The following is a 115343-nucleotide window of genomic DNA, read 5'->3' as shown; positions in this document are numbered from 1 at the left end:
ATTCGACGGTGCGGTGCCCGAGGGCTACCTCGTACTGCCATCGGACACCAACCAGACCTACGCCCTGCTGCGGTCGGTGCTACCCGAAGCCACCCAGCAGGCACTCGACTCCGGCTTGGAGTACTGCCGCGGCATCCGTATCTACCCTCTCGCCGCCGCGGACAATCCACCCGAAACGCCGCGGCGAGACCTGTTCGGCGAACTCGTCGACACCCGCATTCCCTACACTCTCGAGTTCTGGAAGGCCCTCGACCGGGTCGTCCAGGCCGAACCGTGGCTCCCGCGCGACCGCGCTTTCGCCGAGATGCTGGCCACGATCGGCATCGAACGCGGGACACCGTTCGAACCCGACCCCCGACGCGTGGAATTGCTGGAAGAAGCTGTGCGCGAAGCGCATGCCTCGATCCGGGAGATCTACCGCAACGACCCGCCGTTCTACGACGGCAGGCACTGGTTCTTCCCCGCAGGCCGGGACTTCACCGAGGGCCAGAGCCACAACTTCGCCGACGGCGAGGTCTATCCGTACACCGATCGCGCGGTCGTGTATCACATGGCCTTCATCGGCCTCAAACGTCTTGGCGTGGGCCAGTTCTACCTGGTCAACCTGCGAGATGCGCACGGTGAGATCCTGCGATCCGACCGTACCTACCGCCTGCGCGTGCCCGCCGGGGTCCCGGTGTCCCAGTACTGGTCCGTCACGATGTACGACGGTGAGGACCACACCCTCATTCGCGGCAACGCCACCTACTCGGTGTCCTCCCAGCAGCCCGGACTGCGGGTGAACGAGGACGGCTCCGTCGACGTCTACCTGGGCCCCACCGCGATACCGGGCATGGAAGCCAACTGTGTCGGCACCGGTGAGAGCGAGACCTTCGAGTTGATGTTCCGCTTCTACGGTGTCGGGCCGGGAGTCTTGAACAAACAGTGGCAACTCGACGATCCCGTGGTCGTCGACGCCGCCGGACACACCTTCACCCGGTGAGGTGCACGACCGGCCGCTCGGCGGAATCGTGGACTCGCCCCGCCCGGAATCCGCTCGCGGACTCCGGCACTCCGCTTCAGCCGCGTGCGTCCCGCCAGGCCGCTATCGCCCACCCGATCTCGGTGGTGGGCGGCTCGTCGTAGAGCCATTCGCGGGCGATGCGGTGCCAATTCGCGGTGGTGCGGAGCTGGCCGAGGGCGGCGAAGGTGAACAGGTCGGTGCGGCGGGAGAAGACGTGTTCGGGCGGGAGGAGTTGGCGGCGCATCCCGCGAAACTCGGCCGAGCGGGGATTGACGGCGAGGACAAGCGCGCCGGTGGCCAGTTCGGGGGTGATGGCGACCTGTTCGTCGAGCAGGTGCCAGCCCGCCGCCGCCCACACGTAGTCCAGGCATTCCTGCGGCGAGACCCCCGCGCCGGGATCGATGATGCCGCGATCCACCCATTGCCCGTACAGGTCCGCGGCCCGGTGTTCGCCGGCCGCGCACAGGGCGGTGCGTTCGAACTCCACGTGCACCGGATCCATGGTGCTGTAGAGGCCGAAGTCGACGAACCCGACCCGGCCGTCCGCGGCGAGCAGGATGTTGCCCGGGTGCGGATCGCCGCAGAACTCGTGGTCGGTGAACAGCGCGTTGATGTAGAAGCGGTAGATCAGCTCACCGATGCGGTCGCGCTCGTCATCGGGGAGGGTTCGCATGTGCTCGAACGAGGTGCCCTCGACGAACTCGGTGACGAGAACATGTGGGCCGCAATACTCTTCGATCGCGTCGGGCACGGTGATGAACGGATGCCCCCGGTAGCGCGCGGCCACCCGATGCTGGGTCAGCGCCTCGCGGGCGTAGTCGAGTTCGCCGCCGATATTGCGGGCGACCGCGTCCAGCACCCCGGCATCGGCCGCGCTCGGCAGCGCGGAACGCCACATCCTGCTGAAGAATTCGAGATTGCGCAGGTCCGCGTGTACGGCTTCGTCCACGCCCGGGTACTTCACCTTCACCGCGACCGTGCGACCGTCGCGCAGGGTGGCCCGGTACACCTGCCCGATCGAGGCGGCGGCGACCGGCGTCTCCTCGAAATCGGCGAAAGTTCTTGCGAGCGGGCCGAGATCGTCCTCTATCACCGCGCGCATGGCGGCGAAGGACACGACCGGCGCGCGCGAGCGCAGCTCGGCGAGCTTGTCCCGGAACAACTCTCGATGCTCCTCGGGCACGAGATCGACATCGAGCACCGACAGCATCTGGCCCAGCTTCATCGCCGCGCCCTTCATCCCGCCCAGGATGGTCACCAGTTGCTGCGCGGCCTGCATGGCGGACCGCTCGGCCAGCACCCGGCGCGCCTGTTCCGGCTGCCCGATCATCGCCAGCCGGGTGCCCACGCCGCGTGCGGCCTGCCCCGCCGCGAGCCGTCCCAATTGGCCGCCGCGCACGAGTCTGCCCTTGGGAACTCGACTCGCCATTCTTCGTACCTCCCTGCGGCCCGTGGCGAAAAACCTACATCACCGCGTGCGTGTCACCCTAAGATGAGCAAAGCTCATTCTTGACCGCACGGCAGGAGGATATATGCCGCCGAAAGCTCCACCGCGGCGTCGTACTCCGACCCAGCAGCGTTCGCGGGAAACCCGCGATCACATTCTCGACACCGCCGCCCGATTGTTCGGTGAACGCGGTATCGCCGACACCTCGACCAATCGCATCGCCGCCGAAGCCGAGGTCAGCATCGGCACGGTGTACCGCTATTTCGCCGATCGCAGCGTCATGGTGGAGGAACTGCTGCAGCGCCTGCTGGAGCAGCTCGAGCGGCGTTTCACCCAGTGGTTGTCCAGCGTTCGGCCGGAACCGAAAATGCCGTCGCTGCAATATCGGTCGCGGGTGATCACCGATATTCTCGAGGTGTTCGCCGAGGAGCTCGTGGAGAACGCGAAATTGGTGCGGGCGCTGGTGGCCGGCGTGCAGTTCTACAGCAGCGGCCTGCCCGAATTGGAGCCGCGCTTCCGATTGCTGGTCAAGGTGCTGCTGATCCAGATCATGGGCCCGGGAAACGACCACAAATACGATGTGATGTCGTTCGTGTTCGTCAATACCGGCTTCGCCGCCGTGGTCCGCGCGTCGGCGGTGGAGATCGGGAGCGACGAGCGTCAGGAGGTCATCGCCACGACGGCCCGCATGATGGCCGCGTGGATCGAATCGGAGTTGTCCGAGAGTGTGCCGGCGGGCGGCTGATGAGCAGCGCCGCCGCACCGGCACGTCCGGTCAGAGCCCGCCGCCACCGCCGATCACCCACGGATTGAAGGTGCACTGCAGGGTGGGGAACTTCACCGGATCCAGCGCCCGCAGCGCGATGGACAGCGCACGCGGTGAGTACATCATCGTCAGATGATCGGAGACGTCCTGTTCACAGCCGTCCTGTAGGACGATGTTCTGCACCCGCGCACCGGGCCCTGCCTTCAGGAAGGTCAGCTCGTACGGGTTGGTGATCTCGTCGTACCGGCTGCCGACGATCGTGTAGTCGATGCCCGGCACGGTGTCCCCGTTTGCGTTGAGCTTGTTCACGAAGTCCGAGCCGACGGTCTGCTGGATGCCCGCGTGGCCCACGAAGATCTCGACCAGGCCCAGCACGTCGATGCCGAAGTTGTTGACGGCCCGGCCCAGCGCCCCGATCCCGACGAGGGAGGTCCCGTGGTGGGTCGCCCCGTAGGTGATCAGATTCTGCGTCTTGGCCGCACCGCCCTCGAACTTGGTGTACCAGTTGGCCATCGAGCCGCCCTGCGAGTGCGCCACGATGTCGGCCTTGCCCGCACCGGTCGCGGCCAGCACCCGATCCACGAACACGGCCAGCTGTTTGGCCGAATCCTGGATGTAGCCGGTGCCCATCACACCGGGTAGCAGCGACCCGAGACCGCCGCCCTGTACCAGGTCGGATCGGCCGTAGTTGAAGGTGAAGGTGCAGAATCCGGCGTCGGTGATGGGCTTGCTCATGTACGCGAAGCCGTTGTAGGCGTTCATCCAGGTGCCGTGCACCAGCACGACCGGACGCGGATGCTCCGCGGTGGGTTTGCAGTTCCAGTCGTTGGTGCCCGGTGGCGCGGCATCGGGATTGAGCAGCCCGTATCCGAAGGCCGCCGTCCACGAGGTCATCTCCGGGCCGTACTGCTGGGTGTCGGACGAGCGCCCGCCCGAGGAGCCCGAGCTGGACCCGGATCCGCCCAGGCAGTCCCCGGACCCGTTGCCCGAGCCCGCCCCGCTGCCGGAGGTGCAGGCGGATCCGGTCCCCGCGATCGGTCCCCCCTTGACCCCCGCCGCGATGTAATCGGCCAGTTGCTGTTCGGTGGCCGGTGCTTCGGGTTCGGCCCGGGTCGTCGATCCGGTGAATCCCAGGGCCAGCATCGCCACCCCGGTCAGCACCGCCACCCGTATCGCCCCGGGGCGTTTGCTTCGTGTCATTCCTTGCCTTTCTCCAGCGCATTTCTCGGTGCGAGTCGTATTGCCACGGAGGTGGTTTCGGATCTCGCGACCACGGCAACGCTAGGACCGGCGCACCGGCGTCCGGACCCGCTGAAACCCGGTTCTGGATAGGTCACCAATTCGGTGGGTGCAAACCATGAGGCTCGACAAGATATGCGCGTCGCGCGGGCATTCGCGCCGAAACCGCGAGGTTGCGCCGGGCCCTGCCCGCTCGTTCGGCGGATGCTGCACCGTCACAAGTCGAAGCGGCGGCCGGTGGTGAATTCACCCAGACATCGAAATCGATTCCACACTCGAGTTTCCGGAAGGCGAATCATGGTCCGAACCGGCGTGCCGATTCCGGACGCGGGAACCGCCGCACGGCGGCGTCTCACCCGAAAGGAACCGATGATGAGTGGTCCCCAGCGAGTAGCGCCGGCCCGGTCCCGGGAATTGGTCGGCAAGCGGTTCCGGTGTGCGAGCCCGTTTCCGGTGGAACGCGGCCGAATTCGGGAATTCGCTCGCGCCGTGCAGGCTTATCATCCCGCGCACTGGCACGAATCCGCGGCTCGCCAGCTGGGATTCGACGCGGTGGTCGCACCGCCCACCTTCGCCACGCTGGTCTGGCAGCGCGCGCGATCGGAGATCCTCGCGCGGTTGCTGTCGGGCCACCGGATCGATCGGGTGGTCCACGTGGATCAGACCCTCGAGATCGACCGCCCGCTCCTGGCCGGTGACGTGCTCGAGTGCGAGATCACCTTCGAATCGGTCAGGCACCTGCGCTCGTTCGACGTCGTCACGGTCACCGGGGTGCTCACCGACCAGCTCGGCGCGGTGGTGCAGCGCGGATCGGCGGCGCTGCTCACCAGCACCCTGTCCGCCGGTGACGGCGCGATCCGCACCGCGCGCCCGGCCCCGGTCACGGCGACGCCGGGCCGGCGGGTGATCCGCAACAGCCGCACGGCGTGGACAGGCATCGACTTCGACGCCCTGGTGGTCGGCACCGAACTGCCCACCGCGGACTTCACCCTCGCGGCCGGCGATATCGTGAATTACGGCCTCGCCGTGGGCGATCCGGAACCCGGGACGGTGTCGGACCGCTTCCTGTCCCGCGACCGGCCCGCGCTGGTGGTGCCGAGCATGCTGGTGTCGGCGCTGGCCACCGGCTACGTCAGCGATTGGACGCGAGATCCGGCCGCGGTCACCAAATACTGGGTCGAGTACTCCGACCGCATGCACCACCTGGCGGTGCCCGACATCGGCGGCGCGGGACTGGAATTCAATGGCCGGGTCGTGGCCTGCGATCGCCGCCGCCGGGTAGCCACCATCGCCATCGACGCGAAGTCGCAGGGCGCCAAGCTGTTCGGCTACGCGACCGCCGAGGTGAACTTCACCCCGGATCGGCGGCGTTGAACGAGCGCGCGATCAGCGCCGCGCGCAGCTGCCACAGTCCCGAGGCCGCCGCGGGGTCGAATCCGGTGAGCTGGCAGATCCGTTTGATCCGGTAGTCCACGGTGTTGGTGTGCACGTGCAGCAGGCGCGCGGTGCGCTGGCGATTGAGATTGGTGCTGATGTGGCAGCGCAGGGTCTGGAGCAGTTCCGGGTGGTTGTCCAGCGGATCCAGCAGCGCGCCGAGCATCTCCCGGCCCAATCCCGGCCGGGTCAGCTGATATTCCAGGGCCATGTCCGCGAAGCGGAACAGCCCGGCCTCGCAGTTCAGGCGCTGCACCATGTCCAGCAGCTCGTGCGCGCGATCGGCCGCGGACGGCACATCGCCGGGTGTCGTGACGACCACGGTCGCGGTGACCGGGACCCGGGCCGCCGCCGAGAGCCGGGCGAGCAGTTCGTCCAGCCCGGCGGGGTCGGTCGCCACGGTGGGCACGAGCAGGGTGCCGCCGTCCACGCTCAGCAGCGCCAGCGCGGTGTCACCGCAGCGGGTGGCGAGTTCGGCCTGCAGGCGGCGCAGTTTGCGGCGGGCGACCACCCGGCCGTCGAGCATGGGATGGCGTTCGTCCGGGTGCTCCGGAATCGACAGCGCCAGCACCGAATACTCGGGCGCGATGTCGATGCCGCATTCGCGGGCCATGGTCGAGGTGGCGTGCCCGCTCAGCAGCGCCGAGGTCAGCGTGTGCACCGAGGTGTGGTGCTCGCTCACGACCGCACGGTGCTCGCGCACGTACGCGGCGACCACCGGCACCGAGATGGTGTCCAGCATCTCCACCACGAGCTTCGCCCCGGTCACGAGACTGCGGTAGTCCTCGTGGGCCGCGGCGTCGGACAGGATCAGATCCATCCCGAGTTTGAAGCCCTCGTGAATCGAGTGCAGGACGGTGTCGATCGGCACGCCTTCGCGGGCCCAGCCGGCCGCCGCCTCGCTCAGCCGCCCGGTCTTGGCGGGGATGTCCTGGCCGTCCAGCATGCTCACCGCCAGCTCGAGGCAGACGCGGGTGATGGCGGTGACCTCCCCGGAGATGACGTCGCCGGGCAGCGTGCCGCACGGGATCACGTTGTCTATGAAGTGCCCCACCAGTTTTCGAGATACCTTGCCCACATCCCGCAGTGGGCCGGACATCGGCTCGCCCGAGACCATCAGTCCCGTTCCGTGTGCTCTGTCGGATGTCATCGTCGACTCCCTTCGAGATGGATACCGCACGTCAACGGCGCCAACCGAACTCTAAGGTGATCTTCGGCTCACCTTCTACTCCCTTCCGCCTCCGGTTTCCGTGCTCGGTGAAATCGGCTTCCACCTGCTGTTATCGCCGTGCGTTCGGCGTGCGGGGACCCAATCCGGGCGATAGATGTGCGCGGTCGCTCATCTTTTCGGCGCGATCGTGGTTGTGGTCGATACCAGCCCGGGCGCGGTCCGACTGGAGTGTTCTCCAGGATTCGGGTGACCTGCGATTTCCGTGGCCGCGCGGGCCTACTTTCGTCCGCATGATGCGCGTGGCCCTGCTGTTCGTCACCCTGCTGTTCCTGGCCTCGCTCGGCACGGTCCGCGCCGAGCCGGTCGTGGAGATCCAGGCCCCGCTGCCCGAGCGGGCGATGGTCGCCGCCCGGCCGGGAGCCGATGGCGCGCATCTGATCTCGGCCGGACAGGGGCCCGGGCGCATCGTGAACCTCAGCGTGTACTCGACGGCCATGGGCCGCCCGATTCCGGTGGAAATACTGCCGGCGCAAGATGATTCACGATCGGCCCCGGTGCTGTATCTGCTCAACGGTGTCGACGGCGGCTCGGACACCGGGCTGTGGAGCGACGGCGCGAACTGGCTCACCAGAACCGACGCCGAACGCTTCTTCGCGGACAAACAGGTGACCGTGGTGATGCCGGTCGGCGGCGGGGGCAGCTTCTTCGCGGACTGGCGGACCGACGACCCGGTCCTGGGCCGCCAGCGCTGGATCACCTTCCTGACCGCGGAACTGCCCCCGGTCATCGATTCGGCCTTCCACGGCACCGGGGCCAATGCCGTCGCGGGCCTGTCGATGGCGAGCTCGTCGGTGTTCCGCCTGGCCCTGGCCGCCCCCGGCAGGTACCGCGCGATCGGTTCCTACAGCGGCTGCGTGCGCACCAGCGATCCGTCGGGGCAGTTGATGGTCAATGCCATCGTGGCCTCGCGGCGCGGCAATCCGCTCAATATGTGGGGGCCGCCGGGGGATCCGGCCTGGGCGGTCAACGATCCGTACCTGCACGCGGACGGCCTGCGCGGGCTGGCGATCTACGTCGCCACCGGAACGGGCATCCCGGGTCCCTACGACACCCTCGGCGGGCCGGGGGTGAACGGGAATCCGGTCAAGCTGGTCGACCAACTGGTGATCGGCGGCATCCTGGACGCGGTGACGGCTCGATGCACCGGTCAGCTACGGGATCGACTGCGCGAGTTGGATATTCCGGCGACCTTCGACATGCGCCCGAGCGGCACCCACTCCTGGCCGTACTGGCAGCAGGATCTGCACAACTCCTGGCCGCTGTTCGAAGCGGCCCTGGCTCGGTGACCGCTCGGCTCAGCCATCCACGCCCGCGGCGCGCAGGAAGCCCGCCCGCATGACGGTGAGATAGCGATCCACCGATTCGTGCGCGACCGGGGTGTCGGGATAGATGACGCTCAGCGACGTGCCCGCGGGCAGCCGGTTGATCCACATCAGAACCTGTTCGCTCGCAGCGCGATTGGCGTACACCCCGCCGTTGGCCACGTCGAACAGTTCGTTGCCCACGAAGTCCCGGGCATCGACGTAGGAGATCATCGGGGTCACCCAGCCGGCGGGCACCGCGACGGTGGCGTCGTCGGCGGCCAGTTCCAGCACGCGATGGAACGAGACCCCCGTCAGGCGCACCCCGTTCTCGTACGCGCGCTGGGCGCGAGTCACGGTGCGGTCGAAGTCCGCGGTGGCGCTCACCGGGAACGCCACCGGGACGAGGGTGACGAACCAGCCCACGGTGGCGATCTCGGCGAAGGTCGCGCGGGTGCTGATGGGGGTCATGCCGAAGTAGTAGTCACCGCCGGTGAGTTCGCGCTGGGTCAGCGCTGCGATCGCGAAGATGCCACCGGTGAACTCCGCGCCGTTCGCCTCGCAGGCGCTCTCGAAGCGGCGGGCCTGGGCTTCGTCGAACAGCGGCAGCGTGCGATGGGCGCTGCGGCTGTAACCGTCCAGCCGGGTGCCCAGATCCAAAGGGAAAGAAGGTAATTCACCGTCGTTGCCGCGCACCAGCTCCAGCCATCTGCGCACCCCGGGGGACGCCGCGGTGAGCTGGGCCGAGCGTTCGCGTTCGCGCGCGCAGTAATCCACGAAGCTGGCCGGTTCCATGAGCGGCTCGGTGAGCTCGCCAATCTCGCGGGCGTACAACTGGGCCAGGTCGAAGCACGAGATGTACTGTGCGACACCGTCGGTGTGCAGATGATCGACCGCCAGGTACAGGGTGGTGGCGTCCCCGTGCTCGATGGCCCCGAAGGTGAAGCAGTCCCACTGGAACGGACCCGGTGTGGTCTTGTGCACGTGCTGGCGAATGGCTTCGGAGTTGTCTATCTCGCCGTGGTCGGTGGGTTCGAAGGCGACCGCCTCGGGCGGCAGCAGATGCCGCAGCAGTTCGCCGCCCTCGGCGCGCTCGAACCAGGTGCGGAAGGTGTCGTGCCGCAGCAGGAACGCGTTGATCGCCCGCGTCATGGCGTCGCGGTCCAGCAGTCCGGGCACCTCGGCGGTGACCAGGCACAGTCCGGAGAAGCGGAAGTCCGTGCCGGAGTTGCGGTCCGCGGCGCGCAGGTACTCCTCCTGCTGATGGGACGGCGGTGCGGGATGGACCGGTGCGATCGCCGCGGCGGCCAGTGCCGCGGGCGTGGCCGCCCAGGTCAGTACCCGGCCCGAGGCGGGCTCCCACTCGTCGATCAATCCGAAACTCACCATGGTTCATCCCTGTTCGTTGCTGCCGGAGTCCGGCACTGTCACTTGCTCGTGCCGTCGACCATGCGCAGGGTGCGCAGGCTCGGCCAGTCGGTGGACCAGTGCACCCGAGGTTCGCGGCACAACCACACCGTCACATCGCGATTCACGCTCGGGAAGCCGAGCGGCCGGTCGATACGGGTCAGAGCGATCACTTCGGCGCACTCGACGCCGAGCCCCGTGTCGGGGGCGTCGACGCCCACGTACAGCACGGTGGTCGCGGTGTCGGGCGGCGGCGGGAAGTACCCGTAGCCGCGATTGAGGCTGTAGATCGGCGGCAGGCGCACGGTGCGGCCGAAGTGTTCGAGTCCGGCGGCCTGCCAATAGTTCTGGGTGATGATGATCAGCCCGGGGCGTTCGGCGGCGGGCACCCGGCCGTGCGCGTCCTCCACGCCCGCGAGCAGGTCGTTCCAACCGGAGGGGCCGAAGAGTCGTGCGCGCCAGTCGATCTGGGCGTAGGTGTCGGTGGGCCGCAGGTGGGTCTCGGAGATCGGCAGGGCCAGCACGGCCACCACACTGATCGCCACACCCAGCGCCACCAGCGCGAGACCGCAGGCGCGCAGCCGGGATCCGACGCCGCGCCAGGCCAGATATGCCGCGCCGGCCGCGAACAATCCGGGGAACGCGCCCACCACGTAGTAGGTGCGCAGGCCACCGAGCAGCACGGCCAGCAGCCAGGCACACACGATGGGAATCAGGAATCGATAGGGGCGCAGCGCCTCCCAGCGTGCCCCGGCCCACATGCCGATCAGCAGCAGTGCTCCCATCGGCCCGGTCACCATGATGATCTGCCACGGCATGGCCCAGGTTCCACCGCTGGTGGCCAGCTGCTCACCGCGAATCACCGCGCCCATCCCCAACTGCGGCCAGCCGTTGACCTGCTGCCACCACAGCGTGGGCAGCGCGGCCGCGGTGAACAGCGCGGCCCCGAGCCAGAAAGCTCCGCGGCGCAGCATCTCCCGCGGACCGAACAGCAGCACGCCCGCGATCAGCCCCGCCCATACCAGGGGGACCAGCCATTTCACCTGTAGATCCAGGGCGGCCACCAGCCACGCCGCCACCAGCAGCGGGTCCCGCCGGGTGCGCACCCAGCGGATCAGCAGCCAGCTGATCGCGGCGGTGAACGTGGCGTCCAGGGCGAACGTGGTCAGGATCGCCGACTGCATGACCGCGGCGGGCGTGGCCGCGTAGGCCAGCGCCGCCAGGGTCTGCGCGGCGCGGCCGCCGCCGAATTCGCGGGTGATCGCGGCGCAGAGCACGATCGCGACCAGGGTCGCGACCAGCGCCGGCAGCCGCAGCGCCACGGTGGAACCGGGGTCGAGGGCGTCCGCGGCGGCGGCGAGCAGCGGTATCAGCGGGCCCTGATCGGCGTAGCCGAAGGCGGGATGCTTTCCGGCCGCGATGAAATACAGTTCGTCCCCGCCGAATTCGTACCGGCCGAGGCCGGCCGCGAACAACACGCCCGCGGCCGCGGTGACGATGGCGACCGCGCGCCGGGCGAACGGGGGCGGTTCGTCCGGCGCATGCCGCGCCGGCCGTGCCGTGTGCCCGGGATCGACTGCACGCGGGAACGTCATTGCCGCGCCGCCGGTTCGGGCAATGCCAGGGTCGCGATCGCCAGCAGCGCCGCCACCACCGCGATGGCCGCGAACATGGTGATGCTGCCCGTCATGCTGTGCGAACGGAAGAACACCGCGCTCAACAGGGCCAGCCCCAGCCCGTTGCCGATCTGCTCGACGGTCGGCAGCAGACCCGAGGCCGCGTCCATGCGTGCCTGGTCCAGGGCGGACAACATGATGGGCTGCAATTGCACGCCGAAGAGCCCGACGCCCAAGCCGGACAGGAAGATCGGCCCGGCGGCCAGCGGCAGCGCGGGCACGCTCTCCATTACGTACAGGTACGTGGTGCCGAACGCGATGCAGCCGGCGTACAGCGCCATACCCGCCGCCAGGGTACGAACGCCCCACCGTCCCACCACGATCGGCGACACCACCGCGCCCGCTCCCGCCCCGAGTGCGAACGGGGTCATGAGCAGGCCGGTATGCCAGGGCGAGAGGCCCATCTCGTCCTGCAGGGTGACCGACACGGTGAAGACGAACGCGGTGAACAGCCCGAAGAACACCGCGACCAGGCCCGCGCCGATCGCGAAACCGCGGTCGGCGAACAGGTCGAAGCGCAGCAGCGGGTCGGCGCCGTGCCGGGTGGCGCGGCGCTGCTGGGCGATGAACACCGCGCCCCAGAGCAGCGCGACGCCCAGTTGAACCGCGGTGACCGCGCGCCAGCCGTGCTGTTGCAGATCGGTCAGCGCGTACAGCAGGGCGAACAGGCTCACGGTGGACAGGACCGCACCGCCCGGATCGAAGCGGACCCGTTCGCGTGGCCTGCCCAGTTTCAGGTATCGCGCGCCCAGCGCGAACGCGAGCACGCCGAGCGGCAGGTTGATCATGAACACCGAATGCCAGCCCAGATCCCAGGGATTCGCGGTCACCAGCGCCCCGCCCAGGATCGGTCCGAGCATGCCCGCGAAGCCCGCGACGCCGCCGTAGAGGGCGAAGACCTGCCCGTGCAGGCGACGCGGGAAGGTGGCGGTCAGGATGGCGATGGTCTGCGCGCCCATGCCCGCGCCCGCCGCGCCCTGCACGGTGCGCGCGGCCACCAGTTCCACGGCGCTGTCCGCCATTCCACACCACACCGAGGCCGCGGTGAACGCCACCACCGCACCCAAGAACATGGCCCGCCGCCCCAGCAGCTGACCCAGGCGCGCCGCGGTGAGCAGCGTGCAGGCGAAGGCCAGCGAATACGCGGTGACGAACAGCAATTGCTGCTGCCGAGTCGCGGACAGGTCCGCGGTCATGGCCGGGAGCGCGGTGTTCACGATGGTCACATCGATCATCTGCATGAACACCGCGATCAGGCAGCCGGCGAAGCCGAGCCAGGCGGTCGCGCCGCCGGGCTCGGCGCGCTGATCGGCGGCGATCTCGGTCACGGATGGGCTCCGACGGGCTCACCGGTGGCCAGGATTAGTTCGGCCACCTTGGGCCCGGCCTGCAGCAGACTGAACGTGCGGCCCATCTGCAGCGACATGAGTTCGATCCCGAGCTGTTTGGCCACGCGCGCACCGAATTCGACGGCCATGAGCGAATCCAGGCCCAGTTCGGGGACCGGCACCGTGAGGTCGATCGATTCTGGGGCCACGCCCATGACGACCGCCAGCTGATCGGCCAGCATCCGGGCCACGGCCTGCCCGCGCTTGCTCTCCTCGAGGGCGCCCAACTCGGTCTTCAATTGCGCCAGTGCGGAATTGTCCCGGACCGAGGTCGCCACCAGGGTCGCGACCCGGCCGATCCGGGCCATCTGCGGGAAGGCGGCGGTGAGCTTGCCCCAGTCGGTGGGGATGATCGCGGCCCGGGTCACGCCCAGGCGCAGCGACTGCTCCAGATACGACGTGCCGTCCGACATGTCGATGGGCGCGAACCCGACCAGGTCGAGGTACTTGGAGACCTTCTCCTCCGCCGCCATGCCGCCGGTCGCGCCGGACATGTGGCCCCAGCCGATGCACAGCGCGGGCACACCCGTGCGCGCCCACTGCTCGGCCAGCGCCTCCACCGCGACATTCGCGGCGGTGTAGTTGTACTGGCCGAAGATGCCGAACATGGAGCCGCCCGAGGAATACAGCACGAAGGCGTCCAGATCGATGCCCGCGGAGATCACCGCGCGGTGCAGGGCGCGCGCACCGTGCACCTTCGGGCGGTACACCCGCGCGAGCTGATCCAGATCCATGGCCGCCACGCGATTGTCGGACACCGCGCCCGCGGCGTGGAAGATGCCGCGCAGCGGATGGGCGGCGCTGTGCGCCCGGGCGACGAAACCGGCCACCGCCGCGAAATCGGTGACGTCGGCGGCCTCCTCGACGACCTCGACTCCCAGCGCGCGCCAGGCCGCGATCTGCTGGCGGGCGGCGGCCGTGGCCGCCCCGCTGCGACCGACGAGCACCAGTCGGCGCGCGCCCTTGCTCACCAGCCAGCGACCGGTGGTCAGGCCGAAGCCGCCGAAGCCGCCGGTCACCAGATAGGTTGCCGCGCCGTCGATTCGGACCTCGGGCAGGTTCGGCCGCACCGGCGGGGCTTCCGCGTCGATGCGCAGGGCGACCCGCGAGGTTCGCGTGGAGCGGATGACCTCGTCGAAAGCCTGTGCCACCTCGTGGGTTTCGAAGCTCTCGTAGGGCAGTGCGCGATAGAACCCGGCCTCGATCTTGCTGTAGACCCGGCGCAGCAGCTCGGCCAACTGCCGCGGCCGCACCGCGCACATGCGGTCCAGATCGATGGAGAAATAGGTGAGGTTCTTGTCGAAGTTGGCGAGTTCGAGCAGGCCGCCGGTGTAGACGTCGGCTTTGCCGACCTCCACGATCCGGCCGAATTCGGCCACGGCCTTGAAGTTCTGGCGCAGGATCTCGCCCGGCGCGGTGGACAGCACCACGTCCGCGCCCTGCCCGTCGGTCAGGGCCAGCACGTCGTCGGCGAAATTGAGCGACCGCGAATTCAGCGCGTGATCGGCCCCCAGCTCCAGGATGTGTGCGCGGCGCTCATCGGTGCCCGCGGTGCCGATGACCCGCGCGCCCAGCGCCTTCGCGACCTGGATGGCCGCCGAGCCGACGCCGCCTGCCGCGCCGTGGATCAGCACCGTCTCGCCGTTCAACAGCCGGGCCAGATCGAGCAGCGCGTACTCGGCGGTTCCGAAAGCGGTGGTGCTGGTGCACAATTCTGGCTCGGCCCCGGCGGGCAGGCGGATCACCAGGTGCTCGTTCACGATGCGGAAGCGCCGCATCATGTCCTTGGCGGCCACGGCCACCACATCGCCGATCGCGACCCCGGCCACCCCGGGACCGACGCGTTCCACCGTGCCGACGCCCTCCATACCGGGCGCGGTGCCGAAGAAGGTGGCGGCGAGTTCGCGTTCCCCGAGGATGCCCATGACCTTGAGCGGGTCCTTGTAGTTGAGCCCGACCACCCGCATGCGCACTTCGACCTCGCCCGGACCGGGATCAGGCCGTGCACAGGCCCGCCATGTCAGTGCCGAGAGCAGTCGCGAACGCGGTTGTTCCAGTGCGAAATTGGCGTCCGGATCGGCCAGCGGGGTCGCGGTGTCCAGGACGTCGACCCGGTCCTGCAGCGCGCGCTGGATCACCGGCGCCCAGCGTTTGCCGCCGCGCAACAGGATCTCGTCGGAGTTGTCGAGGGTGAACGCCCCCGGCACCGCGAGTTCGGTGATCAGATCGATCAGGGCGATGCCCGGCTCGATGTCCACCAGCCGCCAGCGCAGGCGCAATTGCTCGTTGAGCAGCACGCGCCGGGCTCCGGCCAGGGCCGCCTGCGCCGAGTTCGGCAGCACCGTGCTGCCGGGCAGGGTGAAGGCGCGCTCGGTGATCAGGGTGGCGCGGTAGCGGCCTGCCTCGGTGGACATCGCGTCCGCGTCCTCGGTGGCGGCGGCGTACTCGTCCACGGCGACGGCGATGCGCTTGAACGCCCACAGCGCGGCCAGGTCGTCCTCGATCGCGCCCGCGACCACACAGACGTGCACCTGGCGCACACCGGGTTCGGCCGCGGCCGCCGCCAGGTGGGCGGTCAGCTCGGCTTCCAGTTCGGCGTCGGCGGCATCGGCGTGCAGGTACCGGGACGGCTGCAGGACGGTGGCGAGCCGATCGGCGCGGCCGCCGGGGCCCAGCGCGACCACCACGCTGGCGGTGCCGTTGGTCGGGGGCAGTGCGCTGGGATCGAGCGGGTCGCGCTGCTCCATGGTGTCGGTGTAGAAGAAGTCGACCATGCGGCGCAGCGGGTCCGCACCCGGATTGAGCGCCCCGACCCGCACGCCGATCAGGCGCAGGCACAGGTTGCGATCCTGGTCGAGCAGGTCCACGTCCGCGCACAGCGACGTCGACCGATCGCGGCGGGCCACCACGGTGATGTGTTCGGGCAGTGGACCGTACAGGCGCACGTCCTCGACGCCGACCGGCACCATCGCGCCCTCGCCCATGCTCGCGTCCGCGAACAGCAGCGCGACCGTCTGCATGGCGGCGTCGACCACGGCGGGATGTGCGAGATGCCCGGAATCGACGCCGATGGCGGCGTCCACCGCGGCGACCACCGTGTCGACCGTGGCGCGCACCGAGGTCACCCGCCGGAACGCGGGGCCGTACTGGAGCCCGCGCGCGGCCAGGGCGGCGTAGAACAGTTCCGGGTCGAACTCGGTGGCCGAATCATCCTCGGGAACCGTGACTTTCGAGGGCTCGTAGCCGTCGGTCAGCAGGCGGCCGGTGGCGTTCACCGTCCATACCGAGCCGGTCGCGGCGCGCGAGCGGATGAGGAAGCGCCCGCTGGAATCCTCGACGCTGGTTTCCAGCAGCGGAATATCGGAGGGCGCCATGATGAGCGGCGCGACGAATCGCACGCCCTCGAGCGCCACCCGCCCGTGCCGGGAGCGGCCCGCCGCGGCGCTGAGCGCGGCGTCCAGATACGCCGCGCCGGGCAGGATTCGCGAGCCCGCGACCACGTGATCGGCGATCCACGGCAGGGTCTGCGCCCCGACCTGCAACTGCCAGCCGGAGCGGCCCTCCAGATCGGGATCGCCGAGCATGGCGTAGCCGCCCGGGGTGCCCAGGCGCAGCTGCTCGAACAGCGGGTGCGGGGCGTGCAGGCGGACGTGCTGCCAGGGGTAGCGGGGGAGCGGCAGATGCGCGGTCACCGGATGATCGGCGGGGAACAGCGTGTCGGCGTTCAGGACGCCCGCGGCGTACAGGCCGATGAGTGTGCGGCGCAGGCTCACCGAATCCGGCTGCTTGCGATCGAGGGTCGCGACCGTGACGCCGGTGTCGTCGACCCCGAGCAGCACCTCGCGAATGTTGCCCGACAGCACCGGATGCGGGCCGACCTCGAGGAAGACCCGGTGTTCGGCGCTTGCCAGGGCCGCGATGGCGGCCGCGAAACGCACGGGCTGCCGCACGTTCGCGCACCAGTAGTCACCGTCCCAGTTCCCCTCGGTGACAACCGCTCCGGTCACCGTGGAATACAGCGGCAGCCGGGGCGCGCGCGGGGTGATGTTGGCCAGCGCGGTGCGCAGCTCGTCCAGGATCGGATCCATCAGCCGACTGTGGTACGGCACCTCCACATGCAGTCGGCGCGCGAATACGCCTTCATCGGTGAGGGTTTCGGCGATCTCGTCCAGTCGGTCGACATCGCCGGACAGCGTCAGCGAGCCCGAGCTGTTGATGGCGGCGATGTCCACCCGCTCATCGCCCTCGACCAGGGCCGCGGCCCGGTCGGCGGGCAGACCGACCGCGAGCATCCCGCCGGACCCGGCCGTGGTGGCCTGCAGGCGAGCGCGCTGATACGCGACGGTCACCGCGTCCTCGAGCGACAGCACGCCCGCGACGTAGGCGGCCGCCACCTCACCGACGCTGTGGCCCACGATGGCGGCCGGGACGACGCCGAACTCGGCCAGCGCGTCCACCAGCGCGACCTGCACCAGAAAGTTGGCGGGCTGGGCCACTTCGGTGGCGGTCACCCGGGATTGTTCCTCGGGCCGCAGCAGCTCCTCGACGATCGACCAGCCGGCCACCGCCGCGAACGCCTCGTCCACGCGGCGCGCGGTGCGCGCGAAAACGCCATCCGCGCCGAGCAATTCACGCGCCATACCCCACCACTGCGGGCCCATGCCCGAGAAGACGAAGACCGGCTCGGGAACGCGGTGCGCGAGGGTGCGCACCGCGTCCCTGCCGTCGCCCGCGCAATAGCGACGTAATTCCCGCCCGAGGTCGTCCCCGACGGGGACCCCGGTGCGGTACGGATGATGGGCCATGCGGGTCCACGCCGCCTCGGCCAGGTGATCCCGGTCCGCGCCTGCGGCGAGCAGATCGGCGAATCGCCCGGCCAGCTCGCGCACCGCCGCCGGACTGCGCCCCGACACCGGCAGCACCCCGAAATGCTTGGAGGCGTGCGGTTCCGGACCCGCCGCCGCGGCATGCTCGGTCAGGATGACGTGCGCGTTGGTGCCGCCGTAACCGAACCCGTTGACCGCGATCGTCATGCGCTCGACCGCGGGGTCCACGGGTTCGGGCTCGAGCTGGACGTGCAGGTTCAGCTCGGCGAAGGGAATGTCCGGGTGGGCGGTGTCGAACCAGCCCTGCGGCGGAATGGTGCGGTGTGAGATGGCGAGTGCGGACTTGATCACGCTCGCCACGCCGGACGCGGCCTCGGTGTGGCCGAGCGTGGCCTTGAGCGAGCCCACGCCCAGGGTGCCCGCGCGCCCGCCCGCAGCGCCGTAGACCCGGCCCAGGGCGCGCAGTTCGATCGGGTCGCCGACCGGGGTGCCGGTGCCGTGCGCCTCCACGTAGGTGATGTCCTCGGGATCCAATCCCGCACGGGCGCAGACCGTTCGAGCCAGCGACTCCTGCGCGGTGGCGTTGGGCACGGTGATGGCCGTGGTGCGCCCGTCCTGATTGGTCCCGCTGGCCTTGATCACCGCGTAGATCCGGTCGCGGTCGCGTACCGCGTCGTCGAGCCGCTTGAGCACGATCATGCCGCCGCCCTCGCCGCGGCCGTAGCCGTCACCCGCGGCGTCGAAGGATTTGCACCGGCCGTCGGCGGCCAGGAACCCGCCCTTGCACATCATGACGAACGTCTCGGGCTGGAGCATGATGTTCACCCCGCCCGCCAGCGCCACCGCGCAGTCGCCGCGATCGAGCGCCTGGCAGGCCAGATCCACCGCGACGAGCGAGGACGAGCAGGCGGTGTCGACGGTGAGCGCGGGGCCGGTCAGGTTGAGCGCGTACGCGATTCGATTGGAGAGCATGGTGTAGGAGGCGCTGGCGGCGGTGTGCATGTCCACCTGCGGCAGCGCCGGGCCCACGACCCCGACCACCGACTGGTCCACCACGAATCCGCCCACGTACACCCCGACGGGAGCACCGGCCGCGCGGGCCGCCACACCCGCGTCATCGAGTGCCTCCCAGGTGATTTCGAGCAGGAGCCGCTGCTGCGGATCGAGACCGGTGGCCTCCCGGCGGGAGATGCCGAAGAAGTCGGGGTCGAACTCCCACGGATCGGTGGTCAGGAACGCGCCGTGCTTGGTGTAGCTGCGGGCCGGAGCCCGCCGGTCCTCGTCGTACCAGCGCCGGTAATCCCAGCGGCCGGCCGGTATCTCCACGACCCCGTCCCGCTTCTCGACCACGAAATCCCAGAAACTCTGCGGTGAATCGATTCCGCCGGCATAACGGCACCCGATACCGACGACAGCGATATCCGACATAGGTTTCCTTTCGAAGGGGGCGCGCAAATACGGCGGTCTCTCGAAGGGGAACGACGCCGGATCATCCGGAGGTGCGGCACGACCGGATCTCGCGGCCGGGGAGATCGGCCGCCCACCGCGCTGTGGTGCGGCCGATATTAACGCTGCCACAAGGGGTTTCGTCTTGTGAGCGGCCAGGTTGATCCACGGCCACAAAGGTTCGTCCGGCGCACTGTGAGGCGCCACGAATGCGATCGTGTACCCCGTGCGGGCGTTCGGGATTCGGTAGCATCGGCGCGCGTTACCCACGAATCTCTGGAGTTGATCTTTGTTCATCGGGTTCGCGCTGTGGGCGGATTTCGTCGTGCGCCGGCGGTTGCTGGTGCTGGGCCTGGTGTCGGCGGGGTTGCTCGCGCTCGGCGGATACGGGCTGGGTCTGCACGAGCAGCTGAGTTCGGGCGGCTGGGACGATCCGCGCTCGGAGTCGGTGCGCGCGGCGTGGTTGCGCGAGAGCGCTTTCGGACGCGACCGCGCCGGTGACGTGATCCTGCTGTTCCGCGCCCCCGAGGGTGCGACGATCGATGATCCGGGGTTCGCGGCCACCGTGTCCGGCTTCCTGGACAGCCTGCCGCGCGAGCATCCCGGCGAGATCTCGAAGGTGAACGGGGCCTACTGGCCGACCGAAACCGGTGTGGCGCAGCGCAATGTCTTCGGCACCGCGGATCGGCAGTACGGTTTCGCCTCGATCGCCCTGACCGGCGACGACGAGACGGCGATCATGCGCGACTACCGCACGGTCGCCGGGGCGTTCCACCTCGACGGGGTGGATATGCAGGTCGCGGGCGGGCAGGCCGTGGGCGGCGCGCTCAACGACACCATGGTGCAGGATCAGCTGCGCATGGAACTGCTGGCCATTCCGGCGGTGGCGGTGCTGCTGTTCTTCGTCTTCGGCGGTGTCGTGGCCGCCGCGCTGCCGCTGGTGATCGGTGCGCTGACGGTGCTGGCCGCCTGGGGCGTCATGCGGGTCGTCGCGATCGGCATGGACGTGAATTCCTTCGTCTCACCGGTCGTTTCGATGATCGGGCTCGGGCTGGCGGTCGACTACGGGCTGTTCATCGTGAGTCGTTTCCGGGAGCAGCTCGAGGCGGGCGACGAGGTGAACGACGCGGTCCGGCGCGCGGTGACCACGGCCGGGCGCACGGTGGGGTTCTCCGCGATCATCGTGGTCGCGGCCAGCGGCGGCGTGCTGCTGTTCCCGCAGAACTTCCTGCGCTCCTTCGCGATCGGGGCGATGGTGACGGTGGCGCTGGCCGCAATCACCGCGCTGACGGTGCTGCCCGCCCTGCTGACACTGCTCGGGCGGCGGGTGAATCTGCTGGGGGTGAGCTGGTTCCAGGGTCGCGGATCCGGACAGCGGTGGTATCGGCTCATCTCCGGTGTGGTGAAACACCCTGTCGCGGTGCTGGTTTCGGTGTGCGCCGGGCTGTTGCTGCTCATCGCCCCGATCGCCGATATGAGCTTCGGCGGCATCAGCGAACGGTTCCTGCCGCCGGACCATCCCACACGGGTGGCACAGGAGCAGTTCGACGAGTTGTTCCCCCAGCGCCGCGTCGATCCGGTCCACCTGATCATCCGGACCTCCGATCCCACCGCGGCGGGCGCGGTCTGGACCGCGGCCAATTCCGTCCCGGGTCTGGCCGCTCCCTTCGGCGTACCCCGGCGCAGCACCGAGTTGCCCGACGTCTTCACCACCGAAGCGCCGCTGGTGGACCCGCACGCCGCGGGCCCCACCGTCGACGCCCTGCGCGCCATCGCGGTCCCGGACGACGCCACCGTGCTGGTCGGCGGTTCTCCCGCGATACTGCGAGACAGCCTGCGCGCGTTGGCGGATCGGCTGCCGCTCATGCTCGCGATCGTGCTGCTGACCACCTCGGTGCTGCTGTGGCTGGCCTTCGGCTCGGTGGTGCTGCCGCTGAAGGTGGCGCTGTTGAACGCCCTCGGGCTCGGGGCCACCCTGGGCATCCTGACCTGGGTCTTCATCGAAGGACATGGCGCGGGTCTGCTCGAATTCACCCCGCAGCCGATCATGGCCCTGATCCTGGTGGTGGTCATCGCGGTGATCTACGGTCTGTCCACCGACTACGAGGTGTTCCTGCTGTCCCGGATAGCCGAGGCCCGGGCCGCGGGGCTGTCCACCCACGAGGCCATTCGCACCGCCACCGCCGAGACCGCGCGCATCATCACCGCGGCCGCGCTCATCCTGCTCGTGGTGGTCGGCGCCTTCGCCTTCTCGGATCTGCTGATGATGAAGTACATCGCGTACGGAATGATGGCGGCGCTGTTCATCGACGCCACCATCCTGCGCATCCTGCTGGTTCCGGCGTCCATGGCCGTGCTGGGCGAGTGGTGCTGGTGGGCTCCGCGATGGCTGCGGCGCGCCCGACCGGCCACCCCCGAAAGCCCAGCGCAGCACCTGGTTTCACAGTGACGCGGCGCGGGACGCCCGCGCGGGCGCCGGGTCGATGACCCGCCAGGCGACCGTCGTCCACAGCACGGCCAGGATGATCGAGCCGAGGATGTCGGTGGGGTGATGCGCGCCCGCGTAGAGGCGCTGCACCGCCACCAGGACCGGGATCAGCAGCACCGTTCCGGCCAGGACCCGGTAGGGCCACCCGGTGGTCGTGAACCACAGCAGGACGGCGATGCTCAGGTAGAGCGTCAGGGCGGCGGCGACGTGCCCGGACGGAAAGCTGGAGGTCGGCGGCAGATCCGGGTTGAGATGATCGACCCGGGGGCGGTCGCGTTCGACGATGGCGGTGGTGGCCAGGAACAGGGTGATCTCGCCGACCATCGCCGTGGCCAGAAACAGCGCGGGCCGCCAGTCGCGTCGCGCGCCCAGGGCGATGACCGCGACGATCAGGGCGACGACGATCACCGCGGCGGTATTGCCCACCTCTCCGAACACGCCGAGCACGGAATTGAGTGCGCCGTTGCGGTTCTCGGACAGCGAGGCCACGATCGCGTGATCCCAATGCAGCACGGTGGTGTCGGATTGCAGGGCCCGGATGGACATTCCCAGGCCGATGAGCAGTGCGGCGATGAGCAGCCACGCCACCGCGAGCCGGGCCGTTCCGCGCCACGGGTGAGACAGGATGGGGGCGTGCGGATTCGGGACGGGGCGTAGTTCCTGCTCGTCGTCCTCGGGCAGGTCGCCCGGCAGCGGCCCGGCATCCGGGAGCCCCGAGTCCTCCCGCCAGCGCAGGTAGGCGAACGTCGCCGAGGCCAGCCACAGCGCACCGAGCAGCCAGCCGCCCACCACGTCGGTGGCATAGTGCACGCCCAAGGCGATTCGGCTGAAACCGATGGCAACGACGAGCAGCGTGACGAACGCGATGACCGCGCGCCCGGTCTTCGCGCCCAGCACGGGGGTGAACACCAGCAGCAGAATCCCGTAGCACACCAGGGAATTCATCGAGTGCCCGCTGGGGAAGCTCCATCCGCCCGCGGTGTAGACGGGGTTGTCCACTTCGGGGCGCAATCGTTCGACGACCGCTTTGACGGCCACATTGAGCAGGAAACCGCCTGCGCTGGTGAGAATCACGTAGACCGCCAGGCGTTGCTGTCCGCGCTGTGCCAGCCAGATCGCGGCCAGTGCGAGCAGCACCACCAGGGTGACGCTCGACCCGAACCGGGTCAGGACCTCCAGCCCGCTGCGCAGCCCGTCGTTCGCCGAGACCGCCGAGACCACCCGGTTGATGATCCGCTGGTCCATCCGCTGCATGGGCTCCCAGCGCGTGCGGGCCAGCACCGCCAGCACACCGAACCCGGCGCCGACCGCCACGGCCACCACCAGCGCAACACCGCTGCGCACGGCGAACCGCTCGGCGGCCAGCAGTTCCTCGTGCTGCGCGCCGGGATCGGCCTCCCGCGCCGGGACTTCGATGTCGTGCCGGTCGACAGACAATCCGAACCTCCTGCCATCGTGCGACGCCCGCCGGAATGGCGGATGCCGGTCGTTGTCCCCGGTTTCCCGGAACGGGCCGTTGCAATCAGGCCGGATCGATTCGGGGTGTGCACCGGCCGGCGCGGGGCGAACTCATCCGACGTCGCGACGGCAATACTTCCGGATGGGGGAGTTGGCGTGCGAGGTCCCCTCACTGACGTGTGTTGACCTCCCCGGGGCGTGCGCACCCGGCATAGGCTCGCGCGGTCCACACGATTCGAGGGATTCGATGAGCACAGAACTTTTCAGTTTCACCAGTGCCGGCGACCGGCTGGCGGGGGTCCTGCACCTGCCGGTGGGGGAGCCGCTCGGCGCGGTGGTCACCAGCGGGCCGCTGACCTCGGTCAAGGAGCAGGCGGCGGGCGCGTACGCGCGGGCGCTGGCCGAACGCGGATACGCCGCGCTCGCGTTCGATCACCGCACCTTCGGGGAGAGCGAGGGGCAGCCGCGGCAGTTCGAGAATCCGTACGGCAAGGCCGAGGACATTCGCGCGGCGGTGACCGCGTTGCTCGCCGACGAGCGGACCCGGGAACTGCCGGTGGTGGCCGTCGGGGTGTGCGCGGGGGCCGGGTACATGGCGCGCGCGGTCGCCGATGATCCGCGGATCAAGGCGTTCGCCGGGGTCGCGGGGTACTACTCCGACACCTCGGTCGCGACGCCCAGCCCGGAGGCCATCGCTCGCGGTCGGGCCGCCGAAGCGCGCTGGCGCGAAACCGGTGTCGCCGAGATGATTCCGGCGGTCGCCCCGGACGGCGGCGACGTGGGTATGCCGCTGCGCGAGGCGTACGAGTACTACGGCACGCCCCGGGGTGCGGTGCCGAACTACACCAACGGTTTCGCGGTCCAATCCTTCGCCTACACCAGCGAATTCGACACCATCGAGGCCGCCGCCCGCATCGCGGTGCCCTACGTCATGGTGCATTCGGAGCACGCGCTGGCTCCGGCGTTCGCGCGCAAGTTCTACGCCACGGTGTCGAGCCCGAAGTCCGAGCTCTGGCTGGAATCGGTGGGGCAGATCGACTTCTACGACGATCCCCGGCTGATCGACGCCGCCGCCGACGCGGCCGCGCAACTGTTCCGGTCGGTGCTCGAGCGCTGAATCGGCTGCGCCGGAATCGGTGTGCCGCCACGGGTCGAGGCACGAGGGGTACCCGCGGCTAGCGCGCCGATTCCAGGACGCGCGCGGGATCGGCACGAAATTCGTTGGGATTGCGGCCGGTCCACTGCACGAACGCGCGGCGCAGCGCCCGGGCGTCGGAATAGCCCACCCGGCCGGCGACCGCCTGCACGGTCAGGTCGGTCTCGCGCAGCAGCGTCATGGCGCGCTGGCGCCGCACCCGGTCCACTTCCGCGCGCCAGCTGGTCTCGAATTCGGTGAGTCGCCGTTGCAGGGTGCGCGGGCTGAGTGTCATGCGCGCGGCGACAGCGCCGAGGCCCAGGTCGCCGGCGGTGAGCGCTTCGGCGAGGGCGGTGCGAAAGCGGTCCAGCCAACTCGGCAGCGGACGGGCCGTCGTGAGCGAGAGTCGCGCGTAATCGCAGAGCAGTTCACCCAGGCGCGGATCGCCGCCGGTGGGCAGCCGCGCGCCGTCGCGAAAACTGATCTCCGAATGCGTCGCGCCGAATTCGATTCTGGTGGTGCCGAATTCGGCGGTCATAGCGGCGTACCGCGCGCTGGTCCGGTGCGTGAATGCCACCCGGGCGGGAATCACGCCGGTTCTCGTGGCTTCGCGAATCCGCCGCAACACCAGCGCGAGCACGAATTCCTCCACCGGCACGAAGACCGGGTCGGCCTCCTGCGCCACCCCCACGCGCACGGTGAGCAGCCTGCCTTCTTCGATCACCTGCCAGTCGACAGCGGGATCGGTGACCGCGGCCCGCAATTCCATGACCGTGCGCAGACTCTCGCCCAGCGTCTCTCCGCTGGAAAACAGGTAGTCCCACACCCCCAGCGCCCCCGGCGCGGCCGCCCCGCTCGCGCACAACCCGGCCCCCGGCCCGCCCGCGGCGCCGATCATCTCCCACATGCGCCACGCGGACTCGATCGGCACCCGGAACCGATCGCCCTGATCGGCCCCCAACTCCACTCCGGCCACCTGCACCGGCGAGACCCCGACCGCCGCGGCGGTCTGCCTGAGCACGAGCGCGGTACGGGTGGGGATGGTGCCTTCGATCACCGGCGCAGCATATCGGCACATCGGCAGCTACCCGAGGGCCCGGGTGTCTTCCGACCTGCGAAAACTTACCGAATGGAAGAGGTTGCAATTCGCATTCGAATAACGGACTCCGGCTCGGAATTCACGTCCCGGAGCAATCGGTCCCACTCGGCGGGATGGCAATCGCTCCGGGAGCTGTTCACCCGTCAGTTCGGAGTATCGCCCTCGTTGTCCATGTTGGCCGCCGGATCTTCGGTCGTGGCAATGGGGTCCGGCTCGGCCTCGGGCCGCTCGTCGTCCCGCTCGCGCTCGCGATCATCGTGACGTGCGGCATCGGGGGAGGTGGTCATGGTTACGTGTCCTTTCGTCGCTTCGGTCCGAGCTCTACCCGTCGGCTACCCGGAAAGATCGAATGCAATCGCGCCGCCGGTCGGGGACCGGTGCGAGCAGTCGAGCGGCCGGTAGTCAAGCCGGTAAAGTAATTGGCGTCCATTCGGATTCTCGGGGCGGAAAGCGGAGGAGTTCCCGTCGAATTCTCTCGACGCCGAGCCAGGCGTTGCCGGAGAAATGGGTCTGCAGTACTGTCTGGCCGAAAGTTCATACGGCCGCACCGCATGGAATCGCGCGCGATTCATCGGTCATCGAGGTCGGCGGCGGGCAATTCGGTATAAGGCGGGAAGTTCGAGTGTTCGGCAATGGCGTGCGGTGGCTGTGTACCGCTGCGGTGGCGGTCTCCGCGTCGGTGAGCGGGGCCGGGGTGGCGGGAGCGGACGCGCCCGAGGGCAAAGAGCTTGTCGTACTCGGGGATTCGTTCTCGGCGAACGTGTGGAACATCATCGAGCAGGAGACCGACTGCCGCCGGCACGGCCCGACCGCGTGGCCGACGCAGCTGGGCAAGCTGATGGGGGTGGACGGGACCGACCAGATGTCGAACCCGTCGTGCCCCGGGGCCTCGATCGACAGCGGGCCCGGCTGGACCCTGGCCATGCAGGCCAAGCGGGCGGACGAGGAGGGCGCGTTCGGGCCTCGGACCAAAGTGGTGACACTCCAGTTCGGGCTCAACGACAAGTGGGGCAAATCCGAGCAGACCCTGTGGAACTCGCTGGAGCAGTGCGTGTTCAACCTCGAGCTCGGCTGTGGCCCGGAGGCCGTGGACGAGGGTCGCATGACCGACTACACCGGCGTCTCCGGCAAGCTTTTCGCCGAGCGCATGCGCAACGCGGTGACCTACATCCGCTACTACGCGCCGAACGCCCGCATCGTCCTGGTCGGCTACCCGGAACTGTTCGTCTCGGGCTCGGATACGGTGTGCCTCAACTTCTTCGGTGTCGCCCCGTTCATCAACCCCCGCGGCCGCGCCGCGGTCGAGTATTTCGACCGCATCGACCGGGCCCAGCGCGAAGCCGCCCAGATCCTGAACCTCGAGTTCATCGACGCCCGCGCCCTGACCGCGGGCCACGGCCTGTGCTCCGCCACCCCGTGGGTGAACGGGGTCTTCGACCCCCGCGCCGACTTCGGTGGTCTGTTCTTCCACCCCTCGACCCAGGGTGATGCCGTGGTGGCCAACGCGATCCACGCCGGCCGCTGAATCGAAGCCCGGGCCGGGACCGCATCGTGCGAACCCGCGGTGCGGTCCCGGCCCGAGGCGCATACTCGGGGTTCCGCGTTCGTGTCGATGGGAGCTCCCATGGATGTCACCGCACCCGTATGTGTCGTAGGAGCCGGTCAGAGCGGCATTCTGGCGGCAGCGCAGTTGCGCGGGCTCGGATACGAGCGGATCGACATCCTGGAGGCCGGGCCGGAGCCGGGCGGATACTGCCGAACCGCCGAGGTCGATGGTGAAATCTATGATTTCCAAGCGCATCTCATCATTCAGCAGGACTTCGGGGCGGACATGTCCGGCACCGCCATCGACGAGCTGGTGCGGCGGCATCCGGTGGAACTCCAGCCCGAAGCGCTGTACTTCGTCTCCCGAACCGATTCCGGCAAACCGGGATTCGCGGTGCCCCCGCATTTCCTGCCGCTGCTGACCACGCTCACCGCCGAGCAGTCGGTGGATCAGCTGGTCGAGGCGTGGAACATCATCGAGCGGGCTGTCCGCGCCAAGCACGGACCGGGTCTGAGCGGGCTGAACTTCGACCGGGTGCCGGGGGAGACCTGGGAGACTTGGCGGGCGCGGCACGCCCCACTCGTGGGCGAGGTGCTGCAGGGGATCGCGCTGTACGCGAACATGCGCCGGCCCCGGCAGCCGGTCGAGACGATCATCAACATCAATGCCCATATCTCCGGCCATGTTTCGCAACTCGCCAAGATGCTGCTGTCCCTGCACTCGGGCCGGCGCGCGGAGCTCCTCGCCCGCATGCCCGCCTCGCTGGTCGCCCAGATCGGTTCACGCCGCCCGGTGACCCTGAGCTTCCGCCGGGGCTTCATCAGCTTCCTGCGCCGAATCGTGGACGACAACCGCTTGGAGATCCAGGTGAACAGTCGCGTCACCGCGATAGAACCCGTTGGTCCCCGGCAGGTTCGGGTGACCTGGCAGCGCTCGGGCGCGGAGCACAGCGCGATCTACTCCCACGTGGTCGTCACCGTACGCCCCACGCAGATCCGGGAAATCTTCCCGCGGGGCGACATCCACGACCTCTTCGCCGAGCAGAACTGCCCCCGCACCTGGACCCGCAGCTACCTGATCAAGGCGCCCGAGGACATCGTCACCTTCCCCACCACGGCCCCCGACCCCCTCGGCTTCTGGCTCATGGACCCCCACGGCAGCCTCACCGATACCGACCCCGGCCGGTCCCTGCACCGCATCACCGCCGCGAACAAGCAACACCCCGGCCCCTACTGGGTCTGCTTCAGCAACTCCGATCTCTCGGTGACCGCCGATGAAGCCTGGGCCCTGGCGAAGGAAAGCCTGTTCCTGTTCCACAATCCCGAACTGATCACCGAGGCCATAGCCGAGTGGCCGGTCTACCCGAGCGCATCCGCGATCCGCTCCGGCTGGTTCGACCGGGTGGCGAAGGTGCAGGGCCGCCACGACATCTACTTCACCGGCGAGGTTCTCTCCGGACCGACCGCCGAGTGCATCAGCACGTTCGCCCGCGAGGTGATCCCGGGCTGGTTCGGCCCCGGCGCGGCCCGGACGCCGTCGCCGGACCGCGGTGAATGAACGGTTCCCCGGTGTGAGTTACCAGCGGTGCGCGACGTCGATGACGATTCGACTGCCGCTGCCGGGACCGTCGAGGGTGAGGACCCGGAACGGCAGGCGGGCACGAACCCCCAGTCCGATGGTGGTCTGGCCTTCGAACGTTCCGGCCCAGGCCAATTGGCGGAAGGTGTCGTAGCCGCCGACGTTGGTCAACTCGTTGCGGTTGCCCGGGTTGTAGGTCAGGTTCCCCGAGTTGTCATAGGCGGGAGCGAATATCACGACCTGTAGAAAGGCGCTGCCGCGCAACGAGACCGGAGCGCCCGAGGCATCCATGTACACCTGGTCGACATACCCGGCCCGGTACCCCGCGACCGGCCCCGCGAGGTCGACGACCATCCGGTCGTAGCAGTCCTGCCGCCCGGTCCGCACGTTGGTCAACGTGGCAGTCGAATGGTCCGGATCGGACTTGTCGAGCGACCCCCAGGTCAGCCCGCAGTAGGACGGTGTGGCGCCGGCCGATCCGATCGGCACGAGGAGGGTCAGAAACAGCGCGGACAGCGCGACGAATATCGAGAGTATGCGACGCATGTCGCACCAGCCTTCGGCAGAGAGTCAGTTGATACCGGATAGATCGGCTGGTCCGAACACCGCGTTAGACACGGGACGGTCGCTACTGGATATCGATCCGGGTGCATCGGAGGTTCCTGTTGTGCGGAGCCCGGTCTTGTTGCGCGCGGGCGGCGTACCGCGATCTTGTTTCCGGAGGGGTTGTGCCCTTGGGGGAAAGGGACCGGGGATGAGTGCTGGATTTGTTGTGTCGGGCCGGGCTGCGGCAGAGGCGGATTCGGGGGAGGCTGTGGAGTGGCGGCCTCTTACCAGAGTTCTGTTTCGATTCGGGCTGGTGTACTTCGGGTTGTTCGCGATCCTGACCCAGGTCATTCTGGAATTGCCGGGAATGGCGCTGTGGTGGAAGCCGATCGGGCTGGGGTTGCCGGAGCCGGGCGTCGAATGGGTGGGACGAGCGGTTTTCGGGGTCGAGGTCGTGCGGCGGGATTCCGGCAGCGGTGACACCGCGTACGACTGGGTGTTGTTGTTCTGCATCCTCGTCACGGCGGTGGTGGCGACGGTTGTGTGGAGTGTTCTGGACCGCAAGCGCGTCGACTATCGTGCGGCGGCGGGCTGGTCGATGGTGTTTCTTCGCATCTGCCTCGCCGCGACGATGCTGAGCTACGGCATCGTCAAAGTCTTTCAGCTGCAAATGCCGTCGCCGTCCCTCGCGAGGCTGGTCCAGCCCTTCGGCGAGCTCACGCCCATGGAGGTGCTGTGGAGTCAGGTGGGCGTGTCACCGGTGTACGAAAGCGTGCTCGGAGCCACTGAAATCCTCTGCGGCGTATTACTTCTGATCCCGCGCACAGCGGCTGTGGGAGCGCTGGCGACCGCGGTCGGCGGGGCGCAGATCTGGATCCTGAACATGACCTACGACGTCCCGGTCAAGATCCTCTCGTTCAACATTCTGCTGATGGCCCTGGCCCTCGCGGCCCCCGAGGCTCGGCGAATCGCAACCGTTCTCCAGGGCAACGCAACCGGCCCTTCAACCGCACCCCGCGCCGGTGGAACGGTCCGCCAACGTCGAGTCGTCGCGACCCTGCAGATTGTCCTGCTGCTGTGGCTGCTCATAGCGGGCACGGCCAAAGGCGCGGTGTCCTGGCAGCAGCGCCAGGACATCCCGGAGCTGTATGGGATCTGGGAAGTCGCCACCTTTGTTCGTGACGGCGAGTCGATCGCGCCTCTGGTGGGAGACGAAAACCGCTGGCGACGAATTATATTCGACCGTCAGGACACCGTGACCATCCAAACGATGACCGATCGATTCAGCTCCGCCCGAGCGGAGTTCGCCGATGGCACGCTCGCGCTCCATGCCCGCACCGACGCCGATGCCACACCCTGGGCAACGTTCATCGTCGAACGCCCCACCTCTGACCACCTCCGCCTGATCGGCGAAGCGAACGGCCACCTACTCGTCCTCGAACTGACCCTCCGCGACCCGTCCGCCTTCTCCCTGCGCCGAGAAGGCTTCCACTGGGTCAACGAGTACCCCAACAACAACTGTGTCTCCGGTCGCCCGGCCTGTCCTGCGCGATAGGGCGAGTTCGATCCTGGATAAAACGTACATATTTAGTACGATCGGAGCTGATACGTTAGTTTTATGGAGAATGCAGGTGGCTCGGCAGCCGCCCCGGACCCAGCGGCAGCTCCGGAGGGTGTGGACCGCCCGCGGCGCTGGTTGCGGCGCGCAGTCGTCGCGGTCGGCTGCGTGATCGCCCTGATCGTCAGCGCGGGCGCGTGGGTGGTCTATGCGCACGACTTCGCCTTCCGACGGGAAGAACTGACCATTCCGGGACCCGTACAGCCGCTGCACGCGGTCCTGGCTCTGCCCGAGCAGGGCGACGGCCCGTTCGGCCTGGTCGTCTTCGTGCACGGCGACGGCCCCGCCGACGCCACTCGTGACTCGTTCTACGAACCGATCTGGGAGTCGTTCGCCGAGGCGGGGTACGCCTCGGTGTCCTGGGCCAAGCCGGGAGTCGATGGGGCGCCGGGGAACTGGCTCGACCAGACCATGCACGACCGTGCCGGCGAGACCGAAGCGGTGATCGAGTGGGCGCGGCAGCGGGCCGACATCGACCCGCGTCGCATCGGTCTGTGGGGAATCAGCCAGGCCGGATGGGTGGCGCCCGAGGTCGCCGCGAACCTGCCGGGCCTGCAATTCCTGATTCTCGTTGGCGGGGCGGTGAATTGGCTACGTCAGGGCGAGTACAACCTGCTCGCCGAACTTCGGCACCGAGGTGCGGGCGAGTCCGACATAGCCGCCGCCCTCGATCGCCGCGCGATCGGCCTGCGACTGCTCCGTGAGAACGCCACCTACGAGCAATACCTTGCCGCCGGGTACGACCCGGATCCGATGTCCGAGGCCCGCTGGAATTTCGTTCGCGCGAACTATCTCTCCGACGTGACCGCGGTCCTGCCCCGGCTCGAGCTGCCGGTCCTGCTGGTGCTCGGCGACGATGACCTGAACGTCGACGTGGACGAAACGGAACGCACCTATCGAGCTCTGCTCGCGCCGGAACTCTTGACGGTCCAGCGCTTTCCGGACGCTTCCCACAGCATCGCCAAGGCGTCCTACGAGAACGATCGAGACTGGCGCGCGACGGCGACGGCCCTGTTCGCTCCCCGAGCCCTCTACGCCCCCGGCTACCTCGATCTCCTCCGTGACTATGCGGGATCTCGGCCGGTTCGCTGAGCGGGTCGATTTGCGGGAGGAGTTCGAAGATCGGGAGAGCATTTCTGAACGGGTTGTGAGTCTGAATAGCGTTGTATCACAATGCAATTGGGCTATTGCAGGTTGCTATCGAGGAGTAGAATAGGGGTATGAATTCGGGAGGGGAATCCAGCATCGCGGACCATGTTGAAGGACATGGCGTCGCGGTGGAGGGTCTGCTCGAATCACCCCTGTTTTCCTCATCCGATGACCAGGTCATCGAGATGATGCACAAGCTCGAAGCGGACTACCGCAAACTCGAAGCAGTGAAACAACGCTTCGCTCTCGAATGCGCGGCGCGCGGGTTGCCTGCGCGGGCGGGGATCAAGAGTCCGATCGTGTTCCTGCAACAGACCTTGCGGCTCTCGCATTTCGACGCCGCTGCCCGGGTGCGGAACGCGGACAGGCTCTCGACCGTGTCCGAAGGGACGTTCCAGCGACCGCCCGTGTTCCCGCACATCGCTGCCGCTCAGCGTGCGGGGGAGATCTCCGCGGATCATGTGCAGGCGATCGTGAAAGTTCTCGATCGGATCCCCGCGAGTGTGGATCCGAAGCTGAAGGAACTCGCAGAGAAGACGTTGACCGATTTCGCGTGCGTCGGTGACCCGAAAGGGGTGACCCAAGCCGGTATCCGAGTCCTGGCCTACGCCGACCCGGACGGGGTGTTGACCGCGGACAAGGATCGGCAGCGGATGCGCGGGATCTGCATCGGTCGTCAGCGCGCGGATGGGATGTTCCCGATCTCGGGGTTGCTGACCCCGGAGTTGGGTGCGGTGTTCCTGCCCATGTTCGCCAAATTCGCGCGCCCCGGCATGTGCAACCCCGACGACCCGGACAGCCCGCACACCACCGCGCAACTCGGGATCGACACCGAGTCCGAAGCCGATGACAGTGACGCCGATGCTGCCACCGTCGCCGCGCGTGCGGTGTTGCGGGCTGCTGCTAAGCGTGATCACCGCTCCGAGGCCCAGCGCAATCACGATGCGCTGCTGCGGTTCCTGCACCCGGACATGGGACCCACCAAACTCGGCTACCACCGTGGGCTGCCGGTCTCGACCGTGGTCACCATGCGGTTGACCGACCTCGAGCAGCGCACCGGGCTCGCTACCACGAACACCGGTGGCACGCTCTCGATCACCGAAGCGATCAAGTTGGCCGCGCGTTCCACCCCGTACCTGGTGATCGTGGACGCCAACGGCCGCCCACTGCACCTCTCACGCGGTCAACGCCTCGCCTCGGCAGACCAGCGCCTCGCACTCACCGCCGTCGAACGCGGGTGCACCCGCCCCGGATGCGACGCCCCCGCCACCCGCTCAGCCGTGCACCACATCAAGGAATGGGCTGATGGTGGCGAAACGGACATCGAGAACCTGACTTTTGCGTGCGATGCCTGCCACGCACAAGTCAACTCTAGCCCGAATGGCTGGAAAACGATCGTCATGCCCGATGATTCGGAGCATCCGGGCAAGACCGGGTGGATACCACCACCGCACATCGACCCCGCTCGTAGACCTCGGGTGAATTTCCGTCATCACCCACGTGTGCCGAGTCCTTCGGGGATCCCGGGTATCCCGGCGCGGCGACTCTGCTAGAGCGCTGCCCCGCAGCCGAAAACGCAAAGCCAAGGCCAACGACAAAGGACCATCGGTGTTCACTCCAGTGGCCTACGTAGCCCGAACCCGCACGCACTCTGCGCCTTCCAGCGGGGTTCGGGAGAACAAGCAAGAACAACGCGGCAGTGCTGGTTACCTCGCCTGCCGTACCCGACCTCGGCTCCCCGGTTGGGGCCTGTTCGCCCTTCCAGCGTGGCTGGATGGCTGTGGGAACCTTCTCGAGACCTACAGACACAAGATCCGTCATCGCTCAATGCCGGTACTGCCTCAGAGAGTGATTGTGGTGAGCGGCAATCGATTCGAGGGTTGCTCGTACCCCCCGCCAGTGGTCGATTCCGTTTATCGGCCCGGTAGGGCTGGTACCTCCGTCGAGGCTCCCAACCGGCCCCCGCTGGTATTCCGTTATCCAGGCTGCTCTTCCTGCGGTAGGGCACCCCACCGCAGCCTCGATCCCGAACGCGACAACGCTGGTTCTCGTTATCCAGTCGTTCCCGAACTCGGCCAATCTCCCAACGCTCCGATAGACCCGAGACTCGGCCACGCATACCCATTCATTACAAAGCCATCCACCACAGCCGACTAGAGCGCCCGGCTCAGTCGGCTGTGGTGGATGCAAGTCACAGTGCGTCAGCGATGCCCGAAAGCGCCTCTACTGCTTAATAACCCGTGTACCCCCGGCGAAGTTGTCGTGCCACCCCTGCTTGGTCGAGCTGGCCGTCACCGTCACCGCGATCCCGATCGCGGCGAAGAACCAGAGGATCCCCCCGACCCAGGGGATCAGGTTCAGGAGCATGTAGGCGTTGCGCTTCGCGGAGTCCGCGACGGTGGGGCGGGCCGCGCCCGCCGCGCCCAGGACCTGGAGGTTGAAGAGCTTCTTGCCGGGGGTCGAACCGGTCGACACCTCGAAGAAGACGAAGTACAGGAAACCGAATCCGGCGCCGGGCAGGATCGCGAGCCAGCTCGGAAGATCCAGTGCCCGTTCGAGAATCCAGAACAGGATGCCGCCGACTATGCCGGCGATGATCCAGTCGACGAACCTGGCGGCCGCGCGGCCCCCGATGCCCGCGGAGGCTCCGCCGAGTATTTGCCCAGAGTGCTGCTCGTTGCCGGTCATGCGTGCTCCTCATCGTGATCACGCCGCACCGCCCGTATCCGGCGCAGCGACGGCTCGAGCATCTCATAGATCATCCGGACGGGCGCTTGTTCATCAGCCGGGGCAGGCGCGCGCAGGCTCGGAAACTGACGATTTGCGCCGGATCGCTGGAACCACGGTGGGGCAGAGCGGATCAGGTCGTAGCGTGGGCCGGGATCCCTATCGCTGGAACCGCTCACGGACAAGGCAATCGATCATGACAACGCAGCTGCTCAAGGGTCAGAACATCCCGCTGAACGCCACCGAGCTCCTCGTCTCCGTGCAGTCCAGCGCGCCGGTGGATGTGTCCGCACTATTGGTGACCCCGGCCGGCAAAGTCAGATCGGACGACGACTTCGTGTTCTACAACCAGCCGCACGCGCCGGGCGTCGAGCTGTCCGCGGGGGCCCTGCGGATCTCCCCGGCGCGGGTGCCCGCGGGCATCGACCAGATCCGCGCGATCATCACCCTCGAGGACTCCCGCGGCAGTTTCGGGCAGTTCGCCGCTCCGGTAGCCACGGTGACCGATCAGTCCGGAAATGTGCTGTGCCAGTATCGTATCGAGCAGCTCGGTCCGGAATCGGTGGTCATCGCCCTCGAGGTCTACCGGCGCAATGCCCAGTGGAAGATCCGCGCCGTGGGCCAGGGCTACGCGGGCGGATTCGCCGACCTCGTCACCGATCACGGCATCACGGTCGACGATGTTCCCGCCGCTCCCGCCGCCGCACCGGCGGCGGATCCGTCGGGGGTGCGCACCGTCGCCGGGGAAGCCACGCTCTCCCTGGAGAAGCGCCAGAAACTCGACCTGCGCAAGCGTGAGGTCGCCAAGGTCCTGCTCACCAAGGGCGCGAGTGGAGTTCGCGCGCGCGTGATCCTGGTCATCGACAAGACCGGCAGCATGCACAGCCTGTACCGCGACAAGGTCGTGCACCGCGTGGTGGAGCGCATGATCCCGGTGGCCATTCAGCTCGATGACGACGGCAATCTCGAAACATATTTGTACGGCGACAAGTTCGCGAAGCTGCCCGATGTCACCGTCGCAGACGCCGACAGGTGGAGCGCGACCTTCCTGCACATCTCCGGCCGGCACGGCGGCATCGATTACAACCGCCAGATCGGCGGCGTCAACGACGAGATCCCCGTCATGACCGACATCCTCCAGTCGCTGCGCCCGGGCGCGGACCCCGCCCTGGTCCTGTTCTTCACCGACGGCGGCTTCCACAAACGCGCCAAGATCACCGCCCTGATGCGCCAGGCCGCCGCCCTCCCCGCGTTCTGGCAGTTCATCGGCCTGGGCGACAACGATTTCGGGATCCTCCGCAAACTCGACACGATGGACGGCCGCGTGGTCGACAACGCGGGGTTCTTCGCCGTCCCCGACATAGATTCGATGAGCGATGCCGACCTGTACGGCCTACTGCTCGGCGAGTTCCCGGACTGGCTGTCCGCGGCCCGCCGCGCAGGCGTCCTGCGCTGACATCCGTCGAGGTCGAACCACGTTGAGATCGATGCCGTTTCGCGTTCAACCGCGCTGAGGTATTCGCGAGGCGGTGACCGTCGGCGAAGACTGTCCGCCTCTCGGTCAGTCGCCCCAGCTGTTGTTTTCGAGCACCGTGTTCCAGGTGAACGGGACCAGGTCCGGGCGGGTCAGGCGCAGGATCTCGCCGGAGAGTGTGCCCGGTGGAGCCTTGTGCGGGTCGGCGAGGACCTGGCGTTCGATGGCGGCGGTGAGGGCGCGGACGCCGCCGAGGCGGGGGTAGGTCGCGTGGACCGCATCGGCGAAACCGGGTGGTAGGTCGTCGGGCTCGCCGCCTATGTCGAGGCCGATGCCGGCGACCGAGATCCAGATCTCGGCTGGACGGCGGCGCTGGTAGACGGGGGAATCGCTGATGCCCGTGGTGTGGGCGGCAATGGCGTCCCAGATGATGTCGACGCGTTCGTCGGTGATGCCGTGGGATTCGAGATACTGCGCGGCGTAGTCGGCCCCCTGTACCTCGAAACGTTGTGGGCCGGTGGCGCTGTCGGACAGGCCGATGTCGTGCAGCGCGCAGATGAGGAACATGTTTTCCTCGTCGTAGTCCACGCCGGGCCGCAGGCCGCGCGCGGCGGCGAGGGCTCTGCCGAACAGGAAGCCGCGGATGCTGTGGTTGCGCAGGTGGAGTTCCAGTGCACCGGTGATCAGTTCGAGGGTGTCGGCGGCCAGTGTCGTCGACGGGAGGGACAATGCGCTCGCCGTCGCTGAAACCGCTGCGGGGGAGGATATTTCGGCCGTGGTTGATGCGGCGCGAGGGTGTGTCATGGCGTGGTCCTGTCTGCGTGTCCGATGGCACGCCGAGAAGAGGGATTGCGCCGCGGTCGACAACGGGCGTGCCCCGCTGTGCATCAAATCCCTTCCGGCGGTGCACATTCAGTCTCACTTCGACAGAACCCACTGCCCAGTGGCCGGATGGCCACGTATCGAACAATTCTGGCCAGCACGACGAACGTGTTCGCTAGCCGGACACACTCGCCGCCCGCGGCTCTGCCCGGTGCTGAAAGCTGTTGCGGTAGGCCTGCGGCGTGGTCCGCGTCTGTCGTGCGAAGTGATAGCGCAGCGAGGTCGCGGTACCGAATCCCGCTTCTGCCGCGACGCGGTCGATGGACAGCGGCGTGGTTTCCAGCAGCCGCTGCGCGTGGTGCACGCGGGCGCGCAGCAGCCACTGCATCGGCGTCGTCCCGACCTCGCGGCGAAAACGGCGATTCAGGCTCCGCACACTGATGGCCGCCTGTGCGGCGACCTCGTCGAGCGTCAACGGGCGGTGCAGGTTCGACTGCATCCAGTCGAGCACCGGCCGTAGCGAGGTGTCGATGCGCACGGGTTCGGCATGGGTGATGAACTGCGCCTGCCCGCCATCTCGCTGCGGCGGCATCACGATTCGGCGCGCGGTGTCCGCGGCGATCGCCGCTCCCAGGTCCCGGCGCACGATGTGCAGGCACAGGTCCAGCCCGGCCACAACCCCGGCCGAGGTCAAGATCTGCCCGTTGTCGATGTACAGGACCGAGGGGTCCACCTCCACGCGCGGGTGTCGCCGCGCCAGTTCGGCGGCGTACTCCCAGTGCGTGGTCACCCGGTGCCCGTCCAAGAGTCCGGTCGCGGCGAGCGTGAACGCGCCGACGCACACCGAGGCCAGCCGGGCGCCACGCTCGGCGGCGGTCCGCAGCGCGTCCACGATGACCTCGTCCGGGTCCTGCAGGAAGCCCGCGGCGCCGGGCACGACGATGAGGTCGGACTCGGCGAGAGACTCGATGCCCCAACGGGTGTGCAGTCCCACCGCACCGCGCCCCGACGCGATGTCCGCGGTGCCGCTCTTGGACGCGATTCGGATGTCGTAGTGCTCGCGGTCCACCGTCGCGTTCGCCGCGCCGAACACCACGTCCGCGAGCATCACCTCGAAACCGAGTGCGTCATCCGGCGCCACCACCGTCACAACCACCATGGCGACAACCTAGCGGGTTCGTGAGGGAAGCACGGCGAGTGCAATGGATACGTCGTATCCTTATGCGAAACATTTTGAAGGGCGGCGAATCGCTCCGCTCGCGCGGTCGCGGACGCGTGTGGTGATTTTCGTGATGCGCCTCCGAATCGTCTGTCCACCAACCGCATCGAGCGTTCGTCCGGATCAGCGGACCCGAACGGCCGTGGGGACCGCCGTCCCGATTGGAGCCATCCCATGACCGAAACCTCGCCTGCGGAGCCCGCGGACGCACCATCCACGTCGCCCGGCATGGTCGAAATCGTCGTTTCGGCGGGCCGTCCCGCCCGCGTCGTCGACCCGGCCGCATCCGCGCCCTTCGGCTGGTGGCCCGCCGTTGTCGTGGCGCTCGTCGCGTTCGTCGATCGGCTGGAGATCAACCTCATCGCCGGTGCGCTGCCGGCGATTCAAGACCATTTCGGATTCGGTGACACCGCCGCCGGGGCGATTCCGACCGCGGCGAGTATCGCGGGAGCGGTCCTGCTGTTGCCCGCGGGACGCCTCGCCGATCGTGCGCCACGTGTGATCACCATCGCCGTCGTCGTGCTGGTCTGGTCGCTGTGTTCGGTACTGAGCGGACTGGCAAGCACTTTCGTGCTGTTCTTCCTCGTCCGGGTGCTGATCGGAGCCGCCGGGCAGCTCTACAATCCGCCCGCGTCCAGTCTGCTCGCGGACTATTACCCACCCGGAAGCCGTGGCAAGGCATACGGTTTCGAGCGGGCCGGCTACTACCTCGGGCTGCCGGTCGGGGTCATACTCGGCGGCGTGCTGGCCGAAGCGCTCGGCTGGCGCGCGGTCTTCTTCGTCGCCGCCGCACCCGGCCTGCTGGTTGCCGCGCTGGTACTCACCGTCCGAGAGCCGCTGCGGGGCTTGGGTGATCGTCTCGGACGCCTCGGGCGAGACGAGTCGTCCGTGCCTGTGACCGCACCGCGCTCCGCATCGCTGCTCGGCGAAGCGCGGGCGCTGCTGCGAATCCGCACCCTGTCCGGTGTCATCGCCTGCCAGGCTCTGCTGTCGCTCGGAATCGGCGGTGTCTTCTACTGGCTCCCGACTCTGCTCGAACGAACCGAGCACCTCGGCTACGACGCGGCTTCGAGCCTCGCGGGCGCGGTCGGTGGCACGGGCATCGTCGTCGGCATCGTGGCGGGGAGCAGATACGGCGATCGTGCCCACGCCGCCGAGTCCGGCCGGCGGATCATCGCCGCGGCGGTGTTCCTGGCCATCGGCGCGCTCGCGCTGGCCGGTGCGTTGCTCGCGCCCGGCGTGCCCGCTCGGGTGACCCTGATCGCCGTGGCGTGCGGTGGATTCGCCGGCGCCATTCCGAATCTCACCGCCGCATCGGCCGACGTGGTCCCCGCCGATCGTCGTGGCATGGGTTTCGCCCTACTCACCTTCCTGGTCACCCTCGGTGGCGCGCTGGGCCCCTTTGTCGTCGGCCTCTCCTCGGATCTGGTCGACGCCTCGGGCTATGGCGGGGAACCGCTCGTGGTGGCCATGTTCGTGCTGGTTCCGGCGATCTTCGTGTCCGTGCTGATTCTGCTGCGTATCAGGAACCGGTACGCGGCCGACGCGCGCGCCGCCATCGGCTGACCGGGACCGGTCGGCGGATGCCACCGGGCCGCCCGGCCCGCGGCACGGGCGAGCCGGGCGGCCCGGTGGCGGGTGTGCACGGGAAAGCCGTGCGAACGGTCAGGGGGCGACAGTGCCGGACAGCAGACGCAGGAGGTGGGACGGCGCGACCAAGGTGCAGTAGTGCTGGCCCTTGAACGCTTCCGGTATGCCGGGCGTATCCAGCGGTACGAACAGCGAGCTGGACGGGAGATGCAGTCTGCCGGCGGAATCGATGGTGGCCGTGGGGAAGTCGGCCAGCCACTGCTGGCCGGTCGCGGCCTCGGTGTCCGCGTCGAGCACGACGTCGTTGGGACGGTACTTCAGGGCCTTGCGCTCCTGCTGGGTCAGGGAGCGGGCGACCTCGCGCAGCGTGCGGCGGTTGGCAGCCGCGCAGGTGCCTTCGGGGCCGGCGGTATTCTCGCCGTACACCGCGTTGATGTGGTCGGCGGATTTCCCTTTGCAGCGCACCTGTTTCGGCAGCGTCCCGCCCGCGTCCTCGTAGGTCGTGTAGTGGGTGAGGGTGAGCGGCTGGATCTGTGGCTTCGACGCCGCGAAGGACGCCAGGTCGGGGTAGGCGGTGTCCTGGAGTTCGCCGCCCCGGCGGTAGAAGCGATTCGAGTGCAGGTTCGCGGACTCGATCTGCGCGCGGCGGCACAGCTCGCCGCTGGTACCGGCGGCGGTGAGTTCGGCGTCCTCCGGGTCGGCGGCTGCCGGAGGCGCGGTGAGAAGCGCTGCGCCGAAGCAGGCGGCGAAAAGTATTGCGAGGGTGCGGATTACCGGGGCGAGCATACGAAATCTCCGGGGTCGTGGTGCGGGTGAAGTCGCGCGGCGCGCCTCAGGAACCGGTCAGGACGCGAGCCGTGGGCGCGGCGGCGATCGGCGCGCCCGCGGTGGCGGGGTAGTAGTCGGACGTGTTCGTCCCGGTCATGTAGTCGTGAGTCCAGGCCAGGGCCAGCGTCCGCACCGCGGTCGCGTTGACGGCGGACGGTGTGCCGCACATCAATTCGCCGAGCAGGTCCGAGCTTTCCCCCTCGGCGTCGGTGTGCGCACCCGCCTGCAATTCGACGCCGACGAACGGGCGATGCAGCCGGCTGCGCACCGCCAGGGTGCCGAGGCCGAGACTGTTGCATGCCGAGGGCGGTGCCGAGATGGACAGCACGGGCAGCTGCGTCGCGTCGAGCGAGATCAGCGCACGGTCGATGTTGTCGCCGATGAACGAGCGCACCGGGTCCAGCAGCACCAAACCGCGCAATGCCGTCCAGGTTTCGGGATGCAGGGCACGCAGGAGGTCGGCGACGAACAGGACGGCCTCCGCACCCGCGGAGTGCCCTACGAACACCAGATCGGTCGGCAGGGCGGGGGCGGGTCGCTGCGCCCTGCGCGCGGCGTCGGCGAGGCTGGCGGCCAGCGGACCGGTCGCGTCGCCCGCGCCCCCGAACAACGCGGTCACGTTGCGCAGGAAGGCGGTGTTGTCGCCCAGGTTCTGCAGGGTGCACCCGGAGAAATTCATGAACGGCAGGCTGGGTGCGAAGACGAGGTAGCCCGCTTCGGCGAAGGCGGTCGCCAGCGCGGCGACATTGGCGTTGGTGCGGGCGAATCCGTGCTGGAGCCAGATCAGCCCGGTCGGCTCGCCGTCCGGCAGGTACCAGGCGGTGTCCTGCTCCAGAACCCCCGCGGCGCAGGGGATGGCGATGGTTCCGCTGAGTTCGGTGGTGGCCGCCGCGGTGGCTCCGGTGCACAGGACGGCGGTGAGCAGGGCGGTGACGGCGGTGAAGGCCGGGCCTCGGTGGAACATGGTGACTCCCACGGCGATTGCCTGTTTCCCTTGAAGAAACGGCGTTTCTTTTGTTGGGTGACAATTAGGGAGCACGCGCGGGGTGCTGTCAAGCCGAACCGCCTCTCCGGCGATGACGCGGTCGCGCGTGCCCCGGGGTCTACTGGTAGGACGGGGTGGTCCACGGACCGATCGAGCGCGAGCGGACCGGCTCGATGTACCGCGGGGACATGCTGTGCGGGAAATCCGGACCCCAGTTGGTGGCATCGCCGGACATGACCACGGTCGCGTTGTCGGTGTACCAATCGACCAGATCCGCGTCCGAGCGCACGATCCAGGTGCAGCCCCGCTCGGCGTCGGCGGTGAAGTCCCCGTGCCGAATTCCCTTGGGTCGCCAGAAATACGTTCCCGGCCACATCTTTCCGTAGTTGTAGTCGAAACCCCCGTCCAGGCAGTACGCCTCCTCGCTGCACGGGTGGTGGGCCAGCGGCTCCTCCCGCCAGCCCGGCTTGGCCTTGATCAGCCGGGTGTAGAAGCCGGTCTTCTCGTCGCGGTGCAGCAGCTTGATGTACAGCCCGGGTACGGGGGTACCGCCCAGGTCGAACCGCATCGGACTGCCGTCCTTGACGTCGATCCACGGCATGGCGGCGGTGTCGAGCACGGTGAGCCGCTGGTCGGCGCGCACGGATTCGAGATCGGCGTCGGCCGGGTCGAATCGCCAGTCGCCGTGTTCGCGGCACAGCAGGATCTCGGTGCCCGCGGTGACCGAGATGGCCGGCGTGAGCACCCCGGCGGGCGCCATCCAGAACCCTTCGGCCCCGAGTTCGGTGTCGCCGATGGTGACCGATCCGGACAGCACGAACCACTCGGTGTCCGCGTGATGCACCCCGGTCGGGCGGGACCAGTCGCCGGTGAAGCGCACCTTGAGCGAGGCGGACCCGTCCTCCTCGTCATAGCTGAGGTTGCGCTGTTCGGCTGTGCCGGTGGCGTTCTGGAATTCGGCGAGGTGCCAGATCAGATCTTTCTCGTCGACGAGTTCTACGTGTGGACGCATGCGGCGCTCCTCGGAGAAGAAGTATTTCCGATACGGAATGTACTGCTTATCAATAACCAAAACAAGATGTATCGTTTATTACTGTGAGCCGACCTGGACGCCCCGCCGGACCCGCGACCGAAACCGAGGCCGCGGTGCTGACCGCCGCCCTGGAACTGCTGCTGCGCGAAGGGGCCGTAGCGCTGACTCCGCAACGCCTGCACGCGATTACGGGCGTCTCGCGCAGCACGATCTACCGGCACTGGCCCGGCCCCCGGGCCTTTCTGGCCGCGCTGATCGAGGTCGCGCCGCATCCACCCGCTCGCCCCTCCGGCGACCCGGTCGCGGATCTGCGCGCCGAAGTCGACCTGCTGTGTGATCGCTTGCGGGACAAGCCGGTCGCGGCGTTCCTGCGTGCGCTGGTCACCGCCTCGGCGAGCGATCCGGACTGCGCGCTGCTGCGCCAGCGTTACGTCATGGACCTGCTCGCCCCCTTCCGCGCCGCGGTGCGCGCGGTCGGCGTCCACGGCGCCGATGCCGTGGAAGAGGTTGTCATGGCGATCGTTTCGCCGCTGCTGGTGGACGCGCTGCTGCTCGATCGGCCGGCCGACCGCGATCGGGCGCAGCGCGCCGTCGACGATTTCCTGGCCCGGGTCGCCTCCTGAGGCGGCCATAGTGATCGAAACCCCGCGAAGGACGGTCGAATGACCAATGTCGTCGGTACGCGCGCCGTCTTCGGCGTGATCGTGCCCAGCACGAATACCGTTGTAGAGCACGACTATTGGCGTGCGGGTCTGCCGGGCATCGCCTACCGGGCCGGGTCGATGTACATCCCGAACCCGGTGATGGGCGACGACGCGGACTTCGAAGCCCTGCTCGGGCAGATTCGCGCCTCCATCGATACCGCGGTCCGCGACGTGCTCACCGCCGAGCCCGACCGGATGGTCATGGGCATGTCCGCCGAGACCTTCTGGGGCGGGGTCGAGGGCAATGCCGCGTTCGAGCGCCGCCTGCGCGAGCGCACCGGGCTACCGGTCACCACCGGGGCGAGTTCGTGCCGAGCGGCGGTGCGCGCGTTGGGATGTCGCCGGATCGCGGTGTTCTCGCCGTACCAGCCCATCGCCGATCGCGAGGTGGGCCGGTTCTTCACCGAAGCGGGCTTCGACGTCGCCGCCATCACCGGCCTGCGCTGCCCCACGGCGATGGATATCGCCAGGGTGGGCGACGAACGCCTTCGGCAGGTGGTCGCCGACCTCGATGCGCCCGGTGTGGAGGCGATCGTTCAGGTGGGCACGAATCTGTCGTTCGTGAACCTGGCCGTGCAGCTGGAGTCCGAACTCGGCAAGCCCGTGGTCGCCATCAACACCGCGACGCTGTGGCACGCACTGCGCGAGCACGGCATCGATGATCGCGTCGAGGGTCTCGGCGCGCTGCTGCGGGAGCACTGATGCGCGCCGGTTCTTCTTGCGGCAGCGCGGCGGCCCCGGTGCGTTCGGCGCTGTACGTCCCCGGCAACCGGCCCGAGCTGTTCGACAAGGCGGCCGCCGGTCCGGCCGATGTGATGCTGCTGGACCTCGAGGACGCGGTGCCGCTGGCGGACAAGGAGTTCGCGCGCGAGCAGGTGGCTTCGTGGCTGTCCGGGCGACCGGCCGGGCGGTCGATCTGGGTCCGGGTGAACCCTGGGGAGTTCGGGCACGACGATCTCCGGGCCGTGGCATTGCCCGCGGTGAGCGCGGTGTGCCTGGCGAAGACCGAATCCGCCCGGCAGGTTCGGGACGCGGTGCGCGTGCTGCACGACCACGAGCGCGTGCCGGACCGCATCGGGGTGTGCCCGCTGCTCGAGAGCGCCACGGCGGTGCTGGACGCGCGCACGATCGCCGCCGCGCCGCGCGTGGCCCGGCTGCAACTGGGCGAGGCGGATCTGTGCGCCGAACTCGGCGTGACGCCGGGCGCGGACGAGCGCGAACTGCTGTGGGCGCGCAGTCAGGTGGTGCTGGCCGCGGCGGCCGCGGGCATCGCCCCGCCGCTGGGGCCGGTTCGTACGGACTTCCGCGACCTAGAAACGCTGCGGGAGTCGACGATTGCGCTCGCGCGCATGGGATTTCGCGGACGCGCCTGCGTGCACCCGAGTCAGGTGCCGGTGGTGAACGAGGTGTTCACGCCCACCACCGCCGAGCTGGACCGAGCACGCGCGGTGGTTGCCCGCTTCGAGGATGCCGCCGGCGGGGTGGTGCTCGACGAGGACGGGCGCATGGTCGACCTGGCCGTCATTCGCCAGGCGCACCGGCTGCTCGGGTCGGTTGGCGGACAGCGCTGACCGGGCGCGACCCCGCCCGGATCGGATGCTCGCGGACCCGCCGCGACCCGCGCCGACCGGCGCGGGGTCGGGCCCACCACGGAACCGCGCGCGGCGGTCAGTGGTCGCGCAGCAGCCCGCCCGCGCCCTCGATGCGGTCCTCGATGCCGTTGTCGCGCAGCGCCATCCACCAGGTAGCGGCATTGATCGCGATCACCGGTTTGCCCAGCCAGCGCTCTGCCTCGTCGGCCAGGCGCACCATCGACAGGTTCGTGCCGCACTGCACGAGCGCGTCGATGTCGTCACCGTCGACCTCGAGCAGCGCCTCCCGCAGGTCGTTCTCGCCGACGTGGGCGATGGAGACGGCCGTGGGACAGCGCAATCCCCGAATGCTCTTGACCTCGAAGCCCAGTTCGCCGAAGAACCGCACGACGTTCTCGTCCCCGATGGGCTGATACGGCGTCACCACGCCGATCCGTTCGGCACCGTAGAGGTGCAGCGCGCGCCGGCATGCCTCGGCCCCGGTGGCCACCTCGAGTCCGGTCGCCTGCTGGATCTGCTCGATGAACTGGCGGTTGCCTTCGATTCCGCCCCAGAAGGTTTCGGCGGACATGCCCATGACCATGTAGTCGGGTTCGCAGGTGAGCACTCGCGCGCAGGCCCCGCCGATCTCGGCGCGGATCTGCTCGAGCAGTCGGGTCATCCCCGCGTCGTCGCTCATGTTCTGATCGCGGATGTGGATTCGGCTGAAGTGGGAGGTCACGCCGGGCACCGTCATGCGGTAGAAATCCGGTTCCACGATGGTGTTGGTGGAGGGCGCGATCACCCCGAACTTGCGGCGCCAGCCCAGGGCGTCGGTCATCGGATCATCTCCTTGCCGGTGTCGGCGTTAGTTCGGGCCGTGGCGGAGATGCGCCACGCGCCGATGAGGAAGGCGGCCTGGGCGGCGGTGTTGCACGATTGCTCGACCCATTGCAATGCCACCGTCTGGTCCTCACGGGAGGCCAGCGGCCCGAGGATGAAGAACCCCAGCAGTTGCAGCCCGAACAGCCCGGCGCTCACCGTGTCGCCCTGGGAGCGGGCCCGATCTATCAGGTACACGCCGGTGATGGTCGCGAAGACCGTGGTGCTCACGAGCATGGGTATCGGGTCGCGCGCCGCCACCGCGCCCAGCGCGCAGAGCGTGAGCAGCGCGGGAACCGTCACCGCGAGCCAGCGCGGCGTCGATCCCTGGCGCAGCCGTGCCAATTCCAGGCACAGCACCCCGAATCCGAGTGCGAGCAGCGGAAACAGCATGCCGCGCAACCACGGCAGATCCGGGCCGCCCGCCGCGGCGATGAGTTTGGCGGTGGCCTTGGCGAATCCGCCCGCACCGATCAACACCGCCGCGGCCACCGCGCGAGCGGGCGGCACGATGCGTCCCAGCAGCAGGACCCCGGCGGTGGTGAACAGCACCGGCACGAAGTCCTCCACCGCGAGGGACACCGGGTAGTCGACGGCCGCGCTCATCCGGCGAACAGATCGCGACGCCGGAACGGAGCTGCCGCGAACCGCCCGATCACCTTCGGCGTGGTCAGCCAGCGCACATGCGCGCCGTTGCGGGCGCGCGAGACCGCGCGTTCGGCCAGCCACGGGGCGACCGTGTCCACGGTGTCGGCGAGGATGTTGAACACCTTGCGCGCCTTGGCGAGTTCGGCGGGGTCGTCGTAGCCGTGGGTGAGCAGATCGGTGGCCACCATGCCGGGACTGAGCAATCCGGCCGAGACGCCCGGCGGCGCTTCCTTGCTCAGCGCCCGCGTCAGGTAGGTGACCGCGCGCTTGCTGGCGCCGTAGGCGGCCAGTCCGGGCACGGTGCGACCGTCGCTGCCCAGCCCCTCCATGTTCCAGACGTGCCCGCCGCCCGCGTTCGCCATCGCCGCCACCGCCACCGCGGATCCATTGATCACGCCCAGCAGATTAGTGGTGACCACCTGCTGCGCGGTGGCGGCGGGCAGCTCCCACAGCAGTTTTCGATCGTGGGAGATACCGGCGTTGTTGATCCAGATGTCGACGCCGCCGAATCGGTCCGCGGCCGCGTCCCAGAGGTGCCGCAACTGCTCGCGATCGGTGACGTCGGCGGTCAGCACCACCGCCTCCCCGGACAACTCGGCCCGCACCTTCTCCACCCGCTCGGGATCGGTGCCGCAGATCGCCACCCGGTGGCCGCCCGCGAGCAGTGCGCGCGCCATCCCCAGCCCGATGCCGCGGGTACCGCCGGTGATCACAACCGTGCTCATGCTCGCTCCAGGGTTCCGTGCATGACCGCGGTCAGGCCGTTGTGCTCGAACAGGTGGTAGACCACGGCCATGTGCCCGCCCGCGCCCATGCCGGGTTCGGCGTCCAGCATGAACTCGCGGCCGTGCAGGCGGCGGCCGTCGGCGGTGTGCAGGCGCACGAAATGGGCGCGGCCGTAGGAGTTTCCGTTGCCCCAGATGTCCGGGCCCTCGTGGAACGAGCGCACTCCGTCCCGGCGCACCGTGAACCGCGAACTCGACTCCAGCGACCCGGATATGGTCAGCCGATGGTCGGCCACCACCAGACTCACCGGGTCGATCTCGAGCTCCATGCGGACCGATCCGACCGATCGCTGATCGGCTCCCCACAGTTCCAGCTCACCGGCGTAGCGGCTCTTGTCCTTGGTCGGAACCCGGAAAACCGTCGCGCCACAACGTGTCTCGTGTTCGACGCGGGCGTCGGCGAGGTCCGGGTCGCGGGTGTAGACCCCGTCGAAGACCCCGACCATCGCCGGACCCTGGTACAGGACCGACGAATACACCTGGGTGTCGCCGATCGTCTGATTCCAGGTGTTCAGCGACACCTGCCAGCCCGGTCCGTAGTAGTTGGCGTCGACGAACCCGCCGTAGGGCTGTCCGGAGCCGAAGAAGTCGGGACCGGTGTAGACACGGTCGCCGCCGGTGTCGAGAACGCCGAAGGCGAACGGCGCGCCCAGCGCGAAGCGGCCCGCGAGCGGCCCGCCGCCGGTCAGTCCGCCGTCCATGTAGTACGTGGTGGTTCCGTCCGCGTGGACCGAGGATCGCCGGATGTCCTCGAAGCCCTGCCAGGTGCCCGCGGCGTCGAAAAGGGATGGCCGGCCCACCCACTCGCCGGCGATGCGCTGCTGAAAGGCGCTGGGCGCGTTCATGCCACCAGCTCCCCGCGCACGCGCTCGCACTGCTCGGCCCCGAGCAGCCGGGTGACCTGCGCCCAGACCGGATCGACGGCGGGGCTGAAGAGATTCGCGCGGTTGGCGCGATCCCGGCCGGGCAGATCGCCCTGCACGGCGGGAACGCCCTTGTCCAGCAGCGTGAGCCAGTGCGCGAGGTAGGCGTCCACGGTTCCGGTGAGTTCGCCGAAGGCTTCGGAGGTGGCGCGGCACACCAGCATCCACGGTGACATCATTGCGCGCTGGCGCGGGCCGATCGCGGCGGGGGAGACGCCCGTGAGCTGCCACGCCTGTTCCAGCAGCGGCGTCAGCGGCAGGAACGCGGCGTCCAGATAGTCCAGGTGCACCGCCAGGTCCGCGCGGGGAACCAGGTCCAGGTGCATGGCGTAATACTCACCGGCGAACACCGAGTCCAGCGTGAAATGCGGTACCGCGGAATCGCTTCCGGTGAACGCGAACACCATGTGGCTGTCCAGGCCCAGCGGCGGGACCACCAGATCGACGGTCACGGCCTTGTCGATCGGGCCGCCGCGCAGCACGCGCAGGCGGCCCACCGGGTCGGGGGACATCGCACTGGTGAGCGGAAGGTCCTCGGTGGTCTCGAGGTGCAGCGCCGAGGTCAGAGCGTCGAGTGTGCGCTCGCTGAGCGCGGTGGGCAGGCTCGTCGTGGTCATCGGGGATCGCCTCCGGTTCGGGCCTTGTGCACCCAGGCACTGGCCAATTCGGGATTGTCGCGGCGGCCGGGGGAGGGGATGACAGTCGCGGTGCGCCGGGGCGCGTCACCGGTGATGATGTCGTCGCCTCCCACCCACCAGCCCATCTTGATCAGTTCGAGCCGGCGGCGCCGATAGGCGACCTGCAGGGCGTCACTGCGGACGTGCAACTCGTCGGACAGATCGAACGGCAGCAGTTCGGGCCGCTGCGCCTCCACGACCGGCCGGTCCTGCAGCAGAATCTTCTCGATCCGCTTGCGGGTGTTGGCGTCGGCCCAGTCGCCGGTGAAGAAGTTCCGGAAACCCAGGATCTTGATCAGCGTCTTGTCCTGGGAGAGCGGGATATTGAAGTCGTAGAGGATCAGGTCGCCGATCGGGAGGCGCACGTGCAGCTTCACGATGTTCGGCAGGTACCAGGCGTTGGTGACGGTCACGTACTCCGGTCGCGGCCGCCGCCGGGCCAGCACCCCCCACAGGCCCTTGGGCAGCGGTGGACTCAGTTCGATATCGGCCTCGGCCGACCAATCCGTCTGCCGCACACGAAAATCCGGGATCTCCGGCTTATCGGGATTGCCGAAGGACGTGCCGTGCACGAACGGGGTGTGCGAGGCGTCGACGACGTTCTCGAAGGTGCGCTCGTAGTTGGCGTCGATCACCATCTCGTACTGCACGGCCTTGAACGCGGGATCGCTCCACTGCGGGAGATCCGGAATCGGCGGGCGCTCGGCCTCGGGCAGATCACCGAGGAACGCCCAGACCATGCCGTCCTGCTCGCGGGTCGGATAGTTGTCCACCCGGGCCTTGCGCGGGATGTTCCGCTCGGCGGCGTTGGCCGGGATGCGCACGCACGCGCCCTCCGCGTCGTACTGCCAGCCGTGATACGGGCAGGTGATGCAGTCGCCGGTCACCGTGCCCATCGACAGCGCGCCGCCGCGGTGCACGCACAGGTCGGACAGGCACACCACCGCGCCGGCCTGTGTCCGGTACAGCACGAAGTCCTGTCCCAGGCAGGTCACCTTGCGCGGTTCCCGGGTGACCTGATCGGCGAATTCCACCGCGTACCAGAAGTTCTTCAACATCGTCGGGTGCTCCTATCGGCGAATCAGCGTGATGCCGGTCTCGGGTGGCTCGTCGCCGAGCCGGGCCAGTGCGGTTTTCGCCGCGGGATCGCCACGCAGATGCGCGTGCAGGAAAAGTGTGGTCAGCCGGGCGAACGGTGCGACCGCGTCGGTCCCGCCGGGGCCGTCGAGGAAGGCGCGCGCGGCCGTCGGGTCGGCGTCGGCGATGCCGAAGTGATTGGCGCCCGGCACGACCGCCAGCAGATGCTCACCCGCGGGCAGCGCCTCGTCGAAGGTGCGCCGCACCGGATCGGGGCGATCCGCGCCATCCTCGCCGTAGCGGTCCGCGCTGCCCCGGATGACGCCGTCGTCGTCGCCCACGCCCAGCAGCACCGGGCAGTTCACCTGGGCCGGCAGCACGGTCCCGGGATCCCAGCCCAGCATGGTGGCGACCATGGTGTGCGCGCCCCACGCGAAAACCGCTGCCACGGACGGGAAATAGCGTGCGGACTGCAACACGACCGTGCCGCCCGCCGAATGCCCGCCCAGGGCCACCCGTTCCAGGTCGAGCGCGCCGCGCAGGGGCGGTGATGCGTTCAGCTCGGCCAGCGCCTCGAGTATCGCGCCGATCGCGGGACAGGTGGGCCGGGTGCCGTAGGCGTCGGGGCGAGCGGCGTCCAGGTCGACCCCGGGGGTCAGACCCCGCTGCCCGCCGAACAACTCGGCGACCCGATCCATCGTCACCACCGCGTAGCCCGCCTCGGCGATGGCGGTGGCGTAGCGGCGGTAGGCGTCCTGGCCGACGTTGACCCCGGACAGGAAGACCACGACCGGCAGCGGGGTCCGCGCGGGATCGGGCGCGAATACGCCCGTCAGCCGTTCGGCGTCGTCGCCGGTCGCGGTCGCCGGGTAGTACACCTTGAGATGTGCGGTGTCGAAGGGGGATTCGCCGCCGGTGCGCGCGGCCCACCACAGGGATCGAATCAGGGCCATGCGGTCCTGCCTTTCCGGGAGAGAGTTCAGGGCTGGGGCCGGGGCAGTTCGCGGTCGCCGCCCCAGAGCGCGCGCACGAGCCGGTTGGTGAGTTCGGGCCCGAAGAGTCGCTCGCCCATGACGTTCGCGGGGTCGCGTTCGGCGATGTTGCGCCGCACGGCCAGGTCGCGTGCGGCCAGTGCCGGACGGTCCTCGGCCGCAACGGGTTCGGCCGCGGCCACCCAGCCCAGCCACTGTTCGACCCGCGCGGTGAGCAGGTCCGCGACGGTGTCCAGATTGGGCCGGGTCGCGGGGAATGAGTAGCAGTGCGCGGTCGGTGACAGACTGCCGCGAATGAAGCCGGTGCGGCTGGTGAACCAGGTGAAGTCCGGGTGCTCCTGCTTGAAATCGAGCCACGGCGCGTTGTTCTCGGCGTAGTAGGAGTCGAAATACGCGCCGTCGCCGATGATGTCGCCGCGCGGGATGGCGTCCACGTAGAACCAGCCCTCGGGCCACAGCAGCAGCGCCGAACCGAAGTGCGGTACCCGGATCTGCGGGCCCAGCCACGCGGTGAGGTGCAGATTCACGAATCCGGTTCGGGGATCACCGATCCAGGAGTGCACCAGCCAGTCGATCTCGGGTCCGGAGTAGGCGGCGAGGCTGCCCGCGGGGCCGGTGGCCGGGTCGCCGTAGCTTTCCAGGTCGTCGGTGCTCGGATCGCGGACGAGCTCGAAGCGCTCGGCGATGCGGGATCGGAGGCCGGTCAGCAGGTCGCGCCACTCCTGGAACGTCGCGGTGACGTCGGTGCGGGGGTTCTCGTCGACCATCTGCTCGACGTGTTGCACGGTTTCACTCATCTTGGCTCCGGTCGGGTTGTGCGGGTCGTTGTTCCGTGCGCCTGCTCATCGCTGCCCGGTCATGGCGTCCATGGGCCGGCGGGGTCGTCCGGCGACGAGGTCGGTGCCCCGGGAGATGAGCCGGTTGACGGCCTGGGCGGGGCGGATCGTCGCGCGGACGGCGGTGGCCCCCGGCGGCACCGGTGTGACCTCCGGGTGGCTGATCACGCCGGTGAACGGGCCGCGCCAGGCGGACCACAGGGTGAAATCGGGGCTCAGGCCGTAGATTCCGCCGACCAGCGCCCGATCGGGGGCGAAACCGGCGGCGACGACGTTGAGCCGGTTCTCCGCCGATCGTTCGGGCAGGCCAAGCCGCAGTTCCCACTCCTCGCCCGGGGTGTGGGCCACGGCGACCACGTCGGCGTCCTGCACCGCGGCCAGGCGGAAGGTCTCGGGGAAGAGCGCGTCGTCGCCGACCACGAGCGCGAGTCTGCCCCAGGGCAGGGCGAATACGGTGAGCTCGTCGCCCGGCTCGGTCAGCCACGGATGCCGGGCGGTGGGGTGCAGTTGCGGCTGCCGTCCCGCCACGCCCCCGGCGTCGATGAGCACCCCGTGGTGCGCGCCGCCCGCGCGGAGCGAGGTCACCACGCGGCAGGACGTATTCGTGAGTGCGCGAACGATTTCCGGAACGGTCACCGCGGCCAGTTCGGGCAGCACGATCAGGTCGAGGTCGGGGGCCATGCGGGCGATGGCGTGCGGATCGGGGACGCTGACGGCCGCGGTGAGATGGTCGGCTCCGGGGGCGGCGCTGCGCAGGGCGTCCTCGCGCAACGGGGTGTAGATCGCGGGCCTGCGCGCGGCGATCACGTCGGTGCCGTCGGGCCGGTGTTTGTCATCGGCGCGGGTGAGGTCGATGTCGGCGAAGACGATTGCCTCGCCGGCGGCGGGCGCCATGGCCACGCAGGTCCCGTCCGGTGCGACGATCTGGCTCTCCCCGGCCCCGTGCAGACGGTCCGGGGGCACGCCGAGCCGCTCGGCGATCGCGGGCAGTTGATCGCCGGGCAGCAGCGGGCCGATCTTGTTGGCGGCTACCACCCAGACCTTGTTCTCGGCGGCGCGCACGGGAATGTGCAGGCCCGCTTCGTCGATGGCGAAGGAGTTGAGGCTGTTGAGCAGCAACTGCGCGCCGCGCACGGTCAGCGAGCGGGTGACCTCGTTGATGACGCCTTCCATGCAGGCGTACATGCCGATCCGGCCGAGCGGGGTCTCGATCACCGGGGAATCGTCGAGTCCGGGGTCGAGGTAATCGTTCTCCGCGCCCATCAGGATCTGTTTGTCGGATTCGCCGAGCAGGGCGCCGTCCGGGCCGAAGAGCAGGCTCGTGCCGGTAGTGCGGCCGTCGTCGCGGGCCAGGGTGACGCCGATCTTGACGTAGATCGCGTGGCGGCAGGCGCGGTCGGCGATCGCGGTGAGGAAGGGGTCCTGGATTCGGCAGGCCATTCGGTGCGCGTGAACGCGGTCGTCATACCAGGATAGGTGGTTACAGAACTCGGGCAGCACCACGAGTTCGGCTCGCGCGTCCGCGGCGGCGTCGATCATGCGCAGGCAGGCGTCGAGGTTGGCCGCGACATCGGTGCCCGCGGCCAGTTGTGCGGCCGCGACTCGGATCATCCGCCGGCCTCCTTCGGTGTGGGATTCTGTTTCGGACATCGAAACAGCGTTTCCAATATTGCCGATTCTGTACCCGCGTCGGAGTTCTGTCCAGCGCTGGTCGGGATTTTCACGTTCCCGAAATCCCCGGTAACCGAAGTGCCTTGTTGCCGTGTTGTTTCGGCGCGGCCCGGCCTTGACACCCGATTGCGGTGCGGGTTCAATATGGCAATTCCGAAACCGCGTTTCCATCAGCGAAACGCCAGAGGAGGGTGACATGGTGACCTCCGATTCGTCCCGCGCCACCGCGGCACTGCTGGTTGCCGGGATGTTCGCCGGGCCGGTGGCGGGTGGCGCGCTGGTACTGCTGGCCAAGCCCTTCGGCGGGCGATTGGGAATTCCGGGTGCGGTCGTCGGCTACATCGTGCTGACCGCGCTGCTGTGCGCCTGCGGTGCAGCGTTTCTCGGTCTGCGGCCGGCGCTCGCGCCGCGTCGTGCGGGGTTGTTCGCGCTGGTGAGCGGTGCGGCGCTGCTGGTCGCTGCGAGCGTGACGCACGTCGGTGTCTTCACCGCCGCGGTGCTGATCGCCGCCCTGGCCGCCGGTCCGGTGCTGGGGTGCGGACGGGTGACGGCGGTGGCACAGGGCGGGCGAGCACTCACCGGGTGGCATCTGGCGCAGTGGGGCGGGATCGGCGTGGCCGCGGGGGTTGCGGCGCTGTGCGACACCGCGCCCGCAACGGCCCTGCGGGTCACCGGAATTGCCTGCCTGGTGCTGGGCTCGATACTGCTGCTGCCGGAGTCGGCTGCCGCGCAGGCTGTTTCCATTCGGCGCGGAACGGACGGTGAGCGAACCCCGGCCGGTTGGAGCAGGGGGCTGGTCGCCGGGTACGCCGGTGTCGGCTTCGCGGTGGGCGGCACGGTGTTGCCGGGCCTGCACCTGCTGCTGTTCCGCTGGAACGCGCTCGATGCCCAGCAGTGCGTGTTGCTGCTGCTGGCGGTCGCGCCGGCGATCGTGGTCGCCGCGCTGCCCGCCGTCGAACCCGATGCGGTACCCCTCGCGCTGATCGCGGCGGCCGGGGGAGCGCTGCTGATCGCGACCGCGCCCGGCCGCGTCACCCTCACGCTCGGCCTCGCGGTGACGCTGGGCGCGGCCGCGTGCGGTGCTCGGACGCTGGATGCCGCTGCGGGATCCGGTGTTTCACCGGCGCGAGCCGTGCACTCCGGACTGTTGTCCGTGCTCGCGGCCCTGGCGGGACTCGGTTTCGTCGCGCTGATCGGTGCGAGCGCCGGTACCGGAACGGGTGTGACGCTGCTGTCGCTCCCGGTATTGCTCACCGCGCTGATGTGGGTGCGCGCCCCACGACCGTTCGCGCCCGCTCGCCTCGCTCCGGAAGGAAACACCCCGTGATCCGTCCCGTCATCGCCCGAGTCCTGACCGTGCTGGCCGTAGTCGCCGGTGCGGGCTGGCAGCCGTCGCTCGCCGCCGCCGATTCCGGTGCGGCGATAGACGTTTCCGTCGATACCGATCTCGCCGAGGGCCAGCGGATCACCGTGGACGGGCGTGGTTTCCGGCCCGGACTCGCGGCCGTGGCCGTCGGCCTGTGCAAACAGGGTTTCACGAGCGGCATCAAGCACTGCGATCTCGAGGGTGGCGCGACCTTCGTCAACATCTCCGGCGACGGCACGTTCCCGACGGTCACCCTCACCGCGCATCAGCGCTTCCACGACATCGATTGCGGCACACAGCCCTGCGTGATCGCCGCCGCGCCGCTGCCCGGCAGCGAGCCCGCCGCGGTGATCGAGGCCAATTCCGCACAGCTCGCGGTGGTGTTCCAAGGAACCCGCCCGCCCGCGGCGGCGCTCCCCGCGCCGGCCACCCACCGGGACGACGACGTCTCGGGTCCCTCGACGCCACTGTGGACGGCGACCGCCGTCCTGCTGGCCCTGGTTTCCGCCATCGTGATCGCCGATCGGCGGCGGTCGCGAACGTCCCCGGAGGAGAAATGACAATGAGAAGACTCGACGCGCGGGTCGCACTGCTCGCGGCCGCCACCGCGACGGCACTGACGTGCGGCGCTCCGACGGCCTCGGCGGACCCCGTGCTCCAGGCCGATCAGGCGACGGGTGTTGCCGCCGGCCAGTCGATTACGGTCACGCTCGCCGGCCTGCCCGCGAACCTCGCGAGCGTCGCCGTCGGCCAGTGCAAGCCACAGATCGTCTCGCCCGCGGACTGCAACCTCTCGGGCGCGCTGCTCGGCGCGGCAGACGCGACCGGCGCGTGGCAGCCCAACGGCGGCAAACGCACCCTGGTCCTGGCCGCCTCGGTCGGCGCCACCAACTGCGAGTCCGCCCCCGGCGCCTGCACACTCAGCGTCACCAGCCTGACCAACCCCACCCAGATTCTGACCTCGATCCCCCTGACCTTCGGCGGCGCGCCGGCTCCCACGACCGCACTGGCGGCACCTGCCGCCATCGAGGACAGTGACGATGGCAGCAACCTGGGGTGGATCCTCGGCGGTGCCGCCGTCGTGGCCCTGGCCGCCGCGTTCGGCATCGCCCTGTGGCGGCGCGGCGCGAGCTCGCGCTGATCGGAAGTCCCTGCGGCGGCGCCCATCCCCGGCCGGACGGGTACCACATCCGACCTACGTCGGCCGGGGATCGGCGGCCCGGTGCAGCCGGTCGGCGAGTTGGGCCGCCTGATCGCGGAACTCGGCGGGCTCCTCGATAGCGAATTCGGCGCCGATCATTCCGACCTGGAGAATCAGCCAGTGGAACGAATCCACCTGGACGATCAGGCGGCAGCGGTCCGGCCCCAGGGACTCGATCTCGCAGTCCTGGAATTTGAGGACGTCCGCGACGGCGGCGGCGGAAGTCTCGATGGTGACGACCGCACGGTGGCGGCCGGCGCTCAACCCCGCACGCAGATACTCCGCGCCCGACCGGGCCGGCAGTGGGCGCGGGGTGAAATGGCTTGCGGTAGGCACGATCGCGTCGATCCGATCGAGGCGGAAAGTACGCCAGTCGGCCGCCCGTACGTCCCAGGCCAGCAGATACCAGCGCAGGTGGAGGTAGACCGTGCGGTACGGCTCGGCCCGGCGGTGGGAGGTCTGTCCGTCCCGGTCGAGGTAGGTGAAGGTGACGTATTCGTGCCGGGCCGCCGCGGTGCCGAGGATGGTCAGTGCCTCCGGTCGCACCGCCGGTGCGTTCTGTGGTGCGGCCTCCACGGTTTCGCGCAGCGCGACCACGGCCGGTCGCAGGCGATGCGGCAGGAATTGGTCGAGTTTGCCGAAGGCGCGGTCGGCCGCGGGGGCGAATCCGTTGCCGCGGGAGGGTTCTCGTGGGGCCGTTGCACCCAGCAGGGTCAGGCCGACCAGCGTGGCGACCGCCTCGTCGTCGTCGAGTACCAGCGGCGGCAGGGTCCGGCCGGCGGCGAGTTGATAGAAGCCGCTGGGCCCGGGCTGTGTCGACACCGGGTAGCCGTACTCGCGAAGCCGTTCCACATCGCGGCGCAGCGTGCGCGGGCTGGTTTCGAGCCGAGCGGCCAGTTCCTTACCGCTGAACCGCCGCCCCGTCTGGAGCTGAGCCAGCAGTTCGAGCATACGACGGGTGACATCGGCCATGGCTCCATCATGCCGCTGATTGCGGCCAGGATCCGACCACATCTGTCGATAGCGTCGAAGGATGACCACATTCGCGCAACACCGCTCGGTCCGCATTCGTGGCGCCCGCACGAACAATCTGCGCCGGATAGACCTCGATGTGCCGCGCAACAGCCTCGTCGTCTTCGTTGGCGTTTCCGGATCGGGGAAGTCGTCGCTGGTCTTCGACACCATCGCTGCCGAAGCCGGATATCAGGTGAACGAGAACTACCCCCCGTTCGTGCGCAATCGGCTACCACGCTGGACTCGGCCGGAGGTGGAACACATCGAGGGTTTGTCACCGGTGGTGGTCATCGACCAGCGACGGCTCGGCGCCAATGCCCGCTCCACCGTCGGCACCATCACCGATGTGTACAGCTATCTGCGTTTGCTGTTCTCGCGGATCAGCACCCCGCATGTGGGGGAGTCGAACCACTTCTCGTTCAATGATCCGGCCGGAATGTGCCCGACCTGTTCGGGATTGGGGCAGACGATGTCCACCGCTGTCGAGCGAGTACTGGACCTGGACAGATCCCTGGAGCAGGGTGCGATCCTGCTGCCGGGCTTCGGCGACGGGCAGTACTGGTACCGGCAGTACGCCGACATCGGCTCGTTCGACGTGACCACTCCGCTGCGCGAGTGGACCGAGTCCGAACGACAGGCGCTGCTGTACGGAGGAGCCGCGGCGACACGGCTGGGCACCCGTCCCCCGAAGGACTACGAGGGGGTCATCGAGCGGTTCGAACGGGTCTACCTGCACACCGCGGACGATCTCTCCGAACGTAAGCAGGCCGTGCTCCGGAAGTTCACCCACACCCGGCCGTGCCCGGACTGCGGTGGCGATCGGTTGAACGCCGCCGCCCGCTCGGCCGAGGTGCTGGGCCGCACCATCGTCGAGATGAGCGGCATGGAGATCACCGAACTCGCCGAAGTGGTTGCGGGCGTGTCGGATCCGAGTGTCGCATCGGTGGTGGCCGCCCTGCGCGAGCGACTCATCGCGCTCAGCGATATCGGACTCGGCTACCTGTCGCTGGCCCGGCCCACCGGCACCCTCTCCGGCGGTGAATCACAACGCGTCAAGACGGTGCGGCATCTCGGCAGCAGCCTCGTCGAAATGCTGTACATCTTCGACGAGCCCACCATGGGTCTGCACCCGCATGATGTCCGATCACTGACCGAGATCCTGAAACAGTTGCGGGACAAGGGTAATACCGTGCTGGTCGTCGAGCACGATCCCGAGATCATGCGTATCGCCGACCGGATCGTAGAAATCGGGCCGGGAGCGGGGACCGCCGGCGGTGAGGTGATATTCGAGGGACCCTTCGACGCGCTGCGCACCGCCGACACCCCGACCGGACGGGGATTGCGGGAGCGCCGTATCCGACGCGAACACCGCACTCCCACCGGCAAGCTGCGGATCGACAACGCCACGCGAAACAATCTGCGCGGGCTCACCGTCGATATTCCCACCGGGGTGTTGACGGTGCTGACCGGGGTCGCCGGATCCGGGAAGTCCAGTCTGGTAACGGAATTGACCGATCGGCAGCCCGCCACCGTCGTCGATCAACGTCCGCTCACCACCAATCGGCGCTCGACGCCGATCACCTATGCCGGTATCGCGCCCGCTGTCCGTCGGCTGTTCGCCACCCGCAACGACGTGAGTCCCGCTCTGTTCAGCGCGAATTCGGCCGGTGCGTGCCCCGCCTGCAAAGGGCTCGGCGTCAGCTATACCGATCTGGCCTTCATGGACGGCCAGGAAACGGTGTGCGAAACATGCGGCGGACGGCGCTTCACCCCGGAGGTACTCCGGTACACGGTGGACGGTCTGACCATCGCGGATATCGACGACCTCACCATCACCGAAGCCGCGGCGCGCCTGCGGGAACCGGGGGTCGCCGGCCCGCTGCGACGTATCGAGGAAGTCGGCCTGGGCTACCTGCGCCTCGGACAGTCGCTGACCACTCTCTCCGGCGGCGAATGCCAGCGCCTGAAGATCGGCAAGGAACTGACCCGCCGCGGCGACAACACCCTCTACATCCTCGACGAACCGACCACCGGCCTGCACCTCTCCGATATCGACACCCTGCTGGAGCTGCTCGGCGCCCTCGTCGACAAGGGCAACACCATGGTGGTGATCGAGCACAACCTCGATGTCATCCGCCAGGCCGACCACGTCATCGATCTCGGCCCCGGCCCCGGACGCCACGGTGGGCAACTGGTGTTCGAGGGTACACCCGAGCGGCTCGCGACGTGCCCGGACTCGAAAACCGGTCGCGCTCTGCGGCGTTGACGACAATGGGAGGGTGTTCGTCCTGTGCTCTGTCACGCGGCGCGAGGCGGGTACACATTCGCTGAGGCCGGGTGTCGCTGCCACGACGGCTCGAGCGCCGGGGTCGCTCCCAAACATCCGCTACTGCCGAATCAGCGCGACTCCCTACTTACGTGCACGATCGGCCCTTCAGTGGCGGTTTCCGCCAGATCTCCGGCGATAGTGCGCGATAATTCGCCGCTGCGAGGGGCGCCGCCCATCCGATGCCAAAGAGAACCATCCGCACTCACATGCGCTAGAACGTCCGCAACCGCCGCGAGTCGCGCTGATCGACTGAGCCTGCGCGGAGAGGAGGCAGCAAGCAGTTCTGCTCGATTGGCTCTGGTTCAGGGCCTTCGTCGCAGGTACTCTCCCTGAGCCTGTTATTGGCTTCCGTGCGATTTGCCTTGCGGGGCACAATGATCGGCGTGCACACCGTTGGGCGCAATTCCTATCAGACAGCCAAGCTGCTGGCCCGTGCGGGACGCATCGACGAGTTGCGTGTGCGCGCGGACACCGGCGATGTGCACGCGGCGCGGCAGCTGGCGATCTTGTTGTCCCGGGCAGACCGGCTCGCCGAATTGCGGGATCGCATGGCCGCCGGGGACAACTTCGCGCGGCGAGCGTACTCGGACTGGCTCGTTCGGCATCGACGCATACCGGAGGGCGTCGATGTGTTGCGGCCGTTGGCGGCGGCCGGGGACCCGGGCGCCCTGCAACGCCTCGCGCGGCTGCTTGCAGGACTGGGGCACCTCGAGCAGGCTCTGACGGCACTGGCCCAGGCACCACCGGATCGGCTCGATGGAACGCCGGTGGAGGGCTGGTTTGATTCGCGCGGTCTGATCGACCGGGGCAGAGGTCGGGTCGGTGTGCGGCGCGAGTACGTCGACGCACTCCGTCGCAGGGTGGCCGCAGGAGACGCCGGCGCGAGACTGCAGTTGTCCTGGATCGTGGTGCTGTGGTGGCAGTCGTTCGAGCCCAGGCTCGGCGATGCGGCCGCGCTGCTCGCCGACATCGGACCCGACGACTGGCTGCACGAACGTCTCGTGCATCGGTCACGGGGATGGCGGCGAGAAGAGTTCCGCGCGGCTGCCATCGATGTCCTCGCGTCTGCCGAGTTGAAGGCGTATCACCGCACCCGGGCGGCATTGCTGATGCTGCAAAACCAGCGAGAGGCCGCGATCAGCCAGCTGCGCTCACTGTCCGCCGATGGCGACCAGTACGCGCAACGAGACCTGACCGCGGTCCTCGCCGCCGAACTGCCCCGGCTGGAGATCAAGGTCGGCGACCACCCGAACCCAATCTTCATGTACGGAATCGGGTTCAGCCCGGACGGTACGGCGCTCGCGGCATGGGGCAGAAGCACGTCGGGTTCGGCACACGTCGTCGTATGGGCCGCCGCCTCGGGCACGCAGCGGTACGTACAGAACCTGTCCTGGAGATGGCCGGGGAGCATGGTCTTCCGGCCCGACGGAACGCTCCACGAGTCGCGCGATGAGTCCTCGGGGCACTCGCTACTCGCACCGGACGGCACCGTCCGGGCCGTCCGCGCAGGTCGGCGGCTACGGCTGCACTCAACCGTCACGGACGGAGTGATCGTTGAGATACCCGCTCCCTCAGTCGGAACGATGGCGTTCCACCCTGACAGCACCGTGCTCGCCACCTGCTCCGGCACCACAGACGTCCAGCTGTGGCACACCGCCACCGGCACCCTCACTCGCACCATCGCCACGTCGGCACACAGGCTGGCGTTCAGCCCCGACGGCACCACACTCGCCACCGTCGACTCGTTCGACGACGCAATTCGATTGTGGAGCCTCAGCGACCCCCACTTATCGTGCACTGTCGGCCCTTAAGTGGCGGTTTCCGCACGATCTCCGGCGATAGTGCACGATAATTCGCCGCTGAGAGCGGCGCCGCCCTGCTGATGCCGGAGAGATCCATCCGCACCTCCATGCGCGAGAACGTCCGGAACTGCCGCATGGCGCGCGATCGTGGCGACCATCGCGACCAACGAAACATCAACGGCTAAGGGGCATCTCGAGGCCCTCGTTGTTCCCCCACCCGCAAACTATCGACTGGTGCGCTTCGAACGAGCGTTGATACCGTGCGCTGGTTCGTCGACGACGAAGGAGCCGTACATGCCGGTGATGCGGCGATTCTGGATCGAGTTCGATCCGGGGTACTCGCGCGCCCTGTGGTGGATCGGGTCGTATGCCGGTGTCACCGGATACGACGAGCAGCACTGTCTGGGGATGGTGGCGGACCTGCTCACCGACGGCGCCGAGTTGCCCCCGGTACGCCACATCACCCCGGACGTCGTGGTCGACGACGAACTCCCGGTGAGCATTCGCGAACTGGGAGTTACGGTGTGGCCGGGTGTCTGGTATCCGTCGATGAACCTCAGGTACGGACCGAACTTCACCCGGCTACCACCGTGGAATTCCACTCGGCACCCCGAGTAGCGCACGTCCACCAACGCGGCAACGAATCCGACCCGGCCACAGCGGGTAGCGGGCGAGCGGGAAGGCCGGCGGTGGCCTAGGCGCGGTGGGTCGGGTAGGCGCGGGCGGGCATGCCGGGGCCGCCGGGGCGGAAGGCCTCGGGGGCGTGGATCACCGTGGGCTGGACGTATTCGCGCAGGCCCTCGTGGGCGTACTCGCGGCCGAAGCCGCTGCGCTTCGTGCCGCCGAATGGGGCGCGCAGGGACATGCCGGTGCGGTTGTGGGTGTTGACGAAGGTGAAGCCTGCCTGGAGGTCGGCCGCCACCGCGAAAGCTCGGTCCTCGTCGGCGGACCAGACCGAGGCGGCCAGGCCGAGGTCGGAATCGTTGGCGCGCAGGACGGCCTCGTCCTCGGAGTCGTAGGTCAGCAGGGGGACCAGGGGGCCGAACTGTTCGCCGGTGACCAGGGCGGCGTCGTCCGGCAGGTCCAGTGCGAGGGCGGGGGTGAGGAAGTAGCCGGGGCCGGCGTCGGGGGCGGCGGCCAGCGGAATCATCCGGCCGCCGCGGCGGCGGCCGTCGGCTATCAGGTTCGTGAGGCGGTCGACCGCCGCGCGATTCACCAGCGGGCCCATGGTTACCCGCTCGTCCAGGGGGTCGCCGACGACCAGGATGCGCTGGGCGGCAGCCAGATACGAGTCGAGGAACTCGTTCCGGCGGGTGCGGGGCACGTAGAGGCGCTTGGCGGCCATGCATACCTGGCCCGCGGTGGCGAACGACGCCAGCACGAGGCGCTCGTAATCGTCAGGGGTGAGCGCGAAGTCGTGAAGGAAGACCGCGGGGTCGTTGCCGCCGAGCTCGAGGGTGACCGGGGTGAGCGCGGCCCCCGCGGCGGCGGCGATGCTGCGCCCGGCCGCCTCGCCGCCGGTGAACGCGACCTTGGCCACGAGCGGGTGGGCCACGAGCGCGGTGACGGTGTCGGGGCCGCCGTGAATCACCTGGATGCCGGGCAGCAGCGCGGCGACCGCCGTGATCGCGAGCGGCGCGAACGGGGAAGGCTTGAGTACCACCGTGTTTCCAGCGGCCAGGGCCGGGCCGAGTTTGAGCACGGCCAGGATGATGGGCGCGTTCCACGGGGTGATGGCGGCGACGACGCCGAACGGCGCGGGAGTGGTGGTGAGACGACCCAGCCCATCCTGCACGACCGAACCCGTCAGCACCGCGGGCGCGTTGTCGCGAACCCAGCGCAGATACACTGCCGCGAAGCCGATTTCGCCCCGGCAGTCCACGATCGGTTTACCGCTCTCGCGCGCCAGCAGCGCGGCCAGTTCACCCGCGCGAGCCTCGAGCGCGTCGGCGGCCGCACCGAGCGCGGCCAGCCGGTCGGGCAGCGGAACCCGGGACCATTCGAGGAAGTCCCGATGTGCCTGGGCCACTACGAGATCCACGGCCGCGGGCGGGCACACCGGCACCGAGCCGACGATTTCGGCGGGCCGGGCCGGGTTCTCCCGGATGACGCGCGGGCTCACCGTCCGGCCTCGAGCGAATCGAGCAGGCAGGCGCGGCGCAGATACGCGCGGGTGGCCACGGGGTCCGCGGCCAGTTCCCGCACGTGCGTGCGGAAGTCGTCGCCCGCACCGCGCAGCCGTTGCCAATTGGCGTGACTGGCCCGCTGCACGTGCTCGACAGCGACCCGCCGCCGATGCTCGGCCGCGGCGTCGAGGCCGGATTCGGGCGCGCCATGCAGCACATCGGCCAGCGCGTCGCCCAGCCGCACCGCGTCGTGGATGCCGCTGTTCATGCCCAGCCCGCCGAGCGGATTGTTGACATGCGCCGCGTCGCCCATCAGCAGCACCCGGCCCACCCGGAAGTGATCGGTCACCCGCTGATGCACGCGGTACAGGGAGGCGTGCAGCAGTCGCCAGGGCCGCCCCAGATCGGCGACCCCGGTCAAACGGCTTGGCAGCCGCGACAATTCGGCCTCGTCCGCGCTGTCCGCCGCGGTCGGCAGCAGCACCCGCCAGTGCTGCGGTGTGCGCAGCAGGACCAGCCATTCGAAGGGATCGAACACGTAGTTGATCGGGGCGATGCCGGGCAGCGCGGCGGCGAGGTCCTCCTCGACGGAGGCGACCAGGAACCGTTCGGGGTAGGTGCTGCCCTCGAATCGGGCGCCCAGGCCGTGCCGGACCGCCGAATGCGCGCCGTCCGCGCCGATGACCCAGTCCGCGTGCACGGGTCCGCGCGCGGTGTGCAGGACGACTCTTTCGTCACTGCGGAACAGTCCCTCCACGGCGTGGTCGAAACGCACCCGCCCGCCCAGCCCTTCGAGCGCGTCGAGCAGGATCGGCGTGAGTCTGCTCTGCTCGCATTGCACGCGGAACGGATACGGGGTGTCCGCGGCCAGTAGACCGAGGTCGAGGGTGGCGAGTTCGCCGCCGTTCCGTTCGCGGTACTGGAACGTGGACGCCACGATTCCCTTGTCCAGCAACGGTTTCAATACGCCGAGTGCGTCGAGCATCTCCAGCGTGGGTGGATGGAAGGTCGACGCCCGCGATTCGGCGGCCAGCTCCGCGCCGGCCTCCAGAACCGTCACCTCGATCCCGCGCCGGGCCAGGGTCAGGGCCGCGGTGAGCCCGACCGGCCCCGCGCCCACGACCACGACGCTCATGAGGTGTGCAGGGCGAAGCGGCCCTCGACGCCGACGACCCGTGCGCCGGTGAACAGGCGCAGCGTCTCGGCCGTGCCCTCTTCGCCGAGACCGGAGATGCCCCATGCCGGGCGCGGCGTCATGAGATGCAGACTCATGATCGACGAGCCGTTGACCTTCACCTCCCCGGCCCGAATCCGCTGCGCCACAGTCACTGCCGCGTCCTCGTCCGCACCGCAGACATAGCCCTCGAGTCCGTAGGGCAGCGCGTTGGCGTGCGCGACGGCCTCGTCCACCGACTCGTAGGTGCGCACGCCCGCGACCGGCCCGAACACCTCGTCCAGCAGATCGTCCGCGAGCAGGGTGGGCGCGAAGTAGTTGCCGTCCGCGGGCACCGAACCGAACGACCGAGCCTCCCGGCCGGAGACCGCCGCGCGCACGGCGGCCAGATGGCGCGAGTGCACGAGCGGCCCGAACTCGGTCGCGGGATCCAGCGGAGCGCCGATGCGCAAGTCGGACAGGCGTTTCCCGATCGCGTCGAGCAGTTCCGGTGCTCGACCGGCGGGCAGGATGAGCCTGCCCAGGGCGCGGCACCACTGGCCGTTGAGCGTGGTGAGCAGCTCCGCCGCCATGCGAGCCGCGATATCGGTGTCGGCGTCGGGCAGGACCAGCAGCGGATTGTTGCCGCCGAGTTCGAGTTGGCACGGACGCAGCAGCGGCGCCGAGGCGATCGCCACGGCCCGGCCGCCGGCCAATCCGCCGGTGAACGACACCGCCTTGATGCGCGCGTCCCCGGCCAGCTGCGCGCCGGTCTCCGCGCCGCCGTGCACGAGCTGGAACATGCCGGGCGGCACGTGCTCGGCGATCACCTCGGCCAGCTCCACGGAGCTGTACGGCGCGAGTTCACTGACCTTCAGGATGACGGGACAGCCCGCCGCCAGGGCGTTGGCCACCTTGTGCGCGGCCATCGGGGCGGGTGCGTTCCACGGTGTCAGGCACAGCGCGGGACCCAGCGGCAGCCGATGCACCCGAACACCGTCGACATCCGCGCGCAGCGCCCCCGACCGCAGCTGCGCCGCAGCCAGCCGGAAGGATCCGGACACGATCACACCCAGCGGAGCGACCTGTGTGATGGGCACACCCGTTGCGTACGAGTCCAATTCGCTGATACGGCCCAGTCGGGCGTCGAGGTCCTCCGCGATGGCTTCGAGGGTGCCGGGACCAATAGAACCCGTTGCCCGGGCCGCGACGGACAGCGCCCGCTCGATCCGGTCCGGCGCGGTCGCGACCGCCCGGGACACGTGCGCGCCGGTGGCGGGATCCTCCAGCGCCACCCCGAGATCCACCGCGGGCGTGTCCCATTCCCCGTCGACGAGTTCGCGGACGGCGGGTAGCTCCACCCCCGTCATCGCTCCACCTGCGGTGCGGGCTGCGGAACGGATTGCGGTGCGGTGGTGAACAACTCGTTGGCCGTGGCGTCGGTGACGATACGCGCCACCTCGAGCATGCCGCGCTCGGCGGGAAAGGTCATCACCAATCCCATCGCGAGATCGCGCAGCGCCCGCCCGGCGGACCCGTCCATCGAGGCCGCGGAGGTGCCGCCGGCCTTGAGCGCGCCGACCGCGACCTGGAAACAGGCTTCGGTGACCGCGCCCTTGCCCAGCCGCCACTGGGTGAACACCTCCTGCTTGGGCTTGATCGGCGTCTCGGCGGTCTCGATGGCGAGCTGATAGCGCAGCCACAGGTAGGCGGTGCGCAGATTCTTGGTCATCTCGCCGATCAGCACCTGGTGCACGGGGGAGGAGGCGATCGGTTCGCCGGTGTCGGCGAACGTCTTGCGGGTCGTCACGGCCAGGGTCTCGTCGTACACTTGCTGCGCGCAGCCCGCGTACACCGCCGCGATCGCGAGCTGATTGCCGACGAAACTGCCCCTGCTCATGGTGAGCATCTTGGTGAACGCGCCCGGCACCGCCAGCGCCTCGTCGTCGGCGATGTGCACGTCGTCGAGCCGGATGCCGTTGTTGGCGGTGGCGCGCATGCCGAGTCCGTCCCAGGGTGCGCGCACGCTCACCCCGGCGGCGTCGCGGGGGACGAAGAAGGTCGCCAGGCCCTCGGCGGTGTCGTAGCCCTCCAGCTTGGCCGAGGTCAGGTAGTAGTCGGCAACGCCGGTCGCGCAGCCGAACGACTTCTCCCCGTTGAGAATCCAGCCGCCGGGCACCTTCCGCGCGGTGGTGGCGATGGTGATGTTGGCCTTGGCCGTCTTCACCGATTCCGAGGCGAAGTTGGCCAGCCAGACCCCGTCGGCCATCCGGCGCAGGACCTTCTCGGCGAACGCGCGCACCACCTGGACCTCGTCGTCGGCGAAGAGCCCGGCATCGATGGCCTCCAGGGGGAGCAGGCCACGCGAGGCGCTGGTGTTGTGGAAGAAGTAGGCCAGCGCCGTCGACGGGCACGCGGTACCCATGGCGAAGGTGGCCGCGGCGAGATCGCGCAGAGTGCCGCCCAGACCGCCGAACTTCTCCGGCACCACCAGTCCGAGCAGGCCCGCGTCGCGCAGTAACCCGACGTGTGACGGCGGGAAGGTCGCGGTGCGGTCGGCCTCGGCCGCGGCGGCGCGCAGGGCGGGCAGAATCGAATCGACACGGTGCGCGCGTTCGAGTTCCGCGGCGGTCATGTCTTCGACGAGTCGTTCGCCGATCATCGGGCAATCCCCTCGTAGTAGGTGCGGTCGTGATAGATGAGCGGGGGCGCGGGGCGGGGAACGGCGGCATCGCGAACCAGACCCAGCACGATGGTGTGGTCGCCGGCGGGATGGCGGGCGGCGACCTCGCAGTCGACCCAGGCCACGGCATCGGCGAGCACCGGCGCGCCCGTGCACGCCGAACGCCAGCGGCCCACAGCGAAACGGTCCCCTCCGGTGGCCTGTCCCGCGAAGCGACGGCCGATGGCCCCGTGGTCGTGGCCGAGCACGTTGATCGCGAAAACGCCGCTGTCCCCGATCAATCGGCAGGTGGTGCCCTCCGAGGCCAGACATACCGAGACGAGCGGCGGATCCAGGGCCACACTGGTGAAGGAACTGGCGGTCATGCCGTGCCGCGCGCCGTCGCCGTGCAGGGTGGTGACGACGGCGACTCCGGTCGCCCACTGGGCGAGCACCGGGCGGAGGTCTGTCGAGTCCACGTCTCCTCCGTTTCGATAGTGGAAACGCTGTTACGCACAACGTAACGCCCACGGTGACGTGGTGCAAGCGAACGAACCGGAAATCCCGTGCGCGACCGGACCGAGCGGGTCGTTTCCCATTGGGAAATGCCGTGCCCTAAGCTGGAGCCGTGTCGGACAACGAGGCCGAGAACCAGAGTCGCTCCATCGCCGCGGTCGAGCGAGCCATGGACGTGTTGTTGCTGTTCGGGCGGAGCGGGCGGGCCGATCTCGGCGTCACCGAGATAGCCAACGAGCTGGGGCTGACCAAGGCCGCGGTGCATCGCATCCTCACCGCGCTGCGCAACCGCGAACTCATCGCGCTCGAGCCGACCACCCGGCGTTACGCCCTCGGGCACGCCGCCATCGCGCTGGGGCGCGCGTACCTCGCCCGCACGGACCTGCGCGTCATGGCCGCGCCGGAACTGCGCAGGCTGGCCGCCGCGACCGGGGAGACCGCGACCCTCTCGATTCGTCGCGGCGACACCCGCATGTACGTGGATCAGGTTGTGCCGGAACAGGAATTGCGCATGGAGGTGGTGCTGGGCGTGCCGTATCCGCTGCATGCCGGCAGCTCCTCGAAGGCCATCCTGGCGGCACTGCGCAAGGAAGAGATCGACGAGTACCTCGAACGCCACGAGTTGACCCCGTTCACCGAATCGACCATCACCACCCCGCGCAAACTGCGCGCCGAACTCGCGTCGGTGCGCAAGCAGGGCTACTCGATCTCGCTGGGGGAGCGGCAGATCGGCGCGTCCTCGGTGGCGGCGCCGATTCTGGACCATGACGGTGGCGTCATCGGCGCGATCAGCGTGTGCGGACCGCTGGCTCGATTCGAGCCGCGTATCCCGGAGTTGGTGCCGCAGTTGCAGAAAGCCGCGGCCGCACTCTCGGCGCAACTCGGCTACACCGGCTAGTTCTCGTCACAGCTGCGCGCCGGGCTTGAACACCCCGAGCGCGGCGGCCGCCAGGACACTGCCCCAGATCGTCCACACGTAGGGCAGGCAGCCGTCCACGCTGCGGCGCAGGGTGTGCTCGATGCGGTCGCTCGACCCCGTGGTCAGTAGTTCGCCGAACGCCGCGCCGAAGGGGCGCAGCGTGATTCGGATGCCGAGACCGGCTGCGATCGCCGCGGTGTAGAGCAGGATTTTGGCGCCGAGCCACTTCGGGTTGGTGGTGACCCCGAACGGTTCGGCCGCGATCAGGGCGTATCCACCCGCACCCGCCATGCCCGCGATGACGAGCCCGCGGATGGCGAGATCGGCGCGGTATACCGTGGCGACGCGGCCGTGGGTGCGGTGTGCGATCACGGTGAGCGCCAGCCAGATCGCGCTGAACACCCAGATCGCGGCGACCGACCAGCCGGGAAACAGTCCGACCCCGAACAGCTCCGCACCGTGCGGTGCGGTGGCCATCAGGGTCACCCCGCTCGGCAGGAACAGCACCAGGCAGATCTTGGGGGCCAGATCCAGCCCGCTCATGATGTTCAGCGCCGTGACGCGGGCCGCCGGATCGAGTTTCGGATCTATCACGAACCGGCTGGAGTAGAAGACGCCCAGGTCTCCACCCAGCCAGAACACGAACAACACCAGGTGCAGCAGGATCAACCAGCCGTAGGGGTGCGGTCCCATTCGAGCTCCCTGTTCTCTTCTGCGAAACGCTGTTTCGGAGTACGCTCCCGACAGTCTCACATCGAAACACTGTTTCCACAAACGAAACGGGATCCCATGCGCACCCTGCTGGCGTCCGCCCTGTCCCTGCTCTTTCTCATCGCCGCTCCGGCCCACGCCGACCCGGGTGTCACCCGCGAGGAAACCCGCGTCGGCCTCGACGCGGCCACGGTCTGGTATCCGGCGAACGCCGGCCGTCGCCTGCCGGTGGCGCTGATGCTGCCCGGCGCGAACATGCGCCGCGAGTACTACTCCCGATTCGCTTCCGCCGTAGCCGATTACGGCTTCGTTGTGGTGATTCCCGAGCGCTACCCGATGCCCGGGTACAGCCTGCCCAGCGAACAGTCGATCACCGACGTGGTGGGCTGGGCGCGCGAGCGCGCCGCCGATCCGGGCTCCCGGATCGGGAGCGTCGTAGACCCGGAGACCCTGGTCGTCGCCGGGCATTCCTACGGCGGGGCGGCGGCGCTGTACGCGGCCGCGGACCGCTGCCAGGTGCCCTTCTGCTTCGGGGTGTCGTATCGGCATCCGCCGCAGCTGAAGGCGATTGTCGGGCACGGCACCAACACCACCATCGGACCGGTGGTCGATGTGGTTGCGGTGCACGGGATTCCGGTGCTGTACATCAACGGCACCGAGGACTCGGTGAGTGAACCGGCCGAAGCGCACGAGAGTTTCACGAAACTCACCGGCGCTCCGACATCCGCTTTCGTGAATCTGCTGGGCGCCAACCACTTCGGCCTGGCCGATGAGGACAATCCGCCGGGGGCAGCGCCTGACGCCCATCCCGGCACCGCCCCGCGTGAGCAGACCATCGCGGCGGCCGCGCGGTGGACGGCTCAGTGGTTCCTGGCGCAACTCGGCGACTCGAAGGCTCGTGCGTTCGTCTACGGCGGCGGGACGCGCACAGACGCCGCGGTGAGCGTCGAAATGCCCTCGTAGAGTGCTCGATCGTCCGCGGCGTGAGTTTGTTGCGGGGATTCTATGAGCGAACCGGCACCGCCTGAGCGGAGGTGCCGGTTCGTATCGCTCACAACAGCAGTTCCCGGGCCTGCTTCACGTCGATGACATCCGCGTATTTGGCGCCGAGATCGAACAGGTTCGCCTCGTGCAGGCGGGGGTCGCGATCACCGCAGGCATCGGCCACCACCTGCGGCCGGAAACCGTGCTGCAGGGCGTCCACCGCGGTGGCGCGCACGCACCCGCTGGTGGTGAGCCCGGTGATGATCAGGGTGTCGATACCCGCGGCGGTGAGGTTCGCGGCCAGCGGGGTGCCGAAGAAGGCGCTCGGATACTGCTTGACGATCACCGAATCACCCTCGCGCGGTGCGGGTTCGGGGAGGAATTCGCCCAGCGGGTTGCCCTCCTCGAAGACGGCCAGGGTCGGCACCTTCTGTCTGAACAAGCCACCTTCGGTCGTTCCGGGGCGGTAGCTGACCCGGGTGAACACCACCGGATACCCACCGGCTCGTGCGTACTCGACCACCGTCGCCGCCGCACGCACCGCGTCCTGCACCGGAGCCCGCAGTGGTGATTCGTCGTCGAGATAGGCCGCGCAGACGTCGATGACCAGCACCGCCGGGCGCACTCCCGCGCCCAGCGGGGTGCCGTAGCCGGCTCGTCGGGCGTCCTCGTGTAGATCGGACATGCGAGATCCCCTCAGATGACGCCGGTTTCGGCGAGCTTGGCCAGTTGATCGGCGTCCAGGCCCAGCAGTTCGCCGTAGACCGCGGCGTTGTGCTCACCGAGTGCGGGACCGGCGTGCCGGACTCGGCCCGGGGTCACGCTGAGCTTGGGAAAGACGTTCTGCATGGGCAGTTCGCCCAGTTCGGGATGGGCGACCCGCACGATCGCCTCGCGCGCCGCGAAGTGTGGATCGGCGAACATGTCGCGCGCGGTATAGATCCGGCCCGCGGGGACCCCGCCCTCGTGCAGCTTCGCCAGCAGCGGCTCGGCGTCGTGGCCGGCCGTCCAGGCGCTGATCAGGTCGTCGAGTTCGGTCATGCGCGCACCGCGTGCGGTGTGACTGCGGTAGCGCTCGTCCACGGCCAGTTCGGGGCGATCCATCAGCTCGGTCAGCCGGGCGAACACGGTGTCCTGATTGGCGGCGATCAGCACCATCTCCCCGTCGGCCGTGGGATACACGTTGCTGGGCGCGACATTCGGCAGCACCGAACCGGTGCGCTCGCGCTGATATCCGGTGAGCGCGTATTCGGGCAGCAGCGATTCCATCATGGCCAGCACGGCCTCGTAGATGGCGGAGTCGACCACCTGGCCCTGCCCGGTCTTCTCGCGGTGGTGGACGGCGGCGAGGGTGCCGATGGTGGCGAACACGGCGGCGAGCGAATCGCCGATCGAGATGCCGGTGCGCGCGGGGCGATGGCCGGAATCGCCGGTGGTGTAACGGATTCCGCCCATGGCCTCGCCGATGGAACCGTATCCGGCGCGCGGGGCGTAGGGGCCGGTCTGGCCGTAGCCGGTGACCCGGACCATGATCAGTTCGGGATTGCCCTCGCGCAGCCGGTCGTAGCCCAGGCCCCAGCGTTCCATGGTGCCCGGGCGGAAGTTCTCGATCACGATGTCGGCCTGCGCGATGAGCTCGCGGGCCAGCCGCTGACCTTCGGGGTCGCGCAGGTTGCAGGTGACCGACTTCTTGTTGCGCGCCACCACCGGCCACCACAGCGAGGCGCCGTTCGACTGCTCACGTCCCCACTGCCGCATGGGATCTCCGGTGCCGGGGGATTCGAGTTTGATCACCTCCGCGCCGAAGTCGCCGAGCAGTTGTGCGCAGAAGGGACCGGCCAGCAGCTGGCCCATCTCGACCACGCGCAGATCGGCCAGCGCGCCGGCCCCGGGGGTTGCTTCGGCTGTCATGCGGCCACTCCGTTTCGTTGTGCGCCCGATGCTCGCGCGCCGGGCGCGCGAGAACGGTAGGGTGAAAGTGGATACACTGTATCCCTGAGAGAAACGGCGCGGCAAGGTGAGAGAAGGTGTGCCCGTGGACATCACGGTGCTCGAGGTGGCCCCACGCGACGGCCTGCAGAACGAACCGGAGATCGTCCCGACGCAGCGCAAGATCGAGTTGATCGAGCGTTCGATCGCGGCGGGCCTGCGCCGGATCGAGGCGGTGAGCTTCGTGAATCCGAAGGCTGTCCCGCAGATGGCCGACGCCGAGGCGGTCATGGCCGGGGTGTCGCGACCGGCCGATGTTTCCTACATCGGGCTGGTCTTCAACGAGCGCGGCCTCGACCGCGCCCTCGCGGCGGGCGTACACGAGATCAATGTCGTCGTGGTGGCGACCGATACGTTCAGTCACCGCAATCAGGGCTGCTCGACGGCCGAGGGCGTGCGGCGCTGGCACGGTCTGGCGCAGCGGGCCGCGGAGTCGGGTTTGCTCCGAACCGTCACCATCGCCGCGGCTTTCGGCTGCCCGTTCGAGGGCGAGGTCGCCGAGGCGACCGTGCTGGACCTGGTGCGCCGGGTGGCCGAGGCAGGGCCGCAGGAGATCGCGCTGGCCGACACGATCGGCGTCGGCACGCCCGACCGGGTGCGGACGCTGGTGGCGGCCACCGCCGCGCTGGCCCCCGATGCGGTGGTGCGGTGCCATTTCCACAACACGCGTAATACCGGGTACGCCAATGCTTTCGCGGCTGTCGGGGCGGGTGCGCGGGTGCTGGACGCGAGCACGGGCGGTATCGGCGGGTGTCCCTTCGCGCCGGCCGCGACCGGCAATGTCGCGACCGAGGATCTGCTCTACGGGCTGCATCGGATGGGGTATCGCACCGGTGTGAGGATGGACGAGGTCGCCGAGACCGGGCGCTGGCTCGGGAGGGTGCTGGGCGCCCCGGTGCCCGCGTTGCTGGGCCGGGCGGGGGGCTTCCCGGGCCCGGCGTGACCGGTGGCCGACGGGCTCGGCGTCATTCGCCATTGCGCCGCTGAGCGGTGCCTGCGAGCACGAGAAATCGTCCGGCGGGCATCGATCGTGCGGCCGGTGCCCGCCCGTCCGTGAGCGGACGAGCGTGCGGTTGCTTGAATCCGGGGCTTCCATGCGCCGGTCGAGCTTGGACGTTCTCGACGTCTCAACCGGTGAGCTTGGCGTTCAGCTGCCCCGGCTGTACCCCTTGCCTCTCTTCGCCTCGAGCGCCGGGGGCCGCCTCGGTTCTGTGCTGCCGTGTTGTTCGATGGCACCGCGCAACGGATCGAGCAGTTCTCGCAGGTCCTTGACGTCTGCCGTGTCGTAGACGACTCGAGCAATGGCCTCGGCGTCGTCGGCGGACAGTGAGCGGGCGGCGTTGAGCCGGAACTTGGTGGCCAACTCCGTGGCCGACAGCGGATTGCCCGGGCCGCCGCGGTTGACGTCCACCCGTTCGGTGAGCACCCGCCCGTCCCGGAGCTCGGCGGTGAGCACGGCGGGGAACTGGTGCGGGAAGATGCTGTCGCAGTGTGGATCCGGCACACAGTCGACCTTCGCGGCCAGAGCGAGCCGGTGCGGATCGCGGGCCGCCGCGTCGGTGAAATCCTCGTGGAAGAGCCCGAGCCCGCCGCCGCCGATGAGGGCGGCGGCGACCGTGTAGGGGCCGGAGAACGCAGCGTGATAGCCGGATTCGGGTGCGCGTTTGTCCGCCGCGGGCTCGCCGATCGTGCGCAGGACCGGGGTGGGTGCGCCGAGGGTGAGGCGTTCCACCTGCTCGGCGGTGACGCCCCGGGCGCGCAGGCGCAGGGCCGCGTCGATGCCGGCGTGGGTGAAGTGGTTGCAGGGGTAGGGCTTGAAGAACACGCCTGGCAGTTCCCACTCCGTTCCCAAGCCCTCGGTGACGCTCTCTGCGCGCGCCTGGTCGCCGCAGAATGCCTGGAGCAGACCGAACCGTCCCTCGATGACCGTGGGCGGGCCGGTCAGCCCGTGCCGCGCCAGCTCCGCGGCGGTCACCGCGGCGTGCGCGGCCCAGCCGCAGTGAATCCGTTTCACGGTGCCGCCGGTCCGATTGGCCTCGAGCAGGCCCGAACCCATGCTGGCCGCGATCCCGAGCGCGTGTGCGACGCGGGGCGCGTCGAGTCCGGCCAGCAGCGCGGCGGCGGCGGCTCCGCCGAGCGCCCCGCAGATCGCGGTGGCGTGCAGGCCGCGTTCGAAGAAGACCGAGTTACCCAGTCGCTCGTCGTATCCGGCCATGCCGACGCGGACGGTGATCTCCACCCCGACCGCGATGGCGTCCAGCAGCGCGCCCCCGCTCGCGCCGACCGCTTCGGCGACCGCGAGGGCGGCCGGCACCACCGTCGCCGACGGATGCAGGACCGACGGCAGGTGGGTGTCGTCGAAATCCATTGCGTGGGCAAGTGTTCCGCCGAGCAGTGCCGCGCTCGCGGTGGGCACCCGATCGGCGAGGCCGAGCGCGGTGGACATCGGCCGCCCGCCCCATTCGGTGACGACCGCTCGCATCGCCGCAGCGGCCGGAGTGGACTGCGCTGCAAGACTGTTGCCGAGGACGTCCAGCAGTCGGCGGGCGGCATCGGCGCGCAGGGCGGTCCCCACGCCGCCGGGGCGGCGCGCGGCCACGGTGAATTCGGCGAGTTGATGCACGATCGTGGGTGCGGTCATGGGGCCACCGCCGCGAGGGGTCGTACCGGGGAGGCTGTGCGGCCAAGGGTGCGTAGTGGCGCTAGCGCGAAAACGATCACGGGGGCGCTCATGAGGTCACCGCCACGAGCGGAGGGTACCGGGAAGCCTGTGCCGCCGAGGGTGCGCAGTGGCGCGGCCGCGCGAACGATCGCGGAGGCGGTCATGGGATCACTGCTGCGAGCGGGGCGTACCGGGGAGGCTGTGCCGCCGATGGTGTGCAGTGGCGCGGCCGCGCGAACGATCGTGGGTGCGGTCATGGGTTCACCGCTGCCAGCGGGGCGTACCGGGGAGGCCGTGCGGCCGATGGTGCGCATGCGCGCGGGCGCGAAGACGATCGTGGGTGCGGTCATCGGGTCACCGCCGCGAGGGGGCGTACCGGGGAGCCTGTGCCGCCGACAATGCGCAGTGGTGCGAGCACGAAGGCGAACTCGTGAATTCCGCTCTCTGCCAGTACCTCCAGGTCCAAGTGCTCCATGATGTAGATGCCGGACTCGACCAGCAGCACCCGATGTACCGGCAGCACGCTGTGTCCCGCGCCAGGGGCCAGGCGTTCGTAGGCCGTGGTGTCGGCGCCGGTGGCGACGACACCCTGTGCGGCAAGCCAGCGTGCGGCTTCCACGCCCACTCCGGGCACTCCCGAGTCCGCGCCCAGATACGTTGCCGGGTCGGCATAGTGGCGTGCCCATCCCGTACGGATCAGGGCCACGTCACCGGGGTCGAGCGGGAGGTCGCGTGTCGCGTGCTTGAGATCGGCGACGGTGATTTCGTAGCCGCCGGGCAGGATGTTCACGTCGTGTGCGGCGGCTATGTCGAGAAGCACTCCCCGGCAGAGCAATCCGGGAAGGTTCTCGGCGCCGTGCGCGGCGAAACTTCCGCCGCGCTGCGCCTCGGCGGCGTCGATGCCGCCGTGCAGCGTTCCGTCCTGGCTGACGTGGCTGAGGGCGTCGATGTGGGTGCCGACGTGGCCGCCGGTCACGATGATCTCGCTGGCGGCCGAACCGCCGTCCGGGCGGACGGTGTCGCCGTGCCTGCGCGCCAGCGTCATTCGGAAGCCGGGATGGTTGGGGGAGCAGGGCATGCCGGTGAAGTACGGTCGCCCGAGTTCGATCAGCCGCACGCCGGCGCGCACCAGCTCCACCAGTGGGTCGCGGGTGGTCATCGGATCACCCCCGCCGTGCGCAGGCGGTCGAGTTCCGCGGCGTCGACGCCGTATGCGCCCAGGACCTCGGCGGTGTGCGCGCCCAGCGGCGGACCCGTCCATCGGATGCGGCCCGGGGTCTCCGAGAGCCGGAACAGGATGTTCTGCATGCGTATCGGTCCCAGTTCGTCGTCGTGGAGTTCGGCGATGGTGCCCAGCGCCCGGAACTGCGGGTCGGCCAGGACGTCGGCGGCGGTGTAGACGGGCGCGACGGCGGCCTCGGCGGCGTCGAATTCGCGCAGGACCGTCTCGGTATCGCGCTGGGCGATCCACGCGCCGACGGCCGCGTCGAGTTCGTCTGCGTGCCGGGCTCTTTCGGCGCCGCTGGCGAACCAGGGCTGTTCGGTCAGGTCGGGGCGTCCGACCAGGCGCAGCACCCGTTCGGCCACGGTTTGCGCGCTGGTGGACACCGCGACCCAGCCGTCGTCGGCGGTGCGATAGATGTTGCGCGGGGCGTTGTTGCTCGAGCGGTTGCCCATGCGCGGTTGCAGTTCGCCGAGCTGGTCGTAGGCGATCAGCTGGGGGCCGAGCAGGGTCAGGATCGGTTCGATGATGGCCATGTCGATCTGCTGGCCCCGGCCGGTGGCATCGCGGGCGCGCAGCGCGGTCATGATCGCGAATGCCGTTGTGAGGGCGGTGATTCCGTCGGCGAGGCCGAACGGCGGCAGGGTTGGCGGGCCGTCTGGTTCACCGGTGACCGCCGCGAACCCGCTCATGGCCTCGGCGAGCGTGCCGAAGCCTGGACGCTGCGCGTAGGGGCCGATCTGGCCGAAACCGGTGACGCGGGCCAGCACCACGCGCGGATTGATCTCGCACAGCCGGTCGTAGCCCAGGCCCCAGCGTTCCAGGGTGCCGGGCCGGAAGTTCTCGATCACCACGTCGGCCTCGGCGACCATGCGCCGGAAGATCTCCTGGCCGTCGGGCGCGCCCAGGTACAGGGTTACCGATTTCTTGCCGCGTCCCAGCATCTTCCACCAGAGTCCTACCCCCTCGCGTTGTGCGCCGTGGCTGCGCACCGGATCCCCGCCGGGATGCTCGATCTTGACCACCTCCGCGCCGAAATCGGCCAGCAGCGTCGCCGCGAGCGGCCCGGCGAACAATGTCGCCGCATCCAGCACCCGGATCCCGGACAGCGGTCCGTCCATCGCGCACTCCCTCTCGATCTCCCCGCGTTTCGCTTTGCGAAACACACATGTGTTGGGAGGCATTGACTATCAGCGAATACTACTGTCATGATCGCCGCATTGGTAAGAGTGTTTCCCAGAGAGAAACTGGAGTCGATGTCATGCCGGCAACAGACCTGCTGATTCGCGGCGCCCGCGTGGTGCGGCCGGGCGACACATCCGCCGAGCTCCCCGAACCCATGGACATCGCGGTCGCCGACGGCCGGATCGCCGAGGTCGGCCCGAATCTGCCGGCCGCGGGCGCGCGCCGGGTGGTCGAGGCCGACGGCCGCCTGGCATTCCCGGGCGTGGTCGATGCCCACCAGCACTGGGGGATCTACCAGGAGCTGTCCGCCGACACCGAGAGCGAAAGCCGGGCTTGCGCGCAGGGCGGGGTGACCACCGCCCTGACCTACCTGCGCACCGGCCGCTACTACCTGAACCGCGGTGGGCCGTACCGCGACTTCGTGCCCGAGGCCCTGAACCGCATGGACGGCCGGGCGTTCGTGGACCACGCCCTGCACCTGGCCCCGATGACGGCCGAGCACATCGCCGAAATTCCTTCGCTGGTACGCGATTTCGGTGTGACGTCGTTCAAGGTCTTCATGTTCTACGGCGGGCACGGCCTGCACGGGCGCTCGGACGATCAGGCCGACTTCCTGATGATCGGCCCCGACGAGCGTTACGACGTGGCGCATTTCGAGTTCGTGATGCGCGCGATCGCCGAGGCGCGGAAGGTGCTGGGCAACGGTCTGTCCCTCTCGCTGCACTGCGAGACCGCCGAGATCATGGCCGCCTACACGGCTCTGGTCGAACGCGAGGGAGTTCTCACCGGTCTGCGTGCCTACAGCGCTTCCCGCCCACCGCATTCCGAGGGTTTGGCGATCACCACGGCCGCCTACCTCGCCCACGAAACGGGCCTGGCCAATATCAACCTGCTCCACCTGTCCTCCGCGAAGGCGGTCGAGGCGGCGCTGACCATGGCGGTGGCGTTCCCGCACATCGACTTCCGGCGCGAGGTGACCATCGGCCACCTGCTGGCCGATGTCGATACCGCGCACGGTCTGGGCGGAAAGGTGAACCCGCCCTTGCGGGAGCGCGCCGATGTCGAGGCGCTGTGGCGGCACCTGCTGGCCGGCGAGATCGACTGGGTGGTCAGCGATCACGCCTGCTGCCGTGCGGAACAGAAGTTCGGCCCCGATCCGGACGACGTGTTCACCGCAAAGTCCGGCTTCGGGGGTGCGGAGTACCTGCTCCCCGGATTGGTGGGGGAGGCTCGTAAACGCGGGCTGCCGATGTCCCGCGTAGCGGAACTGACTTCTCGGAATCCGGCCCGCCGCTACGGGTTACACGGAAAAGGTGACCTCGCCCCCGGATGCGACGCGGACATCGTGCTGGTGGATCCGGATACGCGCTGGACGGTCCGCGCGGGTGATTCCGAATCCGCCCAGGAGTACACGCCGTTCGAAGGGTTCGAGATGACGGCTCGGGTCACCGACGTGTTCCTGCGCGGTGGGCAGGTGTGCGCGGACGGGCGGGTGCAGGGTGATCCGCGCGGGCGGTACCTGCGTCGATCACCCGACAGCGCGTCCTTTCCCGGTGGATCCCACGGCTCCAACGAATAGTGGTTGATCATGCACATCGCCGGGGCGACCTTTGATGTCTCGGGTGGACGGCGCCGAAAAGCTCAGCCGCCGAGCGTCAACGCGAGTCCCTCGACCGGCCCCGACAGTGAGGCTTTGACCTGCCGCGTGAAATCGTCGATGAGCACTTCGGCCACGCCCTGCTCCAGTCCGTCCGCGACCTGCGCGGCCACGAACGCCGGTGCGACTTTCTGTGCCGGAATAGCTCGGACCATATCGGTGTCGGCGAACCCGAGATGCACCCCGACCACCTGCGTGCCCTGCCCCGCCAGTTCGATGCGCAGCGAGTTCGTGATGGACCACAGCGCGGCTTTGGAAGCGCCGTACGCGGCCGCCCCCGAACTCCACGAGAGCACCGAGTGGATGTTCACCAACGCGCCACCCCCGTTCTTCGCCAGGATCGGGGCGAACGCCTGGGCGATTCGAAGCGGTCCGAAGACGTTGGTGGCAAAGGTTTCCTCGACGCCCGCCATCTCGGCCCGCAACAGCGGCGCGGGACGCAGCACTCCCGCGTTGTTCACCACGATGGTGACGTCCGTGGCCCGCTCCGCCACCGCGGCAATGGAATCCGGCTCGGTGACCTCCAACTCCAGCGGGACGATGCGCTCATCCGTACTCGCCTCCGGCTTCCGTGCGGTGACGTAGACCTTGCTCGCGCCCCGGTCCAGAAATTCCCGGGCGAATGCTTTCCCCAGCCCACGCTGGCCGCCGGTCACCAGGACGGTCGCGCCCTCGAGTGTGGTCATGTCTGCCTTCTTCTGGCTCGGGTCGGAATTTCTCTAACTATAGTAAACTATAGCTAACGGGAATGCTCGCAACCGGCGATCGCGGCTGATCCCAAGGAACGCGGAGCCGCGAGTAGGCATGCTCGGGGTCATGCGTCCTGCTTCAGATGAGTGGCCAGGCTCCGGACGATGTCCGCGAGTTCGGGCGGTTCGACAACTTCCACCGGTCCCGTGAGTGCGATTCGGGTGACCGCCATGGCGAGGCGGCCGAGATCCGCGTCGCGGATCCGGACTCGGCAGAGAGCCGGTGTCGTCTCGATCAGTGTGTGGTCGAACCAGCGCAGTGCGCCCTCCAATTCGGCGAACGTTGTGTGGACAATGAGCGTAGCTGCCCGCGAGTTAGGTTCAGGGCCAAGTGAACTCGCGACGAGTGCCGCCGCGCCACCGCCCGGGATCACACGGGAATCGAAGTGTCCGCCGGTCGGCCGGACCGACCGGATCCGGTCCAGCCGGAACGTGCGCCAGTCCCCGCGATCTCGGTCCCACGCGGCGAGATACCACCGGCGGCCCGCCGTGACGAGTCCGTGTGGCTCGACGCTGCGCCGGCCGTCGCCGCCGTCACCGCGCCGGTAGTCGAATCGCACGTGCTCACGATCCCGGCAGGCCGCGGCGAGCAGGGCGAGAGCTTCGGGGTCGATGACGGCGTCGTCGGCGGTCCGACGTAGGGGCGTGACGTTCGAGCTCAGCGCCGACACCCGGCGGCGTAGTCGATGGGGCAGCAGCGACTCGATCTTCGTCAGTGCGCGCAGGGAGGTCTCTTCCATACCGTCGATGGCCGCTTCGGCGGCACAGCGCAACCCGACGGCGATGGCAACGGCCTCGTCGTCGTCCACGATCAGCGGCGGTACGTGAGCGCCCGTCTCGAGCCGGTAGCCGCCGTACTTCCCCGATTCGGAGTCGATCGGGTAGCCCAGCGCGCGCAGGCGATCGACGTCTCGGCGCACGGTTCGCTCGGTCACCTCGAGCCGTGCGGCCAGCTCACCACACTGCCAGAAGCGATGGGTTTGCAGCAGCGAGAGCAATCGAAGCGCTCGCCCCGTCGGATTGTTCGGCATGCGGTCAGTCTGCCGAATCTCCCGGACAGATCCTGTCCGCAATGACCCCTACGGTCGCGGCACCGCATCGATCCGCCTATCGGATCGGTCCTCACGTTCAAGGAGTACCCATGCCCGCCGACTTTCCCCAGCCGACCCTGGTATCGGTCAACGGAGTCGAACTCGAAGTCTTCGAATCAGGCCGGCACAATGCCGGGAAGCCGATCGTGCTGTGCCACGGATGGCCCGAGCACGCTTACTCGTGGCGTCATCAGGTGCCCGCGCTCGTGGCCGCCGGCTACCACGTCATCGTCCCGAATCAGCGCGGCTACGGCCGTTCGTCCCGGCCGGACGCTGTAACGGATTACGACATCGAGCATCTGGCGGGTGACCTCGTCGCGCTGCTCGATCACTACGAGTACGACGACGCGGTCTTCGCCGGGCACGACTGGGGGTCCTTCGTCGTCTGGGGCCTGACCCTGCTGCACCCGGAGCGTGTGAGCAAGGTGATCAACCTGAGCCTGCCGTACCCCGAGCGAGGTGAGACGCCGTGGATCGAATCGATGGAAGCCGCGCTGGGTGGTGACTTCTATTTCGTGCACTTCAACCGGCAGCCGGGGGTTGCGGACGCGGTCCTCGACGCGAACGCTTCTCCGTTCCTACGCAACATCTTTCGCAAGAACCTACCGCCCGCCGAGCCGCGGCCAGGCATGGTGATGATCGAGTTGGCTCGTGCGGAATCACCGCTCGGCGAGCCGGTCATGAGCGAACAGGAGCTGGAGGTCTTCGTCACCGCGTTCGAGGACACGGGGTTCACGGGCAGCATCAACTGGTATCGCAACCTCGATCGGAACTGGCGGTTGCTGGCGGGTGTGGACCCGGTCATCCGGCAGCCGGTGCTGATGATCTACGGCGAACACGACACGGTTGCCCGGGCAGAGAACATGACGAAGTTCGTGCCCAATGCGGACGAGGTGACGGTGGAGAGCGGGCATTGGGTTCAGCAGGAGCAGCCGGAGGTGGTTAATCGGCTGATGCTGGATTGGTTGCGGCGGCAGGATGCGGTCGGTTAGGCGCGGGCTCAGTGGCTCCCGGTCGGAATCTGCTGTGGCACTGCATGTGTGGTCCCGACCTTCGGTGGAATATGAGCTGCGCCGCCGGTCGAGGTGTCTGCGCGCTCTGATGTGGCCGCCGATCTGCCGGTGCCGACCCGTCGTTCTGGGCCACCCGCCCCTCGGGCGTCGGCGACTGTGCCGGCAATTGTTATCGGGGCTCGTACAGGCTGCGAAGCTGGGCTTTGTAGATCTTTCCGGAGTCGTCGCGCGGTAGGGTCTCGACCACCTTGATGACGGCAGGGACCTTGTAATCGGCCAGAAGCCCGGTGAGTTCGGAACGTACGGCCTGCTCGGTAAGGGTGGTGCCGGGGCGAGTCACGATGTGGGCCGCGACCTGTTCGCCGAGGTCGCCGGGGTGCGGGATGCCGAAGACGGCGACGTCTTCGACCTGGGGAAGCGTGCTGATCGCGGCCTCGATCTCGGCTGGGTAGGTGTTGACGCCGCCGATGTTGATCAGCTCGCTGCCGCGGCCTGTTAGGTAGAGGTACCCGTCGTCGTCGAGGTACCCGAGGTCGCCGACGTGGATCATGCCGGGGAACGGGCTGGGTTCCGAGCGAATTCGGTTGAGGTAGGCGAAGTTCGGCCAGTAGTCGGCGCCTTTGACGAATACGCGGCCGGTCTCACCGGTCGGAAGTGCTTTGTCGTTATCGTCGGCGATGGTGACCGCCGCTCCGTCCTGCGGCCGTCCCACGCTCCCCGGGCGCTCGAGCCATTCGGTGGCGTTGATCCAGGTGACAGCTCCGGTTTCGCTACAGCCGTAGAACTCCCACAGCGCGTCGCCGAACCAGTCGATTGCGGCGCGCTTGACCGCCGGTGGGCAGGGCGCGGCGGAATGGATGAGGTGGGTCAGGCTGCCGATGTCGTAACGGGCGCGAACTTCCGCAGGCAGCGACAGCAGCCGGGAGAGCATGGTGGGAACGATCTTGGCGTGCTGGATGCGGTTGCGCTGCACCAGTTCGAGGAACCGCTCGGCGTTCCAGCGCGGCATGAGGGTGATGCTGGTCCCCATCCGCAGCGCGAGCATGGCGACGGCGTTCGGGCTGGTGTGATAGAGCGGTCCCGCGACCAGCATCTGCCCACCCGCCGTCAGTCCCATACGGTTGGCGGTCGCGCCGGCGATGGCCAGCAGCTGCTCGGACGTCATGCGCTGACGCAGTACGCCTTTCGGGCTCCCTGTGGTTCCGGAGGTGTAGATCAGCCCCATGGAATCGGCGATGGCGCCGTCGATCCACCCCAGCGGTTCGCCGTCCCCGATCCACTCCTCGAGCCCCGGGTGCCTGCCGGTGGTGCGCCGCAGATTGGGATCGAGTTCGGCCGCAGCGAGAAGCTCAGCCGCCATGGGGATTTCGACGATGCCGGTCTGCGTTCCGGCTGTGCAGGCCGCCTCCTCGATGGTGGAAACAAATTCGGTATGGGCAAATACCAGCTCGACCCCGGCGTCGGAGATCACATGCGCGACCTCCGCCGCCCGCCACCGGGTGTTGATCGGCACGGGGTTCGCCCCACACGAAGCCACGGCAAGCGAAACTTCAAGAAACTCGATGTCGTTCCGCGCCATGATCCCAACCCGCTGCCCCCTCCCCACACCCCGCTGCCTCAGCTGCGCCGCGAGCCGCCCGGCACGCAGGTGTACCTCGGGCTGGGATCGGACGCGCCCGCCACACGAGATGGTCGGTTCCGCCGCGGTCGAGTCACCCATGGCGCAGAGTCTGCCATTTCCGGGGCGCGGCGAGCACCATCGATGGGCCCTTGACTCGTTTCCGGAGTGAGTCCATCGGGCCGACACGGAGGCGGGATTCCCAGCCCGCAAGTTCAGATGTCATGGGCAGTCGGATGCTGGACGATGCGTATGTGATTGACCGATGGGGCCTCTAGTTCGACGAGATGCACCAGGTTCTGGGCATATTGGTCGTGTGAGGTCCGGAAGTTTTGGCCCTGTCAGCAGCCCTTGCGCGGCGTGTCGGAACGTAACACTTAACGCCGCTTTACTGTCCGTGAATCGGTACGGACTCTTGGTGGGTGACTACGTTCGAACAGAGGAGTCTGGCTGTTGCGCAGCTGAGCCTTCTGATAAGTACCATCGTTGCGATCCTCCTGATAGTCCAGTTGTGGTTCCTACGCCGCCAGATAGCGGATGCTCGACGAGCGCTTGATGATTCGACCCAGCAGGCTGCCGAAGAGACGACGCGAAGACGACGCGCAGAGACCCTCCGTCATTTCACCCTGACGGTCGAGGATCAGTATGAGCTGCAAGCAAAGGTCCCGATCATGCAGGAGAATGCACCCGAGCACCTGGCCTTCCGGCAAAGGGCTTCGGTCGTAGGTTCGGAGGAGTTCGACCACCTTCGCAAGCTGTTCAGCTACTACGAGCATCTGGCCGCCGGCGTGAATCTCGGCATTTTCAGTTTCACCGTGATCGACCGCACCGCCGGCGCTCGGCTACAACGGATCTGGAGGATGTACACGCCCTGGGTCATGGACGAGCGGGAACGGATCAAACGCAAGCGACTCTACGAGGAGTTCGAAACGCTGGCGAACAAACTGTCGGACGTCAGCCCCCTGCCACCCCCGGTCGACCCTGCGTAGCTCCAAAGCGTCCCGGGCGAGGATGTCGTTGGCTTGCCGTCTCGCAGATTCGGCAGCGGCCGCAGGCCGGTTGATCGAACCCACCCGGCCCGTTCGGGTCGAGCGGGTACGTGCGGTGCCGCTAGTAAGGGCTTTCGAGGGTGGTTGGGGTGCTTGCGATTTCCAACGTATGTTCGGGGTAGGCAGGTCCCGCGATGTAGAAGCGTGCTCGGGTCTTGCCCACGGGTTCGAGCACCCGGAGCGCGACGAGGTCGCGTAGGTCGCGTTGTGCTTGTTGCAGGCTCAGTCCTTCGGACTGTTCGTAGCGGGTGCGGCGGACTCTGCCGGACATCGCGACGTCATGGAGCGCACTGATGACACGTTCGTCCAGGCGGAGACCTGCGACGAATTCCTCGAGTGTTGCCCACACTTTTCCGGATCGTACCCATCGGGCGTGCACGGTTTGGGCTTGTTGGTGGTAGGCGGTCAGGTTGAACCGGATCCATTCGGACACATCCTGATCCGGCCGATAGGTGCTGCCACGGCGGCCGAGGACCTGGTAGTACTCCCACGTATTACCTGGCCTGCCGAGCCAGGCTTCGATGGACGAGAACTCGGGTGCGAGAACGCCTTCCCTGGCGATCATCAGAGTTTGGAGTGATCGGGACATTCGTCCGTTGCCGTCGGCCCATGGGTGGATGGAGACGAGATGGAGGTGTGCCATCGCCGCGCGCACAAGCGGGTGTGCTCCGTCGTCGGTGTTGAGCCAGTCGACAAGTTCCGCGGTCAGCCCGGGCACTTGATCGGCATCGGGAGCCGTGTAGGCGGCGATGCTGGGGTCGCGGGTATCGGTGACGTACACGGGACCTGGTCGCCATTGCCCAGCCGGGCGGCGCTCTGTGTGCCGGTGGCCCTGCAACATCCAGTGCAGTGCGTTGAGGAAGCCTTTGCTGTAGGCGAAATCGTCTGTGCTGTGCAGACTCTGGATGTAGGTCATCATTCGTTCGTAGGCGAGTGTCTCGGCCTTGTTCTCCTCGGAGACCTCGACGTCTCGCTCGCCGGCTATGAGGTCCTCGACATCGACGGTGGAGACTTTGAATCCCTCGATGGAGTTCGACGCGGCGACGGAGTCCGCGGTGAGGAATTTTCGGAGCCCGCCCGCCCACTTGCCGGGTTTAGCCTGCAGCTCATGACGCAGCTGCTCGCGCATCCGGTCTACATCGCCAAGGATGCGGGTATCCACGGCGGTCAGCTCGGGCGTAGGGAACAGCATGACATTAGAATAGTGTGACGTTATCATTACGTCAAGCTGCGTGGATCCTGCCGCCGACCGCGCAAACATCCCAGGGTGGGCCTATCCGGCAGGTACCGTGCCCCTCTTGGTGAACACCCTCGTGTCGGGGTTAGTCAAGGGACTTGGGTTGGTTCGGTGGAGGGGGTGTCAGGTCGGTAGCTACAGCAGATCCGTGGGGTATACGACCCGGCAGGCTGGGGAGTTCAGAGGGTCATCCCAAGCGCTCCTGACTGCGGCGAACAACTCATCGATTTCGCTTCTTGCAAGAGCGCCTACCGAGCGGCTCTGGCTCCAGTTCACGGGTCTCCAACTGCCACTGGGGGTTCTGCGTGACGCATTGGCCAAGGGGTTGAGTTCGGACTGCAGTCGGTGCTCCAACGCGAGGCCAACTACATCGGCGCCGAGGGTGGCGGTCGGGCTTTGAGCTTCTGGCAGGTACGGCCACGAGATCACTACGACACGATTCCAAATCTCGGGCGGATACGTGTTTCCGAGGTGGTGGCTCTCACCGATGGGCAAGTCGCGTAGTCGTCGCCGGGAGTTGCTGGTTTGTCCGATGTACAGAAGTCCCCAGTCGAGCCACACCGCATATACGACGTGCGGGGATGGCAGTCTCCCGTTGTGCGGTCCGGCCAGGGTCATTCCCAGTTTGTACGCGAACTGGTAGCGGTCGTGCCGCCAAGACTCTGCGGCGTCCTTGTTGGCGTTCAGTTCCCGAAGTGCTGTCTGCCAGTTCTTGAATGCCGATTCCTGCATAGGCCCAAACATACGGTGGTCTTCTTGTCGGCGGCCTAACGGTGGTTGGGATGAACTCGGGTGTGCCCCTCCCCGAACACTGTTCCTTGCCGGCTTCTCGTGCTGGCTGTTCCTTCGTTTGGTCGGGGCTGTCAATCCCGAAGAGTGAAGCGAGGGCTGGCAGGTTCGACCGACTGTTCGAGACAACTGGCCGGTGAAGAAACAGCCACGCGTCGTCGAATTCGTTCGAACGGTTCGGGGCTGTATCTATCTGAGTAGTAGGCGAATTCGGCAGTTGTTCGAGGTGGGTGGGTTCGGTGACCGACCGGTGGTGCGGCGGCGTTTCGCTGCACGTGCTCCGGCGCATCGCCGGGCAGACCGACAGCCGGGCCGCGGAGAAGTATCTGCATCTGGATCATTGCCTCCGGGGAGAAGCTGTCCCGGATCTGCAGTCCCGTTCCTGTCCCGCTGTGTGGGTTGTGAGAAATGAGAAAACCCTCTCCGACCGAGGTCGGAGAGGGTTTTACTACTGTCGGGCTGACAGGATTTGAACCTGCGACCACTTGACCCCCAGTCAAGTGCGCTACCAAGCTGCGCCACAGCCCGTTGCACTCCGCTGCGCTTTGTGCTTGATGAGAGTACATCAGGACCCCCCACTTCCTCCAAATCGGCTGGTTGCGGGCGTGTTCGTCCCCTTGTGGGGGTGAGCGGGGTTGGTACAAAACGGGCGGGGTCGTGGGGGAGTTCGGAAGGGGCGGGTTTCGGGTGGTGCGAACTTCCAGCTTTCCGGGGTGGCGGTGGAGAGGTAGGTGAGTCTTTGGGTGTCGTTTGGGAGGGCTTTGGAGCGGGGATTGCGTTGTGAGGGGGATCGAAATGGTTGTTGTACAGCGGGTTTGACGCATAGGTGAGTCTGTGGGGCGTGGGCTCGATGGTGTCGATGCCTTGCGGGCATGGGTTCCGAGTGCGTGCCAGACCCCACTTTTGGGGACAACTCGCTGATCAGAGCTGGTTTTTCCACTTACTTCCGAGCAACCTCGGGTGCCATCTTCGAAACATGCACCTCTCGCTACTATGCGGTAGCATCCTTGGCTAACCTGTACCGGGCCAGGGCAATTCGGGATGTGGAGGGTGGTCATGGCGGTAAATCGCCTGGGGGGCACTGAGTTGTATCCGTCGCGGTGGGTGCCTGCTCCTATGCGGTGGCATTCCACCCGGATTTCTTGGGGGCAGTCCTGGCGGATGGCGTTCGGGATGGGGGCCCGGTGGCGGGACCGGACCCTTGTGCATTACCTGGCGGCGGAGTTGCCGGGGGTGGACGACGTCATGGTGGCTCGGTTGCCATTTTTGAAGTATGTGATCGTGCGGAGTCCGGAGCTTGCGCGGCGCGTTTTGGTGAGTAACCAGGACAACTACGCCAAGAGCGCGGAGTACGACATGATGGCGGTGACCTTCGGGCAAGGGCTGGTCACCGACATGGACGAGAAGCGGTATCTGCGGAACCAGCGGCTCGTGCGGCCCATCTTTTCGCGCAGTGCCATCGACGGGTTCGCCGAGCCCATGACCGCGGCCGTGCTGGATACCGCGGGGCGGATCGGGGAGGCGGCGCGGGCGGGGAGCGCCGTCGACATCGGGGGCGAGATGAACCGGCTCATGCTGGATATCGTGGCGCGCACCATGTTCGGGACCGACCTGTCGGGGCCCATCCACAAGATCAACCTCAGTAACCTGCTCAAGTTCTACGGGGTCGGGTTCGCATCGGGGTTGAGCCGGCCGTTGCGGAAGCTGTCGACGTGGGTGGTCAAGCACACCGAGAAGGACCCGGACAAGCGGATCGGGTCGCGGCTGCCGATCCGGGCCATGCGGGCGTTGACCTGGGTGTCCGCGCCGCATCTCATGCTCGAATTGCGGGGGATCGAGGGGGCGGTGGACGAGCTCATCGCCGACCATCGCAGCGGGCGGATCGCCGGGAAGGACAATCTGCTCGGGCTGCTCATGGCCGCCACCGACGCCGAAACCGGGCACCGGTACAGCGACACCGAGATCCGCGACGAACTCATGACCTTCATCGGCGCGGGCATGGAGACCAGCGCCACCGCATTGACGTGGGTGTGGGACCTGCTCGCGGAGAACCCCTGGGCGCGGGAGCGGTTGCACGACGAATTGGACGAAGTCCTGGCGGGGCGACTGCCCACCGCCGCCGACATCGACAAGCTCGTGTGGTGCAGGGCGATCTTCATGGAGGCCATGCGCATCTACCCGCCGATCATCGGGCTCACCCGGGTCGCCAAGCAGGACGACGTGCTCGCGGGGTACCGGGTCACCGCGGGCACCACCGTCGTGGTGAGCCTGCACGGGGTGCACTACAACGGCCGGGTGTGGGAGGACGCCGAGAAGTTCGACCCGACCCGGTATCTGCCCGAGAACATGACCCCGGACCATCGGCACGCCTCGCTCGCCTTCAGCGCGGGGAAAAGAGTCTGCATCGCACAGGGATTCGCCACCATGGAGGCGGTGCTGACCCTCGCGATCATCGCGCAGCGCTTCCGGCTCGAGCTCGCGGTGCCGGGGCCCGTGCGCCGGCAGATGTCCTTCGTCGGCGCGCCGGAGCATCCGCTCATGATGCGGCCCGTCGTCCGGGACGCCGCGTCCGGGGACTGAGGAGACCGGCGAACACCACAGCGCGACAGCCGATCACCGAGGATCGGCCGCCGCGCCCACTCGGGCCACACACTTCCGCATCATCGAAAGTCGATCCATGCCGAAAACACTGCAGGACATAGAGATCCGCCCGGCCGTCAAGAGCGACATCCCCGCCATGACCGCCGCCCTGGACCGCGCCTTCAGCGAGGACGATCCCTTCGGGGAGTACATGTTCCCCGATCCCGCCAAACGCGCGCGAGCCCAGCCCCGGCTGACCCGCGCGATGATCCGGCACCAGTACCTGCCGCTGGGCGGTGCGCACGTGGCCACCGTGGACGGCGTGGTGGCCGGGGGCATGCTGTGGAAGCCGCCGGGCTACCGATTCGGGCCGCTGCGCTATCTCGCCTCGATTCCGGAATTCACCTGGGCCATGGGGGCCGGCGGGCCGCGGGTGCTCGCCGTGGACTCCGCCATCGGCAAGATCGCGACCGGACTGCCGCACTGTTTCGGCGTCACCCTGGGCGTGGACCCGCACCGGCAGCAGTCGGGGGTCGGCTCGGCGCTGTTGCAGTTCGCCATCACCGAGATCGAGAAAGCGGCCGTGCCCGCGCTGTGCCTGTGCAAGGACGGCAACGTCGGCTACTACGAGCTGTTCGGCGGGCAGCGGCTGGGCCGGATCCGGCTCGGGCGTTCGGGGCCGCAGATCAACGTCATGATGTGGCTGCCGTCGAGTCTGAAGTCCGACCGAGTTTGAAACACCCTGTGCGGGTGTCACTTTCACCAACGGCTCGGAGCGTATCCGAGCGAGAGGCTACACACTGTGAGGAGCGGGCTGCCTTGTCGGATATCGCGATCGTCGGCATCGGGTGCAGATACGCGGGCGGCATCGACTCGCCGGAATCGTTCTGGGACTTCGTCATCGGACAACGGGACGCCGTCACCGAGATCCCGGCCGACCGCTGGGACCACCGGCGCTTCTACGACCCGGACCAGCGGGCCCCGGGCCGCATGTACACCAACCGCGCGGCCTTCCTGACCGGCGACCCCTGGGCCTTCGACCCCGACTTCTTCGGCATCTCCCCGCGCGAGGCCACCGCCATGGACCCGCAGCAGCGGCTGATCCTCGAGGTCGCCTGGGAAGCCCTGGACGACGCCGGGGCCGCGGGCCGCAGCGCGGGCGCGCCGGTCGGGGTGTACATGGGGGCGTTCACCCTCGATCAGCTCGCCGTCGGATTCACCGGCGAGGCCGTGGCGCACATCGACATGCATTCCTCGGCGGGCACCTCGTACACCATGCTCTCCAACCGAATCTCCTACGCGCTCAATCTCGGCGGACCGAGCATCACCGTCGATACCGCCTGTTCCTCCTCGCTGGTGGCCCTGCACCTGGCCTGCACCGCGCTGGAGAACGGCGACTGCGAGACGGCCCTGGCGGGCGGGGTGAACCTCATGCTGCAACCGGGCACCTTCATCTCCATGTGCAAGGGCGGCTTCCTCGCCAAAGACGGGCGCAGCAAGTCCTTCGGCGCTTCGGCCGACGGCTACGGCCGCGGCGAGGGCGCGGGCGTGGTCGTGCTCAAGCGGCTCGCGGACGCCGAACGCGACGGCGACCGGGTGTACGCGGTGGTCAAGGCCACCGGATCGAACCAGGACGGGCGCACCACCGCGATCACCGTGCCCAACGCCGACGCCCAGGAGGACCTGGCGCGCACGGTCTGCCGCCGCGCGGGGATCGAACCGCACCGGGTCGACTACGTCGAAGCGCACGGCACCGGGACCCCGGTGGGAGATCCGCTGGAGCTCCGGGCGATCGGCCGGGCGTACGGCGCGGTCGAGGGCCGCGGCGAGGCGCTGGGGGTCGGGTCGCTCAAGTCCACCCTCGGCCATACCGAGGCGGCCGCGGGGATCGCCGGGGTGATCAAGTCCGCGCTGGCCGTGCACCATCGCGTCCTGCCGCCGCAGGGGTGGCTGGATACCGAGCCGAATCCCGATCTGGAGCTGGACGAGCTGCGGTTGCGGATCCAGTCCGAGGCGCGGGCGCTGGATCCCGGCGCCGGGCCGATGACGGTGGCGGTCAACGGGTTCGGCTACGGCGGGACCAACGCGCACGCGATTCTGCAGGGCTACGCCGGGACGGGCGGTGGCGCCGCGGTCCCGCATCACGGGGTGCTGCCGGTGTCGGCACGGAGCGAACGGGCGGTGCGCGAGCTGGCGGGCGCGTACGCCGGCCTGCTCGAATCCGGGGTGGCGGTGGACGATCTCGCCGCCGGTGCGTGGACCCGCCGCAACCATCACCCGTTCCGCATCGGCGTGCCCTTCGCCTCGGCCGCCCAATTGACCGCGCAGCTGAGGGATTTCGCCGACGGCGCGGGCCGGGATGCCGCCCGCACGGTCGGCGGCGGAGCGCCGGTGTTCGTGTTCACCGGTATGGGGCCGCAGTGGTTCGGCATGGGCCGGGAGCTGCTCGCCACCGACACGCTCTTCGCGGCCGCCGCCCAGCGGGTGGACGCCGCGTTCATCGCCGTGTCCGGCTGGTCCATCCTGGCGGAACTGGCCCGGCCCGAGGCGGAGTCGCGGGTCACCGCGACCGAGGTGGCGCAGCCCGCGAACTTCCTCGTCCAGGTCGCGCTCGTCGAAACCCTGGCGGCCCTGGGCATCACGCCCGCCGCGGTGGTCGGGCACAGCGTCGGCGAGGTGTCCGCCGCCTACGTCACCGGCGTGCTCACGCTGCACGAAGCCGTCACGGTCGCCTACCACCGCGCCCGGTTGCAGGCCCGCACCGCCGGCACCGGCGGCATGCTCGCGGTCGGACTCTCGGCCGAGCAGGCCGCCCCGCTGCTGGACGGTGGCGCGGGCGTCGACATCGCCGCGATCAACAGCCCCACCGCCTGCACACTGTCCGGTGCGCACGACCGCCTGGACGCGATCGCCGAACGCCTCACCGAGCAGGGCATTTTCGCGAAGAAGCTGCACGTCGAAGTGCCGTACCACAGCGCCCTGATGGATCCGATCCTGGACGAGCTGCGCGCCGCGCTGGCCGAGCTGAACCCGCGGCCGCCGTCGATTCCGCTGTACTCCACCGTGACCGGCGCGCGCGTCGCGGACGAACGCTGGGACGCCGACTACTGGTGCGCCAATGTTCGTGCGGCCGTGCGCTTCGCGGACGCCACCCGCGCCCTGACGACCGCGGGCCACCGGGTATTCGTGGAGGTGGGCCCGCACCCCGTGCTGGGGGCCAACATTCGCGAAATCCTCCTGATTGCGGGGGACAAGGGCGCGACCGTCGCCACCCTGCATCGCAAGCAGCCCGACGAGCTGAGCATGGGGCAGCTCGTCGCGGCTCTCTACACGACGGGCGCGCTGGACATCGGCGCGCTCGTCGGTACCCATCCGGCCGCGCACCTGCCGCTGCCGCGATACCCCTGGCAGCGCAGCCGCTTACGCGCTGACCTGCCCGCCGGGGCACAGCACCGCAACGGCACACCGGGCGTGCACACCATGCTCGGTGACCCGGACCTCGAGACGCCGCGGCGCTGGACCCTCGACATCGCCGCGGGGGTGCTGCCCTGGCTCGACGATCACGTGGTGGACGGCGCCCGTATCCTGCCGGGCGCGGCCTACCTCGACGCCGCGCTCAGCGCCGCCGCCCTCGAATTCGACCGGGGCGTACCGGCGGTCGAACAGGTGCGCTTCATCGCGCCGCTGGTCATCGAGGCCGGTGACGTGCCGGTCATGGAACTGACCGTGGCCGAGGGCACCCGGCGCTTCACCATTCGCTCGCGCACCGCCACCGGATCGGCCTGGACCGTGCACGCCACCGGGCGGCTCGTGGAGGGCGCGTTCGATCCCGGCAAGCCCGACGTCCCCGCGACCGAGTCCATGCCGGTGATCGATCCGGCGACCCTCTATGCCGGGCTGTCCGCCACCGGGGTCGAGCACGGGCCGGCCTTCCGGCTGGTGCGCCGCGCCTGGGCGGACGGGGAGACCGTCGTCGCGCATATCGACGGTGGCCGCGCCGCGGGCTCGGGTCATCTCGCGCACCCCTGTGTGCTCGACGCCGCCTGGCAGGTCGTCTCGCTCGGTGACACCGGCACACCGGCCCGGGACGGCGCGGTCATCCCGATCGGCGCGGACACGGTGCGGTCCTACGCGCCCATCCCGGCCGAGGTGATCGTCGTGGCCCGGCTCACCGGCCCGCTGCACGCCGATGTCCTGCTCCTGGACCGCGACCACAATCCGGTGCTGGAGATCGCGGGTGCGCGCTTCCAGGCCGTTCCGTTCGGCGGCGGCGTGCTACGACGACTGGAAGGGCTGTACTACGAGGAGCGCTGGACCCTGCGCGATCCCCTCGACCGGGCCGCGCTCGCTCCGGCCGAGGATTCCCGCACGATCCTGATTTCGCTCGGCGCGGTCACCACCGGGCGCATCGAGCAGATCATCCGCTCGGTCACCGGCAGTTTCGTCATCGACACCGCGACAGCGGAATTCGAGCGGACCCTGCTCGAAGCCCTGCACGAGGCGCACGGCACCCCGGGCGTGGAGCGCGTCCACCTGTGCTTCGTGGCGGGCACGGGCGACGACGTGGACGCCCTGTGGCGACTGAGCCGCATGGCGCTGGTCATCGACGCCTTCTCCGACAGCGTCCATCCGGAACCCCTGCCGCTCACCGGCGACGGCTCGCTGCACGCCACGCTGATCACCGAGCGCGCCTTCGCACATCCGGAGGATCCGGCCGAGCCCGATCCCGGGCACGCCGCTCTGGCGGGCGCGCGCCGCGTCCTGCTCAACGAGCAGCCCGCGCTGCAGTGGCGGCTCATCGACATCGACCCGGAGACCACCGAGGCCGAACTGGCGGCCGAACTCGCGGTGCCGGGCGCTTTTTCGGGCGATGGCAGCGAAGAGGTGTTCCTGCGCGCCGGCCTGCGCTGGTCCACCGTCGTCACGCGGGCGCTGCCCGATCGACTGGCGGCGCTGGACCAGCCCGAGCCGCTGACCGACCCCGAGGCCAATTTCGCCCTCGACATCCCCAAGTCCCGCTTGCTCTCCCAGCTCGGGTGGCGGCGCGCCGCACGGCGCGAACCGGGCGCGGGGGAGATCGAGGTGCGCATGGAGGCCATCGGGCTCGGCTTCAAGGATCCGCTCAAGATCCTCGGCGTGCTCGGTGAGAACGAATTGGCCGCAACGGCTTTCGGCACCGCTCCGGGTATGGAGGGCGCGGGCACGGTCGTGCGGGTCGGACCGGGCGAGCAGCGGTTCCGGGTCGGCGACCGGGTCGGGCTCGCCTCGCCGGGCATGATGGAGCGCTACCACGTCACCGACGCCGAGCTGGTCGGCACCACCGCCGCCACCATTCGACCCGAACTGTGTACCTCGACCGTGTCCATGGTCACCGCCGAATACGCGCTACTGGACCTGGCCCGGGTGCGGCCGGGGGAGACCGTGCTGGTGCACGGCGCGGCCGGTGGCGTCGGGAGCCTGGCGGTGCAGGTGGCGAAACTGCACGGCGCCATCGTGATCGGCACCGCGAGCACCGATGAACGCCGCGCCTATGTGCTGGCACAGGGCGCGGACGAGGTGCTGGATTCGCGATCGCTCAATTTCGTGGACGACGTGCTGGCGCTGACCGGCGGGCGCGGCGCGGAAATCGTGCTCAGCACCGCGCCGGGGGAGATCATTCACCAGAACTTCCGGGCGGTCGCGGAATTCGGCCGCATCGTGGAGATCGGCAAGGCCGACATCTACGCGGGCGGCGTGCTCGACATGCGGAACTTCGACAAGAACGTCGCCTACTACTCGTTCGACCTCGATCGCATGCTGAAGGTGCGCCGGGCCGAGGTCATGGGCAGGGTCAAGGCCGTCAACGAGAAGATGGGCACGGGCGAGTACCGGCCGCTGCCGTACGAGTCCTTCGCCACCGGCGAGGTCGCCGGCGCGTTCGAACAGGCGCTGCGGTCCACCCGAATCGGCCGCATCGCACTGCATCTGGGCACCGAGGCGCCGCCGGTGCGACCGGCGCACGCCGATGTGCCCATAGTCGCGGATGGCCGCTACCTGATCACCGGCGGCTTCGGCGCGTTCGGCCTGGCCACGGGTCGCTGGCTGATCGGGCGGGGCGCGCGGCACCTGGTTCTGGTCGGGCGCGGCGGCGCGCGGACCGAGATGGCCCGTGCACAAGTGGCGGACTGGGCGGCGCAGGGCATCGAGGTCGTCGAGGAACGCGCGGACATCACCGACGCGGTGGCCGTGGCGGCGGTGGTGCGCCGTGCGCACACGGCCGAACTGCCGTTGCGCGGGGTCTTCCACGCCGCCGGGATCCTGGACGATCAGCGCATCACCACCATGGACCGGGCCAGTCTCACCGCGGTGTTCCGGCCCAAACTCGATGGGGCGCGCACGATCTACGCCGCCCTGGACGCCGCCGGGGTGCGGCTCGACCTGTTCGTGCTCTTCTCCTCCGGCAGCGCGATCATGGGCGGCATCGGCCAGTTCTCCTACACCGCGGCCAATCTCGCGCTCCAGGCGTTCACCGAACTGCTGTATCGGCGCGGGGTACGCGTGCTGTGTGTGGGGTGGGGCGCGATGTCCGGCGGCGGGATGGTGGACGCGGACGAGACGGTGCAGCGGTACCTGCGGATCACCGGGTTCGACACCATCGACATGGACGAGGGCACCCGATACCTCGGGGAGGCACTGCGATTGGGCGTGCGCCAGGCCGCCATCATTCCCGTCGAATGGGGCAAGGTCGTGCTCGCGGCCCCGCAGGCCGCCTACACCGCCCGGGTGGCCGAGCTCATCGCGGCCGCCTCGCAGGACAACTCGGCCGCGGCGAAGCTGCGCGCGCAGATCGGCGCGCTCGACGAGGCCCAGCGCGCCTCGGTCGTCGGCTACGTGCTCGCCGAACAGCTCGCGGAGGTGATGGGCGTGGCGGCCGACTCCATCGACCTGGATGTGCCGCTGCCCGAACTCGGCCTCGATTCACTGATGGCCGTGGAATTCGGTGCGCTGGTGACCAAGACGCTCGGGATCGAGTTGAACAGCATGCAGCTGGGGCGCTCGTTCAGCCTGGCCCGGGCGGGAGCGCGGATCGCCGGCGTCATCGTCGGCGCGGACGCGGCGGCACAGGAGGCGCGGGCATGAGCGCCGACGACCGCGACATCGCGCGGCGACTGCTCGCGGGCACTCGCGACGCGAGCCCGCCGGGCGCGGGAATCGCACGGCCGCAACAGAATCTCCCGCGACCACGGCCGCCCCGCGGGCCGGGCAGGCAGTTCGCCGACCACCCCGACGTGGTGGCGGCCCTGCGCAAACAGGCCGCCATTCAGGAACTGGTGGACGTGACCGGGCTGCCGCACCCGCTGTTCCTGTCGCCGGACGGCCCCAACGGCGCGCTGATCCGTTCCGGCGGAAGGGAACTGGTCAACTTCAGCTCCTACAACTATCTGGAGCTGGCCCAGCATCCCCGGGTCGTCGCGGCCGCCAACGCCGCCGCCGAGCGGTACGGCACCTCGGCCTCGGCGACCCGCATCGTGACCGGGGAGATTCCGCTCTACGCCGAACTCGAGGAGTACCTGGCCGACATCTACGGGGCCGGTGCGGCGCTGGTCACCTCGAGCGGATTCCTCACCAATGCCGCCGTCATCGGCTTCCTGCTCGGCGAAGGCGATGTGGCGGTGTGTGATTCGCTGGCGCACGCCAGTCTGGTCGCGGGCACGCAGTGGGCGGGCTGCCGCCGGGTCACCTTCCGGCACAACGATCCGGCCGCGCTGGAATCGCTGCTGCGGTCCGCGCGCCACCGCTTCGATCGGGCGCTGGTGATCATCGAGGGGCACTACAGCATGGACGGTGATCTCGGGCCGATCGCCGAGATGGCCGCGGTGGCACGGCGGTACGACTGCGCGGTGCTGGTGGACGAGGCGCACGCGCTGGGCGTGCTCGGCCCGCACGGGCTCGGCAGCCGCGAACACTTCGACCTCCCGGGCGATCTCGTCGACATCTGGGCGGGCAGCCTGTCCAAGGCGATGGGCAGCACCGGGGGCTTCATCGCCGGTGATCGGGATCTGGTGCGCGCCATCAAGTACGCCGCGCCGGGGATGGCGCTGTACACGGCCGGGCCCTCACCCGCCAACGTGGCCGCGGTGCTGGCCGGATTCGACGTCATGGCACGGGAACCGGATCGCCTGGAACGGCTGTGGTCCAACGCGCGCCTGTTCAGCGGCGCGCTGCGGGAGCGCGGTATGGATCTCGCCGATTCCCAGGCAACGCCGATCGTGCCCGTGATCGTCCCCGGTGAGGTACGGGCCGGCTACGCGGCCACCGCCATGCTCCAGCGCGGATACAACGCCGGGGCCATTCTCGCGCCGGTGGTGCCCGCGGGGACCGAGCGCCTGCGCTTCTTTCTGACCAGCGAGCACACCGAGCGCCAGCTCATCGACACCGCCGACAATCTGGCGGAGGTGCTCGGCATCGTGGCCCACATCCCGGATTGGTCCATCGACTCCGGACTTCCCGTACCACCGGGGACCCCGGGTGAACGCCGGTGAAGCAGCGGATGTGAATCGCCGCCGCCACCGTCGAATCGGCTGCCGGGCGCGGGCATCGGGAGCAGACTCGGACCCGGACCACACCGGAACCACGAAGGAGTTCCCATGCTCACCACCCGTTTCGTCACCGGCTCCCCGAACTGGATCGACGTGTCCACCCCGGACATCGAGGCCGCCGCCGCGTTCTACACCGGCCTGCTGGGCTGGACGTTCGCGCCCGGCGGCGCGGAGTTCGGCGGCTACAGCCAGTTCCTGGTGGACGGCAAGTCGATCGGCGGCGCGATGCAGGTCACCGCGGATCAGGGCGAACCCGGCTGGACCGTCTACTTCCAGTCGCCCGACACCGACACCACCGCCAAGGCCGTCGCCGCGAACGGCGGCAGCGTGCTCGCCCAGCCCATGGACGTGGGCAGCCTGGGCCGCATGGCGGTGTACGCCGATCCCGCCGGCGTCGCCTTCGCATCCTGGCAGCCGGGGGACATGGGCGGGCTCGAAGCGGTCACCACGCCCGGCTCGCTGAGCTGGCTCGAGCTGTACACCGGCGACACCACCGGCGCGCAGCCGTTCTACAACGCGGTCTTCGGCCACGACTTCACCGCCGTCGAGATGCCCGAGGGCGCGGGCGAATACACCACCGTCAACCCGGCCGACCAGGGTCCCGACGGGATGTTCGCGGGCATCGTGCCCCTGGACAGCGATCCGGTGGAAGCCGCGACCGGGCCGTACTGGCTGGCGTACTTCGAGGTCGAGGACGTGGACGCGGTGGTGGCCAAGGCCCTCGAACTCGGTGGCGCGGTGCGCTCACCGGCGGTGACCATGGCCGGGGCCGGACGCTTCGCCAAACTGTCCGACCCCTTCGGCGCCCGCTTCGGCGTGATCCGCAGCGAGAGTCAGCCGGGCTGACCCGAGCCGCGGGCCGCGTCAGCTCAGCTGAGCCACCGGCTCGACGGCGTGCGCGCCCGCCCGGCGTCCGGAGAACACGCAGTCGGCGATCGAGAGCCCGCTGACGTACGAGTTCGAGCAGACGCCAACGGCCGCGCGCCCGGCCGCGAAGAGACCGGGAATGGTGCCGCCGTCCTCGGTGCGCACCGCCCCGGTGTCCTCGTCGACCAGCAGCCCGCCCAGGGTAAGCATGGGCATCGGATAGCTCAGCCGCGCCTTGAACGAGATGTCCAGCAGCGCAAAGGGTCCCGCCAGCAGCGAACGACGGATGTCGGCGGGCTTGCCCATCGGGTCGGGCAGGTTCCCGGCGATCGCCCGGTTGTGCGCGTCCACGGTCTTGCGCAACGCGGCCGGTTCGATGCCCGCGCGCGCGGCGACCTCTTCGATCGTGTTGCCGGTGACCCGGCCCACGCGCAGCAGCCGTTCGGCCTGCATGCGCTGGAACCACACCGACTGCGGGCCGATCTGACGGCGCGCCTCGGCCTCGAGTTCGGCGTCCAGCAGCAGCCACGCGCGATTGCCCGGGCTGGTGGCGATGGCCGCGCCCAGCGCCGCGCCGTACCGCGATTCGTCGATCATGCGCTGGCCGTTGGCATCCACCGCGATGGAACCGAAGAAGGCGCTCGGGGGTGCGATGAACCGCCACGTCGACATGGCGTCCATCTTGCCGACGGCCGCGCCGATCTCCTGGGCCATGGTGATGCCGCTGCCGTCGTCACCGGCGGTGCCCAGCGGCAGGCCCTCGGCCCACGGGTAGGTGGGGGCGTGCTTGTTCACCATGGCGCCGTTGGCGATGAAGCCGCCGGTGGTCACGACGACCCCGGAGCGGGCCTGGATGCTGATCGGCCGGCCGTAGCGGCGTTCGAGGCGATCCAGCTGCGCCTGCACGGCCTTGCGCAGACCCGGGTGGTACACACCGGGTTTCGCGGAGATCTTGGACAGCAGCGTGAACCGGCGCAGCACCTTGGCGGGCGCGTCGGCCAGGGTGGTGGCGTGCACGCCGACCACGCGTCCGTTCTCGACGATGAGTCCCGTTGCGCGGGTGGCGGTTTGCGCCTTGACACCGCGCTTGGCCGCCGATGCCGCCAGCGGCTGGAAGATCTTCTTCCCGGAGACGCCGCGGCCGTGCGCGCGATGGCCGCGCTGGCTCGGGCGCGCCAATTCCCGGAAGCCGCCGGAGTTTTCGCTACCGGAGTAGTACAGGTAGTGGTCGTCGGTGGGGTACGAGGTCTTGTACGGGCACAGCGACGGATCGAACGGGACGCCGTGCCCGGTCATCCAGTCGATCATGGCCGCCGAGCCCTCGCAGAATCGGCGCAGGGTCTGCTCGCTCACCGCGTCGCCGACCTCGGCGCGCAGGTAGGCCAGCATGTTGTCGACGTCGTCCTCGATGCCGGCCGCGCGCTGCACCCAGGTGCCGCCGCCCGCGTAGACGATGCCGCCGGACAGCGCGGTCGCGCCGCCGCCGATGTACCGGTCGATGGCCAGAACCTCCGCACCGGTTTCGCGCGCCGCCAGCGCGGCGACCACACCGGCCCCGCCGTATCCGACGACGACCACATCGGCCGAAGTGTCCCAGGTTCGCATCGTCGCGTCGCCCACCTTCCGAACGGAGTCACCGTCCACCCTTGGCAAATGGACAGAACTATAACGCGTTCTAGTGATGCTCGCCACGCGGGTCCGGTGTCCGGTAAGTAGCCGAATCAGGCCGCGATGTGCGCGGTGACCTCGTCTATGTACGAGCGGAACAGCCGGCCCATATCCACGCGTTCGGGCGCGAGTAGCCACTGTAGCTGTAACCCGTCCATCATGGCCATGATCTGCCGGGCGAGCGCGAGGGTGTCCACATCGGCGCGGATGTCACCGTCGGTGACGCCGTCGTCCAGGGCCCTCGCGAGGAACGTCTCGACCGTGCGGTAGCGATTCACCACCCAGTCGCGCGCGGGATGGTCGGCGGTCACGGCCTCCCCGGTCACCACGGTGAACAGCCGGACCAGGCCGGGGACGTGCATGTTGTGTTCGACCAGCCGGGCCAGACGCTCGAGCGCCTCGATCCCGCGCAGGCCGTGTTCGAAGCCCAGGCGTTCGTAATCCAGCCGATCGCGATGGTCCAGCACGGCCGAGAGTAGCGCGGCCTTGGTGGGGAAGTAGTGCAGCAGCCCGGGCTGGGACAGGCCGCAGCGGGTGGCGATCTCGGCGATCGAGGCATTGCGATATCCGTTGTCGGCGAAGGTTTTCAGGGCCTCGTCGATGATCTGCTCGCGGCGGTCCTCGCCCCGTCTGCGGCGCTGGGGATGCGGACTCATGAGCACGGACAGTAGTCCGGTGCGCGAGGTTGCCCGAATCGGCAATGGTAACGAAACGATAACTCTACCTAGTGTCCGCTCGGTAGGCTGGGGGCGCGCTGGCACACTCGAGCCGACGGGCCCGGGTCGTTCGCCCACCGGCGCCCGAACGCGGCGGAACCGCTCGAATTCTGAGAGGACACGGCATGAACGAGGTCATCGGCGACCTGCTCGCCAAGCTGGATCTGGAAGCCAAGGTGCGGCTGGTGTCCGGTTCGGGCGTCTTCCGGTTCGCGGGCGAGGAGAGCATCGGCCTGGCCGAGATGCCGGTGTCGGACGGCCCGTCCGGCGTGCGCGGCGAGCTGTGGGACGAGCGAGATCCGTCGGTGAGCCTGCCCTCGGGTACCGCGCTGGCCGCGACCTGGGACCGGGAACTGCTCGGCGAGATCGGCGGGCTCATCGCCGCGGAGGCACGGCGCAAGAACGTGTACGCGGTGCTCGGGCCGACGATCAATCTGCATCGGTCCCCGCTGGGTGGGCGGCACTTCGAATGCTTCTCCGAGGACCCGGTGCTCACCGGGGAGATGGCCGCGGCGTACGTGTCGGCCGTGCAGGCGCACGGGGTGAGCGCGTGCCCGAAACACTACGTGGCCAACGATTCCGAGACCGAGCGCTTCACCGCGGATGTCATCGCCGACGAGCGCACCCTGCGCGAGCTGTACCTGTACCCGTTCGAGCGCGCGGTCGGCGCGGGCGCGTGGATGATCATGGACGCCTACAACTCGGTCAACGGCGTCACCATGACCGAGAACCCTTTGCTGGCCGAGCCTTTGAAGGGCGAGTGGGGATTCGACGGCGTGGTGGCGTCGGACTGGACCGCGGTGCGCAGCACGGCCGGCGCGGCGGCGGGCACCGATATCGCCATGCCGGGGCCGTGGGAGCTGTGGGGCGCGCCGCTGCTGGCGGCCGTCCGCGCCGGGGAGGTGCCCGAGGCCGCGATCGACGAGAAGGTGCGGCGCATACTGCGTTTCGCCGTGCGGGTGGGTGCGCTGAACGGAACACCGACGGCTCCACCGGCTTTCACCGACGAAACGGCGCAGCGGCTGGTGCGCGAGGCCGCGGCCAAGGCGATGGTGCTGGCCCGCAACGACGGCACGCTGCCGTTGGCCCCGGCCACCCGGGTCGCCCTGCTCGGCGCGGCCGCGGCCGAACCGCGTTTCATGGGCGGGGGCAGCGCCACGGTCATCCCGGGCCACACCACCGCACCGCTGGAAGGGCTTTCGGCGGTGCTGCCGGTGGAGTACACGCCCGGCGTGCACCTGAGCGATCACCTGATCCCGGTGCCCCTGACCCTGGTCACCGATCCCGAGACCGGCACGCCCGGGCTCTCGCTGCGCTACCTCGGCGGTGATCGGGTGCTCGAGACCGAGCACCGCGCCGCGGGCAACCTCATGCTCTTCGGCAACCCGAACGCCGTGCGCGCCGACGCCTTCGAACTCACCGGTCGCCTGCGCGCCGATATGGCGGGGGAGTGGCGGATCGGCTTCGCGGGGGTGGGCGAGTTGCGCTTGGCGATCGACGGCGAGACGGTGCTCACCGAAACCGTGCTCCCCGAGGGCTCGGATCCGGTGGAACTGCTGTTGAATCCGCCGCAGCGCTTCGTGACCCGGGAACTGGCCGACGGGCAGGAGGTCGAGGTGCGCATCCGGCTCGCGCCCGCGACGGCGCAGGGACTGCCCGCCATGGGCATCACCTACGCGGTGGGCCGTCCGCGCCGGGCCTCCGACGAGGAGTTCGCGGCGGCGGTGGAACTGGCGCGCACCAGCGAGGTGGCCGTCGTGGTGGTCGGCACCACCGAACAGATCGAATCCGAGGGCTTCGACCGCAAGAATCTGGAACTGCCGGGACGGCAGAACGAACTGGTCGCCGCCGTCGCCGCGGTCAACCCGCGCACCATCGTGGTGGTGAATTCCGGTGCGCCGGTGGAAATGCCGTGGCGCGACGACGTCGCCGCGGTGCTGCTGACCTGGTTCCCAGGCCAGGAGTTCGGCGCGGCGCTGGCCGATGTGCTCACCGGTGCGGCCGAACCCGGCGGCCGGTTGCCCACCACCTGGCCCAAGGTAATGGCCGACGTGCCGGTGCTGGACACCAAGCCCGCCGCCGACAACACCCTGCCGTACACCGAGGGCATCCACATCGGCTACCGCGCCTGGCTGAAATCCGGTGTGGCCCCGGCCTATCCGTTCGGCCACGGCCTGGGCTACACCACGTGGGAACTGTCCGATCCCGCCGTGTCCGGCCGGACCGCGACCGTCACCGTGCGCAACACCGGCGACCGCCCGGGCCGCCAGGTGGTGCAGGCGTACCTGTCCCGCCCGGACAGCGCGGTGGATCGCCCGGTTCGCTGGCTCGCCGCCTTCACCGCGCTGATCGTCGCGCCCGGCGAATCCGCCACCGCCACCATCGAATTGCCGGCCCGGGCCTTCGAGAACTGGACCGAGACCGGCTGGTCCGTCGAACCGGGCACCTTCACCCTGCACATCGGAACCTCGGTCGACGACCTGCCGCTGACGGCCGATATCGCCTGAGGTCGCCGGGGCGCGACGCCGGGTTCGCGGGGTTGGTCCGGGCCCGGTGCTCGCCCGCCGACGAGATCAGCCGAAGTTCTTCTCCAGCAGCAGGTCCACGATGTTGGGGAACAAATCCGGGAAGTCCATCGCGACGATGCCGTAATGCGCGGTGCGGGAGCGGTTCTCGGTGAGGTACCGCTCCACCTTCGGCAGGATCGCCTTGGCGTTGTCCTTGGGCCAGGCGTTGTCGGCGTAGCTCAGGAAGTTGATGTACTGCAGGGTGTTCTCCGGGTCGGCGGCTGCCTTGTCGAAACAGGCTCGCACGTGGTCGAACTTGTCGCCGCCCGAGGACGCGGTGTCGCCGGAGCCGCTGGCCGAGCCGCCCGCGGACCCGGAGTCCAGGCCCATGAGTCCCTTGCCCTTGTACCGGTCCTGCAGGTGGAAACGGCCGTCGGTGAAGGTGCCGTTGTCGCCGGCGGGCCAGCGCAGCGCGGGCAGGGCATTGGCGAACTGGGTGATCAGCACGATGCGGCCGCGCGCCTCGCCGAGGGTGGGCATCCGGTCGCCGATCCAGAACAGCGGGCGGTACCCCTTGGCATCGAGGTAGCCGTCGAAGACGCGGGCGAAATCCGCGCCGACGTCATTCTCGGTGCCGTCCTCCTTCTTGACCCGCATGACGAGCACCTCGTCGGAGCTCGCGGTCAGGAAGGTGCGGCAGCGGTTCAGGACGCCGTCGAAGGTGATGCCCTGATACGCGGGGCCGTGATAGAGGCCGAACGAATCGCCCATGTGGTCCTGCAGACCGTTCAGGCGGATATCGAGGAACCGGATGCCGTGCTCGAACTGGGCGGCCAGATCCCAGTTCTGGGTGTGCGCCCACTCGGTGCCGTTCGCGGGATCCACGCAGACCGAATCGTGAGTGCCCGGGATGGTCAGCCGCAGCATCGAGGTGCTGTCCGGCAGCGCCGACATCCAGGCCCGCGGTGCGCCGAGGGTGCGCTGCGACGGCGCGGCCTGCGCCCCCGAGACGGCGAGTCCGGTGGCGGCGGCGCCCGCGGCGGCGGCCACGGTGGCACGGACGAACTCTCGGCGAGTCAGCTTCATTCGGGTCCCTCGGTCTGCGAGCTTCGCACGCGAACGTGCGTATTCGAGCCGGGAGCCTAACTTGGACGCCGGACCAGCATGGTGGATTCGGTGGATTCTCGCCGCCGGGAATCCGGTCCCGAGCACGCTGATCAGGATGGTTCGGTGGTGAGGGTGATGGTGGTCCAGCCGCCGACATGGATGCGATCACCCGGGCGCAGCGGGACGGCCGTGCGGGCCGGGATCGGCGTCGGGCTGTCGTTGACGCACGTGCCGTTGGTGGACCCCAGGTCGGTGACCGTCATCGCCGCCTCCGTCCGGCGCAGGATCGCGTGCGAGCGGGACACCGCGATATCGGCGGGGGCGATGGACAGGTCGATCTCCGGATTCACCCCCTGCGAGGTGCTGCGCTTGCCGATGAGAATGTCGCCCTCGGGCAACGGGATTCGGCGCGCGGGATAGTAGGCGGGGAAGTCCACGCGGTCCATGTCCGGCCCCTTCTGCGCGCGCATGCGCTGGAAATGCGCGGGATCGGCGGTGATGGTCGCCACCCACGCCGGTGCGATATCCGGCGCGGGCCGGGGCGAGTCCACGGCGGGCGGCGGCGGAATCGGCGCGGCGGCAACCGGTTCCGGTGCGCCGAGCACCGAATCGAAGCCGCAATCCTCGCAGTAGCGGCCCTCCATCAGGGCCCCGCACCCCGGGCACTCGGTGACCTGCAGGGTGGTGGCCAGCGGTTCGGCGGCCATGGGCGAACCGCAGTAGTCGCAGTAGTCGGTGGCGACCGACTCGTGGCCCTCGGGACAGCTCGGCATTACTTGTCCGCCTCCCCGCGTACGCGAACGGTCTTGCGGGACCGCACGTTCAGTGCCATCTCATCCGCGGCGTCTACGCTCGAGCGCAGCCGCACGGTGCCGGTGCTCTCCTCCACCTCGACCACCGCCTTGAGCAGTTTGGCGGTGTTCTCGTTGCCGGATTCGCGGGCCAGCTCGACCGCGCGCTGCAGTTTGGCGGTGGCGACGGCGAGATCGCCGCGCTTGCGCGCCGCCAGACCCTCCTGCACGGCCTGGGCCAGCTCGGCCTGGCCGGTGTAGTGGGCCAGCCGGCGGCTGATCCGCGCGGACAGATCCGTGTCGGTCGTCCACACCGCCTTCACCAGGCCCTGGCCGATGACCTCGCCGTCGGCCACGACACTGACTCGGGCTGCGAGCTTTTCGCGCCCGGCCGGGGCGGGCTCCAGTTCCAGCTGGATGTGGTACCCGCGCTCCTCCGCGCCCCACGGCCCGAGCGGGTATTCCCCGATCTGCGCGGACGGTTCGGTGCGGCGTCCGGTGAAGTCCTCGAGGGTGGGATCGACCTGCTTGAGCAGTTTGACGCGCGCCCCCACGGGTGTCCACACCCGCAGGGTGAGCTCCGGAATCGCCTTGGCCAGTGAGGAATGCATCATGGCCGCGAAATCGGCGGCGAGCAGATCGGGCGTCTTGACGATGTCGACCGTGCCGTGCAGCGCGGCCGCGATTGCCTCCAGTTCGGCGGGCTCCCAATCGGTTCCGACGCCGCGGCAGTCACAGGTGAACAGGCCCTCCGAAGCGCGGATCTCCCCGGCCAGCCGCTCGGAGGTCTCGTGTTCGTTGCGGCCGTCGGTGAGCAGGATGGCGTGCACCATGGCGGTGGGATGGCGCTGGGCGATCATGCGGGACAGCCCGAGCCAGGTGCCCATGGCGGTGCCGCCGTGCGGATGCAGCTTGTCCAGCGCCAGCCGCGCCGCCTGGCGGGTCGCGCGGTCGGCCACCGCGGTCGCGCCGTCGCGCGGGTACACCACCTCGGCCTTGTCGGTGCCCTCGACGATGGCGAACCGGCAGCCGTCCGGCAGGACGTCCAGCGCCGCCAGGGTGGCGCGGCGCGCGCCGGGGAACTTGTCCGCCCCGGCCATGGAACCCGAGCAGTCGATGATCAAGATCTCCACGCGCTCCTGCGCGGGCGCGGCCACCATGAGATCGTCCGATGTCTCGACGCTGATGATCGCGTCGACGGTGCGCACCCCCTCGGCCAGATACTCGTTCTGGTCGATGAAGACCGAAAGGCCGGGTGTCTCTGCGGAACTCATGGTGCATCTCCTACTCGCTCGGAGAACGGAACGGGAACCAGTGCGACGGTGATGTTGTCCTTGCCGCCCGCCTGCAGCGCGTAGTCGACCAGTGCGCGGGACGCGGCCACCGGCGGCCCGCCGGTGGCTATGCGCGCCAGATCCGCGGGCTCGGGCAGGTAGTTCCACAGTCCGTCGCTGCACAGCAGCAGGACACCGGGTTCGCCGATGTGGGTGGTGCGCACGCAGTCCGGGGACCAGCCGTGCCGCTCGTTGTCCGCGCCGAGCCAGCGGGTCAGCACGTGCGCGTGCGGCGCGCTCATCGCGGCGTTCTCGTCCATGGCTCCGGAGTTGACCAATTCCTGCGCGAGGGAGTCGTCCAGGGTGAGGCGCTGGGAGCCGGTGGGTTCGGACCGCAGCCAATAGGCCCGGCTGTCACCGACATTGGCGATGGTGACCCGCGCGCCGCCGAGGTCGTCGAACAGCACGAGCGCCGAGACATACGTGCAGGACGGGGCGCGGCCGTCGGGGGTGCCGATGTCGTGCACCGCTTTGCCGGCGGCGGTGAGCCCGGCCAGTACCGCCTCTTCGGCGGGGCGCGCGGCGGACAGCGCCGCCAGGGTCGCCTCGACCCCGGCGCGCACCGCGGCGCCCGAGGCCGCCTGCGGGTCTTCCGAACTCGACACCCCGTCGCAGACGGCGATGACCACTCCGGCGGAGCCGCCGGCATCGGTCAGCCGGGCGGCCGCGACGGCGTCCTCGTTGTGCGCGTGGCTGTGTCCGCGATCGGTGACCACGCAGGTGATGCCGAGGTCGGCTTCGAAGCGATCGCGCACGCGCGGGCGCCGGCCACAGCCCGCGCAGAAGCCGTCGGCGTCGAAAACGTCTCCGCCGCAGCCGTCGCAGGGTCCGGGGGCGGCGTCGTCGAAGGTGACGGTGGTGCCGGTCAGCGGCGACGCGCCGCCCGCGAGCGCGGGTTCACCGGCGGGCAGGGTGACCGCGGCGGGCGCGAAGACACCGCCGTCGGGCGGCAGGGCGATGCGCTGCGGTACGAGTTCGCGGCCGCATTCCTCACAGAAGCGGTCGGTCTCGGCGGCGAAGGCGCCGCAGACCCCGCAGCGGGCGTTCACAGGGTGGTCCTGGGGCGGACGGTGTTGGCTTGTTCCACGAGGGCGATGCGCTCCCACATATCGTCGGTCTCCCGGGCCAGCTCCCGGTAGCAGCGTTCCAGTCCGGTCCGCACGCCCTGCTGATCGAGGGTCACCCCCAGCAGCGGCGCGGGATCCACGGGCGCCCGGCCCAGGCGCAGCCATTGCAGCGCCGCGTCGAGCACCCGCATACGTGCCTGTGCGGCACGACGTTTGGAGTCCAGGGTGAGGTGTTCGATCCGCGCCCCGGCATCGCGCAGCAGGGCCTCGGTGAGCTCGCCCGGGCGATCGACGGACAGCAGGGTGTCGACCGCGGCCACCCCGGCCTCGGTGTGCACCGCCGAGGCGCGATCCACCTGATCGAGCACCGCGACCGCCCCGGCGCGATCGTGCACCGAGCGGCGCAGCCGCGCCGCGCCGAAGGCGGCGCTGGCGTAGGAGCGGTCGGTGCGCCACACCATCTCGTAGTACTGCGCCGAACGGCGCAGGGCCGGTTCGGGATCCGCGCCGTTGCCGTGCCGCGCCATCAACTCCGCGGTGACCGCGAGCGCGAGCTTGGGCGCGGGCTCACCGGGCAGCGCGGTGTACAGCGCGTCGAGTTCGCCCGCGGCGGCGGGCCAATCGCGCCGCAGCAGTAGCAGCTGACTGCGATACCAGGTCGGCCGCCAATCCCCGGCGAAGGAATCGTCGAGCTCGTTCAGCCTGCGCTCGGCGTCGGCGACGTCGCCGAACTCGAGCGCGGCGCGCAGCAATCGGAGCGGAATCTCCACCGACTCGTCTTTGCCGGTGATGACCGCCTTCAAACCCGCGGTGAGTTCGCGTTCGAGTTCGTCGGGGCGCACCGCGGTGGAACTGGCCAGCAGTGCCGCGCCGGTGTCGGCGGGATCGACCAGCGGGACCGGCAGCGCCGCGATGACGGCGGCGGGATCATCGGCCAGCGCGTCCCCGATACCGAAGACCGCGCGCGGTGGCCCGAAGCACGCCGACAGTCCCGGCCGAGCCTGGCCGTCCTCGGCGGCGAGCACCTCGCGCAACACCCCGGTGAGCTGGTCCGCCATCTCCTCCATGGAGCCGAAGCGGGCCTGCGGATCGTCGTGGGTCGCGCGCCGCAGGAAGCGGTACAGCGAATCGTGCCGGGCCAGCAGGGGTTCGGCGTCCGGGGTGGGCAGTGGGCCGAGCTTGCCGTCCACCTGCGGGATCTTCATCAGCAGGACCGCCAGGGTGCGCCCGACCGTGTAGCACTCCGAGGCGACGGTGGGTCCGGTGTGCGCGACCTCGGGGGCTTGATAGCCCGGGGTGCCGTAGATGGCGCTGTGCTCGTCGTTCATGCTGATGACCGCGCCGAGGTCGATGAGGATCAGCTGTTCCTCGGCCTGCATCACGTTGTCCGGCTTGAAATCACAGTAGGCCAGCCCGCGCGAGTGCAGGTAGCCCAGCGCGGGCAGCATTTCCAGGACGTACGCGATGGCTTGGGCGGGCGGCAGATACGTGCCCTCGGATTCGCGCCGGCGCCGCAGCAGCTCCTTGAGCGAGGTGCCGCCGATGTAGTCCATGACGATGTACCCGACCGGTACACCGTCCGCGCCGATCTCCTCGGTGAAGTTGTGAATCGACACCACATTCGGATGTTTCACCCGGGACAGGAAGCGCCGTTCGGCCACCGCCGCGCGCATGGCGTCGGCGTCCCCGGTGTTGAGCAGGCCCTTGAGCACCACCGGCCGGAAGTCGAGCTTGTGGTCGATGGCCAGGTAGATCCAGCCGAGGCCGCCGTGCGCCAGCGGGCCGAGCACCTCGTACTGGCCGCTGAGCAGTTCGCCGCGAACGAGCTTGGGCGTGAAGGAGAACCGGGTACCGCAGTTGCCGCAGAAGCCCTCGGGCCGCCCGGGCTTGTCGCCGCGACTGCGGCCCACCGGCTGATCGCACTGCCCGCAGTGGCGCTGGTTCTCCGGCACCACCGGATCGGCCATGACCGCGGAGGCCGGATCGATGGGCGCCACCGGCGGGATCTTGACCATGCCCGCGCCCAGTCTGCCCCGTCCGGCCTGTCCCGAACGCGAACTGCCCGTGCGCACCGAATGACTCGCGGACCAGGCGGTGCCGCCCGCGGTGACCGGGCCGGAGGCGGGGCCGAGGGTGCCGCTGTGCTGCACGGCGGTGGCGGGCCGGGGTGGCGCGGCGGGCTGCGGTGCGGGCGCGAATCCGCAGACGTCGCAATAGCCGTCCGGCCCGATGGTTCCGGTGCAATCCGGTTCGGTGCAAGTCACGGTCGTCTCCCGGATTTCTGCGCGATGAGTTGCCGATAGTCCGCGACGGCCCGCGTGCAGGCGGCGAGATCGCAGGGTCTGCGGGTGAGCAGGCCGGCGGCGATGCGGTCGGTGGCGAGCACGTCGCGGTCCTCGCTGACACCCAGGCGTGCGGCCTTGGCCCGGTACGCGGACAGTCGCCCGCGCAGCTCGGATCGCCGGTCCAGCAGGTTCAGCGCGAGTTCCTCGGATTCGGTGGCCGCGGCGATGGCCGCGGTGAGCCGTCGCCGCAGATCCAGCAGCAGCTCGGCGGGCGCGGCCGAATCGGCCGCCAGCGCGGTGACCTCGGCGCCCAGCGCGAGGCTGTGATCGGCTGGGCGGGGGATCGGGCCGGCGAGAATCGTGCGCTCGACCGCGAGGCGTGCGAGGCCGGCGCGCTCGTGGGTCGCGCGCAAGGTGTCCACCCGCGCGCGCAGCCTTGCGATCGTGTCACCCCGGTCCCGGGTGATGGCCTCGATCTCGGCGCGCCGGGCGGTGAGATCATTTATCCGGGAGGCGATCTCGCCCAGCCGGTCGTCGAGCTCGGTCTTGGTCAGCGCCAGCGGGTCGGTGTCCGCGCGAGCGGCCAGCACGGCGATATCGGTTGCGCACGAGTGTGATTCGGGCAGCTCGGTGAGCGTGGCGATCTCGGCTCGCACCGGCGCGATCCGGCTCACGGCGCGCAGGTGCGAGCCCTCGATCGCGTCGAGCACCTCGACGATGCCCGGAAATCCGGCGCGCATCCGGGCCAGCAGGTCCCCGAACCCCGCGAACTCCACCCGTTCGGCGGGGCCGTCGAGTGCGCGCTGCGCCAGGGGAATCGGGACGCGCACGAGTTCCACCGGCTGTCCGCGCAACAGCCGGGTGAGTTCGGCGCGATCGCGGCTCTCGAGTCGCCGGCGCGCGCGGGCGGCGTGCACCCGGTCGATCAGGTCCCGCAGGCGTCCGAAGTCCGCCCACAGCCCGTCCAGCGCCGTGTGCGCCGGAGCCCAGCGCTCGGCGGTGCGGCCGGTCGGCGGGCAGCGGCGCACCAGTTGCAGCCCGGTATGCCGGTCCAATTCCACCAGGGTGGTGGCGATGGCGTCGATTTCGCGTTCGCGCGCGCCGATGTCATGGTCTATCTCGGCGGTGGTCAAGGTGCGGCCCGATGTCCCCGTCATGGCCGCTCAGTCGAGATATCGGGGCGCGGGCGGACCGGCGACGGGGTCGAGTTCGCCCGCCAGGTGTTTCTGGAAGAGCCGAGTCCAGGTGCCGTCGTTGCGAATTCGCTCGAGTACGCCATTGACGAAACGCACGAGGTCGGTGTCCTTCTTCTGCACCCCGACCGCGTAATTGTCCGCGGCCAGTGACTCACCGACGATGTGCAGATTCGGATCCTGCTTGCGCAGGCCCGCCAGAATGGGCATATCGGTGCTCGCCGCGTCGACCTGACCCTGTTGCAGCGCGGTCAGGCAATCGAGCCAATTGTTCATGCCGATCACCGTGGGCCGATTCGGCAGTTTGAAGATCGCTTCCAGGGTGGTGGTGCCGCGTAGCGCGCACACCCGGCGGCCTTTGAGATCCGCGGCGGACTCGATGCCATTGCCCTTGACGGTGAGAATGCGCTGCTGGGTCGTGAAATAGATACTGGAGAACTCGATTTCGCGGCGGCGCTCACAGGTCGCGGAGAACGTCTGCACCACGAGGTCGACCTGGTTCTGGACCAGTGCGCTCACCCGATTGGCGGTATCGATGGGATGCAGCTCGACCCGGCCCGGATCCCCGAACAGGTCCTGGGAGATCTCCTTGGCGATATCGATGTCGAAACCCTCGAGCACATTGGTCGCGGGATTGCGGACGCTGAACAGGAAGAGGTTCTGGTCGACCCCGACCCGCAGCTTGCCGCTCTCCACGATCGAGGCCATGGTCGAGCCCGCGGGCATCGCGCCCGAACGCGGCTGATTGACCGGGCGCAGACTCGCGGTGGGATCGCAGGTCGAGGGGGTGGTCGCCACCGGCGCAGCGGTGATCTCGGCGGCCCCCGGGGGGAGTCCGGGTCCAGGGTCCAGGATCAGGATCGGCGAGTCGGGCGCGTTACCGCCGCAGGCCGCGGCGAGGGTGGCCGCGACGGCCAGCAGGGTCAGGCGAACTCGTGGGCGGCGTGTGCTCACAGGAACTCCTTCAACCGTGGCCAGACCCCGAGCACGACCGCGGCGGCCGCGGCGAACAGCAGGACCAGGGTGCCTTGCGGGGCCAGGATCAATGCGTCGCCCGCCGCGTCGACGCCGTCGCGCACCCGCTCGCGGGTCTGTTCGAGGTCGGTGCGCAATGCCTCGTCGAGGGCGGCGAAACGGGCTGCGGCGGAGTCTGTTCCGGCGCCGATGGAGCGCTGTACCGCCGCGTTGTACTCGTTGCCGCGATAGGAGGCGATCTGGGCGACGTGGCTGTCCTGCCAGCTGGAGAACGCCTGTGTCGCGGGCGAATCCGCGCTGAGTACCGAGAGCAGACTGTCGCGCAGGGCGGTGCTCATCTCGGCGTATCGGGTCTCGCTGGCGTCGACGTCGCCGCGGGTGACCAGCAGCAGCGTCTCCTCGGTGCGCGCCTGCTGCGCGAGAATCCGGGCCTTGGCGAGTGTTTCGAAGCGCGCGGTGGCGCCGTGGTCGCCGGTGTCGACGGCGGTGGTGGCCGCGATCGTGGCGCTCGCGATCCACAGCAGGGTCAGCGCCGCCGCCCCGCCGGCGGTGAGCACGCCGAGATTGACCCGGCGATTGGTGTGCCGCAGCAGCTCTCGGGAGCCGATCGCGCAGCCGATCAGCAGCAGCACCAGCAGGACGACGCCCAGCAGCGGCGGCCCGGAGATGACGCGCTGTTGTTCGTGCAGTGCGGCCAGCCGGGTTTGCTCGAGTTCCTGCGCCTTGCTGAGCAGGGTGTCCTGCATGAGTTCGGACGCCTGGCGCAGATACGCCGAGCCGACGGGCAAACCTTGGCGATTGTTCGCGCGGGCGGATTCGACCAGACCGGTGTAGGTGGGCAGATCGGCGGCGATGCGCGCGACGATCTCGCGGGTCCGCGAATCCGAGGCGCCCGCGGTGGCCTCGGCCAGTGCCGCGGCGGCGTCGGCGAGGGCCTGCCGGTATCGGGTGCGCACCTCGGTGGATTCGATTCCGCCGGACAGGAATGCAGCCGAGGCGGCCGCGTCCGCCGCCGAGAGCGCGACGTACAGGCGCTGGGCGGCATTCGCCAGCGGCTCGGTGTATTGCAACACCGTGTCGCGGCGAGTTCGTTTGTCACCGAACTCGTTCGCGCACACCAGCCCGGAAACCAGGCTCACTATCACCAGACCCACCACGACCATGCCCATGCGGCCCGGCGCGGTACGCGCGAAACGCCGCAACCACCCCGCCCCGTCGCGGATTGTCGCCGGAAGACGACCCCTCACACCGTGCCCCCGTTCGACCGGCCCTTACTCCCCGTACGGCGATGGTACGGGAGGCTTTCGGTTGTGTCGATCGCATTCTGGGCGGTTGGATTTCGCTGGTGGCGTGCGATATTTCGCATCGGCGCCGGCCATTTATCGCACGGGGTATTCGCCATTTCGCGGCCGCGCACCGGCTCCGGAACCGGCCGAACCGGCGGCCGGACGCCGCCGCGTCCGCACAGGCCATATTCTGGGCGTGTGAGTGTGGATGCCATCGGGTCGGCCGGACCGCTGCCGCGTGGGCGGCACGGCCTGAGCCGGGAAGAAGTCGTCACCTCGCAGTATCAGCGGCTGTGCGGCGCGGTGCTGGAGGCGGTGGGTGAGCTGGGGTACGCGGCCACCACCGTCGCGGACATCGTGAGCCGCGCGCAGGTGGCCCGGCGCACCTTCTACGCGGTCTTCGGCGGCAAGGACGAGTGCTTCGCCGCGGCCTACGATCTCGCGGTGACCTCGGCCCTGGATCAGTTGCAGGCCACCGTCACGGGCATGGACGGCGTGCGCTGGGCCGATCGGGTGCGGTTCTCGTTCCAGATCTACCTGGGCATGCTCGCCATCCAGCCCGGCGCGGCCCGGGCGCTGTACGTCGAGACCCTGGCGGCCGGGCCGGGACTGGTCGCCCAGCGCGCCCAGGTGCACGAGAAGTTCGCCGACTACATCATGGCCGTGGCGCGGGTCGGGGTCCGCGACGGCGATCTCGCCGCGGAGCCGGATCGGGAGATGGTCGACATGCTGCTGGGCGGCATCGACGATCGAGTGCGAGCCTGTCTGCATCAGCGCGGCGCTGCGGCGCTGCCGGAATTGACGGACCTGTTCACGCGCACCGCCATCGCCATCGCGGGCACCCCGGCGGCCTGACCGCTGTCCATCTCCACAACCGGCGGCCCGGCGCCGCCGGGCGGCGTTGTCATCTGACACAGCGCCCGTGACAGCGGTCACGCCATCGCCCTACGTTCGCAAGCGAATTCGACGCGGAGTGTCGATTCACGCGATGTGGCGGGAGATTTCATGAGACCGATGAGCAGGACGCTGGGCGCCGCACTGTGCGCGGGGGTCACCGCGCTGGCGGTGCTGAGCGCGGGCGGTGTGGCCCGGGCCGATATCGGCACCGGCAGCGGATCCGGCAGCGATTCCGGTTCCGCGACGGCCAGCGTCGCGTCCGACGCGGTGGGCGAGGGACCGGAGGTGACGGCGTACCTCGCCGCCTTCGGATACGGGCTGACCCACCCGGACGCGGCCCCGCCCGGGGCGAACAGATGGAACTGCCGGCCCAGTGCGGAACACCCCCGCCCGGTGGTACTGCTGCACGGCACCTGGATGAACGCCTACGACAGCTTCGCGTATCTGTCGCCGCGCATCGCTCGGGCCGGATATTGCGTCTTCGCCTTCAACTACGGCCGCGAGAACCTGCTGACCGGCGGCGGCGTCGGAACGGTGCTGCCCGGCCGGCACGGGGTCGGGCCGATGGAGGACTCCGCGCGCCAGTTCGGGACGTTCGTGGACCGGGTGCTCGCGGCGACCGGGGCGAGCGCGGTCGACGTGGTGGCGCACTCGCAGGGCGGTCCGGTGGCGAGCCAGTACCTCAAATTCGAAGGGGGCGAGGGAAAGATAGGAAAGTTCATCTCCTTCGGCGCGACCAATCACGGCACCTCGCTCATGGGAATCGCGGCGCTCGGCCGGGCCATCAACAACCTCGGCCTGGACATCCTGGGCTTCTATCAGCCGATGCTCGGGCAGTCGAACATCCAGCAGGTGGTGGGCTCGTCCTTCTACGCCCGGCTCAACGCGGCCGGAGACACCGTCCCGGGGGTCGACTACACGGTGGTCGGGACCCGGCACGACGAGGTCTCCAACCCCTACCAGTGGACGTTCCTGCAGGCCGGGCCCGGCGCGACGGTCCGGAACATCACCCTGCAGGAGGGCTGTGAACAGGACCTCTCCGATCATCTGACTATGCTGTATTCCCCGCGGTCGGCGTCGATCGCGTTGCGGGCCTTGGGATCCGGGACTTCGCCGGAACTCGACTGCGCATTCAATCCCTGGTTGATCGGTGGCGGCGGACAGCTCTGAGCTCGTCCGCCCCGGATCGCCGGGCCTTCCCTCCGCCGCCGCCGGGCGGTCC

General features: G+C 69.0%; 89 protein-coding genes and 1 tRNA gene (1 of these 90 running past the window's edge). 36 read left to right on the top strand and 54 right to left on the bottom strand.

Annotated features, from left to right (window positions below):
- Positions 1-982, top strand: partial view of a DUF1254 domain-containing protein gene (locus ABZ319_RS03840; protein ID WP_354984778.1) — the 3' portion only. 383 nt of this gene lie to the left of the window's left edge; the window shows 982 of its 1365 coding nt (coding positions 384-1365); its start codon lies off the left edge, out of view; its stop codon occupies positions 980-982.
- Positions 983-1058: 76 nt separating this feature from the next.
- On the opposite strand, the gene ABZ319_RS03835 is transcribed toward ABZ319_RS03840, so the two are convergent.
- A complete protein-coding gene (locus ABZ319_RS03835; RefSeq protein WP_354984777.1) occupies positions 1059-2432 on the bottom strand; it encodes an AarF/ABC1/UbiB kinase family protein in 1374 nt (457 codons plus the stop codon).
- Positions 2433-2535: 103 nt separating this feature from the next.
- Here ABZ319_RS03835 and ABZ319_RS03830 point away from each other — a divergent pair, with 103 nt between their 5' ends.
- The gene (locus ABZ319_RS03830; protein WP_354984776.1) at positions 2536-3195 is read left to right on the top strand and encodes a helix-turn-helix domain-containing protein; all 660 of its coding nucleotides are present in this window, start codon (positions 2536-2538) and stop codon (positions 3193-3195) included.
- Positions 3196-3225: 30 nt separating this feature from the next.
- Here ABZ319_RS03830 and ABZ319_RS03825 read toward each other — a convergent pair whose 3' ends face one another.
- Positions 3226-4416 (bottom strand): lipase, encoded by a 1191-nt coding sequence (locus tag ABZ319_RS03825; RefSeq protein WP_354984775.1) that lies wholly within the window; start codon positions 4414-4416, stop codon positions 3226-3228.
- A 174-nt stretch (positions 4417-4590) separates the two neighbouring features.
- Here ABZ319_RS03825 and ABZ319_RS03820 point away from each other — a divergent pair, with 174 nt between their 5' ends.
- On the top strand, positions 4591-5829 hold the full coding sequence (locus ABZ319_RS03820; RefSeq protein WP_354984774.1) for a MaoC family dehydratase N-terminal domain-containing protein: 1239 nt from the start codon (positions 4591-4593) through the stop codon (positions 5827-5829).
- On the opposite strand, the gene ABZ319_RS03815 is transcribed toward ABZ319_RS03820, so the two are convergent.
- On the bottom strand, positions 5807-7039 hold the full coding sequence (locus ABZ319_RS03815) for a helix-turn-helix domain-containing protein (RefSeq protein ID WP_354984773.1): 1233 nt from the start codon (positions 7037-7039) through the stop codon (positions 5807-5809). The two genes, ABZ319_RS03820 and ABZ319_RS03815, sit on opposite strands and share 23 nt — an antisense overlap.
- A gap of 311 nt (positions 7040-7350) precedes the next feature.
- Here ABZ319_RS03815 and ABZ319_RS03810 point away from each other — a divergent pair, with 311 nt between their 5' ends.
- Positions 7351-8406, top strand: coding sequence for an alpha/beta hydrolase family protein (locus tag ABZ319_RS03810; protein WP_354984772.1), 1056 nt, complete (start codon positions 7351-7353; stop codon positions 8404-8406).
- Between the two features lie 9 nt (positions 8407-8415).
- Here the strand turns inward: ABZ319_RS03810 and ABZ319_RS03805 are convergent, their stop codons facing one another.
- Genes ABZ319_RS03805 through ABZ319_RS03790 form a run of 4 tightly spaced genes read right to left on the bottom strand, consistent with a single transcriptional unit; the run spans position 8416 to position 19146 of the window.
- Positions 8416-9810 (bottom strand): condensation domain-containing protein, encoded by a 1395-nt coding sequence (locus ABZ319_RS03805; protein ID WP_354984771.1) that lies wholly within the window; start codon positions 9808-9810, stop codon positions 8416-8418.
- A gap of 38 nt (positions 9811-9848) precedes the next feature.
- A complete protein-coding gene (locus ABZ319_RS03800) occupies positions 9849-11423 on the bottom strand; it encodes a glycosyltransferase family 39 protein (protein WP_354984770.1) in 1575 nt (524 codons plus the stop codon).
- On the bottom strand, positions 11420-12832 hold the full coding sequence (locus tag ABZ319_RS03795) for an MFS transporter (protein WP_354984769.1): 1413 nt from the start codon (positions 12830-12832) through the stop codon (positions 11420-11422). The genes ABZ319_RS03800 and ABZ319_RS03795 overlap by 4 nt, the downstream gene beginning before the upstream one ends.
- Positions 12829-19146 carry a type I polyketide synthase gene (locus ABZ319_RS03790; protein WP_354984768.1) on the bottom strand — a complete coding sequence of 2106 codons (6318 nt, stop codon included), beginning with the start codon at positions 19144-19146 and terminating at the stop codon, positions 12829-12831. Before ABZ319_RS03790 ends, ABZ319_RS03795 begins: the two co-directional genes overlap by 4 nt.
- 307 nt (positions 19147-19453) lie before the next feature.
- Between ABZ319_RS03790 and ABZ319_RS03785 the strand changes: the two genes are divergently transcribed.
- Positions 19454-21613, top strand: a complete 2160-nt coding sequence (locus ABZ319_RS03785; protein WP_354984767.1) for an MMPL family transporter — start codon at positions 19454-19456, stop codon at positions 21611-21613.
- Here the strand turns inward: ABZ319_RS03785 and ABZ319_RS03780 are convergent.
- Positions 21605-23089: a phosphatase PAP2 family protein gene (locus ABZ319_RS03780; protein WP_354984766.1), complete on the bottom strand. Its 1485-nt coding sequence runs from the start codon at positions 23087-23089 to the stop codon at positions 21605-21607. The two genes, ABZ319_RS03785 and ABZ319_RS03780, sit on opposite strands and share 9 nt — an antisense overlap.
- A gap of 268 nt (positions 23090-23357) precedes the next feature.
- Here ABZ319_RS03780 and ABZ319_RS03775 point away from each other — a divergent pair, with 268 nt between their 5' ends.
- A complete protein-coding gene (locus tag ABZ319_RS03775; protein WP_354984765.1) occupies positions 23358-24227 on the top strand; it encodes an alpha/beta fold hydrolase in 870 nt (289 codons plus the stop codon).
- A 58-nt stretch (positions 24228-24285) separates the two neighbouring features.
- Here ABZ319_RS03775 and ABZ319_RS03770 read toward each other — a convergent pair whose 3' ends face one another.
- Together ABZ319_RS03770 and ABZ319_RS03765 are read right to left on the bottom strand one after the other, a co-directional pair.
- Positions 24286-25302 (bottom strand): helix-turn-helix domain-containing protein, encoded by a 1017-nt coding sequence (locus tag ABZ319_RS03770; RefSeq protein WP_354984764.1) that lies wholly within the window; start codon positions 25300-25302, stop codon positions 24286-24288.
- A 185-nt stretch (positions 25303-25487) separates the two neighbouring features.
- Positions 25488-25631 carry a hypothetical protein gene (locus ABZ319_RS03765; RefSeq protein ID WP_354984763.1) on the bottom strand — a complete coding sequence of 48 codons (144 nt, stop codon included), beginning with the start codon at positions 25629-25631 and terminating at the stop codon, positions 25488-25490.
- A 335-nt stretch (positions 25632-25966) separates the two neighbouring features.
- Here ABZ319_RS03765 and ABZ319_RS03760 point away from each other — a divergent pair, with 335 nt between their 5' ends.
- On the top strand, positions 25967-26869 hold the full coding sequence (locus tag ABZ319_RS03760; RefSeq protein WP_354984762.1) for an SGNH/GDSL hydrolase family protein: 903 nt from the start codon (positions 25967-25969) through the stop codon (positions 26867-26869).
- A 99-nt stretch (positions 26870-26968) separates the two neighbouring features.
- On the top strand, positions 26969-28447 hold the full coding sequence (locus ABZ319_RS03755) for an NAD(P)-binding protein (protein ID WP_354984761.1): 1479 nt from the start codon (positions 26969-26971) through the stop codon (positions 28445-28447).
- A gap of 18 nt (positions 28448-28465) precedes the next feature.
- Here the strand turns inward: ABZ319_RS03755 and ABZ319_RS03750 are convergent, their stop codons facing one another.
- Positions 28466-29014, bottom strand: coding sequence for a hypothetical protein (locus ABZ319_RS03750; RefSeq protein ID WP_354984760.1), 549 nt, complete (start codon positions 29012-29014; stop codon positions 28466-28468).
- 208 nt (positions 29015-29222) lie between these two features.
- Here ABZ319_RS03750 and ABZ319_RS03745 point away from each other — a divergent pair, with 208 nt between their 5' ends.
- From ABZ319_RS03745 to ABZ319_RS03735, 3 genes are all read left to right on the top strand, one after another.
- Positions 29223-30569, top strand: a complete 1347-nt coding sequence (locus ABZ319_RS03745; protein WP_354984759.1) for a DoxX family protein — start codon at positions 29223-29225, stop codon at positions 30567-30569.
- Between the two features lie 63 nt (positions 30570-30632).
- A complete protein-coding gene (locus ABZ319_RS03740; RefSeq protein WP_354984758.1) occupies positions 30633-31724 on the top strand; it encodes a CocE/NonD family hydrolase in 1092 nt (363 codons plus the stop codon).
- A 128-nt stretch (positions 31725-31852) separates the two neighbouring features.
- Complete coding sequence (locus tag ABZ319_RS03735) at positions 31853-33334, top strand: DUF222 domain-containing protein (protein WP_354984757.1); 1482 nt, start codon at positions 31853-31855, stop codon at positions 33332-33334.
- A 670-nt stretch (positions 33335-34004) separates the two neighbouring features.
- On the opposite strand, the gene ABZ319_RS03730 is transcribed toward ABZ319_RS03735, so the two are convergent.
- Positions 34005-34469 carry an RDD family protein gene (locus ABZ319_RS03730; RefSeq protein WP_354984756.1) on the bottom strand — a complete coding sequence of 155 codons (465 nt, stop codon included), beginning with the start codon at positions 34467-34469 and terminating at the stop codon, positions 34005-34007.
- A gap of 235 nt (positions 34470-34704) precedes the next feature.
- Here ABZ319_RS03730 and ABZ319_RS03725 point away from each other — a divergent pair, with 235 nt between their 5' ends.
- Positions 34705-35964, top strand: coding sequence for a VWA domain-containing protein (locus tag ABZ319_RS03725; protein WP_354984755.1), 1260 nt, complete (start codon positions 34705-34707; stop codon positions 35962-35964).
- 105 nt (positions 35965-36069) lie between these two features.
- On the opposite strand, the gene ABZ319_RS03720 is transcribed toward ABZ319_RS03725, so the two are convergent.
- Both ABZ319_RS03720 and ABZ319_RS03715 read right to left on the bottom strand, forming a co-directional pair.
- Entirely contained in the window at positions 36070-36711 is a 642-nt protein-coding gene (locus tag ABZ319_RS03720; protein WP_354984754.1) for an HD domain-containing protein, read from the bottom strand.
- 268 nt (positions 36712-36979) lie between these two features.
- Positions 36980-37963 carry a helix-turn-helix domain-containing protein gene (locus ABZ319_RS03715; protein WP_354984753.1) on the bottom strand — a complete coding sequence of 328 codons (984 nt, stop codon included), beginning with the start codon at positions 37961-37963 and terminating at the stop codon, positions 36980-36982.
- Between the two features lie 234 nt (positions 37964-38197).
- Here ABZ319_RS03715 and ABZ319_RS03710 point away from each other — a divergent pair, with 234 nt between their 5' ends.
- Positions 38198-39589: an MFS transporter gene (locus ABZ319_RS03710; RefSeq protein ID WP_354984752.1), complete on the top strand. Its 1392-nt coding sequence runs from the start codon at positions 38198-38200 to the stop codon at positions 39587-39589.
- Between the two features lie 99 nt (positions 39590-39688).
- On the opposite strand, the gene ABZ319_RS03705 is transcribed toward ABZ319_RS03710, so the two are convergent.
- The 3 genes from ABZ319_RS03705 to ABZ319_RS03695 all read right to left on the bottom strand — a co-directional run bounded on the left by ABZ319_RS03705 (position 39689) and on the right by ABZ319_RS03695 (position 42438).
- On the bottom strand, positions 39689-40399 hold the full coding sequence (locus ABZ319_RS03705) for a hypothetical protein (protein WP_354984751.1): 711 nt from the start codon (positions 40397-40399) through the stop codon (positions 39689-39691).
- 46 nt (positions 40400-40445) lie between these two features.
- The gene (locus ABZ319_RS03700) at positions 40446-41405 is read right to left on the bottom strand and encodes an alpha/beta hydrolase (RefSeq protein ID WP_354984750.1); all 960 of its coding nucleotides are present in this window, start codon (positions 41403-41405) and stop codon (positions 40446-40448) included.
- Between the two features lie 139 nt (positions 41406-41544).
- Positions 41545-42438 (bottom strand): DUF4437 domain-containing protein, encoded by an 894-nt coding sequence (locus ABZ319_RS03695; protein ID WP_354984749.1) that lies wholly within the window; start codon positions 42436-42438, stop codon positions 41545-41547.
- A gap of 83 nt (positions 42439-42521) precedes the next feature.
- Between ABZ319_RS03695 and ABZ319_RS03690 the strand changes: the two genes are divergently transcribed.
- Genes ABZ319_RS03690 through ABZ319_RS03680 form a run of 3 tightly spaced genes read left to right on the top strand, consistent with a single transcriptional unit; the run spans position 42522 to position 44734 of the window.
- Complete coding sequence (locus ABZ319_RS03690; RefSeq protein WP_354984748.1) at positions 42522-43082, top strand: TetR/AcrR family transcriptional regulator C-terminal ligand-binding domain-containing protein; 561 nt, start codon at positions 42522-42524, stop codon at positions 43080-43082.
- Between the two features lie 39 nt (positions 43083-43121).
- Positions 43122-43865, top strand: a complete 744-nt coding sequence (locus ABZ319_RS03685; RefSeq protein WP_354984747.1) for an arylmalonate decarboxylase — start codon at positions 43122-43124, stop codon at positions 43863-43865.
- Positions 43865-44734 carry a CoA ester lyase gene (locus ABZ319_RS03680; protein ID WP_354984746.1) on the top strand — a complete coding sequence of 290 codons (870 nt, stop codon included), beginning with the start codon at positions 43865-43867 and terminating at the stop codon, positions 44732-44734. Before ABZ319_RS03685 ends, ABZ319_RS03680 begins: the two co-directional genes overlap by 1 nt.
- A gap of 97 nt (positions 44735-44831) precedes the next feature.
- Here ABZ319_RS03680 and ABZ319_RS03675 read toward each other — a convergent pair whose 3' ends face one another.
- Genes ABZ319_RS03675 through ABZ319_RS03635 form a run of 9 tightly spaced genes read right to left on the bottom strand, consistent with a single transcriptional unit; the run spans position 44832 to position 53165 of the window.
- A complete protein-coding gene (locus tag ABZ319_RS03675; protein ID WP_354984745.1) occupies positions 44832-45575 on the bottom strand; it encodes an arylmalonate decarboxylase in 744 nt (247 codons plus the stop codon).
- On the bottom strand, positions 45572-46222 hold the full coding sequence (locus tag ABZ319_RS03670) for a hypothetical protein (RefSeq protein WP_354984744.1): 651 nt from the start codon (positions 46220-46222) through the stop codon (positions 45572-45574). Before ABZ319_RS03670 ends, ABZ319_RS03675 begins: the two co-directional genes overlap by 4 nt.
- Complete coding sequence (locus ABZ319_RS03665) at positions 46219-46989, bottom strand: SDR family oxidoreductase (protein WP_354984743.1); 771 nt, start codon at positions 46987-46989, stop codon at positions 46219-46221. Before ABZ319_RS03665 ends, ABZ319_RS03670 begins: the two co-directional genes overlap by 4 nt.
- Positions 46986-47894 carry a hypothetical protein gene (locus tag ABZ319_RS03660; RefSeq protein ID WP_354984742.1) on the bottom strand — a complete coding sequence of 303 codons (909 nt, stop codon included), beginning with the start codon at positions 47892-47894 and terminating at the stop codon, positions 46986-46988. Before ABZ319_RS03660 ends, ABZ319_RS03665 begins: the two co-directional genes overlap by 4 nt.
- Positions 47891-48589, bottom strand: a complete 699-nt coding sequence (locus ABZ319_RS03655) for a hypothetical protein (RefSeq protein ID WP_354984741.1) — start codon at positions 48587-48589, stop codon at positions 47891-47893. Before ABZ319_RS03655 ends, ABZ319_RS03660 begins: the two co-directional genes overlap by 4 nt.
- On the bottom strand, positions 48586-49707 hold the full coding sequence (locus ABZ319_RS03650) for an aromatic ring-hydroxylating dioxygenase subunit alpha (protein ID WP_354984740.1): 1122 nt from the start codon (positions 49705-49707) through the stop codon (positions 48586-48588). Before ABZ319_RS03650 ends, ABZ319_RS03655 begins: the two co-directional genes overlap by 4 nt.
- Positions 49708-49719: 12 nt before the next feature.
- Entirely contained in the window at positions 49720-50679 is a 960-nt protein-coding gene (locus ABZ319_RS03645; RefSeq protein WP_354984739.1) for a dienelactone hydrolase family protein, read from the bottom strand.
- A gap of 26 nt (positions 50680-50705) precedes the next feature.
- A complete protein-coding gene (locus ABZ319_RS03640; protein WP_354984738.1) occupies positions 50706-51515 on the bottom strand; it encodes an oxidoreductase in 810 nt (269 codons plus the stop codon).
- Between the two features lie 45 nt (positions 51516-51560).
- Positions 51561-53165, bottom strand: coding sequence for a nitrilase-related carbon-nitrogen hydrolase (locus tag ABZ319_RS03635; RefSeq protein ID WP_354984737.1), 1605 nt, complete (start codon positions 53163-53165; stop codon positions 51561-51563).
- A gap of 256 nt (positions 53166-53421) precedes the next feature.
- Between ABZ319_RS03635 and ABZ319_RS03630 the strand changes: the two genes are divergently transcribed.
- From ABZ319_RS03630 to ABZ319_RS03620, 3 genes are read left to right on the top strand one after another with little or no spacing between them, the layout of a single operon-like run.
- Positions 53422-54552, top strand: coding sequence for a hypothetical protein (locus ABZ319_RS03630; RefSeq protein WP_354984736.1), 1131 nt, complete (start codon positions 53422-53424; stop codon positions 54550-54552).
- Positions 54549-55151 (top strand): neocarzinostatin apoprotein domain-containing protein, encoded by a 603-nt coding sequence (locus ABZ319_RS03625; protein WP_354984735.1) that lies wholly within the window; start codon positions 54549-54551, stop codon positions 55149-55151. The genes ABZ319_RS03630 and ABZ319_RS03625 overlap by 4 nt, the downstream gene beginning before the upstream one ends.
- A 2-nt stretch (positions 55152-55153) precedes the next feature.
- Positions 55154-55732 (top strand): neocarzinostatin apoprotein domain-containing protein, encoded by a 579-nt coding sequence (locus ABZ319_RS03620; protein WP_354984734.1) that lies wholly within the window; start codon positions 55154-55156, stop codon positions 55730-55732.
- A gap of 54 nt (positions 55733-55786) precedes the next feature.
- On the opposite strand, the gene ABZ319_RS03615 is transcribed toward ABZ319_RS03620, so the two are convergent.
- Entirely contained in the window at positions 55787-56764 is a 978-nt protein-coding gene (locus tag ABZ319_RS03615) for a WYL domain-containing protein (RefSeq protein ID WP_354984733.1), read from the bottom strand.
- A gap of 61 nt (positions 56765-56825) precedes the next feature.
- On the opposite strand from ABZ319_RS03615, the gene ABZ319_RS03610 reads away from it, so the two are divergent.
- The 3 genes from ABZ319_RS03610 (at position 56826) to ABZ319_RS03600 (ending at position 61555) form a co-directional block, all read left to right on the top strand.
- Positions 56826-59072, top strand: coding sequence for an excinuclease ABC subunit UvrA (locus ABZ319_RS03610; protein ID WP_354984732.1), 2247 nt, complete (start codon positions 56826-56828; stop codon positions 59070-59072).
- A 446-nt stretch (positions 59073-59518) separates the two neighbouring features.
- Entirely contained in the window at positions 59519-60946 is a 1428-nt protein-coding gene (locus ABZ319_RS03605; protein WP_354984731.1) for a WD40 repeat domain-containing protein, read from the top strand.
- Between the two features lie 285 nt (positions 60947-61231).
- Complete coding sequence (locus ABZ319_RS03600; RefSeq protein WP_354984730.1) at positions 61232-61555, top strand: hypothetical protein; 324 nt, start codon at positions 61232-61234, stop codon at positions 61553-61555.
- Between the two features lie 76 nt (positions 61556-61631).
- Here ABZ319_RS03600 and ABZ319_RS03595 read toward each other — a convergent pair whose 3' ends face one another.
- The 5 genes from ABZ319_RS03595 to ABZ319_RS03575 are packed head-to-tail and all read right to left on the bottom strand — an operon-like array spanning position 61632 to position 67357.
- On the bottom strand, positions 61632-63059 hold the full coding sequence (locus tag ABZ319_RS03595) for an aldehyde dehydrogenase family protein (RefSeq protein WP_354984729.1): 1428 nt from the start codon (positions 63057-63059) through the stop codon (positions 61632-61634).
- Positions 63056-64198: an FAD-dependent oxidoreductase gene (locus ABZ319_RS03590; RefSeq protein WP_354984728.1), complete on the bottom strand. Its 1143-nt coding sequence runs from the start codon at positions 64196-64198 to the stop codon at positions 63056-63058. Before ABZ319_RS03590 ends, ABZ319_RS03595 begins: the two co-directional genes overlap by 4 nt.
- Positions 64195-65586, bottom strand: a complete 1392-nt coding sequence (locus ABZ319_RS03585) for an aldehyde dehydrogenase family protein (protein WP_354984727.1) — start codon at positions 65584-65586, stop codon at positions 64195-64197. Before ABZ319_RS03585 ends, ABZ319_RS03590 begins: the two co-directional genes overlap by 4 nt.
- Positions 65583-66878 (bottom strand): acyl-CoA dehydrogenase family protein, encoded by a 1296-nt coding sequence (locus ABZ319_RS03580; protein ID WP_354984726.1) that lies wholly within the window; start codon positions 66876-66878, stop codon positions 65583-65585. The genes ABZ319_RS03585 and ABZ319_RS03580 overlap by 4 nt, the downstream gene beginning before the upstream one ends.
- The gene (locus tag ABZ319_RS03575; protein ID WP_354984725.1) at positions 66875-67357 is read right to left on the bottom strand and encodes a flavin reductase family protein; all 483 of its coding nucleotides are present in this window, start codon (positions 67355-67357) and stop codon (positions 66875-66877) included. The genes ABZ319_RS03580 and ABZ319_RS03575 overlap by 4 nt, the downstream gene beginning before the upstream one ends.
- A gap of 149 nt (positions 67358-67506) precedes the next feature.
- Here ABZ319_RS03575 and ABZ319_RS03570 point away from each other — a divergent pair, with 149 nt between their 5' ends.
- Complete coding sequence (locus ABZ319_RS03570) at positions 67507-68292, top strand: IclR family transcriptional regulator (protein WP_354984724.1); 786 nt, start codon at positions 67507-67509, stop codon at positions 68290-68292.
- Between the two features lie 6 nt (positions 68293-68298).
- Here ABZ319_RS03570 and ABZ319_RS03565 read toward each other — a convergent pair whose 3' ends face one another.
- Positions 68299-69006, bottom strand: a complete 708-nt coding sequence (locus tag ABZ319_RS03565) for a hypothetical protein (protein ID WP_354984723.1) — start codon at positions 69004-69006, stop codon at positions 68299-68301.
- Positions 69007-69102: 96 nt separating this feature from the next.
- Here ABZ319_RS03565 and ABZ319_RS03560 point away from each other — a divergent pair, with 96 nt between their 5' ends.
- The gene (locus ABZ319_RS03560) at positions 69103-69987 is read left to right on the top strand and encodes a hypothetical protein (RefSeq protein WP_354984722.1); all 885 of its coding nucleotides are present in this window, start codon (positions 69103-69105) and stop codon (positions 69985-69987) included.
- Between the two features lie 88 nt (positions 69988-70075).
- Here ABZ319_RS03560 and ABZ319_RS03555 read toward each other — a convergent pair whose 3' ends face one another.
- Both ABZ319_RS03555 and ABZ319_RS03550 read right to left on the bottom strand, forming a co-directional pair.
- Positions 70076-70693 (bottom strand): isochorismatase family protein, encoded by a 618-nt coding sequence (locus ABZ319_RS03555; protein ID WP_354984721.1) that lies wholly within the window; start codon positions 70691-70693, stop codon positions 70076-70078.
- 11 nt (positions 70694-70704) lie between these two features.
- Positions 70705-71919: a CoA transferase gene (locus ABZ319_RS03550; protein WP_354984720.1), complete on the bottom strand. Its 1215-nt coding sequence runs from the start codon at positions 71917-71919 to the stop codon at positions 70705-70707.
- A 124-nt stretch (positions 71920-72043) separates the two neighbouring features.
- Between ABZ319_RS03550 and ABZ319_RS03545 the strand changes: the two genes are divergently transcribed.
- Complete coding sequence (locus ABZ319_RS03545; protein WP_354984719.1) at positions 72044-72940, top strand: hydroxymethylglutaryl-CoA lyase; 897 nt, start codon at positions 72044-72046, stop codon at positions 72938-72940.
- A 204-nt stretch (positions 72941-73144) separates the two neighbouring features.
- Here ABZ319_RS03545 and ABZ319_RS03540 read toward each other — a convergent pair whose 3' ends face one another.
- Genes ABZ319_RS03540 through ABZ319_RS03525 form a run of 4 tightly spaced genes read right to left on the bottom strand, consistent with a single transcriptional unit; the run spans position 73145 to position 77002 of the window.
- Positions 73145-74638, bottom strand: a complete 1494-nt coding sequence (locus tag ABZ319_RS03540) for an MmgE/PrpD family protein (RefSeq protein ID WP_354984718.1) — start codon at positions 74636-74638, stop codon at positions 73145-73147.
- On the bottom strand, positions 74635-75009 hold the full coding sequence (locus ABZ319_RS03535) for a hypothetical protein (RefSeq protein ID WP_354984717.1): 375 nt from the start codon (positions 75007-75009) through the stop codon (positions 74635-74637). The genes ABZ319_RS03540 and ABZ319_RS03535 overlap by 4 nt, the downstream gene beginning before the upstream one ends.
- Entirely contained in the window at positions 75006-75818 is an 813-nt protein-coding gene (locus ABZ319_RS03530; protein ID WP_354984716.1) for a cyclase family protein, read from the bottom strand. Before ABZ319_RS03530 ends, ABZ319_RS03535 begins: the two co-directional genes overlap by 4 nt.
- Positions 75815-77002, bottom strand: a complete 1188-nt coding sequence (locus tag ABZ319_RS03525) for a CoA transferase (RefSeq protein WP_354984715.1) — start codon at positions 77000-77002, stop codon at positions 75815-75817. The genes ABZ319_RS03530 and ABZ319_RS03525 overlap by 4 nt, the downstream gene beginning before the upstream one ends.
- 140 nt (positions 77003-77142) lie before the next feature.
- On the opposite strand from ABZ319_RS03525, the gene ABZ319_RS03520 reads away from it, so the two are divergent.
- Positions 77143-78645: a dihydroorotase family protein gene (locus ABZ319_RS03520; RefSeq protein WP_354984714.1), complete on the top strand. Its 1503-nt coding sequence runs from the start codon at positions 77143-77145 to the stop codon at positions 78643-78645.
- 62 nt (positions 78646-78707) lie between these two features.
- Here ABZ319_RS03520 and ABZ319_RS03515 read toward each other — a convergent pair whose 3' ends face one another.
- A complete protein-coding gene (locus ABZ319_RS03515; protein ID WP_354984713.1) occupies positions 78708-79409 on the bottom strand; it encodes an SDR family oxidoreductase in 702 nt (233 codons plus the stop codon).
- A 128-nt stretch (positions 79410-79537) separates the two neighbouring features.
- Positions 79538-80503 (bottom strand): YafY family protein, encoded by a 966-nt coding sequence (locus ABZ319_RS03510; RefSeq protein WP_354984712.1) that lies wholly within the window; start codon positions 80501-80503, stop codon positions 79538-79540.
- 41 nt (positions 80504-80544) lie between these two features.
- Between ABZ319_RS03510 and ABZ319_RS03505 the strand changes: the two genes are divergently transcribed.
- Complete coding sequence (locus ABZ319_RS03505) at positions 80545-81555, top strand: alpha/beta hydrolase (RefSeq protein ID WP_354984711.1); 1011 nt, start codon at positions 80545-80547, stop codon at positions 81553-81555.
- 190 nt (positions 81556-81745) lie between these two features.
- Here the strand turns inward: ABZ319_RS03505 and ABZ319_RS03500 are convergent, their stop codons facing one another.
- Positions 81746-83296: an AMP-binding protein gene (locus ABZ319_RS03500; RefSeq protein ID WP_354984710.1), complete on the bottom strand. Its 1551-nt coding sequence runs from the start codon at positions 83294-83296 to the stop codon at positions 81746-81748.
- A 320-nt stretch (positions 83297-83616) separates the two neighbouring features.
- Between ABZ319_RS03500 and ABZ319_RS03495 the strand changes: the two genes are divergently transcribed.
- Entirely contained in the window at positions 83617-84183 is a 567-nt protein-coding gene (locus ABZ319_RS03495; protein ID WP_354984709.1) for a DUF4760 domain-containing protein, read from the top strand.
- Positions 84184-84304: 121 nt separating this feature from the next.
- On the opposite strand, the gene ABZ319_RS03490 is transcribed toward ABZ319_RS03495, so the two are convergent.
- A complete protein-coding gene (locus tag ABZ319_RS03490) occupies positions 84305-85435 on the bottom strand; it encodes a Fic family protein (protein WP_354984708.1) in 1131 nt (376 codons plus the stop codon).
- 1288 nt (positions 85436-86723) lie between these two features.
- Positions 86724-86797 (bottom strand) — tRNA-Pro (locus tag ABZ319_RS03485).
- A gap of 786 nt (positions 86798-87583) precedes the next feature.
- Here ABZ319_RS03485 and ABZ319_RS03480 point away from each other — a divergent pair.
- The 5 genes from ABZ319_RS03480 (at position 87584) to ABZ319_RS03460 (ending at position 98274) form a co-directional block, all read left to right on the top strand.
- Positions 87584-88849, top strand: a complete 1266-nt coding sequence (locus ABZ319_RS03480; protein WP_354984707.1) for a cytochrome P450 — start codon at positions 87584-87586, stop codon at positions 88847-88849.
- 97 nt (positions 88850-88946) lie between these two features.
- A complete protein-coding gene (locus ABZ319_RS03475) occupies positions 88947-89585 on the top strand; it encodes a GNAT family N-acetyltransferase (RefSeq protein WP_354984706.1) in 639 nt (212 codons plus the stop codon).
- An 83-nt stretch (positions 89586-89668) separates the two neighbouring features.
- Positions 89669-95968, top strand: coding sequence for an SDR family NAD(P)-dependent oxidoreductase (locus tag ABZ319_RS03470; RefSeq protein WP_354984705.1), 6300 nt, complete (start codon positions 89669-89671; stop codon positions 95966-95968).
- The gene (locus ABZ319_RS03465) at positions 95965-97371 is read left to right on the top strand and encodes an aminotransferase class I/II-fold pyridoxal phosphate-dependent enzyme (protein ID WP_354984704.1); all 1407 of its coding nucleotides are present in this window, start codon (positions 95965-95967) and stop codon (positions 97369-97371) included. The genes ABZ319_RS03470 and ABZ319_RS03465 overlap by 4 nt, the downstream gene beginning before the upstream one ends.
- A gap of 105 nt (positions 97372-97476) precedes the next feature.
- On the top strand, positions 97477-98274 hold the full coding sequence (locus ABZ319_RS03460; RefSeq protein ID WP_354984703.1) for a VOC family protein: 798 nt from the start codon (positions 97477-97479) through the stop codon (positions 98272-98274).
- Positions 98275-98292: 18 nt separating this feature from the next.
- Here the strand turns inward: ABZ319_RS03460 and ABZ319_RS03455 are convergent, their stop codons facing one another.
- Positions 98293-99915 (bottom strand): FAD-binding protein, encoded by a 1623-nt coding sequence (locus ABZ319_RS03455; protein ID WP_354984702.1) that lies wholly within the window; start codon positions 99913-99915, stop codon positions 98293-98295.
- Between the two features lie 101 nt (positions 99916-100016).
- Positions 100017-100619, bottom strand: coding sequence for a TetR/AcrR family transcriptional regulator (locus ABZ319_RS03450; RefSeq protein WP_354984701.1), 603 nt, complete (start codon positions 100617-100619; stop codon positions 100017-100019).
- A 185-nt stretch (positions 100620-100804) separates the two neighbouring features.
- Here ABZ319_RS03450 and ABZ319_RS03445 point away from each other — a divergent pair, with 185 nt between their 5' ends.
- Positions 100805-103186, top strand: a complete 2382-nt coding sequence (locus ABZ319_RS03445) for a glycoside hydrolase family 3 C-terminal domain-containing protein (protein WP_354984700.1) — start codon at positions 100805-100807, stop codon at positions 103184-103186.
- Positions 103187-103252: 66 nt separating this feature from the next.
- Here the strand turns inward: ABZ319_RS03445 and ABZ319_RS03440 are convergent, their stop codons facing one another.
- The 8 genes from ABZ319_RS03440 to ABZ319_RS03405 all read right to left on the bottom strand — a co-directional run bounded on the left by ABZ319_RS03440 (position 103253) and on the right by ABZ319_RS03405 (position 113185).
- Entirely contained in the window at positions 103253-104272 is a 1020-nt protein-coding gene (locus ABZ319_RS03440; protein WP_354984699.1) for a phosphatidylinositol-specific phospholipase C, read from the bottom strand.
- A 131-nt stretch (positions 104273-104403) separates the two neighbouring features.
- Positions 104404-105066, bottom strand: coding sequence for an FHA domain-containing protein (locus ABZ319_RS03435; protein WP_354984698.1), 663 nt, complete (start codon positions 105064-105066; stop codon positions 104404-104406).
- Complete coding sequence (locus ABZ319_RS03430; RefSeq protein ID WP_354984697.1) at positions 105066-106358, bottom strand: VWA domain-containing protein; 1293 nt, start codon at positions 106356-106358, stop codon at positions 105066-105068. The genes ABZ319_RS03435 and ABZ319_RS03430 overlap by 1 nt, the downstream gene beginning before the upstream one ends.
- Positions 106355-107467 carry a PP2C family serine/threonine-protein phosphatase gene (locus tag ABZ319_RS03425; protein ID WP_354984696.1) on the bottom strand — a complete coding sequence of 371 codons (1113 nt, stop codon included), beginning with the start codon at positions 107465-107467 and terminating at the stop codon, positions 106355-106357. Before ABZ319_RS03425 ends, ABZ319_RS03430 begins: the two co-directional genes overlap by 4 nt.
- Positions 107464-109749 (bottom strand): tetratricopeptide repeat protein, encoded by a 2286-nt coding sequence (locus ABZ319_RS03420; protein ID WP_354984695.1) that lies wholly within the window; start codon positions 109747-109749, stop codon positions 107464-107466. The genes ABZ319_RS03425 and ABZ319_RS03420 overlap by 4 nt, the downstream gene beginning before the upstream one ends.
- Positions 109746-110927, bottom strand: coding sequence for a hypothetical protein (locus tag ABZ319_RS03415; RefSeq protein WP_354984694.1), 1182 nt, complete (start codon positions 110925-110927; stop codon positions 109746-109748). Before ABZ319_RS03415 ends, ABZ319_RS03420 begins: the two co-directional genes overlap by 4 nt.
- Before the next feature lie 6 nt (positions 110928-110933).
- Positions 110934-111917 carry a glutamate ABC transporter substrate-binding protein gene (locus ABZ319_RS03410; protein ID WP_354984693.1) on the bottom strand — a complete coding sequence of 328 codons (984 nt, stop codon included), beginning with the start codon at positions 111915-111917 and terminating at the stop codon, positions 110934-110936.
- On the bottom strand, positions 111914-113185 hold the full coding sequence (locus tag ABZ319_RS03405; protein WP_354984692.1) for a hypothetical protein: 1272 nt from the start codon (positions 113183-113185) through the stop codon (positions 111914-111916). Before ABZ319_RS03405 ends, ABZ319_RS03410 begins: the two co-directional genes overlap by 4 nt.
- Before the next feature lie 237 nt (positions 113186-113422).
- On the opposite strand from ABZ319_RS03405, the gene ABZ319_RS03400 reads away from it, so the two are divergent.
- Positions 113423-114079: a TetR/AcrR family transcriptional regulator gene (locus tag ABZ319_RS03400; protein ID WP_354984691.1), complete on the top strand. Its 657-nt coding sequence runs from the start codon at positions 113423-113425 to the stop codon at positions 114077-114079.
- A 159-nt stretch (positions 114080-114238) separates the two neighbouring features.
- On the top strand, positions 114239-115291 hold the full coding sequence (locus ABZ319_RS03395) for an alpha/beta fold hydrolase (RefSeq protein ID WP_354984690.1): 1053 nt from the start codon (positions 114239-114241) through the stop codon (positions 115289-115291).
- The last annotated feature ends 52 nt before the right edge of the window (positions 115292-115343 follow it).

The organism is Nocardia sp. NPDC005978 (assembly GCF_040614455.1).
Classification (GTDB): domain Bacteria; phylum Actinomycetota; class Actinomycetes; order Mycobacteriales; family Mycobacteriaceae; genus Nocardia.
Note: the sequence above shows the minus strand (reverse complement) of the source record. Positions and strands in the feature narration are given on the sequence as shown.

Coding starts and splice junctions, on each gene's coding strand:
- ABZ319_RS03835 (WP_354984777.1), bottom strand. CDS start 2,432: ATGGCGAGTCGAGTTCCCAAGGGCAGACTCGTGCGCGGCGGCCAATTG.
- ABZ319_RS03830 (WP_354984776.1), top strand. CDS start 2,536: ATGCCGCCGAAAGCTCCACCGCGGCGTCGTACTCCGACCCAGCAGCGT.
- ABZ319_RS03825 (WP_354984775.1), bottom strand. CDS start 4,416: ATGACACGAAGCAAACGCCCCGGGGCGATACGGGTGGCGGTGCTGACC.
- ABZ319_RS03820 (WP_354984774.1), top strand. CDS start 4,591: ATGCGCGTCGCGCGGGCATTCGCGCCGAAACCGCGAGGTTGCGCCGGG.
- ABZ319_RS03815 (WP_354984773.1), bottom strand. CDS start 7,039: ATGACATCCGACAGAGCACACGGAACGGGACTGATGGTCTCGGGCGAG.
- ABZ319_RS03810 (WP_354984772.1), top strand. CDS start 7,351: ATGATGCGCGTGGCCCTGCTGTTCGTCACCCTGCTGTTCCTGGCCTCG.
- ABZ319_RS03805 (WP_354984771.1), bottom strand. CDS start 9,810: ATGGTGAGTTTCGGATTGATCGACGAGTGGGAGCCCGCCTCGGGCCGG.
- ABZ319_RS03800 (WP_354984770.1), bottom strand. CDS start 11,423: ATGACGTTCCCGCGTGCAGTCGATCCCGGGCACACGGCACGGCCGGCG.
- ABZ319_RS03790 (WP_354984768.1), bottom strand. CDS start 19,146: ATGTCGGATATCGCTGTCGTCGGTATCGGGTGCCGTTATGCCGGCGGA.
- ABZ319_RS03775 (WP_354984765.1), top strand. CDS start 23,358: ATGAGCACAGAACTTTTCAGTTTCACCAGTGCCGGCGACCGGCTGGCG.
- ABZ319_RS03765 (WP_354984763.1), bottom strand. CDS start 25,631: ATGACCACCTCCCCCGATGCCGCACGTCACGATGATCGCGAGCGCGAG.
- ABZ319_RS03755 (WP_354984761.1), top strand. CDS start 26,969: ATGGATGTCACCGCACCCGTATGTGTCGTAGGAGCCGGTCAGAGCGGC.
- ABZ319_RS03750 (WP_354984760.1), bottom strand. CDS start 29,014: ATGCGTCGCATACTCTCGATATTCGTCGCGCTGTCCGCGCTGTTTCTG.
- ABZ319_RS03745 (WP_354984759.1), top strand. CDS start 29,223: ATGAGTGCTGGATTTGTTGTGTCGGGCCGGGCTGCGGCAGAGGCGGAT.
- ABZ319_RS03740 (WP_354984758.1), top strand. CDS start 30,633: ATGGAGAATGCAGGTGGCTCGGCAGCCGCCCCGGACCCAGCGGCAGCT.
- ABZ319_RS03735 (WP_354984757.1), top strand. CDS start 31,853: ATGAATTCGGGAGGGGAATCCAGCATCGCGGACCATGTTGAAGGACAT.
- ABZ319_RS03730 (WP_354984756.1), bottom strand. CDS start 34,469: ATGACCGGCAACGAGCAGCACTCTGGGCAAATACTCGGCGGAGCCTCC.
- ABZ319_RS03725 (WP_354984755.1), top strand. CDS start 34,705: ATGACAACGCAGCTGCTCAAGGGTCAGAACATCCCGCTGAACGCCACC.
- ABZ319_RS03715 (WP_354984753.1), bottom strand. CDS start 37,963: ATGGTGGTTGTGACGGTGGTGGCGCCGGATGACGCACTCGGTTTCGAG.
- ABZ319_RS03710 (WP_354984752.1), top strand. CDS start 38,198: ATGACCGAAACCTCGCCTGCGGAGCCCGCGGACGCACCATCCACGTCG.
- ABZ319_RS03705 (WP_354984751.1), bottom strand. CDS start 40,399: ATGCTCGCCCCGGTAATCCGCACCCTCGCAATACTTTTCGCCGCCTGC.
- ABZ319_RS03700 (WP_354984750.1), bottom strand. CDS start 41,405: ATGTTCCACCGAGGCCCGGCCTTCACCGCCGTCACCGCCCTGCTCACC.
- ABZ319_RS03695 (WP_354984749.1), bottom strand. CDS start 42,438: ATGCGTCCACACGTAGAACTCGTCGACGAGAAAGATCTGATCTGGCAC.
- ABZ319_RS03685 (WP_354984747.1), top strand. CDS start 43,122: ATGACCAATGTCGTCGGTACGCGCGCCGTCTTCGGCGTGATCGTGCCC.
- ABZ319_RS03680 (WP_354984746.1), top strand. CDS start 43,865: ATGCGCGCCGGTTCTTCTTGCGGCAGCGCGGCGGCCCCGGTGCGTTCG.
- ABZ319_RS03675 (WP_354984745.1), bottom strand. CDS start 45,575: ATGACCGACGCCCTGGGCTGGCGCCGCAAGTTCGGGGTGATCGCGCCC.
- ABZ319_RS03670 (WP_354984744.1), bottom strand. CDS start 46,222: ATGAGCGCGGCCGTCGACTACCCGGTGTCCCTCGCGGTGGAGGACTTC.
- ABZ319_RS03665 (WP_354984743.1), bottom strand. CDS start 46,989: ATGAGCACGGTTGTGATCACCGGCGGTACCCGCGGCATCGGGCTGGGG.
- ABZ319_RS03660 (WP_354984742.1), bottom strand. CDS start 47,894: ATGAACGCGCCCAGCGCCTTTCAGCAGCGCATCGCCGGCGAGTGGGTG.
- ABZ319_RS03655 (WP_354984741.1), bottom strand. CDS start 48,589: ATGACCACGACGAGCCTGCCCACCGCGCTCAGCGAGCGCACACTCGAC.
- ABZ319_RS03650 (WP_354984740.1), bottom strand. CDS start 49,707: ATGTTGAAGAACTTCTGGTACGCGGTGGAATTCGCCGATCAGGTCACC.
- ABZ319_RS03645 (WP_354984739.1), bottom strand. CDS start 50,679: ATGGCCCTGATTCGATCCCTGTGGTGGGCCGCGCGCACCGGCGGCGAA.
- ABZ319_RS03640 (WP_354984738.1), bottom strand. CDS start 51,515: ATGAGTGAAACCGTGCAACACGTCGAGCAGATGGTCGACGAGAACCCC.
- ABZ319_RS03635 (WP_354984737.1), bottom strand. CDS start 53,165: ATGATCCGAGTCGCGGCCGCACAACTGGCCGCGGGCACCGATGTCGCG.
- ABZ319_RS03630 (WP_354984736.1), top strand. CDS start 53,422: ATGGTGACCTCCGATTCGTCCCGCGCCACCGCGGCACTGCTGGTTGCC.
- ABZ319_RS03620 (WP_354984734.1), top strand. CDS start 55,154: ATGAGAAGACTCGACGCGCGGGTCGCACTGCTCGCGGCCGCCACCGCG.
- ABZ319_RS03615 (WP_354984733.1), bottom strand. CDS start 56,764: ATGGCCGATGTCACCCGTCGTATGCTCGAACTGCTGGCTCAGCTCCAG.
- ABZ319_RS03610 (WP_354984732.1), top strand. CDS start 56,826: ATGACCACATTCGCGCAACACCGCTCGGTCCGCATTCGTGGCGCCCGC.
- ABZ319_RS03600 (WP_354984730.1), top strand. CDS start 61,232: ATGCCGGTGATGCGGCGATTCTGGATCGAGTTCGATCCGGGGTACTCG.
- ABZ319_RS03590 (WP_354984728.1), bottom strand. CDS start 64,198: ATGAGCGTCGTGGTCGTGGGCGCGGGGCCGGTCGGGCTCACCGCGGCC.
- ABZ319_RS03585 (WP_354984727.1), bottom strand. CDS start 65,586: ATGACGGGGGTGGAGCTACCCGCCGTCCGCGAACTCGTCGACGGGGAA.
- ABZ319_RS03580 (WP_354984726.1), bottom strand. CDS start 66,878: ATGATCGGCGAACGACTCGTCGAAGACATGACCGCCGCGGAACTCGAA.
- ABZ319_RS03565 (WP_354984723.1), bottom strand. CDS start 69,006: ATGGGACCGCACCCCTACGGCTGGTTGATCCTGCTGCACCTGGTGTTG.
- ABZ319_RS03560 (WP_354984722.1), top strand. CDS start 69,103: ATGCGCACCCTGCTGGCGTCCGCCCTGTCCCTGCTCTTTCTCATCGCC.
- ABZ319_RS03555 (WP_354984721.1), bottom strand. CDS start 70,693: ATGTCCGATCTACACGAGGACGCCCGACGAGCCGGCTACGGCACCCCG.
- ABZ319_RS03550 (WP_354984720.1), bottom strand. CDS start 71,919: ATGACAGCCGAAGCAACCCCCGGGGCCGGCGCGCTGGCCGATCTGCGC.
- ABZ319_RS03540 (WP_354984718.1), bottom strand. CDS start 74,638: ATGACCGCACCCACGATCGTGCATCAACTCGCCGAATTCACCGTGGCC.
- ABZ319_RS03535 (WP_354984717.1), bottom strand. CDS start 75,009: ATGACCGCACCCACGATCGTCTTCGCGCCCGCGCGCATGCGCACCATC.
- ABZ319_RS03530 (WP_354984716.1), bottom strand. CDS start 75,818: ATGACCACCCGCGACCCACTGGTGGAGCTGGTGCGCGCCGGCGTGCGG.
- ABZ319_RS03525 (WP_354984715.1), bottom strand. CDS start 77,002: ATGGACGGACCGCTGTCCGGGATCCGGGTGCTGGATGCGGCGACATTG.
- ABZ319_RS03520 (WP_354984714.1), top strand. CDS start 77,143: ATGCCGGCAACAGACCTGCTGATTCGCGGCGCCCGCGTGGTGCGGCCG.
- ABZ319_RS03515 (WP_354984713.1), bottom strand. CDS start 79,409: ATGACCACACTCGAGGGCGCGACCGTCCTGGTGACCGGCGGCCAGCGT.
- ABZ319_RS03510 (WP_354984712.1), bottom strand. CDS start 80,503: ATGCCGAACAATCCGACGGGGCGAGCGCTTCGATTGCTCTCGCTGCTG.
- ABZ319_RS03505 (WP_354984711.1), top strand. CDS start 80,545: ATGACCCCTACGGTCGCGGCACCGCATCGATCCGCCTATCGGATCGGT.
- ABZ319_RS03500 (WP_354984710.1), bottom strand. CDS start 83,296: ATGGGTGACTCGACCGCGGCGGAACCGACCATCTCGTGTGGCGGGCGC.
- ABZ319_RS03490 (WP_354984708.1), bottom strand. CDS start 85,435: ATGCTGTTCCCTACGCCCGAGCTGACCGCCGTGGATACCCGCATCCTT.
- ABZ319_RS03475 (WP_354984706.1), top strand. CDS start 88,947: ATGCCGAAAACACTGCAGGACATAGAGATCCGCCCGGCCGTCAAGAGC.
- ABZ319_RS03465 (WP_354984704.1), top strand. CDS start 95,965: ATGAGCGCCGACGACCGCGACATCGCGCGGCGACTGCTCGCGGGCACT.
- ABZ319_RS03460 (WP_354984703.1), top strand. CDS start 97,477: ATGCTCACCACCCGTTTCGTCACCGGCTCCCCGAACTGGATCGACGTG.
- ABZ319_RS03450 (WP_354984701.1), bottom strand. CDS start 100,619: ATGAGTCCGCATCCCCAGCGCCGCAGACGGGGCGAGGACCGCCGCGAG.
- ABZ319_RS03445 (WP_354984700.1), top strand. CDS start 100,805: ATGAACGAGGTCATCGGCGACCTGCTCGCCAAGCTGGATCTGGAAGCC.
- ABZ319_RS03440 (WP_354984699.1), bottom strand. CDS start 104,272: ATGAAGCTGACTCGCCGAGAGTTCGTCCGTGCCACCGTGGCCGCCGCC.
- ABZ319_RS03435 (WP_354984698.1), bottom strand. CDS start 105,066: ATGCCGAGCTGTCCCGAGGGCCACGAGTCGGTCGCCACCGACTACTGC.
- ABZ319_RS03430 (WP_354984697.1), bottom strand. CDS start 106,358: ATGAGTTCCGCAGAGACACCCGGCCTTTCGGTCTTCATCGACCAGAAC.
- ABZ319_RS03415 (WP_354984694.1), bottom strand. CDS start 110,927: ATGACGGGGACATCGGGCCGCACCTTGACCACCGCCGAGATAGACCAT.
- ABZ319_RS03395 (WP_354984690.1), top strand. CDS start 114,239: ATGAGCAGGACGCTGGGCGCCGCACTGTGCGCGGGGGTCACCGCGCTG.